This window comes from Halobaculum sp. EA56 (genome assembly GCF_051195075.1).
Classification (GTDB): domain Archaea; phylum Halobacteriota; class Halobacteria; order Halobacteriales; family Haloferacaceae; genus Halobaculum.
Map to the genome: position 1 here is coordinate 1 of NZ_JBNTJX010000014.1, position 82,125 is coordinate 82,125.

Genomic DNA, 82,125 nt, shown 5'->3' on the forward strand with positions numbered 1-82,125 from the left:
GACACGGACGGTACCGGATTGAACAACGAGGCCGTGACCACGTTCAGAGCGGTGAACGTAGTCAACAACGGCGAGGACTATGCGAGACTGACAAATCTCCAAACCGATCTGTCGAACGCCGTCAGCGCGACGCTCGTTGATAACGTCGAGATCGGTCCTGGAAACGAGGCGAACGACGTCATCGAATTCACCGTCGACACCCGTGGGAGCATTTCTTCGAACGGCGGCTCGGTGACGTTGGTGGCCGAAGACTCTGACGGCTCGCAGTCCTGATATCTAAGCATCCAGATTTTTCACTCGCACCACTGCCGAACCACCCACTTGATTACCCACCAGCCTTGCTAAATGGCGTTTAGGGCGTACGTTGTCCCGAGATCAATTCTACAAAAGATTCGAACGCGTCTCGGAGTGTACGCTCAGCAGATCCACGCTCCACTGTTTCGGACCGAGATAGTCGTTCGGGTCTGTCGGACCTATGCTGAAGTTACCGATCAAGGTATCCCCTTTTCAGGCCGTTGAGTCGCTCTACGGTCCTGAAATCTACGTATCTGGTCAAGGCGAAGTGTATACCAAAGATGGTCCCTCCCGAGGTGGAGAATGAGCACGCCACGGAGGTGCCCGATGATCCTCGGCGGCGTGCACGAGGTACGAAACCATGGAACGAAGGAAATTCGTGGTCGGATTGGGATCGCTCGCCGCCGGCGGGGCGGCTGCAATGAGTACCGGTGCCGTCTCAAGCTTCGAAGCAGAGCGCGCAATCACCGGACGAACTGTCAAAGACAGCGAGGCGAATCTACAGTTTAGGCCCGGAAATCAGCACGGTGGGAAAGCTGAATTCGCTAACGTAGGGGACTCCGGGGGAGAGTTGGAACTGGCACTTAAATTCCCCAGTCTGAATCCGGACGCGTTCCAAGCTTTCGACGACGTGTTCAAGATCACCAATACTGGGCCCGAAGACCTGGAGGTTGGGATTTACGATGCGATGGAAGATGTGGCCTTCTACTTCGGTGAGGACCTGCCCGGGTCCGCAGGAGGACTGTTTAGTAAAACTGCTGGTCCAGTTAGTCTGCCTTCCGGGGGAACGGCCTACGTGGGTGTGACGATCGACACGCGTGACGACGGGAACGCGGACGATGATCTCGACTACACCAATGACGACGGCATGTTCACTGGAACCGACGGGATCGGAGGTGACGACGACTTCCTCGTACAGGCCTCCGAAGACCTCAACAGTGGGCCAGTCCGACTCGGAAACGGTCCGGGGGGTAACGGCTGATAGCTGATAAATAAATATTCTATTTTGATTTCCCTGTCGGTTGAACGGGCTCAGCTCCTCCTGTGAACGCCCCTGAGAGGACGAGAACTTGACAATGAAACTAAAACTGCTGCTAAGTTGGTCGATTCAATCTCTGATCGTTCTCGTAGTCGTCGTGATGATAGCCGGTCAGGTACTCGGGCAGCCGGTTCTATTGGGGTTCGTTGAGACCGACAGCATGGAGCCGACATTAAATCCGGGAGACGGATTCATCATGATTCCGTCAGCATTGTCGGAGCCAGTAGAGCCCGGGGATGTAGTCGTTTACCGCGCAGAAGAGATTCAGGGAGGTGGACTCACGACTCATCGAGTCGCCGGTGAAACCGATAGGGGATATATCACCAAAGGTGACGCGAACCCGTTTACCGACCAAGATAGTGGTGAACCACCCGTCAAAGATCCGCAGATAATCGGCAAACTGTGGCAAATAAACGGTGAAGTCGTAGTAATTCCCCAGTTGGGCACCCTCTTTACCAATGTACAAAATGGAGTTCGTACTGTTCAGGGACTCCTCGCCGAACTCCTCGGAACAGGCGCAGTAGTCGGAGCGCAAGGTCTGGCCTATCTGGGATTTCTCGGGAGTCTGATCTGGTACGTCATCGGCGAGTGGCGGTCTCGAACTCGAAAAGGGAGGTCGAGAGACGGGACTCGGGACACCGGACTGGATAGCAGACTCGTCGTCGGTGTATTTGCCGCTCTACTCGTTCTTGGAGCCACAGTTGGTATGATCGGGCCCTCCGGAAACGAGGAAATCGGAGTTGTGAGTGCTGAATTCGAGTCAGAACAACCGACCGTCATTCCTGCCGGTGAATCAGGGACTATCGAGATCTCACTCAAGAACGGAGGAGTCATCCCCGTAATCGTCTTCCTCGCTCCGGCGACAGAAGGCCTGAGTGCCCATCCCACTCAAGTTCATATTCCGGGGGGAGGACAGGCAGAGGCTACTGTGACACTCCAAGCACCCGAACAGATCGGTCACTACAGGCGGTTCATATCACAGCACCGCTATTTCGCACTTCTTCCACTTCCGATTATGCGCGCGCTCTACCACTTCCACCCCTGGGCACCGATCGTCGCCATTGACGCGATGCTCGGGATCCCGTTCTACCTACTCGGAATCAAACTCGCCGGAACTGGCCGCGTTCGGACGCGATCACGCGATAGAGAGACGTCCATCTTCGACTCGGTCCGCCGCAGACTCCAGAATCTCTACCGGTAGTTCGACCCAACCACGGATACGCCCTTCATAACAATCTAATGACAACAACGCAGGGAGAGCATGGCCGACAGGGGGTTGCGCGCGCGAGCACTACTCGACACACAGTTCGAGACGATCGTAATCCTCCTCGTCGTCCTCGCGCTCGTCGGCGGGTGGCTCACCTTCGGCGCACACGTCTCGCCGGGCACGACGACCGAGCAACGGACCGTCTCCTCGTGGTCGATCAACGCCAGCTACGACCACTCGGCGACGGTCACCGAGAACAGTTCGCTGTACCCGGTCGGAAGGACACTGTCGAACAGATCGCTGTACTTCCAGCAGATCACGCCAGTGTTGAACGGGACCTTCCGATTCCGCTACCTCGCGAGCGATAGCGGATCTCTCGACCTCGCCATCACGAGGCAAGTGGTCGTCCGGTCGGTGACGGAGCGGGACGACAGGACCGTCGAGGTGTGGCGACGGACGCGCGACCTGCCGCCGGAGGCGGCGGAGTCGCTCCGCCCGAACGAGACCGTGACGGCGCCGTTCACCGTCGACGTGAACGGGACGATCAACGAGACCGAACAGATCGACGAGCAGCTCGACAACCCCCCGGGCGATCCCCGCATGTCGGTCGTGACGACAGTCCGCTACAGCGGGAGCGTCAACGGCCGGTCGGTCGAGGGGACGGAGGAGTACGTGCTCGGCATCTCCTTCGAGAACGGAGTGTACGTCGTGAACGGGACCGCCGGGGGGAAGCAGTTCGAGACGACGCGGACCGTCGAGGTCCCGCGCGAGCCCGACGCGCTCTCGGCCGCCGGCGGGCCGACGCTGTTCGGGGCCGCGTTCGTCGGCCTCGCGGCGCTCGTGCTGGCGCGCGCACGCAACGATATCGCGCTCACCGAGGCCGAGCGCGAGCGCCTCGCGTTCGAGGACGACCGCGAGACGTTCGACGAGTGGATCAACGCCATCGACCTCCCGCCGGAGGCGCGCGACCTCCCCCGCGCGAGCGCCCACTCGCTGGGCGACCTCGTCGACTTCGCCATCGACACCGACTCCAGCGTCGTGGAGAACCCCGAGGACGAGGTGTACTACGTCGTCCACGACGGGTACTGCTACGTGTACGAGGCGCCGAACCCGGGCGCCGGCGGGGACGGGATCTCTCCGTCGGAGGAATCAGAAGACGGCGACGGGAGCGCTCCGGGCCCTCTACCCGGAGAAACCAACGAATCCGGCGAGGAGGCGACCGGCGGCGGAGAAGCGGACGGGACGGAGTCGACCGAAGCCGAGGAGTGACCGGTCACGTCCGAACGATCACCTCACTCCGGTCACCCGGCAACTGTAGGCGGCGCCCGCGGCGAACAGCAGCGCGCCGAGTCCCACCCCGTACAGGAACACGCCGGTCGGCGCGTTGAACTGGTTCGGGGCGTCCCAGGCCCGTGGGTAGGTGACCACGAACAGCAGCACCGCGGCCACGCTCACTGCGAGTCCGACGACGCCGAGCGCCGTCACCCGGTCGCTCCCGAGCAGCATCGCCACCGTGCCGAGGACGAACACCGGGATCCCGAGGCCCACCGCGGCGATGGTGAGTTCCCGGACGGCGAAGAACTGTGCCGTCCCGTGGGTGGCCGTCTCGTTCCACAGGAACGCGATCCAGCCGGCCATCGACAGCGCCAGTCCGCCCATCGTGAGCCCCGCGCCGAGGTACACGTCCACCTCGGAGACCTGCTCCAGGTCGCCGACGTACCGCTGATAGCAGTCCAGGAGCATGTTATCCGGGGTCTGTGTGGCCATGCCCTTCCGTTCCGTCCCACTCGGGTTTGTTATATCAGTAGTATCGACGGTAACCCGCCGCAACTTCCTCGATACGTTCGACGTATCGTCACGAAAAGAGCGGTTGCGACCTCGGAGCGGCCGTTTCCGGGGGCGGTTTCGCCGACGTCCGCGTCGCGAACCGGGGCGACGCGACAAAACCGGCCGGCCGTGAACCCGTCCGGGCCCGACCCCGTCGATGGGCGAGTGCTCCCCAGCCCGGACGCCCTCCGAGAATCACGACTGATTCCCGGAGCGGTGGAGCTAAACGACGGACCGGGGCAGTCGCAACCGACCGCGGCGTCCGGCTGACCGTCTGACCCGCACCAGAGACCGATGTCCTGGCCACGACGCGGACCGACGTTCGCCCGCGACCGGGGAGTGACGCCGGTCGTCGCCACGGTGACGATGGTCGCGATCACGGTGGTACTGGCGGCCGTGCTCGGGGCCGCCATGCTCGGCGTCTCCGGTGGTCTCGGCACCGCGCCGCCGCCGGTGTCCGTCGAGTTCACGTACGTCTCCGACGGCAACGACTACGCGGTGATCGCCAGCATCTACGGCGGGACGACGATCACGAAACAGAACACGGGCAACCTCACGCTCGTCGCGGACAGCGGGCAGGAGCGGACGGCGCCGAAGACGCGCTACCCGCTCACCGGCGGCGACGACATCGAACTCTCGGACGACACCGGCACCGGCCCCGTCCCGCCGGGGACGGACGTGTACCTGGTGTGGACCGCGCCGGACAACGAGTCGACGAGCGTTATCGCGCGCGACCGGACCCCGTTCTGACCCGGGCCGGGCGGGACGGGGCGATTCGCAGTTCGAGATCCGCACGGGCCGATCCGTCGCGGGTCCGACCCCGCCGGACGCCCCGAAGGGGTTTTCGCCCGCCGCGATCCAACCCCGCCCATGAGCGAGGACCTGGGCACGCCCGTGCTGGACAACCACCTCCACCTCGATCCGGATCACGGCCGCGGGATGGCCGCGGTCGACGACTTCGCCCGCCTCGGCGGCACCCACCTGATCGTCGTCAACAAGCCGTCGTGGCACCTCGGCCCCGTTCCCGCGGAGCCGGAGGACTTCCGGCCGGTGTTCGAGACCACGATCGGTGTTGTCAGCGAGGCCGCCGAGCGCCTCCGCGGCGACGCGTGGCCGGTGCTGGGCGTCCATCCCGGCCTGATCTCCCGGCTCGTCGACGACGAGGGGTACGACCCCGCCGAGGCGCGCGACCTGATGGGCGCCGGAATCGACGTGGCCGCGGAGTTCGTCGCGGACGGGCGCGCGCTCGGCCTGAAGTCCGGCCGTCCACACTACGACGTGAGCGACGCGGTCCGGGAGGCGTCGAACGAGGTGATGCGCCACGCGTTCGCCCGCGGCGCCGACCTCGACTGTCCCGTGCAGCTCCACACCGAGGCCAGCGAGGACCTGACCGAGATAGCCGACTGGGCCCGCGAGGCGGGGATGGACCCGACGCGGGTCGTGAAACACTACGCCGGCGGCCGGCTCGCCGGGCCGACGCCGAGCGTGATGAGCGAGAAGGACCGCCTCTCGGTCGCCGGCGGGACGGGCGAGCCGTTCCTGATGGAGACGGACTTCGTCGACGACCCCGACAGGCCCGGCGCCGTGATGGGGCCGAAAACCGTCCCCCGACGGGTTCGGTGGCTGCTGGAGGAGGGACGCGACGACGCGGTCCGGACGGCCCACGTCGAGACGCCGCGTGCGGTCTACGGGATCGACACCGAGGGGACGCTCGACCCGGCGTAGCGAGGCGGCGGGCGAACCCCGCCGGCGGTCGCTCCGACTCCGGCCGTCGCGACCCCGGTCCACGGGGGCGCCTCACACTCCCCGAGATCGCCGGACACGCCCGGATCGCCGCTCGTTCCGGGAGAAGAAAGGCATATCAACGCAGGCCGAAACCGTGTGGGTATGACCGAATCCGAGGAGACGTTCTACACCGCCGACCGGTGGCAGAACTGGCTCGACCGCGTGGCCGAGGAGGACCTCGACCCGGAGAACGAGGACTCCGCGCGGTTGCTGCTCAACCTCCAGGACGACACCGCGATCGCCGTGGCCAAGATCGTCTCCGCGTACGACGACGACCGCCTCACCGAGGAGGAGGCGACCGACGAGATCGCCGACGTCCGCGACATCGTCCTCGCGGAGGCGGAGTTCGAGGACGAGGAGAAGGCGATGCTGATCGACGGCGTCCAGACCAGCCTCGTGTGCGTGTTCTACGCCGCCGAGGAGTACGTCGTCGGCGGCCCCGCCGAGGAGGGAAGCGTCGCCGAGTACGTCGAGGCGGCCGCCGCCGCCGAGGCCGAGGAGGACGTGGACGCGGCGCTGGGCTACCTCGTGCAGGCGGGCACGCGGATCATCGACGGCGAGGATCTCCCGATGGACGTCGTCGAGGACCTGGAGTACGGGCTCGTCTCCGAGTGGGTGAACGGCCTCGACTCCCTCCAGTCGGCGATGTCGGACCCCGAGGTCGTGGAGGAGGACGACGAGTAGCCGGCGGCGTCTCCCGCGAACTGATAGCCGGTCCCGCAGTCTTATACCGGACGCCGCGATACACCGGGGCATGACGCCTCGGGGGGAGCGCGACCGGGCCGTGACCGTCCAGATCGGCGCGGTGATCCTCTTCGGATTCCTGATCGTCGCCCTCTCGACGTACCAGGCGACGGTGGTCCCCGACCAGAACAGGGAGGTCGAGTTCCTCCACAATCAGGAGGCACAGACGGACGTGGTGCAGTTGTCGAACAGCATCTCCGCCACGGGCACGACCGGCGACGCCGCCCCCGCGACGGTGGATCTCGGGACGCGCTATCCCAGCAGGACGTTCTTCGTGAACCCGCCGCCGGCGACTGGGAGCCTCAGGACCGTCGAGCCGCCCGGCGACGGGAACGTCACGCTGGAGAACGTCGACGTGACGAGTTCGGTCGACGGCGAGGCGAACGATTACTGGGGAGACCCCGCGAACCTGAACAAGTCGACCCAGTTCGTCGTGTACGCGCCACGGTACAACCTGTACCGAGAGGCGCCGACGACGCGCATCGAACAGGGCGTCGCGTTCAATAACTTCTCGGCCGGCCGGAACATCACGCTGACCGACCAGCAGGTCGTCGAGGGCGATCGAATAACCCTGCTCGCTGTGTTGGGCGACCTCGACCGGAGCGGCGTCTCGACGGTCTCGATCGACCCCGCCGCTGTCAGTACGGTCGACCGCCGCGAGCGGGTGTCCGGCGAACTGAACGTGACGTTCCCCACGACGCTCGGTGCCGCCACGTGGGCGGAGTTGCTGGCCGACGAAATCGACGCCGGCTGGGTGAACGCCACGCGCCAAGCGGGCCCGAACCGTGTCACGATCGAACTGAACGACAGCCGGACCTACTCGCTGGGGATCGCCGCGGTCCACGTCGGCGCCGGGGCGACGGGCGACCCCGAGACGGCGTATCTCGACGTGGAGCGCGCCCCGACGCGCATGACTGACGGGTCAATCCGCGAGGTCGTCGTCGAGGTACGCGACGAGTACGGGAACCCCGTCGCGGGCGAGACGGTCGAAGCCGCGGCGGGGAACGGGTCCTTCTCGCGGTCGACGGTCCGCACCGGCGAGGACGGGATCGCGGTGTTCGAGTACCGGGCCGACGGCGTCGGCGAGGCTGAACTCAACTTCACGGTCGGGGGTGGCGCTCCCGCGGCGGCCGGATTCGACCCCGGGGCGCCGTTGAACGCGAACGTGACCGTCGAGGTTCTGGCCGGACCGGGCGGGGGCGGCGGAGGCGGTAGCGGCCTGAGCGCGTCCCTGCCGGACGAGGTCGCGTTCGTGGGATTCAACGGACAGAACGACGGCGACGTCTCGAGCGTTCCGGCCGACGGCGGAACGCTCACCGACTACAACTCCGCCAGTCAAGTGAAGGGCATCGGCCCGAAGGAGGCGGACCTCGACGGGGACGGCACGCTCGAGATCCCCTACGTCGACAACCAGCAGTCCATCAGGATCGTCGACGAGAACGGGGAGGAGTCGGTCTTCATGGACGACGTGCAGGCGAAACAGCTGAGCCTCTCGGTTGGGGACGTCGACGGCGACGACGCGAGGGAGGTCCTCTTCATCGGGAACAACAATGGCTACCTCCGACAGATAGACGCCTCTGACGCGTCGAGCTCCGTCGTCACGGCCGGCGGAGCCGACGTCACCGCGGCCTACGTCGGCGGAGTCGGCGACTTCAACGGCGACGGCGACGAGGACATCGTGTTCGTCGGGACTAACAACAACGAGATCAAGTACCTCGACGACGGGGCCGTCGTCTCCACCGGCGTCGTGAGGGACGCGGATGCGCTCGGACAGCCCGCGGACCTGGACAACGACGGCGACCTCGAGGTGCCCTACGTGACGGGGAACGGCAATATCGAGTTCGTCGACGCGACCGGGAACACCGCCCTCGCGTACTCCGGCGGCAACGCCGCCGTTGCCCCCCTCGCCTCGGTACCCGACCAGGACGGGAACGGCGCCGACGAGGTCGTCTTCGTGCGAACGAACAACCAGAAGCTCTTCAGAGTGGACGGCGAGTCCGGAGCCGTCACAGACCTCGGCGAGAAGGCCGACCCGAACGACGGAGCCGCCTGAATTCGACGATCGACGTATCTCACCATCGACAGACCTACAACCCAGTTCTCCGTACTCCCGGCCATGACAGCAGTCGGCATCGACGCCATCGAGATCTGGACCGGGAAACTCCAGCTGGACCTCCCGGGGACGTTCGCGCCGGCGAAGGGCGAGGACCCCGGCAAGTACACGAAGGGGCTCGGCCTGGAGACCTCCTCGTTCCCCGACGCCTACGAGGACATCGTCACCATGGGCGCGAACGCGGCCAAGCGTCTGATCGACCGAAAGGGGCTGGACCCCCAGGACATCGGCCGGATCGACGTGGCGACCGAGTCGGCGTTCGACAACTCCAAGCCCGTCTCCACCTACATCGCGGGCTGCCTGGAGCAGGTGTACGACGGCGACTTCCACCACGCGAACAAGGGCGAGCGGAAGTTCGCCTGCGTCGCGGGGACCCAGTCCATCGACGACGCGTACAACTGGATCAAGGCGGGGCGCAACCGCGGGCGCGCGGCGCTGGTGATCGCGACCGACACGGCGCTGTACGCCCGCGGCGACCCCGGGGAGGCGACCCAGGGGGCCGGCGCGGTCGCGATGCTCATCGACGAGGACCCGTCGGTCGTCGAACTGTCGACCGAGCAGGGGTACGGCAGCGCCGACGAGACGGACTTCCTGAAGCCGAACCAGCAGTTCCCCTCGGTCGACGGCAAGCGCTCGATGCAGGTGTACCTCGCGCGGATGCGCGAGGCGCTCACGGACTTCGAGTCGGTCGCGTGGGACGCCCACCCCGACGACTTCGCGTACGTGCCGTTCCACACGCCGTTCCCGGGGATGGTCCGGAAGGCCGGGCTGCTCGGCTACCGGCACATGATCCGCGACACCGAGATCGAGGACGCCCTCGAGGGCCGCATCGGGCGCCAGCCCCGCGAGGCGGAGTTCGACGACTGGGAGGCGTACGAGGAGGCCATCCGCGGGTACATGGACGACCTCAAGGAGACCGAGGAGTACCGGTCGTGGTACGCGGACGTGATCGAGCCGACCCTCGACATCTCCCGGCAGGTCGGCAACTGGTACACCGGCTCGGTCCACGTCGCCCGCACGTCGGCGCTCCGCCACGCCGCCGAGCACGACGTGGACCTCGCGGGCCGGAAGCTCCTCGTGGCGTCGTACGGCTCCGGCGCCCAGGCGGAGATCCACGCCGAGACCGTCGCCGACGGCTGGCGCGAGGAGGTCGAGGCGCTGAACGTCGACGAGCAGCTGGAACGCCGCTACGACCTCACCTACGACGAGTACGAACGGGTCCACGACCGCCACAACCACGACATGGACGTGGAGCTGGAGGAGTTCACCCAGCCCGAGGGCGAGTTCGTCTTCACCGGGTGGGGCCGCATGAGCGAGCGGAAGTACGACTACGTCGAGTAGGCCGGGCCGTCGCCGGTGCGTCCGCGGCACACTCGGGTGCAACGCCTTTCATCGCGAGCCGCGTAGCGGGAGTGTGACGAGTTCACCCTCCCCCGATACAGCAGACGCGACGACCTCGGCGCCGAAACCCCGCGACGTGGACGCCCGCGAGTTCCCCGATGAACTCCGTGCGGCGCTCGCCGACCACGACCTCGTGCTGGTCGACTTCTACACGAAGGGCTGTACCCTCTGTCAGAGTATCGAACCCGTTCTCGGAAGCGTCGCCCGCGCGGCCGGGGTACCGGTGCTGCTCGTCAACCCGCGGACCGACCCGTCGCTCGTGAGCGAACACGACATCCGGTCGGTGCCGACCCTCGCGCTCTTCCGGGCCGACGAGGACGGCGACCCCGAGGAGGTTGACCGGGTCGCGGACGGCTTCGTCGGCGCCGAGCGCGTCGTGGAGTTCGTCGAGGACGCCCGGTAAGGCCTCCGCGCGGCCGACGGCGCCGCCTACAGCGATCGGAGCCTATCGAGCGACTCCTCCAGCGGCGCCGTCGAGACGGCCAGCGCGAAGCCGTCGACGTTCGCGAGCGCGGCGGCGTGGTCCCACAGCGCCTCCTCGTCGAGCCCGTGGAGGATCACCGCGTTCGGCGTCGGCGTCACCACCCGGAGCGCCACCAGCGGCGACTCCCCGCGGGTGACGCCCGTGAACACGAGCGCGCGGTCGGTCGACTGGCCGTACAGCCGGTAGAACTCTTCGGAGGACAGCGAGGTGATCGCCTCGATGGAGTTGATGACGGTGTGGCCGTTCACCGTGTCGCGCTCGCCGGGCGTGACCTCCGTCGCGTCGAGCGCCTCGTACACCCGTTCGGTGGGGATGGCGGCCGGATACTCGCGGATGTCGCGGACGATGTCGGACTCGAACCCCGCGCTCACGACCCGGGCGTACTGGCGGATGCGCGCGGCCCCCCGCGACTCGTCGATGTCGAGCAGGCCATCGACGACGCGGGAGACGAGGCCGATCCCCGGCGACTCGCGCCGGCCGCTCTCGTAGTCGGAGACGACCGAGGAGGAGACCCCCATCCGGTCGGCCAGCTCCGTCTGCGAGACGTCGAAGTCGGTGCGCCACTTGCGGAGCGTCGCGCCGGGGTCGTCAGAGAGCGTGATCTCCCCCGCGATCCGGCGGGCGAGCTCCGCGCGCGTCCCGTCGGCCTCCTCGCCCACGGTCATACCTCGGCGGTGGTGGCAATCGCGTGTAAGCGTGTCGGAGACGGCGGGCGTCGCACGGGGCAGTCCGTGCCGCGGCGCCCGGGCGGCGAAACGGCCATACCCTCGCCGTCCCGACACCACGCCGTGCCGTCCACGCTCGTCCACCTGGCGCTCGGCGGGCTCCTGGCCGCGGCCCTGCTTCGCGAGGAGGCGTTCGACCGGCGGGCGGTCGCGGTCGTCCTCCTCGCGACGGCGCTCCCGGACATCGACTCGTTCGTCTCGCCGTTCCTCGCCGGCGCGCACCGCTCGCTCGGGCACAACGTCCTGGTCCCGGCGCTCGTGCTCGCGCTCCTCGTCTACGACACCCGGCTCCGGGAGGAGTCGTGGCTCCGCGGACGCCTCGGCGGAACCGCGCCCGCGGTCGCGTGGGTCGCGCTCGCGGGCTTCGCCGTCGCCGGCGTCGCCCTCGACCTCGTCGCGAACGGCGTGAACCTCCTGTGGCCACTTCACGACCAGTTCTACACGCTCAACGGTCGGGCCGGGCTGTCGAACCGTCGGGGCTTCTTCCAGACGTTCGTCGACCTATCGCCGCCGGAGCCGGCCGAGCCCGCGACCACGGAGACGCGCCACTACGCGACCGGCGTCGACCCCTCCCCCGGCGCGGAGGACGAGGACGTCGAACGGGTGTTCCCCCTCGTCTGGGCCGGGTGGCAACTGCTGCTCGTGGCGACGAGCGTCGGCGTGCTCGCGGTCCGGTTCGCCCGCGTACGCCGGAAGTGACGGACGCGTTCGGCCGCCGTCCTGCCTCGACCGCCGCACGCGCCGGCCCGTCCCGGCCCGGCCCGGACCGCGACCTTGATTCCGCCGGGCGCGGTCGACCGCGTATGAACGACCCGACCGACGGCGACGCGGCCGAGGGGGAGGACACCGGCGCGGACGTGATCCTCAGACCGTACGACCGGTCCGACGCCGACGCCCTCTGGGCGCTGAAGCGCGGCTTCGAGACCGGGCTCGGCGCCGGGACCGGCGGCGACGAGAAGGCGGCGACGTACGAGGCGAAGCTGACCGACGAGTACCGCCGGCGCTGGCTGGCGTGGGTCGACCGCTGCGTCGACGAGCAGGCGGCGACCGTGACGGTCGCGGAGCGGGAAGGGAGCGAGATAGAGGGGCGAGGGGACCCGGCGGACGGCGACCCCCACGGGGCCTCCCCGCTGGTCGGCTACGTGTTCGTCCTCCCCGAGTCGCTGGCGTTCGTGTGGGACGCCGCCGTGCTCAACGAGGTGTACGTCCGCCCCGCCCGCCGCGGCACGGGCGTCGCCGACGACCTGATGGCGGCGGCCCTCTCGGCCGCCCGCGAGCAGGACCTCCCCCTGGACCGCATGGTCCTCGACGTCGACCGCGAGAACGACCGCGCGCGGTCGTTCTACGAACGGCACGGCTTCGAACACTGGGGTGAGATGGTCGCCCGCGACCTGTGAGCGCGGCCGGCGGGGGCGCCGCCGGGGCCGGGTTCACGGTCACCGCGAGCGTGCCAGCGCCCCGACGGCCCCGCCCGCAGCGCCGAATACGGCCGGGTAGAGGACCCCGGCGAGCAGCGCGGCCGTGACGTAGTCCGGGTGGACGCTCCCGGCGTCGCCGACGCCGTACGCGAACGCGAACGCGCCGACGACCGCGAGCAGGAAGTACGCCGGGACGACGCCGAGGGCGGCGACGGCGCCGTCGGTCGGGGCGTCCGCGCCGTGGAGCGCCGCGGCCGCCGCCCCCGCCAGCAGGAGCGCGGCCGGCGGCACGAGGTACAGGTACGCGAGGTTCGCGTCGGAGGCGGAGAGGAAGTTCGTCGCGCGCGTGCCGCCCAGCGACGGCGACAGCGTCGCGACGAAGTGGGCGTTGTAGAAGTACCACCCGACCGCCTGCCAGGCGGCGACGGGGTCGCCGCCGAACAGGCTCGCGAGGAAGTTCACCCCCGAGAGGCGGTCGCGTACCGCCCCGGACTGGGTGACGTACGTGATCAGGTACCCGAGGAGGTACGCGCCGGCGCCGGCCGCGGCGCCCGGAACGAGCGCGACGCGCCCTCGCAGCCCCGACCCGGTCCCGCTTCGCGTTCCCGTGCCCTCAGGTCCCGCTCCCGTCGGTGCATCCCCCATGGTTGCGCGAACGCCACGGTGAGACAAACCCGTTGTGGCCGCTCGCGTGGGACCGGCTCCCCCTCCGGCGCCGGTCGGCGACGGGGCGGCGCGAGCGCCCGTTCCGACCCCTGAATCGTGTCACCGCACCGCACGTCGCCTCCGCGCCGCGGGCGCACACCCCGACGGAGTTTAAACCGGGGCGTCCCCAAGCGTCGGGTGCAATGTCCGATCTCGTCCTTTACGAGCTGGAAGGCTGTCCGTACTGCGCGAAGGTGAAGAACAAACTGTCCGAACTCGGTCTGGAGTACGAGTCGATCATGGTCCCGCGCTCGCACGGCGAGCGGACCGAGGTGAAGGAGGTCTCCGGGCAGACCGGCGTTCCGGTCCTCGTCGACGAGGAGCACGGCGTCGAGGGGATGCCCGAGTCCGACGACATCGTCGCGTACCTGGAGGAGACGTACGGCGACGGTAGCGCGGCGTAGACCGCGCGCGCCGCCGGCCGGTCGGTAACTAGTTTTCCGGATCGGGGTGTAGGAGAACGACGTACGGCGATGGCTGGTCGAGTCAACCGTCCGCGCGGGTCACCGGCGCGTACGAGAGGCTCAGGCCTCCGCGGGCTCGTCGGACCGCTCGCGGATCAGTTCGCGGATACGCTCGGGGTCGTCGGCGTCGGCGAGCTCGACGGCCGTGACGATGGCGGTGCCGTCGACGGACTCGCGCTTCGGCTCGTCCTCGCCCTCGGTGAAGTACACCGCGCGGGTTCCGGTGACGCGGCCGAGCGACCCCATGAGCTTGGCGCGCTTCTCGGCGGTGCGGTTGAACGGCGAGTGACCCGTGAGGAGGGTGAACTCCACGCGGGGCTCGGCCTCGTCCTCGCCGACGGCCGTGAACGGCGCGCGCTGGGTGGGGTGGACGGCGAACCCGGCCCGCGAGAGCACGGCGTACACGCGCTCGTCGTCGGGGTCGGCCTCCGGCGGCTCCGGCGTCGGGTCGGCCTCGCGCACCTCCTCGGCGCCCTCCATCACCCGGACGGGGTCGGAGAACGGCCGGTCGAACAGGTCCTCCAGCTGGACGGCCACCTCGACGGAGGCGTTCATGCCGTCCTCGTACTTGGCGACGGTGCGCCGGGAGACGCCCAGCTCCTCGGCGAGCCTGCCGAGGCTCCAGCCGCGCTCCTTGCGCTCGTCGGCGACGGTGTCGCCGTCGATGTTGACGTAGAGGCCGCCGGGGGCGGCGTAGATGAGCGGGGGAACCTCCTCGATCACCAGGTCGTACAGCGTCTCCGGGTGGATCGCGGGCACGCCGTGGCGGAAGTAGACGACGCCCGGCTTGAGGTCCTCGTCGCGCGTCCGCAGGCCGACGAGGATCGGCGTCGCCGAGAGGTACTCACCGAGGCGACGCATCTCCGCGCCGGTCGCCCGGTCGAAGGCGTCGACGTTGCCGAGGACCTTCACGAGCAGGAGGTCCTCCCCCCGCCTGGCGGCCACGTCGAAGCTCTTCGGGCGGACCGCACAGCGCTCGCTGACGAGGAACTCCCCGTCCCCGAGCATGGCGGTCACGTTCCCGACCAGCGCCTTCCGGGACATACCCGGATATACGCCGCCGATGCCTTATATGGGTTGTGCCGCCGCCGACCCCGGGTCGAACGCCGTCGGGTGGTCGCCCGGACGGGGGACCGATAGAGCTATACGGGGTCGCCGAACGCGAAAGGCACAATTCCGGGCGCCGTCTCCCTCCCGCCGTGACGGTCATCGGCCTCGACGACACCGACTCCCGCACGGCGGGCATGTGCAGCACGTACCTCGCCGCCCTCCTGGCCGAGGCAATCGCGGACGCCGGCGGCTCCGTCGACCGCCGCGTCCTCGTCCGCCTCAACCCCGCGGTGGAGCACAAGACCCGCGGCAACGCCGCCCTCGCCCTCCACGCGAGCGTCGATCCGGGCGCCGCGATGGACCTCGCCGCCGACCTCGTGGAGTCGTACGCGGTCGCCGACGACCCCCGCACCTCCCCCGGCGTCGTCGTCGCCGACTGCGCCCCCGACGAGGTTCCCGACGCGGTCGCGGCGTTCGCGCGCGAGGGGGTCCGGGAGTTCCACGCGCTCGACGACGCGCTCGCGCTCGCGGCGGAGGCGGGCTTCGAGACGCGCGGGTGGGCCGGAGACGACGGCGGGCGGGGTCCCGCGGGCGACGCCGGCGACGACGTGGACGGGGGGAGCGACGGCGTCGTCGGCCGTGGCCGGATCGGCGCGCTCGCGGCCGTCGGCGCCTGGCGGGCGTTCGACGACTGGACCTACGAGCTGATCTCCTACCGGGAGTTCGCCCGCTGCGGCACCCCCCGCGAGGTGGACGAGGCGAGCGTGTTCCACGCCGCAGACGAGGCGTACCCCCTCGCCTGGGACACCGTCGACCGCGGCGAGGGCGAGGCGGTGTGCGTCCCGAACGCGCCCGGACCGATCCTCCACGGGATCCGCGGCGACGACCCCGAGGCGGTCGCGGCGGTCGCCGACGGCATCGAGTCCGAGCCGGTCGAGCGGGCCGCGCTCTTCGTGACGAACCAGGGGACCGACGCTCACCTCCGCGACGGCGACCTCGGCGACCTGCGCGACGGGCGGACCTACCGGGTCGACTGCTCGGTCGCCGGCGCGCCCGAGACGCGCCGCGGCGGGCACGTGTTCTTCCCCGTGACGGACCCGTCGGGAGGGTCCGCGGACGCCGGACCGCGGGGCGGGGGTGTGGCGACCGCGGACGCCCTCACGTGCGTCGCGTTCGAGCCGACGAAGCGCTTCCGCGACCGGGTCCGCGCGCTCCGCGTCGGCGACCGCCTCACCGCGTGCGGCGAGGTCGCCGACGGGACGCTGAAGCTGGAGAAGTTCGCCGTCCGCGACCTCGTCCGGGCCGAGCGGGTCGTCCCCGGCTGCCCGGAGTGCGGGACGTCGATGGAGTCGGCCGGCGCCGGCCAGGGCTACCGCTGTCGCGACTGCGGGACGAGCGAGCCAGGGAAGGTGACGGCGGCCGTCGAACGGGACCTCGAACCGGGGTGGTACGAGGTGCCCCCGTGCGCGCGCAGACACATCAGCAAGCCGCTCGTCCGCGGCGGGTTCGACGCGCCGACGCACCCGGAGCGGTAGCGGCGACTCCCGCCCGGGCGACACGCCGCCGCCGACTCACTCCAGCACCGCGGTCAGCAGGTCGCGGCTCCACGGGCTGATCCCGCCGTCGTCGCGGAAGCCGTCGAGGGTGTCGAACCGGGCGGCGAGCGTCTCGTCGCGAGCCTCCGGCTCGCCGTCGGTCGCCGCCCGGGGGACGACGTAGCGGATCCCGACGACAGAACGGCCCTCCCTCGTCGCGTGGTCGACCCGGTACAGGTCCAGGTCGTCGGGGTCGACCCGGACCCCCGTCTCCTCGCGGAGCTCGCGGGCGACGCCCGCGGCCGGCGGCTCGTCGTGTTCGAGGTTGCCGCCCGGGGTCCCCCACAGGCCGCGGTTGGGCTCAACGGCCCGCTTCCCGAGGAGCACCCGGCTCCCGTCGGTCACGACGACGCTCGCGACGGGCTTGCTGTTCTGCCGGACCACGCGGTCGCAGCCCGGACAGTGGCGCCGCTCGCGGCCCTCGACCGTGACGCGGTCGAGGTCAGTTCCGCACAGCGGGCAGTACTCGCCGGGAACGGTGATCACGGTTCGGCCGCCTCCGGCTCGGTTCGGCTCACGTCTTCAGCCCGCTGCCGGTCAGCGGGACGACCACGTCGGCGTCGTCGGCGAGGACGCCGCGCTCGCGATACTCGCGGAGCGCGGCGGGCGCGACGGCACAGGTCGGCTCCGTGTAGAAGCCCGCGGCGTGTAGGTCGGCCAGTTCCGCCTCCACCGCCGCCGAACCGAGCGCGACGGCGTCGCCGTCCGTGTCCTTGATGGCGTCGAGGATCTGGTGTCTCCGAACGGGCTCGGGGATCTGGATGCCGTCGGCGGCGTCGTTGTCGCCGGCGGCCGCCGCCGCCCCGTGGAGCGCCTCGACGACCGGGGCGTACCCCGCGGCCTGCGCGCCGAGCAGTCGCGGCACCTCGTCGATCCAGCCGGCCTCGCGGAGCGCGCGGAAACCCCGGTAGGCGCCGAGGAAGAGCGTCCCGTGGCCCACCGGGAGGACAACCGCGTCGGGCGCGTCCCAGTCGCGCTGGAGGGCGATCTCGTGGGCGACCGTGGCCGTCCCCGCGAAGAAGGCGGGGTTCCAGGCGTGGCTGGCGTACCAGCCGGCCCCGGATTCTACCGCCTCCACGCACGCGTCCGTCGTCGCCTGCCGCGGCCCCTCGGTCTTCACGGGCGTCGCGCCGGCCCGCCGGATGGCGCGGAGCTTCGCGTCCTTCACCGACGCCGGGACGTATATCTCGGCGTCGATGCCCGCGCGGGCGGCGTAGGTCGCGATCGCGGCGCCCGCGTTGCCCGAGGAGTCCTCGACGAGGGTGTCGACGCCGAGCGCCGCGGCCCGCGAGACCGTGGTCGTGGCGCCGCGGTCCTTGAACGAGCCGGTGGGGAACACGTACTCCAGTTTGAACTGCGCGTCCCAGTCCCCGGCGTCGACGAGCGGGGTCATCCCCTCCCCGAGGGTGACGAGCGGCGACTCGGGGACGAACTCGGCGAACGACCACAGCCCCGCGCGCGTGTCGAACGCGGCCGGGTCGGGGGCGGGGCCGTCGGGGAGCGGTCGTTCGGCGTAATCGAGCGGGTGGCCGCACTCGCAGCGCCAGCGGTCGGCGTACGTGGTACCGCAGTCGCGGCAGCGGAGCGGCGGAGCGGTCATACGTGAGCGACCGGGAGCGAGGAACCAGTAGGTGACGGTTCTGGCGATCCGGAACCCCCGGGCGGTGCTGTTCGGCGAGCGAAGCGAGCCGATTCGCCGCGAGTGAGGCCGGAGTTCTCGTGAGCGTAGCGAACGAGGAGGACCCCGTCAAAAGAGGTTCGTTAGAACTGATCCACGTCGGTGCCGACCGAGCAGACGTACTCGCCGGTGGCGACCTGCGGGAGCCGCCGCGAGCGCCAGAAGATCCCCTCGTTGTCGGCGGTGACGCGGGCCTTCAGCGTCCCGAAGGCGTCGGTCACCTCGAACAGCACGTCGCCGCGGGAGACGCGCTCGCCGAGGTCGACCTCGTAGGTGACGAGGCCGCCGGCGGGCGAGCCGTACTGGTCGAACCCGGAGGCGCGGGTCTGGAGGTCGCGCTCGACGTCGCCGTCGAGGAAGCTGTAGTAGCGGAGCACCCGGAACATGCCCTCGACGCCGATCCGGATCGACTCCTCGTCCCAGCCGACGGCGCCGCCGAGTTCGGGGTCGATCGTGGGGATGCCCTCGTCCGGAGCGGCCCTCGCGAGCTGGCCGTCGGGACCCTTCTGGTCGAGGACGTAGCCGGTGCCGAACACCTTCGCGAGTTCGAGGCACTCGCGGTGGAGGCGGTGGCGCGGGCCGCAGCGCACCCGGACCTCGTCGATCATCCGGGAGGTCCGTCCCTGGTGGAGGTCGACGACCAGGTCCGCGCGCTTGGCCGCCTCGAAGGTCGCGGCGGCGATGCGCTCGGAGGAGGTGCCGTTGGCGTCGCCCGGGTATGCGCGGTTCATCTTCGTGTCGTCGATGGGGTTGCGGTGCTCGGCCACCTGGAAGCCGTGGTAGTTGACGATCCCGACGAACAGGATCTGCCCGGCGACCTCCTCGGGGTCCAACTGCGGGACGAGGCGGTTGATCACCCCGAGGCCGTTGAGCTCGTCGCCGTCGCTGACCGCCTGCACGTACAGCGTCTTCCCGTCCGCCGCGCCGTTCAGCACCGCGACCGGCAGCCCGACGGTGGACCCGTCGCGGGCCTCGCCGACCTCGAGCCGACCGGTGTCGAACTCCCCGGGGGGCGCACTCGCGCTCCCGAGCGTCGTCATCATTACCTCGTGCCTTTCGGGTATCGCCTCTTTAGGGGTTCGGTCCGATCGTTCGTCGCCGGTGGTCCGATCTCCGGGTCGTGCGTCCCCGTCGTCGCCCCCGGGACGACGAACCGGCGGGTGACGACACGAACGACCGCGAACGTCCCACCCCGGCGTCCGACGAGCACGTCGTTTCCGCCGGCCGTTCGGCGTCGACGATTCCGCCCCCCGCCTCTCCCCGGTCGCCCGCGGGAGCGCGGCGCACGCGTGCGCCGCGCGTGGGTGCGGGCGACACGCAGTCCCCGGCGGCCGGTCGGTCATCGTCGGTTCGGGGGGTCGATGACGATGCCGCCGCATTGAAGCCCGGCCGGTCGGACCCGCGAGTATGGTCGACGTCGACGAGCGCGAGGAGCGCCTGGAGCGCTTCCTCGCCGAGGAGGGGTACGAGGCGGTGTGGTTCGCGCGGCCGAACGCGTTCGCGTGGCTCACGGGGGGCTCGAACCGGGTGGACGCGGGCGCCGACGTGGGCGACGCCGCCGCGGGCTACCTGGGGGACGGCGAGTGGACCGTCGTCACGAACAACATCGAGGCCGAGCGCCTCGCGGCCGAGGAGCTCCCGGCGGAGCTGTCGATGTCCGTCGCGGCCGACGACTGGTACGAGGCCTCCCTCGCGGAGTCGGTCGCCGCGCGGTCGCCGACGCCGGCCGCGGCCGACTTCGAGGTCCCCGGGTTGGAGGCGGTCGACCCGACGCGGCTGCGCCTGCGCCTGAGCGAGGACGACCTCGCGGCCTACCGCGACCTCGGTCGGGAGGTGGCGCTGGCGACCGAGACGGTGTGCCGGGAGCTGCAACCGGGCGACACCGAACACGAGGTCGCCGCGGGACTGCGCATCTCGCTGGCCGGCCGGAACATCGACGCCCCGGTCGTCCTGGTCGGGGGGAGCGAGCGCGCGCCGGAGTACCGCCACCCGACGCCGACCGACGCCGCGCTGGGCGACTACGCGCTGGTGATCGTCACCGCCCGCCGCGGCGGCCTGCACGCCTCCTGCACCCGGACGGTCGCGTTCGACCCGCCGGAGTGGCTCGACGAGCGGCACCGTGCCGCCCAGCGCGTCGAGGCGCGGGCGCTCGCGGCGACCCGCGAGGCCGCCGGGCGCGACGACGGCACCGCCGGCGAGGTCTTCGACGCGATCCGCGAGGCGTACGCCGAGGAGGGGTACGAGGGCGAGTGGCGCGAGCACCACCAGGGCGGGGCGACCGGCTACGCCGGCCGGGAGTGGTTCGCGACGCCCGGGAGCGACGCCCCCGTCGCCGCCGAGGCCGCCTACGCGTGGAACCCGACGGTCCGGGGCGCGAAGAGCGAGGACACCGCCTACGTCGCCGCCGACGGCGTCGAGGTGCTCACCGACTCGGACCGGTGGCCGACCGATACCGTCGAGGCGGGCGGCACGACGGTCCCCCGTCCGTCGATCCTGACGCGGTAGCGGCGGACCGGTTCCGGGGAGGTCGCCGGCGAGCTACCGACGGGTTCGCCGGGTATTCCGACCCCGAGCGAGGAACAACTTTCATGTCCCACGCCTGTGAGGTGCCGCCATGAGTTGGCACGGCGTCGACGCGGTCGACGACGCGATCGACGCGACGCGGGGGTTCCTCTTCCCCGCGACGGTCGGACGCTGGGCGCGCACGGCGGTCGTCACCCTCTTCGCCGGCGGCGGGGGCGGCGGCGGCACGCAGGCGCTCAGCAACGCGGGCAACTTCGCCGCCCGCCTCGCCGGCTCCGGCGGCCTCGGGAGCGGCCCCGGCGCCGCGTCGTCGGTCGCGCCGCTCCTCGTCACGCTCCCCGCGATCCTCCTCGCGGCGGTCCCCTCCCTCTCCCGGACAGTTCCGGCCCCCGTACCGATACAGGCGAACTGGCTGCCCGCCGCCGTGGGTGCGGTCGGGATCGCGGCGATACTCCTCGGCGTGACCGTCGCGCTCGTGGCGGTGGTGCTGTCCCCGGTCTTCGAGTTCGTCCTCGTCGACGGCATCGCGCGCGACGACCTCAGGCTCCGGCGGGGGATCCGGGAACACCTCGTGAACGGCCTGCGATACCTCGGGTTCCAGATCGGCCTGTTCGCGGCGTTCCTCGTGCCCCCCGCGGCGGTCGCCGCGATCGCGTTGCTCACCGGCATGCCGGTCGAGCGCCTCGTCGACCGGCCGCTGGCGCTCGCGGCCCTCGGCCTCGTGGTCCTGGTGTACGTCGTCGTGTACGTGCTGCTCGCGCGGTTCACCCGCGAGTTCGTCGTCCCGGCGATGGTGGCCGACGGCGGCGGCGTGATCGACGGGTGGCGCCGCGTCTGGCCGACCCTCCGCGGCCAGCCGTGGCAGACGCTCGTGTACCTCGTGATGCACCTGCTCGTCGGCATCGGGGTCTCGATCGTCTCGGCGATCCTGCTGCTGCTCGGTCTGCTCGTCGTCGCGGTGATCGCGGGGGTCGTCGGCCTCGCGGTCGGCGCGGTCGCCGGCGGCGCCGGCGGCGCGAGCGGCATGGGCGCCGAGTTCGGGATGGGCGTCGGCTTCGGTCTCGGCCTCGTCGCCGCGGCCGTCGTCGGGATCCCGCTGTTCGTGGTCGCGGTCGGCCTCCCGGTCCGGGTGCTGACGGTGACGTTCACCCGAACGTACGAACTCGCCGCGCTCGGCCGGTTCTCGTCGGGGCTCGACCTGATCGGCCACTACCGCGACGACGGGGACGGCGACAGAGACGAGGCCGAGACCGGAGGCGAGGGGGGCGACGACGGCGGCGACACCGCGGCAACGACCGGCGGCGACGACGGCGACGACGGTCCCGACGCAGACGACTCGGCCGACGCCGACTCGGAGGACGGGGCGGCGGACGACGGCTTCGGGGGGTTCGTCCCCGCGACGGCGCCCCGCGAGGACGACGAGGAACGCGACACACGCGAGGGCGACGAGCGCGAGACTCGCGACGGCGGGGACCGCCGCCGTCGCGACCACGGGTGACTGGCCGACCCGGATCGACCACTCGGAACCGAGTTACGAACCGGGCGGATCCGGATCCGATTGCCGCGGGATCGGACGCATCGGGCGCGGACGGCGGCGGTCCGCACCTGTCCGCTCGGTAGCTTTTTCTCCAGCCCTGCGGTCGCCCCGGTATGGGACTCGACGACGACGCGCGGGAGTATCACCGATCGGACCCGCCCGGCAAGATCGAGATATCGACGACCAAGCCGACGAACACCCAGCGCGACCTCTCGCTGGCGTACTCGCCGGGGGTCGCCGCGCCGTGCCGCGACATCGACGCCGACGACGAGCGCGCCTTCGAGTACACGGCGAAGGGGAACCTCGTCGGCGTCGTCTCGAACGGCTCGGCAGTGCTCGGCCTCGGCGACATCGGCGCGCAGGCGTCCAAGCCGGTGATGGAGGGAAAGGGGGTGCTGTTCAAGCGCTTCGCCGACATCGACGTGTTCGACATCGAACTCGACGAGGAGGACGCCGACGACATCGTGGAGTCGGTCGCCGCGATGGAGCCGACGTTCGGCGGGATCAACCTGGAGGACATCAAGGCGCCCGAGTGCTTCGAGATCGAGGAGCGCCTCCGCGAGCGGATGGACATCCCCGTGTTCCACGACGACCAGCACGGCACGGCGATCATCTCCGGGGCGGGCCTGATCAACGCGGCCGACATCGTCGACAAGGACCTCTCCGACCTCGAGATCGTCTTCTCCGGTGCGGGCGCCTCCGCCATCGCGACGGCGAAGTTCTACGTCTCGCTGGGGGCGGACGCCAGCAACATCACGATGTGTGATTCCTCGGGGATCATCACCGAGGAGCGCGCGGCCGCCGGCGACGTGAACGACTACAAGGCGCAGTTCGCCAGCGAGGGCGAGGGCGGGGACCTCGCGGACGCGATGGCGGGCGCGGACGTGTTCGTCGGGCTCTCGGTCGGCGGGATCGTGAGCCGGGAGATGGTGCGGTCGATGGCGGAGAACCCGATCATCTTCGCGATGGCGAACCCCGACCCGGAGGTCACCTACGACGACGCGAAGGAGGCACGCGACGACACCGTGATCATGGGAACGGGCCGCTCGGACTACCCGAACCAGGTGAACAACGTCCTCGGGTTCCCGTTCCTGTTCCGCGGCGCCCTCGACGTGCGCGCGACCGACATCAACGAGGAGATGAAGCGCGCGGCCGCGGAGGCGCTGGCCGACCTCGCGCGCCAGGACGTGCCCGACGCGGTGGTGAAGGCGTACGGGGACCAGCCGCTGCAGTTCGGCCCGGAGTACGTCATCCCGAAGCCGCTGGACCCGCGGGTGCTGTTCCAGGTCGCGCCGGCGGTCGCGGAGGCCGCGATGGAGTCCGGCGTCGCCCGCACCGAGGTCGACACCGACCAGTACGCCGAGCGGCTGGAGGCACGCCTCGGCAAGAGCCGCGAGATGATGCGCGTCGTCCTCAACAAGGCCCGCTCGGAGCCCAAGCGCGTCGCGCTGGCGGAGGGGACGGACGAGAAGATGATCCGGGCGGCCTACCAGATGGCCGAGCAGGGCATCGCCAACCCCGTCCTCCTGGGCGACCGGGAGGTCATCGAGTCGACGACCGCCCACCTCGGGCTCGACTTCGAGCCGGAGGTCGTCGACCCCGAGGAGGAGCACGCGACCGACGGCTACGCCGACCGGCTCCACGAACTCCGCAAGCGCAAGGGGATCACCCGGTCGGAGGCGGGCGAGCTGATCCGCCGCGACACCAACTACCTCGGGAGCGTGATGGTCGAGCAGGGCGACGCTGACGCGCTGCTCACGGGGCTGACCCACCACTACCCGAGCGCGCTGCGGCCGCCGCTGCAGGTGATCGGCACCGCCGAGGACGCCGAGTACGTCGCCGGCGTGTACATGCTGACGTTCAAGAACCGGGTCGTCTTCTGCGCCGACACCACGGTCAACCAGGCGCCCGACGCCGAGGTGCTCGCGGAGGTGACGAAACACACCGCGACGCTCGCCCGCCGGTTCAACGTCGAACCCCGGGCGGCGATGCTGTCGTACTCCAACTTCGGCTCCGTCGACAACCCCGGAACGCGCAAGCCGCGGGAGGCCGTCGAGCTGCTCCACGACGACCCCGAGGTCGACTTCCCGGTCGACGGCGAGATGCAGGCCGACACGGCCGTCGTCGAGGAGATCCTCGAGGACACGTACGGCTTCTCCGAGCTCGACGGGCCCGCGAACGTGCTGGTGTTCCCCAACCTGGAGGCGGGGAACATCGGCTACAAGCTCCTCCAGCGCCTCGGCGGGGCGGAGGCCATCGGCCCGATGCTCGTGGGGATGGACCAGCCGGTCCACGTGATGCAGCGCGGCGACGAGGTGAAGGACATCGTCAACCTCGCCGGCGTCGCCGTCGTGGACGCGCAGGGCGAGGGAGAGTAACCGCCCGCGACGGCCGTCCGGGACCTATCGCCCCGGGCCGCCTCCGGCGGCTCGGCCGATACCCCCGAATCTGTTGGGGTGCGGGATAGTACCCCAGCATATAAGAGGTCGTCCGCCAACGTTCCGGGCATGTCTCACGAGGACACGAGCAGACGACGGTTCCTCCAGGCGGCGGGTTCGGCGACGGCGGCTGTCACGCTCGCCGGCTGTACGGGGGGCGACGGCGACGGCGAGCAGACCGACGCCACGACGACCACCGGCGGGGACGGGGCCGGCATGGAGACCACCGAGCCGCAGGAGACGACAGAGCTCCCGGAGCCGGAGACCCGCGACGGCTACCTCCAGCGCGCCAACCTCCACTGCCACACCCAGGCTCCGTGGGTGTTCCTCCACCGGCAGTACTCCGTGTACGGGAAGTCCGCCGACATCGAGTGGCAGCCGCGCCGCGACGAGACGGTCGAGGCGTACGCCATCGAGCCGGCGACCGACTCCGGCGACGACGTGGTGATGACGCAGTCGCAGATGGACTCCGGGCTCGACCCGCAGGACCACCGCGAGACGCCGACGGACAACATCGTCCTGCAGGCGTACGAGGGCCTGCTGGAGCGTGACGCGCAAGGCTCGGTGATCGAGATGCTCGCGACCGACTACCGGCGCCTCGACGAGACGACGGTTCAGTTCACCGTCCGCGACAACGTCTCGTTCCACTCGGGCGACTCGCTCACCCCCGAGGACGTCGCCTACTCGATCAACCGGATCGTCAAGCCGGACGTGGGCATCGAGTCGCCGCAGGTCGACCAGCTCATCGGCGTCGAGGGCGCGGAGGTCGCCTCCACCGACGACCGAACGGTGAACGTGAACCTCTCGGGGCTGAACCCGATCGTGTTCGCGTCGTTCGCGACCTACTGTGACATCATGAACAAGTCCTGGGTCGAGAGCAACGACCAGGCCTACATCAACCAGAACATGGACGGGACCGGCCCGTTCCAGCTCTCGAACTACGAGCAGGGCGTCGCCGTCGAGTTCCAGCGCAACAACGACTACTGGCGGGAGCCGGCGGCCATCTCGACGTTCACCATCAACTCCGCCTCGGAGTCGTCGACCCGCGTGAACCGCCTCCTCAGCGGGGAGTCCGACATCGTCGTCAACGTTCCCCCGCAGGAGGTCTCGCGCGTCGAGAACAACGACGGTACCTCCATCGCGGCGGTCCCGTCCACGCGGATCATCTTCAACGCGATGCGCTACGACGTCGAGCCGTTCGACTCCCCGCAGTTCCGCCGGGCGGTCAATTACGCGGTCGACCTCGACTCGATCATCGAGAACGTCCTGCAGACGTTCGGCGACCCCACGGGCCAGCCGACGCTGGAGGGCTTCTTCGGGTACAACGGCGACATCGACCCGTACCCGCGCGACCTCGACCGCGCCGAGCAGCTGGTCGAGGAGTCCGGCTACGCCGGCGCCGAGGTCGAGCTCGTGACGCCGATCGGGCGCTACCTCAAGGACGTCGAGATCGCGCAGGCGGTCGCCGCCCAGGTCGACGAGATCCCGAACGTGAGCGCGACGGCCCGACAGGTCGAGTTCTCGACGCTCGTCAGCCAGGTGACCACGGGCAAAATCGAGGACAAGCCCCACTGGTACCTGCTCGGGTGGGGCAACGCGACCTTCGACGCGATCCAGACCATCCAGCCGCTCCTCGCGAGCGACGGGGCGCTCACCTCCTACAAGAACGACGAACTCGACCGCCTTCTCGACGAGGCACAGAGCCTGCCGAGCGAGTCCAACTAGGTCGGTATGGGCTACGGCCGATTTCTTCTGAAGCGCGGCGTACAGGGAGTGGGAGTCGTCTGGGGAGTCGTGACTGTGGTGTTCGTCCTGCGGTTCATCACGCCGGGGTCGCCGATCGACACGGTGGCGCCGCTGGACGCCAGCCAGGAGACGCGACGACGGATCGCAGAGGAGCTCGGCCTGAACGAGCCGCTGTACGTTCAGTACCTGGACTACCTCTGGGAGCTCCTCCACGGGAACATGGGGTACTCGTACATCTCGAGCATCCCCGCGTCGGTGCAGGTGTTCCAGAAGCTGCCGGCGACGCTGGAGCTGGCCGTGGCCGCGAGCGTCGTCGCCGTCGCGCTGTCGATCCCGTTGGGGGTGATCTCGGCGACGCGCCGGCACGAGCCGGCCGACTACGCCGCCACGACGTTCTCGCTGCTGGGCATCTCGACGCCGAACTTCTGGCTGGGGATCATGCTCGTGTTGATCTTCTCGGTCGAGTTCAACGTCTTCCCGACCAGCGGACGCGCACACGGGTTCGTGGAGTCGCTGGCGGCGATCACGGGACCGGCACCGTTCTTCGAGGTGACGACGGAGTGGATCGCCTCGCTGTTCCTGCCGGCGATCACGCTGGGGACGTACTTCACCGCGCTCATCACTCGGCTGGTCCGCTCGGGCATGCTCGACGAGCTGTCGGAGGGGTACGTCCGTGCGACGCGAGCGAAGGGGTTACCCGAGACGCTCGTCCGCTACAAACACGTGCTGCGTAACACGCTCGTCCCGGTGGTGACCGTCCTCGGTCTCCAGCTGGGGACGCTCATCGGCGGCGCGGTCATCACGGAGGCGGTGTTCGCCTGGCCCGGCCTGGGCTCGGAGATCATCCGCGCCATCAACGCCCGCGACTGGCCGATCCTCCAGGGGAGCCTCATCGTCATCGGGACGGGGTTCGTCCTGCTCAACATCGCGGTGGACGCGCTGTACGCGTACCTCGACCCGCGGGTGGTGGCGGAATGAAGATCGGTCCGCTATCGATCTCGCCGCGGACGGTCCGCAACCTCCGCAAGGAGTTCCGCTCGTCGGGGCTCGCACGGATCGGCGTGGTCCTCGTGGTCGTCGTCGTGCTGGCGGCGGTGTTCGCGCCGATGATCGCCCCGCACAACCCGCGGACGCAGGACCTCGACCGGGCACAGCTCCCGCCGCTGGGGTTCACTGACACCGAGGAACAGACGCGCACCGAGATGGTGAACGGGAGCGTCCAGACGGTGACGACGAACGTCACGGTGAACGCGACGGCCGAGCATCCGCTGGGGACGAACTCCCTCGGGCAGGACATGCTCTCGCGGGCCATCTACGGCGCGCGGACCTCGCTGCTCGTGGGGCTGCTCGGCACCGTGTTGGCCGCGGCGCTCGGCGTCACCGTCGGGCTCGTCGCCGGCTACTACCGCGGCCGGGTCGACGACCTGCTGATGCGTACGGCGGACGTGTCGCTGGCGTTCCCGTCGCTCGTGCTCGCGATCGCGCTGATCGGGCTGTTCAGCCGCTTCCAGGCGGACGTCGCCGTCGCGGTCAGGGACCCGCTCGTCACCACCGGGGTGGCGGGATCGTTCCGCGAGGCGGTCGGCCTGCCGACGCCGATGCCCGAGACGTTCGTGTTGCCGACGGTCGTCATCCTCGTCGTCGGCTTCGTCAACTGGGTGTGGTTCGCGCGCATCGCGCGCGGCGAGGCGCTCTCCATCCGCGAGGAGGAGTACGTGAAGGCCGCGCGGGCGCTCGGCGCCAGCGACGTGCGCGTCGTGTTCCGGCACGTCCTGCCGAACGCGATCACGCCCATCCTCGTGCTGGCGACGATCCAGGTCGCCGCGATCATCCTGCTGGAGTCGGCGCTGTCGTTCCTGGGGTTCTCCGGCACGACGCTCTCGTGGGGCTTCGACATCGCCCAGGGACGCGACTACCTCTCGTCGTCGTGGTGGATCGCGACGGTGCCCGGGCTGGCGATCGTGCTCTCGGTCATCGGGATCAACCTCGTGGGCGACTGGCTCCGCGACGCGCTCGATCCCGGCATCGAGGGGGAGGGGGGACTGTAGATGAGCGACTCCACCTCCACCCCCACGGCGGATGCCGAGTCCGGCACCGGTGCCGCCGCCGAGACCGCCGGCGCGCCGGAGGGGCACGCGGACGACGTCCTCCGGGTTCGAAACCTCTCCACCCGGTTCTTCACCGAGGAGGGCCAGGTGAACGCCGTCGAGTCGGTGGACTTCACCGTCCGCGACGGCGAGGTGTTCGGCATCGTCGGCGAGTCCGGGTCGGGCAAGTCGGTGACGGCGCTGTCGCTCATCGACCTCGTCGACTCGCCCGGGCGGATCACGAGCGGCGAGGTGTGGTACCGCGACGCCGACCTCGCCGACGAGTTCCGCGACGACCGTCCGGCGGCCGTCGACGGCGACTTCGTCGACACGCGCCGCCTCCCCGAGGGCGTCCGTCGCGCCCTGCGCGGGCCGGCGTTCTCGACGGTGTTCCAGGACCCGATGTCGTCGCTGAACCCCTCGATCACGGTGGGCGAACAGATCGCCGAGGCCGTCGAGGTGCAGCGGCGCGCCCGCGCGAACCCGCGGCGCACCCGCTCGCGCTCGCAGGGGTACGGGCTCGGCCGGATGGTGGTCGACACGCTCCTCCCGAACCGTGGCTACACCTCCGAGTCGAGCATGAACCGCGCGATCGAGTTGCTCGAACAGGTCGGCATCCCGGACCCCGCCGAGCGCGCCGACGAGTACCCCCACCAGTTCTCCGGCGGGATGCTCCAGCGCGCGATGATCGCGCAGGCGCTGGCCGGCGAGCCGGACGTGCTGATCGCCGACGAGCCGACGACCGCGCTCGACGTGACGATCCAGGCGCAGATCCTGAACCTCCTGCGCGACCTGCAGGAGGAGGAGGGCACCTCGGTGGTGTTGATCACCCACGACCTGGGCGTTATCGCGCGGATGTGTACCCGCGTGGGAGTCATGTACGCTGGCCAGATCGTCGAACGCGGAACGCTTCCGGACGTGTTCGAGTCGCCCGTCCACCCGTACACGCAGGGGCTGATCGGGTCGATCCCCGACCTCGACGACCCGGCGCCGCGCCTCCAGCCGATCGAGGGGAACGTCCCTTCGCTGCTGGACGAAGAGATGGGCGGCCGGTGCTTCTTCGCCGACCGCTGTCCGAAGGCGATGACCGACTGCCTCCAGCCGATCCCCGAGTACGACGCCGATCCGGGGAGCGACGAACACGCCGCCCGCTGCGTGCTCACCCGGCGTGAGTTCGCGGAGGCGGACGCGCTCCCGGCGGACCACTTCGGGCGGAACGAGGGGGTGCGCGGCGATGAGTGACCGCCGGCGGGGGGCGCCCGACGCCGCCTCGACCGCCGGCCGCGAGGCCGGCGAGGAGCCCCTGCTCCGGGTGCGCGACCTCAAGAAGTACTACTTCGAGGACGACTCGCTGTTCGACCGTCTGCTCGGGCGCGAGCCCACGAGCGTGAAGGCCGTCGACGGGGTCGACCTCGACGTGTACCCCGGCGAGACGCTCGGCGTCGTCGGGGAGTCCGGCTGCGGGAAGTCGACGACCGGCGAGACGCTGTTGCGCCTGCGGGAGGCGACCGCGGGCACCGTCGAGTTCGACGGCGAGGACGTCATGGAGATGTCCGGTGAGGAGCTGACGCGGTTCCGCAAGCGCGCGGGCATCGTCTTCCAGGACCCGTTCTCCAGCCTCGACCCGCGGATGACCGTCGGCGACATCGTCGGCGAGGGGCTGAAGATCCACGGCCTCCCGGAGGAGTCGCCCGACGACGGGCGCTCGAAGCGCGAGTGGCGCCGCGACCGCGCGATGGAGCTGCTCGAACGCGTCGGGCTCTCGGCCGACCAGATCGACCGCTACCCGCACGAGTTCTCGGGCGGACAGCGCCAGCGCGTCGGCATCGCCCGCGCGCTCGCGCTCGACCCGGAGTTCGTCGTCCTCGACGAGCCGGTCTCGGCGCTCGACGTGAGCGTGCAGGCACAGATCCTCAACCTCCTGGAGGACCTCCAGGAGGAGTTCGGGCTGACGTACCTGTTCATCGCCCACGACCTCTCGGTCGTCCGCCACATCTGCGACCGCGTCGCCGTGATGTACCTCGGCGAGGTGGTCGAGACCGGCGCGACCGACGACATCTTCGAGTCGCCCAAGCACCCCTACACGGAGGCGCTGCTGGAGTCCGTCCCGCGCGCGTCCGTGGAGGAGCAGGGCCGCCGCGTCGACGCGCTGTCGGGCGACGTTCCCTCGCCGCGCGACCCGCCGTCGGGGTGTCACTTCCGGACGCGGTGCCCGAAGGTGATCCAGCCCGTGACCGTCGACATCCCGCAGGAGCAGTACCGCGGGGTGATGGACCTCCGGGACCGCCTCGAACGGCAGGGGTTCTCCGCGGAGTCGGTCTGGGACACGCTCGCGAGCGAACACGACGGGGACGAGCCGTTCGAGCGCGACCCGGTCGCGTTCAAGCGCGCGCTCCGCGAGGAGTTCGACCTGGGGGGCCTCTCCGGGGCGACCATGGACACCGTCGAGGACGCCCTCGAGATCCTCGCCAACGGGCGGGAGGAGGAGGCCGCCGACCGCCTCCGCGACGCGTTCGCCTCCCCCTGCGAGGAGGAGGACCCCGTCCTGACGGGCCACCCCCACGCCGTCGCGTGTCACCTCTACGCCGACGAGGAGTACGACCGCGACCTCGACCCCGAGGAGGTCGGGAACGCGTTGGGGGGCGTCGCGGGGATGGACGGCGCCGCGGGGATGGACGGCGCCGGTCCCGCGGACGTCGACGAGGACGGCAGGGACGCCGACGGCGCCGGACCGTCGAACGCAGACGGGCGGTAACGGTCGCCGCCGCGTCCCGATCAGAAACAAAGCCTCAGCGAAGTCGATGAACGGTCTGCCCGATCCTCGGCCCGTCGTGAAACGACGGACGGTCCCGCAGTGTCGCCGGTGAAAGGTCCGAACCGTCCCGAATGCTCGTCATACTATTTGTGGGGAGGGGTGCATTGAGAAGACGAGCGATGACCCCCTCCACTCCCATTCCCTCCGTCTCCCGCGTCCGAGACGCGGTGTCGAAGCCGGCCGACCTGAAGGAGGCCCTTACCGGCGCCGCGGTGCCGGGGGCGACCGCCGCCCTGGGCCCGGTCCGCGCCTTGGCGTTCTACGCAGCCATCGTGTTGCCGTTCGTCTACCTCCCGCTGCTCGCCGGCGGCGTCTCGACGGACGGGTTGGTCGTGATCGTCGGCCTCCTGCTGGCCAACGCCGCGGCCCTCGTCCTCGGCCACGATCACGGGTCGGCGTAGGTCCCCCGGCACGAGTCGACGACCGACGCAGTCGGTCCTCGCCCCCGTTCACTGACGTTCTCCGTCGGGCCCGGTCCGCCCGACCGCGCTGATCCCGCGCCGAGCCGTCAGTCGACGGGCCCGTCGCCGCCGTCGAGTCCCCCGAGCGCGTTCACGAGCTGTGTGACCTTGCCGACAACGTCCTCGACCATCGCCTCGCCCTTCTCGCGGGTGGCGACCGTCGGGTCGCCGAGGGCGCCGGTGGGCGTCAGCTCGTCCATCCGGTCGGCCGAGAGAGCCCAGCCGACGCGGTTGTCGCCGTACGCGTCGTAATCGGTCATCGGGAGCGCGTCGTCGGGGGCGTCGACGGCCTCCGCGCGCTCCATGTCGACGAGGTCGGGAAACAGTTCGAGCATCATGCTGGTCTCGAACTCCGAGGCGTGAAACGACACCTCGCTCGTCCGGACCGCCGTCGCGGCGTCCTCGAACCCCGAGACGAGGGGGACGTGGAACGCCCGCACGTCGTGGTCGTTCGTGAGTTCGCGCACGACCACGTCCAGCTCCGGGTCCTGCACGAGGTAGTGGCCGTTGACGAGCAGGACGTTCTCGACCCCCCACTCCCCGGCGGACACGCAGACGTCCCTGACGTAGTGCCGGAACGTCTCGCTCTCGACCGTGAACGTTCCGGGTTTGAACGTGTGATGCGGGCTGACGCCGTACCAGACGGGAGGAGCGAGCAGGCAGCCGGTCCGTTCGGCGACGCGTTCGGCGACGGCCTCGGGCATGTACACGTCGACCCCGAGGGGCATGTGATGGCCGTGCTGTTCGGTGCTCCCGACCGGAAGGAGCATCGTTCGCGTCTCCTCGACGGCCGCCTCCACCTCCCGCCACGTCATCTCCGCGAGGCGATGGATGTCGTCGGTTCCGGGCACGTACGACCGACACACGCCGGTCGGCTTAATGTGTCGGACGTACCTTCGTGAAGGGATTCGCCACCTGGGACGGCGTACTCCTCGATGTGTGCGTCCGTCAGTCTCGGTTCTCGTGTTCGCGGCCCTCGGTCGGACCGAACGGCAGTGAGTGATCGACAGAGACGATGCAGATAACGGGTACGTTACTCGGCGACAGTATCCCTCGAATGACACGGATACCGCGGTAGCGTGAAATTATTTTCATAACCCTGCTTCGGTAAGCAGCTCCTACGCCGAGTGTGCTCCCCATGTCACTGAAACAGAAACTAGGAACGAACGAGAACGCCCTCGATCAGGTAGCCGGGATCACCGGCTTCGGATGGACGGCCTCCGCGCTCGGGTATCTGGGCACGGTGATCGGCTACAGCAACACCCTGGTCACGAACCCGCAGTCGCTTCTGTACCTCGGCGGAACCCTGTTCATCGCGACGCTCGGGCTCGACCGGCTCAAGGACGGCCGGACAAGCGAGGGGAAGTAGCGGAAACCGCGCCCTACCGCCGTCCGATCTCCCGGTCGGAACGGGGGAACGGCTGTTCAGCCTCGCCTGACGGTCGCCCCGTCGGATCGCCGCGTCGCTACCGCCGGCGACGGGTCTCCGTGCCGCCGGCCCGGACGCGCCGGAGTTCCCCGTCGGCGGGTACCTGTCCGGGTCACCCGTTCGCGGACGGGGACACGGAGCGCTCCCCGACGAGAAACGTCTCGCCCTTGCCCTGTCGGACGGTGTGTTCCGAGACGGCGAACCCGTGGGACGCCAGTGCGTCACGGACGGCCGTCACCGACGACCCCTGTGAAGCGAGCCGGTCGGCGTGCGTCTCACAGTACACCGCCCGGCAACGGGAGTCCGACAGCGTCGAATCCAACCCGTCGAGCACCGCCGATTCGGCCCCCTCGACGTCGATCTTGAGAACGGTCGGTCGAGGGAGACCCTGCTCGGTGACGAACTCGTCACCCCGTCTCGTCTCCACGGTGACCCTGTCGAGCCCCTCGCTCGGGTCGGAAACCAACGAATGGCCGGCCGAGCCGATCTCGTCCAGCGTGACGTTCAGTTCCGCGCTCCCGGTCGAATCGGCGAGCGCACACCGGAACACGGTGACCTCCGCCCCGTTCAGTTCGACGTTCTCCTCGAGGCGGTCGGCGTTGGCCGGATGGGGTTCGAACGCGAACACGGGGCCGGAGACTGCGTCGGCCACGAGACACGAATACAGCCCGATATTGGCGCCGATGTCGTAGAAGACGTCGTCGGGACGGAGGTCGGAGACCAGTCGGGCGAGCACCGGCCGCTCCTCGACCGGGTTGAGATCCGTCCACTCGTTGTAGGTCGGGATCAGAAACCCCGCCCGGGCACCCTCGACCTCGACCTCGCACGTCTCGCCGGCGAGCCTGTATCGGGAACGGCGGACGGCTCGATAGACGGGACGGACCGCCGGTTCGAGACCCAGCGACTTGACGGCGGAACGGACTATCTGCATGTCCCACGACAGGATCACCCGCCGAATCAACTTTTGTACCAATTGTCTGTTCGCCCCCGGTCGGTTCGGATCCGGGAAGACTCCAAGAAGAGGGTGCAGGGACAGCGTGGACCATCGGCTATGACATCGGAGAGATCACCTACGCGTCTATCACCGGCTCCGTGTTCTCGCGCACGCCGGCTTCGTGGATTACGTCGCTCGCGAAAGGCTGGAGGACCGCTGGGTTATCACTGACTGGGGTCGTTGGGCATTCGATAGAGCATCAGTAGATCCAGCAGAATACGACTTGGATTGTAAGATCAAATAGACAATTTCACCAGCTTGTATCTCAGTAAAATCTCATTTCCAACTCAGGTGGTGAACATTTGACCCGCTCTTTCGTTCGGTCTTCACCGTGATCTCCTCGTAGTCCGGAACGCCGAGGGTGAGAAAAGATCCAAGTCTCCAAGCCTCGATCGGCTCAGACATGTGTGATTGGACTTCCCCAGCAGTCACCCTTCGCTTTCCTTGTTTCAGTAGTTGGATACAAGCTTGCTCGATATTTTTGAGAGGTCCTTATCAACCATACCAGTCAAGCGGCATTTGGTGATGGTAAATCATTCGCGCCAACCCTCAAGACTGAATCGCGGTATTTGACCGATTGTATCTCTGTAAAACGCTGCTCGTTACTCACGCAAGTTGGTCACGGTGAGGTGCGACTCCAGCACGTCCGTCTGGAAGTCGCTATCCGCGACGACGAGGTGGTCGCCGGTCGAGCGTGCCGTCGCGGCGATGAGGAGATCGCGGGCGGCCATGCGCTGCCCGTCGTCGAGGAGCTGGTCCTGAAGCCGAGCCGCTTCGAGCGCGAGCGACTCGGTCAGATCGAGCGCGGTCACACCGCCGAAGTCCTCGCGAGCGGCCGCCACGTCCGTCGATCCCGCACCGAGTTTCCCCTCCAGCACCTCGTACACGCAGATCGTAGACGTGAGGTACGGCCCGCCTTGGTCCTCGACGAACGCGACCGTCTCCTCGACGCCCGCGAGCATGTCGATGATGACCGAGGAGTCGAGGAACGTCACCGCTCGAAGCTCTCCCGCGACCGGTCGACCGCGTCACGCGCACGCTCCGCCTCCTCCTCGGACCACGCGCCGACGGTGATCGGCTCCTCGTTGTTTGCGAGCCGAGCGAGGAACTCGTCCCACGTCTCGTCGTCTCGCTTCAACTTCGACAGTTTCCGCTTCGTCTCGTCGGTCACTCGGATGCTGGTACTCATGCGTATGCGTACTGCATACATCGTGGAGAACGTTTCGGGGCCTGTCCTACTGGCGGACCGTCGAGAGGAACTCGTCGAGCGACTTGCCGGGGGCGTGGTCGTCGGTCGACGGCGGTGTCCGGCTTCCGCTCACGGCGAACACCTCCCGTCGTCGAGGGCGAGACACCGCTGTCCTGGCTCCTCGATGTAGCAGCCACAGATGTCGCAGATCGGCGGTGTCAGGTCGTCGAGGTCGACCGACGAAGCGGTGCGACTCATGGGTTCACCCCGCTGTAATAAGGGATGTCGCTACGTGGAGCGATTTGCCCTTTTAAAACGAATGGGTTGGGGCGGATTTGAACCGCCGGCCTCCTCCATGTCAAGGAGGTGTCATAACCGGACTAGACTACCAACCCGACCGGCCTTTTCCCGCACTCATCGATTCCGCAGGGACACAATTAAGGCTTCCGAAAGGCCCTCGATCCGTCGCGCCGTCCCACGGTTTCGGAGCTCACCCGCCGCTGACGGGCGGGAACAGCGCGAGCTCGTCGTCGTCGTCGACCGGCGTGTCGAGCCCCTCGGCCTCGCGCACGTCCCGGCCGTTCCGGAGGAGGTTGACGTGGCCCCTGAGCGAGCCGTCCTCGTCGAGGACGCGCGTCGCGAGCGCCGGGTACGCCTCCAGCAGGGCGTCGAGCGCCTCGCCGACGGTCGCCGCGTCGGGGGCCTCGACCGTCGGCTCGGACTCCCCCGCGGCCTCCGCCAGGTCGGCGAACAGCTTCCAGTCCATACCCACCGGTCCCCGTTGCCCGGGCAAGAGCGTTGCGCCGGCGGCGACGCGGCCCCCACGGGTCGCGCCGCCGGCGTGGACCCGGTCAGTCACTGCCCCGCCGTCTCCGTCTCCGCCGGTTCGGCGGGGTCGCCGCCGGGTTCGGCAGCCTCGGCACGCCGCTCCAACACGCGGAGCGTCTCCGGGCGGGCGACGAGATACACCGTCTCGCCGGCCGAGAGCGGCCGCCCGCGGGCCGGGATCGGTTCCACCGAGCCGTCGGTCCCGCCGACGGCGACGACCGCCCCGTCGACGTCGCCGACGGTCGCGCCGTCGAGGGCGCTCGCGGCGCCGACGGTGACGACTCCCATCGTCTCGTCGGACACCCGGAGGATCGACGCGAACTCGCGGTCGGCGCGGGGGCTCGCCGGCAGCGTGAGCAACCGGTACTCGCCGTCCGCGTCGAACGCGTTCGCGTCGGACTCGTCCACCGCCAGCGTCACCACGTCCCCCGCAGTCGCCCGCAGTTCCGCCGTGGCGACCCGTTCGGCCTCGCGGGCGCCGACGCCCCCGTCGTCCGTCCCGGGCGCCGTCTCGTCGGTCTCGGGCGAGGGCTCGGGCAGGCGCCACACCTGCACGGCGTCCCCCGGGCCGGCCCCGTTGGGCGGGTCCGCGCGCACCGCGACCGCGCACGCGCCGGGGCCCAGCGTCGGTCCGATGCCCGCGACGCGCCGCCCGACGCCGAGGTGGACCACGTCGTCCCCGTCGAACTCGGCGTCGACGTGGCCGACGCCGTACTCCTCCTTCAGCCGGGTGACCAGCCGGTCGCGCAGTTCCGCGTCCGACAGCCGGCGGGGGAACAGCAGCGTCTCGCCCGCGAGCCGCTCCTTCGTCGCGTCGTCCACCGGGTCGTAGCCGTCGATGTCCGCGATCTCCTCGGGGAGGTCGACCGTCCGGATACGGCCGACGGTCCGCGCGAAGCGGCTGAGGTCGCCCTCGACGCGCTCGCCGCCGGCGACGGCCGTCACGTTCGTCGCGAAGCGATCGCCGGCACGTCGACCGACCGGCGCGGCGGCGGCGGCGACCAGCAGGCTGACGACGTTCCGGAGGACCGTCATCGGCGCGAACGGGTCGGCGGTGGCGACGCCCGCCGTGGGGATCACCGTCGAGAACAGCCCGACGGTGTTGAGGTACACCGCGACCGTCGCAACCCCGAGCAGGGTGGTGAGCCCGCGGGGGACGGGCTCGCTGACGTACCAGCGGTAGGCCGCGGCGCCGGCGGCCGCGACGAGGAACGACGCGACGGCGAACCCGACGAGGCGGGGCGCGTCGACCGCCGCCAGGAACTCGACCGCCGACTGGAGCGGCGCCGCGGGACCGACCGTCGCGGCCGCGGCCGTCCCGGCGCCGGTGCGGCTCACGACGCCACCTCGCGCCCGAACCGGTCGAGGTCCTCGCGCGTCCCGACGGCGATGAGGTCCGCGCCCGCCGAAGGGGCCACGTCGCCGTCGGGCGCCAGCCGCCACCGGGCGCCGTCGCGGACCGCGAGGACCGCCACCCCGTACTCGTCGCGGACGGCCGCCTCGCCGAGGCTCACGCCGTCGAGCGCGCCGCCGGCGCGCACGCCCATCCGCCGGAACCGCTTGCCGGCCCGCCGCAGCAGCGACAACAGCTCGAACTCGCGTCTGGTGCCGCGCGAGCGGACGACCGCCCGTCGCACGTCGGCGCCGAGGAGCCGCGTCGCCGCCGCCCGGTCGACCGCGACGGTGAGCCGGCCGTCGCCCCCCGCCGTCGTCGGCGAGGAGCGTGGGACGGCGGCGTCCCCGTCGCCGTCCCCGCCCCCGTCCGGCTTGGCGGACGCTTCCTCCTTCTTCGCGCCGTCGGTCCGGGCGGCGACGACCGTCCCGTCGACCGCCTCGCCGTCGCCGGTCACGACCGTGACCTCGTCGCCGCGGGCAAGCCCCGTGGGTAGCAGGGCGGGCACGGAGACGGCGCGCTTCCCGTCGGGGACGCGCCCGGAGACGCCCGCGAGCGGCGGGGCCGCCGCGACGGTCGCGTGCCCGCGCTCGTCGAGGCGGACCGTCACCTCCGCGAGGTCGAACTCCGCGCGGAGGCGCTCGGCGACGGCCGCCTCCAGTTCGCTCAGGGGGAGGTCGGCGTCGAAGTCGTCCGCGAACGACCGGACCGACGCGCGCAGGTCCGCCGGGAGCGCGGGGTACCCCTCGATGTCGGCGACGTCGCCGGCGACGGTGACGCGGACCTGACCGCGCCCGCCCGCGAGGTCGATCGCGTCCGTCGACAGCGTGCGCTCGGTGAGCTGTCTGAGCGTGAGGCGCTTCGGGAGCGACGACCCCATCGCGTCGCCCTTCGCGTGGGCGTACAACGAGATCATCAGGACGACGACGATCGCGATCAGGAGGGCCGTCCCGTTGGCGGAGTCCCGGATCGTCCGGTCGTTGAGCGCGAGCAGGCCCCCGTTCACCCCCGCGATCGCCAGCGAGAGGACGACGACGCCGAACCCGGGGATGGAGACGCCGGTGAAGTACTTGAACACGAAGCCGAGCGTCCACGCGACGAGCGCGGGGACGACCCCCGTTAGCAGGCCAAGATAGAGGCCGAGGAGGACCTGCACGGGGAGCGAGGACGCGACCATAGGGTGTCGCTAACGCCGGGCGTACTAATCCCTACCGACGCCGGCGGGGACCGAGCGGTTCGGCGCGCCGGGTCGCACCGTTTATATCGGTCCGTCGGCTGGCACGTTGCATGGCAGGCTGGCGTGACCGGTTCGGGGGACGCGCGGCGGTGTGGCTCACCAGCGCCGCCGCGTTCGTCTCGGTCGCGCTCGGGATCGCCAACATCGCGACGACCCCGCGGGGGCCGCTCGTCGACGTGCTTCCCCCGGAGATCATCCAGACGGCGGGGTTCACCGGCGCGCTCACGGGCTTCCTCCTGTTGCTGTCGGCGTACGGGCTCCGGCGCGGGCTCCGGGGGGCGTGGTACTCCTCGGTCGTCCTGCTCCCGCTGTCGGCCGCGCAGGGGCTGTTGCAGGCGAGCGAGCTGTCGTACCCGCTGGTCGTGCTGTCGCTGCTCGCGCTGCTCGTGGTCGCGGCGAACCGCCGCGCCTTCGACCGCGCCGTCGACTTCACCGCGACTCAGTGGGCCGCGACGGCGGCGCTGGTCGGGTCGCTCGCGTACGGCACCGCCGGCACCTACGCGCTGCGGGAGGGCTTCCCGAGCGTCTCCACCCCGACCGACGCGCTGTACTTCACGGTCGTCACGGCCTCGACCGTCGGCTACGGCGACGTGACGCCCGCGACCCAGCTGGCGAAGGCGTTCGTCATCTCCTCGCTCGTGCTCAACGTCGCCAGCTTCGCGGTCGCGCTCGGGGTGCTGTTCACCCCGGCGATCGAAGCCAGACTCACCACCGCCCTCGGACGCATGACAGAGAACACGCTCGACATCCTCGAAGACCACGTCCTCGTGCTCGGCTACGGGGAACTGACCGAACCGATACTCGAAGAACTGGACGAGGCCGGCGTCGACTACGTCGTCATCACGCCCGACGAGAGCGTCGGCCGGCTGCTGCGCGAGCGGGAGGTGAACGTCCTCACGGCCGACCCCTCCGACGAGGAGCCGCTCGAACGCGCCCGCATCGGCGCGGCCCGCGCCGTCGTCGCCGCGACGAACAACGACGCCGAGGACGCGCTCGCGATCCTCACCGCGCGGCAGCTCAACCCCGAGGTGTCGATCGTCGCCGCCTCGACCGAGCGCGAGAACGTGACCAAGCTCAAGCGCGCGGGCGCGAACACGGTCATCTCCCCGGCGACCATCGGCGGCCACCTCCTCGTGGAGTCGGCGCTCGGGGCCTCGGATACGGAGGCGGTCGCCGACCGGCTGGTGGAGGACGGGGCGAGCGCGGACGAATAAGCCGGCCGGGGTCCCGAGCGGGCAGGACGCCCGCCCCGTCCCGCTCACCCCACGTCCGCGCGGTCGACCACTGCCACGTCGCACTCGAGGTCCCGGACCTTCCGGAACGTCGGCGGCGAGACGATCCGCGAGGCGGCAGAGCGGTCCGCCGAGGAGCCGAGCAACACGAGGTCGTACGCGTCCGCGTTCGCGTCGAGGAACTCCAGCACGTCGGCGCGTGCGACCCGGGTCTCGATCGGCCGGTCGGCCGTCTCGACGACGTTCGCCAGCCGGTCCTCCGCGCGACGGCGTTCCCGCTCGCTGTCGATGCACGTACACGCGGAGACGGTGCCGTCAGCGCCGGCGAGGCGGCCGGCGAAGTCGACCATCGCGTGGGCCGAGTCGCCCGCGCGGGCGACGAGCACCAGCACGCGGCGCCAGGACTCGCGGCCGTCCCGGGACCGGTGGGCGACCGCGTCGGTCGGCCCGCGGAACACGGCGCGGACGAACGGCGAGAGCAACCCGAGCTCCTCCTCGTAGGGCGTCACGATCAGGTCGCAGTTCGCCTCCCGCGCCACCGACCGGAGGGTCGCGGTCTCCTCGCCGGCGGCGATCACGACCTCGCAGGGCACGCCGGCCCGGGTTCGGACGCGCTCGGCGTGGGCCTCGAGTTCGCTCGCGGCGGTCGCGGCGTCGGTCCGCGGCGCCTCCCCGGCGTCGCGTTCGACGCCATCGTGTTCGGGATCGTCGTGTTCGGCACCGTCGCGTTCGTCCTCGACCCGGTCGTCGTGACCGCCGTCATCCCCGGCGAGGGACGCGTTCCGCCGCGACGCCTTCCCTTCGTCGTCGACGACGTCGAGCAGGACGACCTTCCCGGCCTCGTGTGCGGCCGCCAGCCGGGCGCCGAACATCGCGGTCGCGGCGGCGTGCTCGCCGCGCATCGGGACGAGCACGTGGTCGTCGCCGCGGACGGTCCCGTACAGCAGCGAGGCGCGCTGCTCGTAGAACAGGCTCCGCCACGCGGCGAAGACGGCCGCGACCAGGATCGAGGCGATCAGCGTGAACAGGACGTACAGCTCCGCGCGGCCGGGCGCCGCCAGCGACAGCAGCGCCGCCGAGTACGCGGCCGGCTCCTCGACGTCGAACGCCCACGTGACGGCGCCCGCGAGCAGGATCGCGAAGGCGGCGGCCGCCGGGCTGACCGGGGCGGCGGAGCCGGGAAGCGCGAGGTCGATGACCCCGAGCGCGACCCACCCGCAGGACGCCCCGCCGGTGAGCCCGAGGACGAACCGGACCGGGTCGGCGTACCGGCCCTCCGGGTCCGAGAACAGCGTGTAGGTGCCCGACGCCAGCGGCGGGAACAGCAGGAACGAGAACAGCGGGGTCGCGTTCGAGAGGGCCGTGACCGCCGCGACCAGCAGCGGGACGAACACCAGCGCCGACAGGTGGACGAGGTTGTCGGTGTCCTCGACCCACCGGCGGAGCTCGCTCGCCTCCCGGCGCTCGACTCCCCGGAGCCACCGCCGGGCGCGCCCGACCGCCTGGCCGACCCGCGAGGCGACTCGTCGGACCGCGCTGGCGTCGGCGGCGTCGGCCGGGGCGTCCGGCCCCGACCCGGCGTCGGCGGGCATGGTTCCGTGCTGTCAGTGGTCGCGGGTGTTCGGGCGCTATCGGTGCGAGTCGCTACAGCGACGCGACGGCGTCGAGCGCGATGTCGATGGCGCGCCCGACGTTGTTCTTCGCCTTCTCCGGGAGCTCCTCCTCGGAGTCGGCGCCCTTCTGCGTTCCGGCGACGAGGTTGCCGTCGGCGGTGCAGATGGCGCCGGCGTTCATGCCGCGTCGGCGCGCCAGCGAGAACACGGCCGACGCCTCCATTTCGATCGCGAGCAGGCCGGCCCGCTCCCAGTCGGCGACGTACTCGTCTGACTCGTTGTAGAAGGCGTCGTCGGAGACGATGGGACCGACGTGCACTTCCTCGTCGTTGGCCTCCGCGGCGTCGACGAGCGCGGTGAGCGTGTCGTAGTCGGGGACGGCGGGGTACGTCTCGGACTCGTAGCGCTTGCTCGTCCCCTCCTCCTTGGCGGAGCCGGTCGCGACGACCATGTCGCCGATCTCCACGTCGGTCTGGAGGCCGCCGCAGGTACCGACCCGGATCACCGTCTCGACGCCGACGTTGTGGAGCTCCTCGACGGCGATGGCCGCCGAGGGGCAACCGATCCCCGTCGAGCAGATCGTGAGGTCGACCCCCTCGTAGACGGCGTTGACGACGCGGTACTCGCGGTTCTCGGAGACGAGTTCGGACTCCTCGCAGTGATCGGCGATGCGGTCGACGCGGTCGGGGTTGCCCGGGACGAGCGCGACCTCGTGGACGTCTCCCTCGTCGACGAGCAGGTGGGGCTGGTTGGCCATACCGTCGCTCCCCCCGCACCTGGCAAAAAGCCCGCGATGCGCGAACCGGGGAGGCTTGAAGTCCTCGGCGCCCCGGGAGTCGGCATGGACATCTCGGAGCCGACGGACGCGCTGACGGTCGGGGTCGGCGTCGGCGCGGTCGTCGCCCTGGTCACCTTCGTCGCGGAGTTCCCGCTCGCGTTCGCGGTCGGCACCGGCGGGTTCGCCGCGATCGTCGTGAGCGCGGTGCTGCTGGGGCGGACGATGGAGTTCGAGTAGCGCGGGGCCGAGCGAGCCCCCGGAGGGCGCCGGCGAGGTCCTCGCGCCGAGCCGGCCACGGACGGGTGCGGAGTCGGACGAGTGACGGGGTGACCGAGCCGCCCCCGGCCGTCGCACCGGCCCGTCCGCGTCGGCGTCACGGGTCGCCGACGTCGGTGTACACCTCGTCGAGGTCGACCTCCGGCTCGCGTCCGGGGTCGCTTTTCGACGACGGTGGGTCGCCCTCCGGCGCCGATCGGCGGGCGCGCTCCGCGAGGCGCTCGTGGGTGTCGAGGACCGGTGCGCCGTCGGCGGGTTCGAGTTGAGCGTAGCTCCCGTCCGACCGCATGATCCACCGGCGGCGGTTGTCGGCGAGCATCGTCGCCAGCACGGTCTCCAGCTCCGCCCTGATCTCGGGGTCGTCGACGGGGACGACGGCCTCGACCCGGCGGTCGAGGTTCCGCGTCATCCAGTCGGCCGAGCCCACGAAGTACGCCGGATCGCCCCGCCCCTCGCCGTTGGCGAAGAAGAAGATCCGGGAGTGTTCGAGGAAGCGCCCGACGACGCTGTGGACGCGCACGCGCTCTGAGAGCCCGTCGATACCGGGCCGGAGCCGACAGATCCCGCGGACGATCAGGTCGATCTCGACCCCGGCGCGCGCGGCCCGGTACAGCTCCCGGACGATCTCCGGGTCCTCCAGGGCGTTCATCTTGGCGACGATCCGGCCGTCGCCGCCCCCGCGGGCGACCTCCGCCTCCCCGCGGATCAGCTCGGTCATCCGGTCCCGGAGGTTCTCCGGGGCGACGAGCAGGCGGTCGTACTCCCGGTGGCGCGCGTGGGTGGTGAAGGAGTTGAACAGGTTCACGAGGTCGCCGCCGATCGCCTCCTCCGCGGTGAACAGCCCGAGGTCGACGTACCCCTTCGCGGTCTCGGAGTGGTAGTTGCCGGTGCCGACGTGCGAGTACGTGGCCACGTCGCCGTCCTCCTCCCGGACGACCAGCGCGACCTTCGAGTGCGTCTTCAGCCCGATGGTGCCGTACGCGACGTGGATCCCCTCCTCCTCCAGCCGCTTGACCCACCGGAGGTTGTTCTCCTCGTCGAAACGCGCCTTCAGCTCGACCATCACCGCGACCTGCTTGCCGTTCTTCGCGGCGTCGATCAGGCTGCCGATCACCTTCGAGTCCGGCGCCGTACGGTAGATGGCGGCCTTGATCGCGAGCACGTCCGGGTCGTGAGCGGCCGCATCGAGGAACGACTGGACGGTCCCGGCGAAGGAGTGGTACGGGTGGTGCACGAGCACGTCCCCGCGGCGGAGTTCCTCGAACAGCTCCGCGGGGCGGTCGGCGTCGACGTCGTCGAACCGGGGGTGTCGTTGCGGGGTCCAGGGTTCGAGCCCGAGGTCCGGCCGGTCGAGGTCGGCGACGGCGTCGAACCCGTCGAGCGCGAGCGGCTCCGGCCGGGCGAACGTCTCCCGTTCACTCACGTCGAGGTGTTCGACCAGCAAGTCGCGTACCTCCTCGGGCATGTCGTCGGCGACCTCCAGCCGGACGACGGTCGCGAATCGGCGCTGTCGGAGGACGTCCTCGATCATCTCGATGAGCCCCTCGGCGACCTCCTCGTTGCGGCGCACCTCCGCGTTGCGCGTCACGCGGAACGTCGACGAGTGGGTCACCTCGGCGTCGGGGAACAGCGCGTGGAGGTTCGCCTCGATCAGCCGTTCGAGCGGGAGGTACCGCGTCGGCTCGTCGTCGTCCGCCGCGATCGCGGCGTCGGCGGTGCCGCTCCCGCCGGGATCGGCACACACCGCGTCGACCGGGACGAGCCTCGGTCGGTTCTTCGGGACCTTGATCCGCGAGAACCGCTCGGCGCCGTCCTCGTCGCGGGTGATGACCGCCACCGACAGCGAGAGGTTCGAAATGAACGGGAACGGATGCGCTGGGTCGAACGTCAGCGGCGTCAGGGTCGGCATCACCTGTCGCTCGAAGTGCTCGCGCAGTCGCTCGCGCTCGTGCTCGGAGAGGTCGTCCCACGACTCGATCCGGATCCCCGCCTCGCGGAGCGCGGGCTCGACCGAGTCGGCGTAACACCGCGACTGCCGCTCGAAGATGTCGCGGGCGTGGTCGAGGACCGCCTCCCACTGCTCTCTCGGGGTTCGACCGTCCGGGGTCGTCTCGCTGACGCCCGCGGCGAGCTGCTGTTTCAGCCCACCGACCCGCTTCATGAAGAACTCGTCCATGTTCTTCGTCGTGAGACCGAGGAACCGCACGCGATGTAACAGCGGGTTCCGGTCGTCCTCGGCCTCGTGGAGGACGCGCCGCTGGAACGAGAGTTCGCTGAGCTCCCGGCTCAGTTGGAGGCGCGGGTCGTCGCGCTCGGCGTCGGGGTCGACCGGCCCGTCGGCGACCGGGGCCGTCTCCGCGCCGACGGTCGCCCACGGGACCGGCGACTCGCCCGTTCCCTCGTCCTCACCCGGTCGGGGCGCCGCCGTCCCCGGCTCGGTCGACCGCGCGAGCGCCGCCAGGGTCTCGTCCCGCCCGAGCCCCGCCGGGGCGTCTCCTCCGGCCGTCGGCGGCGTCCGCTCGGTTTCCGCGGGCTCCCCGTCCGTCTCCCCGTCGGCCGGTCCGTCGACCGGCGCGTCCGTCGCATCGCCCTCCTCGTCGGTCGCTCCGTCGGCAGCCTCCGGGTCCGTCTCCGTCTCGCGAGTCGGATGGTCGGTCATCTCGTCCGGGATACCGAGTTCTCTCCTCGCGGAATTGTAAGCGTTCCCGTCATATCCGTATAGTACGATATCGAGTCGTACTGTCGGCTATGTAGACCGTACGTCCGAACCGTGTTCAGTAGTATCAGATATCGAATACGGATGGAACCGACGTGATACTCGGGGCGATCGTGACCCGGCGAAACGGGCGGACGGAGAACCGATGTGGTCCGGGTGCCGGGTCAGTCGGACTCTCCCGGAACCGGAGCGGCGGCCGGCTCGGAGCCGTCGGCGCGGAACGGCGGGTCCAGGATCTTCCGATCGGTACGCTCCTCGGCACTCGCGTCCGGGGACACGGAGTGAAGCGTGTCGCGGCGCCAGTCGTAGGCGGTCAGTTCCCCCCCGTACACGCAGCCGGTGTCGAGGCCGACCGCGTACTCCCGGACGACCGGTCGGGCGAGGACGGTGTGGCCGAAAAACACCCGGTGGGGGCCCGCGTACTCCTCCCACCAGTACGGTCGGTCGCCGTAGCTCCCGCCAGGGACGAGCGACCGCGCGTTCTGGAGGTCGTCGACCGAGTGGTCCGCGAGCGGGCGCCGCGGGTCGACGCCGCCGTGGACCACCAGCGCGCCCGGACGGGCGCCCTCGCCGGCCCACGAGACGGCCACGGGAAGCGAGGCGATCCAGTCGAGGTCGTCGTCGCTCAGCTCGGGGAGCTCCTTCTCGCCGCGGAGGAGCTTCTCCTCGTTGTTGCCGCGGACCGAGCGGAGGTTGTCGGCGCCGCGAACGCGGTCGACGACGGCCGCGCTGTCGGGTCCCTTCCGGACGAGGTCGCCGACGATGACGACGAGGTCGTCGTCGGTCACGCCGAGGTCGGTCAGCAGCCGATCGAACGGCTCGGAACAGCCGTGGATATCGCCGACGACGTACACGTCGTTCCACTCGTCGACGTCGACGCGGCGGTGCTGCGACGCGACCTCCGGCCCGAAGCGCGGCGCTCTCATTGACGGTTCACGGTCGTGCAGACACAAAAACGCCGCCGAATAGGACTACTGTGAGGGTTGTAGACAGGGGGAGGCCACTGCGTGCCAGCCGAACGACCCTGTCGCGTGGGCGTGAACGGGTGCGACCGACGACCGGCGATCCCGAGCGGTCGCGGACGGCCCGTCCGGCGTTGCGCAATCCCTTTCCCCGGCTCAGTCGAACGGACTCCCATGAGTACCCTCGACGAGGACGTGCTGGCGAAGTACCGCGAGGCGGGCGAGGTCCTGACGACCGTGATGGAGGAGACGCGGGAGCTAGTCGAGCCGGGGGCGACCCACCTGGAGGTCGCCGAGTACGCCGAGGAGCGCATCCGCGAGGAGGGCGCCGGGATCGCGTTCCCGGTGAACGTCTCCGTCGACGAGGAGGCCAGTCACGCGACACCCGAGCGCGACGACGCGACGGAGTTCGGCGACGACGTGGTCTGTCTCGACATCGGCGTCCACGTCGACGGCTACATCGCCGACGCCGCGGTGACGGTCGACCTCGCCGGCGAGACCGAACTGGTCGAGGCCGCCGAGCAGGCGCTGGAGGCCGCCGTCGACGCCGCGGGGCCGGGGGTACCGGTCGGCGAGATCGGCGCCGAGATCGAGGACGTGATCGAGGCGTACGACTACACCCCCGTGTACAACCTCTCGGGCCACGGCGTCGAGCGCTACGACGCCCACACCGGGCCGAACGTGCCGAACCGCGGCGTCGACCGCTCGGTGGAACTGGAGCCCGGGCAGGTCGTCGCCATCGAGCCGTTCGCGACGACCGGCCGCGGGAAGGTGGGCGAGGGCAACGACGAGGAGATCTTCGAGGTGACGGGCGACGCGTCCGCCCGCAACCGCGCGGCCCGGCGGGCGCTCGAACAGGCCGAGGCGTTCGACGGGCTCCCGTTCGCCGCGCGGTGGCTCGACTCCTCGCGCGACGAGATGGCGCTCCGGCGGCTCACCCGCCAGGGCGCGGTGAAGGGGTATCCCGTGCTGAAAGAGCAGGACGGCGAACTCGTGAGCCAGGCCGAGCACACCCTCGTCGTCACCGAGGACGGCGTCGAGGTGACGACCGAGGGGCTGTTCGCGTAACGACGGTCGTTCGGCGGGCGAGTCGTCGAGAACGGGGAGGTCCCCGGGCCGCTCCGGGTCGGCCGCGCGGGATGGTCTCGCGTGCAGGCAGGTTGGTCTCGGGTGCAGGCAGGTGGGTCTACGCGTTGTTCATGCGCGTGGCGCGCTCGGCACCACACTCGCTGCAGGTGGTGATCCGGTACGGCTCGCGTGAGAACTCGGCGTTCTCCTCCTTCTGGCTCTCCGTGCGGATCTCGACCCGCACGTCGTGCGTCGTTTCCCCGCCGCAGTCCGTACACCGCTCGGTGACGCGTTCGGGGTCGGAGGGTTGGGTCGCCATGCGTCCCCGCGTACGACAGTAACCCCGATAAAGGTAGCACGTTGCTCATAAGCGTTTGCCCGAACGTCGGCGAGCCGACGTGTTCCCCGCGTGACCCGCCGCGAGGGGTTCAAGGGCCGGCACGCGGACAGCGGGGTATGGACCAGGTGTTCGCGCCGTGGCGGATCGAGTGGGTCGAACGCGACGCGGGGGAGGACGAGATCGACGGCTGTCCGTTCTGCGTCCTTCCGAACCGCGAAGACGACCGCGCCTCGCGCATCGTCGCCCGGAGCGAGCGCGCGTTCGTCCTGCTCAACAACTACCCGTACAACCCCGGCCACGCGATGGTGATCCCGCGCGTCCACGAGGGGGAGTTCCCCGCGCTCGACGACCCGACGATGCTGGAACACGCCCGCCTGAAGGCGCGGACGATGCGCGCGCTGGAGGACGCGCTCGGGCCCGCCGGCCTCAACGCCGGGATGAACCTCGGCGGCGCGGCCGCCGGCGGGTCGATCGACGACCACCTCCACACCCACGTCGTCCCGCGATGGGAGGGGGACACGAACTTCATGCCCGTCGTCTCCGACACGAAGGTGATCGTCGAGGCGCTCGACGACACCTGGGAGCGCCTCCGCGACGCCTTCGCCGGGCAGGAGGGGGCCCGGGTCGGCGACGAGGACGACGCGGTCCGGATCGCGTTCGACTGACACCGCGGAGTTCCGGTCGTCCGTCCCCCGACCGTGACGACTTGACACGGCGACCGAACCGTGAAGTGGCGACCGTCGCAGGCGACGGCATGGAGGTCCGCCCGCTCCGGCGCGACGAGGTCGAGTCGTTCGTCGAGGACCTGTGGATCCCGTTCGAGCGCGAGGCGGCCGCCGACGAGCCGTTCCACCCCCTCGTCGACGACCTCCGGACGCCGGGGATCGACCACCGCGAGGACCGCCTCGCCGACGAAAACGCCGCCGACCTCGTCGCGGTCGTCGACGGCGAACGCGTCGGCTTCGCCTCGGCATCGCGCGAGGCGACGGCGCCGATCTTCGACCGCGGGCCCGACTGTCACGTCTCGGAGCTGTACGTCGCCGAGTCGCACCGACGCGAGGGCGTCGCGACGGCCCTCCTCGACGCCTGCGTGGAGCGGGGCCGCGAGTGGGGCTGTGAGACGGCGTCGATCGCAGTGGCCGCCGGCAACGACGCCGCCCTGGCGCTGTACGAGCGCGAGGGGTTCGAGGTTCGTCGCCGCCGGCTGTCGCGCGGGATCGGCGGCGAGGACGGCTCCGGCAGGGGCGGCGCCGGGGGCGGTATCGGCGACACCGGGAACGACGACCTCGACGGAGACGGCGGCGACGAGGGCGACTCCGCCGCCGGCGCCACGCGACCGTGACGCCGTCCCGGCCCAACGGTTTTATCGGATGACACCACACGTCCGAGTATGAGCAGATCCGCGGAGGAGGCCGCCGACCACGCCGACGAGGCGGACCTCGACCCGGCCGAGGCGTTCGCCCTGCTGGGCAACGAGACCCGCATCGATATCCTCCAGGCCCTCCACGAGGCGACGACCGCGCGCGAGGACGACACGCCCGTTCCGTTCTCGGAGCTGTACGACCGCGTCGACCTGGACGACAGCGCACACTTCAACTACCACCTGAAGCAGCTCCTCGACCACTTCGTCCGGAAGGTCGAGTGCGAGGGCGTCGACGCCCCCGACGACTGCAGCGAGGGGTACGCGTTCCGCACGCCCGGCTGGAAGGTCGTCCGCTCGGTGTTCGCGGGGACGTTCACCGGCCGGAGCGAGCTGGGCCCGTTCGACGCGCCGGGCGCCTGCTACGAGTGCGGCGGCGACCTGGAGGCGACGTACGCGAACGAGCTGCTCACCATCGCCTGCGAGGAGTGCGGGCGGACGCCGGTGAACTACTCGTTCCCGCCGGGCGGACTGGCCGACCGAACGCCCGAGGAGTTCCTCGACGCCTTCCACCACCACGTCCGGCACCACTACTGCCTGGCCGCCGACGGCGTCTGCCCGGAATGCATGGGCCGGATGGAGACGACCGTCGAGACGGACACCGCGGTTCCCGGCCAGGAGGTCGCGGTACGACACGTCTGCGAGCGGTGCGACAACCGCCTCACCTCGGCGGTCGGGGTGAACCTCCTCGACACTGCCCCGGTGTTGACGTTCTTCTCGGAGCGCGGCGTCGACCTGACGACCGAGCCGTTCTGGACGCACCCGTGGACCGTCAGCGACGTGCACACGACCGTCGTCGGCGAGGACCCCCTCCGGATCCGGCTGGACCTCCCCTGCGACGGCGACGTGCTCCGGGTGACCGTCGACGAGACGCTGGAGGTACTCGACGCGGAGGAAGTGGACGCGGAGGAGCCGCCCGCCGAACGGTCGGAGTCGGAGGAGCCGCCCGCCGACGCGGCCGCTCACTCCGTCCGGAACGAGTAATCCAGCGACGGCGCGGAGTGGGTGAGCGACCCCATCGAGATCACGTCCGCTCCGGCGTCGGCGTAGTCGGGCACCGACTCGACGGTGACACCCCCGCTGGCCTCCGCGAGCACCCCCGAGGGCAGCGACTCGACGCCCCGGCGGACCTCGTCGGGCGACATGTTGTCGAGGAGAACGATATCCGCGCCCGCGTCGGCCGCGCGGGCGGCGTCGCTCGGGTCCTCCACCTCGACCTCGACGTCCGTCGCGAAGGAGGCACGCCCGCGGAAGCGCTCGACGGCCCCCTCCAGGCCGAGTTCGGCGACGTGGTTCTCCTTCACCATCACCATGTGGGAGCAGTCGAGGCGGTGGGTGTCGCCGCCGCCCGCCGCGACTGCCCGCTTCTCCACCCCGCGAAGGCCGGGCGTGGTCTTGCGCGTCGCGGCGACGCGAACGTCGCCCGAGACGGTCCGCGCGGCGTCGACGGCCGCCCGGGTGGCGGTCGCGACACCCGAGGCGTGGCCGGCCACGTTGACCGCGACGCGCTCGCCCCTGAGCGTCGCCCGCGCGGGCCCCGCGGTCCGCAGCACCGTCCCGCCGGCCGCGACCCGGTCGCCCGCCTCGACCGCCGCGGTCGCCTCCACGCCGAGGTACTCGAACACGCGGACCGCGGCGTCGAGGCCGGCGGCGACCCCGTCCTCGCGGGCGACCAGCCCCCCCTCCGCGTCGCCGGGGACGTCGTTCGTCACGTCGTGGTGGCCCAGGTCCTCGCGGAGCCAGGACTGGATCGTCGCGTCAGTCAGCACGGCCGTCACCTCCGGGCTCGACGGCCGCGTCGGCGGCTCCCGTGTCAGACCCCGCCTCCGGCCCCGGCGCCGCGACGCGGTGACAGCCGGCCGACGGCGCCTCGACGGCCTCGCGGGCGATCAGGAGGGCCGTGACGGTCGCGTTCCGGAGCTCGTACAGCCCGCGGCTCGTCCGCGTCCGGGTGTAGGCGTCGACCTCGCCCTTCAGCCGCCGGAGCGTCCCCGCGGCCGCGGCCATGCGCTCCGGGTGGCGTTCGAGCCCGAACGCCTCACCCGTCGTCGCGCGGAGCCGGCGGAACTTCTCGCGGGCGAAGCTGTCCGGGAGGGCCGGGTCGCTGTCGCGGGGCGTCGGCGGGTCGACGGGCTCCCCGACCGGGTCGCGGTCGGCGGCGTCCGCGCCGGCGCGCCGGCCCCACACCAGCCCCTCAAGCAGGCTGGTGGAGGCGAGCCGGTTCGCCCCGTGGACGCCCGTCCGGGCGCACTCGCCGGCGGCGTACAGCCGGTCGAGGGACGTCCGCCCGCGGTCGTCCACGTCGACGCCGCCGCACAGGAAGTGCTCGGCCGGCCGCACCGGGAACCCGTCGGCAGGGTCGACGCCGCGGTCGAGACAGTCCGCCGCGAGCCCCGGGAACGTCCCGGCGAAGTCGACGTCGGAGACGTCGAGTCGGACCCCGCCGGTCCGCTCGCGCTCGCGGGCGACCGCGCGAGCGACGACGTCGCGCGGGGCGAGCTCGGCGTCCTCGTGGACCGCGGGCATGAACCGCTCGCCGTCGGCGTTCACGAGCCGCGCGCCCTCGCCGCGGACGGCCTCGCTGATCAGCGGCGACCCGGCGTCGAGATCCCCGACGGCGGCCGCGTCGGTGTCCAGCGCGGTCGGGTGGAACTGGACGTACTGCATGTCGCGCACGGCCGCGCCGGCGAGGGCGGCCATCGCGACGCCGTCGCCGGTCGCGTCCGCCGGCCCGGTCGCCTCGGGGTAGAGCGCGCCGATCCCCCCGGTGGCGAGCACGGTCGCGTCCGCGCGGACGAGCGCCGCGGGGGCGCCGGCCTCGCCGTCGCCGTCCGTGGTCGCCTCCACGAGCGCCCCGGTCACCCGTCCCTCGTCGACGACGAGGTCGAGGGCGGCGGCGTCCTCGCGGAAGCGGACCCCGGAACGCTCCCGGAGGTGGCGGAGGAACGGTCGGAGGACGTGTCTGCCCGTCCGGGCGTCGACGTGGAGCACCCGCCGCTCGGAGTGGGCGGCCTCGCGGTGGAGGTCGAAGCCGCCGGCGCCCGCTCGGTCGCCCCCGGCCTCGGAGGCCGCGTCCCCCGCCCGGTCGAACGGGACGCCGAGCGTGTCGACGAGGACGTCCTCGACGGCCCCGCGGGCGTCGCCCACGAGCGTCTCGACGGCCGCGGGGTCGCACTCGCCGTCGCCGGCGGCGCGGATGTCGGCGGCGAAAGCGTCCGGGTCCGAGCGCGTGACGGCGATGCCGCCCTGGGCCCAGTCGGTGGCGGCGTCGGCGGGCTCGCTCGCCTTCGTGACGACGAGCACGTCCGCGCCGGCGCGGGCGGCCGCCAGCGCCGCCGCACAGCCGGCGATCCCGGAGCCGATCACGAGCACGTCGCAGTCGGTCGCGGGGAGGCTCGCGTCGGCCATCGTCACAGCTCCAGCATCCGCTCCATCGCGGTCGCGGCCAGGTCCTTCTCGCGGGGGGCGACCTCGACGACGTTGCGCTTCTCGTCCTCGACGAGCCCCTCCAGCACCCACGTCAGGTAGTTGGGGTCGATCTGGCGCATCGCATTGCAGTCCATGCAGGCGTCGCCGCAGAGGGGGACCACCTCCACCTCGGGGTGCCAGCGGTCGAGGTGGTTCGCGAGGTGGATCTCCGTGCCGATGGCCCACGTCTCCCCGGGATCGGCATCCGCGACCGTCTCGCGGATGGTCGCCGTCGACCCGACCACGTCGGCCGCCTCGACCACCTCCCGGCGGCACTCGGGGTGGACGACGACGTTCGCGTCCGGGCGTTCCTCCCTCACATCGGCGACGTGCTCGGCGGTGAACCGCTCGTGGACCTGGCAGTAGCCGTCCCACAGCACGAGGTCCGCGTCGGCGACGGCCTCGCGGTCGGCGCCGCCGTCGGCCCACGGGTCCCACTCGACGGCCGCGTCGGCGATACCGAGGTCGTGGGCGGTGTTGCGCCCGAGGTGTTTGTCCGGGAGGAACAGCACGACGTCGCCGCGGTCGAACGCCCACTCGAAGGCGTCGGCGGCGTTCGAGGAGGTGCACACCAGCCCGCCCTGCTCCGCGCAGAACGCCTTCAGGTCGGCGTAGCTGTTCATGTACGTCACCGGGACGACCGTGTCGCCGCCGGTCAGACCGTCCAGTTCGGCCCAGGCGGCGTCCACCTGGAGCGCCTCCGCCATCCCGGCCATCGGGCAGGACGCCTCCATCGACGGGAGGTGGACGGTCTGGTCGTCGTCGGTGATCACGTCGGCGGACTCGGCCATGAACGTCACCCCGCAGAAGACGACGTGTGCGGCGTCGGTCGCGGCCGCCTCCCGCGAGAGGCCGTAACTGTCCCCGACGAAGTCGGCGTACTCGACGATCTCCCGGCGCTGGTAGTTGTGGCCGAGTATCACCAGATCGTCCCCGAGCGCCTCCCGCGCCGCATCGATCCGACGGGTCCGCTCCGCCTCCGTCAGGTCCCGGTACGCGTCCGGGAGCCGCTCCAGGTGGTCGTACTTGAACAGGCTGAGGTCCGTGTCTATGTCGGCTGTCTCCATTCGTGGCATGGATTCGTTCTGTGGCTAGCCCCCATTAGCGCATATTGATTAAAATTTTTCTTCAGTACATCGCTCGATCGGGTGTCTTCGGTGCGGTACGCCTTCTGAACGAGAGTGGGCTCTCGAAGTTCCTCTCCGAAGCGTTCGAGACGCGCGATCGGTCGGGCGGCCGGACGCGACGCGGGTGGGAGAACGGGGAGCGGAAGCCGGGACGGGGCGCGGGCGGACGGGGCCTACCGACCGTCGTACACCACGTCGCCGTCGACGGCCGTCAGCGCCACGTCGATCTCGTCGATCCGGGCGGGCTCCTCCCACGGCGACTCCTCGAGGAGGACGAAGTCGGCGCGCTTTCCGGGTTCGAGCGTGCCGAGGCGCCCCTCGTCGAAACCGGCGTAGGCCGCGCCCGAGGTGTACGCGCGCAGCGCCTCGTGGACGCCGAGCGACTGTCCCTCGCTGGGGGCGTTGACCGCGTAGTGGACCCCGAGGAGCGGGTCGAGCGGCATGCAGTCGCTGCCGAACGCCAGCGGCGCCCCCGCGTCGCGGTAGGCGGGCAGGCGGTTGGCGTCGGTGCGTCGGTCGCCGAGGCGGGCGTCGTAGAGGCCGCCCTCGAAGCCCCACTTGTGGAAGTTGGGCTGAACCGAGGCGACGACGCCCAGCTCCGCGAAGCGTCCGATCGCCTCGTCGCTTGCGAGTTCACAGTGCTCGACCCGGTGGCGGGCGGCCCCCGGGTCCTCGGTGTCCTCGTAGGCGTCCAGCACCGCGTCGACGGCGGCGTCGCCGATGGCGTGCAGCGTCACCTGGAAGCCGTGGTCGTCGGCGCGGGCGACGAGGTCCTCGATCCCCTCGGGGTCGAGCACCCACGTCCCCGTCTCCCCGGGGTCGTCGGCGTACGGCTCGTGGAGCTTCGCGGTCCGCCCGCCGAGGGTGCCGTCGGTGTAGGACTTGACCGCGCCGGTCTGCACCATGTCGCTGCCGTGGTTCGTCCGGAGGCCGGCGTCGATCAGCGAGTCGAGGTGGTCGGCCCAGTAGTTGATCCGCACCCGCAGGCTGAGGTCGTCCGCGAGGTCGAGCGCGCGGTACACCTCGGGCGCCTTCGACCGTCGGACCATGTCGTGGACCATCGTGACGCCGCGCTCGTTGGCGGCGGCCTGCGCCGCGCGGACCAGCTCCTCCGCCTCCTCCGCGTCGGGTTCGATCGCCCCGTACACCGGGTCGACGGCCTCCTCGACGATCACGCCGGTCGGCTCGCCCCCCTCGGTGTGGACGTCCCCGTCGGGCATCTCGTCGCGGAGGCGGTCGAACACGGGGGCGTTGACGCTCGCGACGTGCATGTCCTCGCGGAAGGCGACGACCGGCGCGGTCTCGGAGACTTCGCGGAGGTCCTCGCGCGTGAGGTACCGGGACTCCTCCCACGTCGACTCGTCGTAGCCGAAGCCGAGCACCCACTCGTCGCCGGCGTCGTCGCCGTCCGCGCCGACCTCCTCGGCGCGCTCGCGGAGCAGGTCGACGGCCTCAGCCGGGGAGTCGGCCGCAGAGAGGTCGGCGTGGACGAGCGAGCGGCCGGCGTTGAGGAGGTGCGTGTGGGCGTCGATGAAGCCGGGGAGCGCGACGCGGCCCCCGGCGTCGACCGTCTCGGTGTCGGCGCCGGCGAGGAACTCGACGTCGTAGGTGGAGCCGAGGCGGACGACCTCGCCGTCGCGGACGGCGAACGCCTCGTACGTCTCGTCGGGGTCGGCGAGCGTGTGTACCTCGGCGCCCGTCACGACGAGGTCGGCGGGTTCGGTCATGATCCGTTGTGGGGAGTGGTGGCGGAATAACGGTTCGGGAACGATCGGATTTCGTGCTCTCTGGTTTATTGCTGCGTGGAGTCGGAACGACCGCGAACGCGACGACCGCGAAAGCCCCCGGCCGACTCGGCGAACCCCGGCGAGGCAAGCACCGGAGCGAGCGAAGCGAGCGAGGAGCGCAGCGAGCCGCGGGAGTCGAGTCGGCCGGGGGCTTTCAGTCCCACCCCGCCGTGACCGCACTGCGGCCACGTCCTCCCCAGCCGATTCACTCGTTCGCTTCGCTCACTCGTTCATCCCTCGCGCGCGCCCGGCGGGCACGGAGGCCCGCCGGCACGCGCCACCGCCGGGGTTCGTGCGCACCTGACACGAGAGTGCGACGCTCGACCCGTCCGGGACACGGGTGGGACTGAAAGGGGCCGCGACTGTGCGCTCGCGCGACTCGCTGCGCGCTTCGCTCGCTCCGCTCGCTTCAGTGCTTACTTCGTCGGGCTTCGCGCACAGTCGTGGGGGCTTTCGAGAACTGCGGCCCCACGATGACGGAACCGACCGTCGCGGTCACGCCACTGCACCCACAACCGAGTGATCGCCAGAACCGACACCACTTAGCGCCCGCCGCGTTCACCCACACCCATGACCGACACGGACGCCCACACACTCGCCGAGCGCGTTCGCGACGGCGACCTCCGGCTGTACGAACTGGAGGAGCACGCCGACGCCGACACCGCCGCCGCGGCGCGCCGCCTGCTCGTCGAGGAGCACGCCGACGCCGACCTCGACGCCACCGGCGACTACGCCTTCGACGCCGCCGCCGCCGACTCGAACATCGAGAACATGCTGGGGGCGATCCAGATCCCGATCGGCGTCGTGGGTCCGGTCGACATCCACGGCGGCGCCGTCTCGGGCGAGCGCTACCTCCCGATGGCGACGACCGAGGGCGCGCTGCTCGCCTCGGTGAACCGCGGGTGTGCGGCGCTCAACACCGCCGGCGGGGCGGGCGCCCGCGTGCTGAAGAACCGGATGACCCGCGCGCCGGCGTTCCGCGTCGCCGACGTGGCCGAGGCGGAGGCGCTCTCCTCGTGGGTCCGGGACAACACCGGGGCGCTCCGGGAGGCCGCCGAGTCGACGACGAGCCACGGCGAACTGAAGGACGCGACCCCCTACGTCGTCGGCAACACCGTGTTCGTCCGGTTCGCCTACGACACGAAGGACGCGATGGGGATGAACATGGCCACCATCGCCACCGAGGCGGCCTGCGACGTGATCGAGGCGGAGACGGACGCGTCCCTGGTCGCGCTGTCGGGCAACCTCTGTACCGACAAGAAACCCGCCGCGATCAACGCCGTCGAGGGTCGCGGGCGGACGGTCGCCGCCGACGTGACGGTCCCCCGCGAGACGGTGGAGGAGACGCTGAAGACGACGCCCGAGGCCGTCGCGGAGGTGAACACGCGCAAGAACCTCGTCGGCTCCGCGAAGGCCGGCAGCCTGGGATTCAACGCCCACGTCGCCAACTCGGTGGCGGCGATGTTTCTCGCGACCGGCCAGGACGCCGCGCAGGTCGTCGAGGGCGCCAACGCCATCACCACGGCCGAGGTGGACGGGGACGGCGACCTCTACGTCAGCGTCACCCTCGCGTCGCTGGAGGTGGGGACGGTCGGCGGCGGGACGAAACTCCCGACGCAGTCGGAGGCGCTCGACGTGCTCGGGATCCGCGGCGGCGGCGACCCCGCCGGCAGCAACGCCGACGCGCTCGCGGAGGCCGTCGCGGTCGCGGCGCTCGCGGGCGAACTCTCGCTGCTGTCGGCGCTGGCCTCGCGAAACCTCTCGTCGGCCCACGCGAGCCTCGGTCGGTAAGCGACCGACCACGGACCGTCGCGTCGCCGGTCCCGCTCCACGTCCCGTCTCCCTTATCGCTCGTCGAGCGCGATCACGAGCGCCCGCAGCGCCCGTCCGGTCCGCCGGCGGACCGCCAGCGGGTCGCCCCACAGGTGCGCCGCCAGCGGGACCTGGAACGCCGCGGCCGCGAAGAAGAACGCGCCGACCGCGGGGTGGACGTACAGCCACGCCGCGACGCCGGCGGCGCCCTCCCAGACGAGCAGCGCGTACGCCGCGGCCCCGTGCAGCGTCAGGAACACGCCCAGAAGCGAGACGAACGTCGCGGCGAACAGCAGCGCGGCGTACGGCGGCGCGCCGGTCGCCGCCGCGCCGGCGTCGGCCTGCAGGAGCCCGTCGGCCCGCCCGACTGCGGGGAGGACGGCCGCGAGCGGTGCGTCCGCGTTCGGCGCCATGGTTCGGATGTCGAGCGGCCCGGTATAAACGCACCGGGGCCGCTACAGCAGTCGATACTCGCCGCGCGACTCCGTCGCCTCGCCTCGTCGCGCCAGTTTCTCCAGCAGGTCGCGGGCCGCCTCCGCGGGGACGCCGTGTCCGGTCGCGTACTCGACGACGGCCTCCTCGGTCCGGTTGCCCTCGCGGAGCGCGTCGCGGACGACCTCCTCGCGCGTGCGCGAACCGCCCCCGTCGTCGGCGCCCGCCGACTCGACCTCGTCCGGGTCGAGCCCGGACCGTTCCAGGTACTCGCGGTCGTCGACGGCGCCCCCGAAGGAGTCGACCTCGCGCTCCAGTTCGGCGACGCCGCCCGCGCGCTCGAACTCCGCCGACTGCCCCCGCTTGTCCGCGAGGAGCTTGGCCCGCGCCTGCGCCGCCTCGGCGCGCTCGGCGGACTCGTGGAAGCGCTTGAGCCGGTCGGTCGGGTGGCGCGTCCCGCACCGCGAACAGGTCGCGGAGTCCTGCTCGTCGGGGTCGGCCAGCAGCCAGTAGTTCCCGCACGAGCGACAGCCGACGACGGCGTACATGCGCGGCGGTTGTGCCCCGTCGGGATTGAACCTTGTCACCCGAGCCGGCTCGCGGTCCGGGACCGGCGCGGGTCCGGTTCGTGGCGGCTCCGTGGCGTCGCGGCCCTCGGCGGCCGTCCGCGTCCGCGGAACTAAGTCCTCTCGCGCCGCGGGCGACGGTATGGAGCACGTCCCACACGACCCCGACGGCGACACGGAGGCGGTCGACGGGGTCCACCTGGCACAGCTCGCGGCCGGCGAGGAGATGAGCGTCCAGCACTTCGCCATCGAGCCCGGCGCGGAGGTCCCCGCCCACGACCACCCGCACGAGCAGGCCGGGTTCATTACCAGGGGGGAACTCACCTTCGTCCTGGCCGACGGCGAGGAGGTCGTCTGCGCGGCGGGCGACTCGTACGTGCTCGCGGGCGAGGAGGTCCACGGCGCCGAGAACAGGGGGGACGAGCGCGTGGAGGGGATCGACGTGTTCAGCCCGCCGCGGCCGAACCCGGACTGGGAGGAGTAGGCCGGCGTCGGCTCGTACTGTCGGACGTACGCACTTCGAGGAGTCGACATCCCGGGGTGACGAATCTCTTCACGGGGTACGTCCGAGGGTCTCAGATCACCGACGGCGCACCGGGGTACAGCGCCGCGGCGACGAGGTAGTACAGCGCCGCCGCGATCAGCGCGTCCACGCGGACGATCGTCAGCGCGGCCGCGAGCCGACCGGCGGTCGCCAGCGGCGCGCCGACGCGTCGGAGGCGGCTGTCCGTTCGGCGCGACCGCTCGCGCAGCGCGCGCGAGGCGTCCGCCGCGGGCAGCGCGTGGGCCGCGACCGCGACCCCGAGCCACGTCAGCATCCACCAACGCAGCGTCCAGAACTCGACGACGGTCGCGGCCGCGACGAACAGGAGGACCGCGACCAGCGCCGTCGCGACCGGGGGGACCGCGGTCGCGGCGAGGAGGCTCCGGTACGTCGGCGCGCGCCGGTAGTCGGCCGCGTACGTCGGTCGGGACGTCCCGACCGTGCCGCCGTCGGTGACCGCGTTCGCGGCCCCCTCACGGGACGTTCGCCCGCTCACGGCGGCGGCCGGACCGGCGTCGTCGCGGGCGCGGGAGTCGGCCACCCGCCCGGACGGGACGCCGCAGCAGCGCGCGACGACGTCACGGACGACCGCGGAGACGACGAGGCCGGGGAACGTCGCGAGGGTGAACCCCACGCCCGCGGCCCGAAAGATGACGGAAAGCGACATACCGGGGCGACCGGGCTCCCGTACTTGTACCCACCGTACCGATTCTCGGCATTGAGACGGTCGGAACCGACGTCCGGCGGACTGGTTCGGCCCGTCCGGTCGGGCAACGGTCGGCGCGTCGCGAGCGCCGGGCAGGGCCGGGAGGCCCTTCCGTTCAGTCGGCGGTCGCCTCGTCGTCGGCGTCGAGGTCGGCCTCGTCGACGCCCGGCGCGGCGTCGACGTCGACGTCCTCCGGTTCCTCGGCGCCGCCGACGTGCAACTCCCCGTCGCCGTCCACGACGTACGCGTCGTCGGCGAAGCCGGCGACGGCGTTCTCGAACTCGCCCTCCGCCATGCGGTCGGGCGTCGCCGGTGCGTCGGCGACGCCGTCGACGGGGCGGAACTCCCCGAGCGGGTCGTCGATGGTGATCCCGTAGCGCTCGAAGAACTCCTGATAGCGTCGGTAGTGCTCCTCCAGTTCGTCGCTCGGGATCTCCATCATCTCGGCCCACCCGTGGTTGAAGAAGTCGAAGTTGGCCTGGATGTGTGTGATCTCCCGGGCCTCGGCCTCGGGGTACCCCGCCTCCAGCGCCGCGACGTACGTGTCCATCGTCGCGTCGAAGAAGTCGTCGAGGTGGGCCCGCCGCTCCTCGCGGCGCCCCTCGTCGGCCTTCCCGAGGAAGATGTCCGTGTGCATGTCGACGAGCTTGTCGTTCACGTACTCGCCGACGACCGGCGTGGTGAGCGCGCGCTTCGCGGCCCAGTGGCGGACGTTCTGCCGGAGCTTCATACCCGTCCCTGGGCCCGCGGACTCTTGAATGTGCGGCGCGGCGTCGGGTCCGCGGCGGGGAAGGAGGACGACGTCGGATCGGGGGGATCTGCAAGGTCCTAGAGGACTGTGGAATTCCCTTGGTACGTATCCTCGTGAATCCTCACGTCGATAGCAACCCACATTAACCCCGAATCCGAAGCCGGTGACATGAGCGAGTCGTTCGTCATCATCGGCGACGGGATCGCCGGTAGTTCCGCCGCCGAGACCCTCCGGGAGGAGGCGCCCGACGCCGACATCACCGTGATCACAGACGAAGGGGAGGCCCTCTACAACCGCATCCTCATCAAGGAGTTCGCCAAGGGGAAGCTCCCGGAGGCGCCCATCTCCATCCACGAGGAGGGGTGGTACGAGGAGCGCGACATCGACCTCGAACTCGACACCCTCGTCACGGACATCCGGGTCGACGAGCACGAGGTCGAGACGCACGAGGGCGACGTGCTGGAGTACGACAAGCTCCTGCTCGCCGTCGGCGGCACGCCCCAGCAGCTCCCCGTCGAGGGGAGCGACGCCGAGGGCGTCCACCACTTCTGGACGTTCCAGGACGCCCGGCGCATCCGCGAGTCCGCCGAGGGCGCTGACGACGCCGTCATCGTCGGCGCGGGCCTGCTCGGCATCGACCTCGCGGCCATCTGCGGCGCCCAGGGCGTCGAGGGCAAGTACCTGATGCGCGGCGACTCCTGGTGGCGCTACGCCCTCTCGCCCGAGGGCGCGGAGATCATGCACGACGCGATGCGCGAGCGGGGCGTCGAGCCCGTCTTCCAGTCGGGCGTCGACCGCTTCGAGACGGACGACGACGGGCACGTGACCGCCGCGGTCGACCCGAACGGCGAGCGGTTCGAGTGCGACTTCGCGGGCGTCGCCATCGGCCTGAACATGAACACCGAACTCGTCGAGGACACGCCCGTCGAGACGGACGACGGCGTCGTCGTCGACGAGTTCATGCGGACGAACGACGAGGACGTGTTCGCGGCGGGCGACATCACCCGCTTCCACGACGTGATCCTCGGCGAGCGCGCCCAGAACGGCGCCTGGGGCTCCGCGAAGGAGCAGGGGACCGTCGCCGCGAAGAACATGCTGGAGTACGGCTCCGACGAGTTCCGCTGGGTCTCCTCGTACTCCATCACGCACTTCGACTTCCCGTTCCTCTCCTTTGGCCACCCGACGCTCGGCGACGACGAGGTCATGCGGAAGTTCGGCGACGACGAGTGGCGCCGCCTCGCGCTCAAGGACGGCAAGGTCGTCGGCGGCGTCCTCATCGGCAACCTCGCCCCGCAGTCGGCGTACAAACAGCTGATGCGCGAGCAGGTCGACGTGAGCGGCCAGACGGACCTGCTCATGACCGAGGACTTCTCGCTGGAGGACCTCGAGACCGAGGGCGCGACCCCGGAGTGACGCCCCGCGAGTAGCGATACCGGCGGAAGCTCGTCCCCGCTCGTCCGGCGGCGACCCCGACGGCACTCCGGGGCGTCCGGGACCGGACCGACACCGTTTTCGGCGCTACGCGTCGAGTGCGACCATGGATAGCGGCGGTTCAAGCGACATGACGCTGGCGTTCGAGTTGACCGCGCTCAAGTCGTTGGCGGACCCGAACACGGTGTTCAACGACGCCCGAGGCTGGACCGAGTACGTCGGCGTCGTGTCGGAGAAACCCACGTACGTCGTCACCAACTTCACGCGGAAACACCGGGTCAGACAGGACTTCTTCTCCGGCCCGCGGGGGGTGGTCGAGTCGCTGGAGAACGTCAAGCGCCAGTTCGACACCGACCGGCACGTGTTCGTCGGCACCTCCGAGGAGGACCGGGAGGTCGCCGAGGAGACGGGCTGGGAGTACCTCCCGCTGGAACAGGCCGCCGAGGCGGCCGGCTGGGAGACGGTCGACCCGGAGGCGGACGACGACCCCTTCGACGAGGGGACCCGCGACGACTGGCCCTGACCGGATCGGGGGCCGTTCCCCGCCCGCGTCGACCCGGTTCGGCGGGCCCTCGGACGACGGCGCGACGCCTTCGACGGTCACGGCAGTCGGCGTGCCACACGGGCTGGTCGTGGCAGGCCGTCCCGAACCACGGCAGCACTCTTGGGTCCCCACGTTCCAGGCGGGGCATGGAGATCCGTCCGCTGACGAGCGACGCCGACCGGCGGGAGGCCGTGCCGATCGTCCGACAGCTCTGGAGCGACGCGACCGCCGGGGAGGTGCTGGACTGGACCGGCGAGGAGAACTACCACCTGTTCGGCGCCGTCGAGGGGGCGAGCGAGGGGACCGGTCACGAGGACGGGGGAGCGGCTGCCTGCGACGGCGACCTGGTCGGGGTCGGCGACGGCGACCTGGTCGGGGTCGCGGGCGTCCTCGTAGCGGGGCACCTTCACCACGTCCGTCTCGCGTGGCTGTACGACCTCGTGGTCGACGAGCCCCGGCGGGGGGAGGGGTACGGGACCGCGCTCGTGGACCACGTGGAGGCGTGGGCGGCCGACCGGGGGCTCGACAGGGTGGCGCTGGCGTCGCCGCTGTCGAAGGAGGACGTCCACGCGTTCTACGGGGACCGCGGGTACGAGCGGTGGGGGTACGTCCTGGAGCGGGGACTCGAGGAGGCGGGCCGGTCGTAGCCGGGACTTCAGCTTTCGAAACCACTAATCAGCGTCGACCCCTGGGAGTATCCACTCAATGAGTCACCAGTTGCCGGACGTACAGGCGTCGCGGCCCGACGTCTCGGTCGGGCTGAGCCAGGTCGGCGTCACCGGCGTCGAGAAGCTCGTGAAGATCGACCGCGGCGGCGAGCGCCCGTGGGTGTTCATGGCGGAGTTCTCCGTGTTCGTCGACCTGCCCGGCGAGCGCAAGGGGATCGACATGAGCCGGAACATGGAGGTCATCGACGAGGTACTGGAGGCGGCCACCCGCGAGGAGGCGTACCGCATCGAGGACGTCTGCGGCGACGCCGCCGAGCGCCTGCTGAACAAGCACGACTACACCTCGACGGCGGAGATCGAGATGACCGCCGAGCTCGTGACGCGCGAGGACACGCCCGCCTCCGGGCGCGAGACGCAGTCCACGTCGTCGGTGATCGCCTCCGCCGTCGCCGACGAGGACGGCACCCGCGAGGAGATCGGCGCGGAGGTCACGGGCATGACCGTCTGCCCCTGCTCGCAGGGGATGTCGGAGTCGCGCGCGCGAAAGAAGCTCGACGACCTCGGCGTCGACGACGAGACCGCCGAGGAGTTCCTCGACGCCGTCCCCCAGCCGGGCCACTCCCAGCGCGGCCACGCCACGCTCACGTTCACCGACGACGGCTCGCCGGACGTGGACCTGCTCGACGTGATCGACACCGCCCGCGAGGCGATGAGCGCGCGCATCTACAACTACGCGAAGCGCCCCGACGAGGACCACATGACCTACGAGGCGCACACGGACGCGAAGTTCGTCGAGGACTGCGTCCGCGCCCTCGCCGAGGAGGTCGTCGAGCGCTACGACCACCTCGCGGACGACGTGGTCGTCCACATGAAGCAGTCGAACGACGAGTCCATCCACCAGCACAACGCCCACGCCGAGCGCGACATCACGATGGGCGCGCTCCGGTCGGAGCTGGACCGGTAGGGGGCCGGACCCCGCCGCCTCAGATCGACAGCGGTTCGGCGTCCTCCCACCGCCCGCGGAACGTCCGCCGCGCGTCGCCCGCGAACTCGGGGTCCTTCAGGTCGATCATCGCGAACGACTCCCCCGGGTCGACCGGGCTCGGCACCTCCATGCACACCTCCGCGTCGTCGACCAGCGTGAACGTCCCCCTGAGCCCCGGCGCCGTCCGCACCTCGAAGTTCGGGCGGTCGGCCATGCGGTCGAGGTACCGCCGACCGACGCTCTCGGGGAGCCGCTCGGGGAGCTCCTCGGAGAGCAGCAGCGACACGTCGACGCCCCGTTCCAGGGCCGCCTCCAGTTCCTCGGCGACGGCGTCGCCGACGTCGCCGATGTCCAGGCCCGAGGCGGGCGCGGCGGCGATCATCACCACGCGGTCGTCGGCCGCGGAGATGCGCTCCAGCAGGAGGTCCGCCGTCTCCTCGGGGCCGAGCGCGGCGGTCCAGAACTGCTCGTCGGGGGGCTCACCGGCCTCCAGCTCCGCGCCGAGTTCCTCGACGACCTCCTCGTACTGCTCGGCCTGCTCCTCCAGTTCCCGCTTCTTCTGCTCGAGCAGGCGGTCCAGGGCGGCGTCGGGCTCGACCGCGAGGTACTTCTTCGGCCGGCTGGCCGCCTGGCTCCGGGCGAGACGGTGCCTTTCGAGGCTGTTGAGCACGTCGTACACCCGACCCATGGGGACGCCGCTCGCCTCGGACAACTCCTTGGCGGTTGCCGGCCCGGCGTCGAGCAGCGCGCGGTAGGCGCGCGACTCGTACTCGGACAGGCCCAGGTCGCGGAGGTCTGCCATACCCCTGCCTGTGGGTGCTGGACCAAAAACTCACCCCTGGTTTACCGCGTGCGGCGGAGTCAGCGGGCGGCGTCGGCGACGAGGCGCATCAGCGCGTCCGGCGACTCCGCGGGTGCTGCGTCGCGGCCGCGGAGTCCCGCCGCGCCGGCCGGGACCCGGTCGCTGTCGGAGACGACGACCTTCTCGTGGTCGGCGACGCGCAGGGCCGCGCGGTGGAGGTCGGAGCCGGCGGGCGCGCCGACGTCGACCACGAGCGGGTCGCGCGTGAGCCGGCCCGCGACGGAGCCGTAGCCGGCGACCTGCACGCCCATTCGCTCGGTCGCGCCGGCGAAGGCGCCGACTGCGGCCTCGGCGCGCTCGCGATAGGCGTCCTCGCCGGTCAGCGCGGCCAGATCGAGCAGGGCGTCCGCGAACTCCACCACCCCGTCGATGGGCCGCAGGGGGCGGTCCAGCAGGCCCGCGCCCGACGGCGGGCCGTCGCGGAAGGCGTCGGCGTCGCCGAGCACGTCGACGCCGCGGTCCGCGACGGCGCGGGCGACGCCGACCCCCTCGCCGAGGACGGACTCAGCGCGACAGAACGCGGCGGTCACGCGCGCCACGTCCGCGAGCAGGTCCGTCTCGGTCCCGTCCTCGTCCGCGTGGCGGACCGTCCCGTCGTCGTCGACGAGCGACTCCCGGAGGTACCCGAGCGCGGCCTCGGCGGACTCCCGGGCGCGCTCGTCGTCCGTGTAGGCCGCGAGCGCGAGCAGCGCGTCGGCGGCGAGGGCGTTGCCGCCGGCGTACGCTGTGAGGTCGGTGCGCTCGCCGTCCGGGCCGACGCTGGCGCCGAAGGCGAACCCGGACCAGAGGCGCTCCCGGAGGAAGCCGCGCACGCCGTCGGCCGTCTCCCGGTAGGACTCGTCGCCGGTGTAGAGGTAGGCGTTCGCGAACGCCCGGAGGACGCCCGCCTGGTCCGGGAGGAGCTTCTCGCGGGCGGGGTTCGACCAGTCGCGGGCGGCCGCGTAGCGGTAGACGCCGCCGTCGTCGTCGACGAGGTTGCGGTCGACCGCGTCGAGCGTCCGGGTCGCCTTGTGCCGGTCGCGCTTGAGCGCGAACTCGACCGTGCGCGGCATGGGGAACTTCGCGTCGTCGCCCCACCCGGCGAAGTCGTGGTCCCACTGGGCGTCGAGTTGCCCGGCGAGGTGCTCCTCGATGGACCCGGTGACGGGGCCCGCGGGCGTGTCGTTGCCGGCGAGCGCGCGCGGCACCCGGCCCGCTGACTCGCCGCGCTCGTCCCACGTCTCGCGGACGCGGTCGAGCACCGACCGGAACCCCTCCGGGCCGAGGTACGTCGCGCCCGACAGGAGTTCTCCGCTCGGCGTGGTGAACACGGTCGAGGGGAACCCCCCCATGTTGTAGCGCTCGCGGACGCGCGGCTCGCGGTCCACGTCGACCTTCACCGGGACGAAGCCGTCGTTGACGTTGGCGGCGATGCGCGGCTCGCCGAACGTCTCGACCAGCATCCGGTGGCAGTCGTCGCACCACGTCGCCGTGAGGAACAGCAGCACCGGCGTGCCGGTCCGCTCGGCCGCGGCGAACGCGTCGACGCCCCACTCGCGCCACTCGACGCGCGTCTCGTCGGTCATACCGGCGTTCGGGGACGGGCGGGCGTAAAGTCGGCGTTCCCGCGGCGGTCCGGGGTGAGCCGGATCGGGCGGGGGCGGGGAGGCCCGCGCAACCGGGGTGCGACAACGAAAAGGGCTATACACGCCGCTCGGGAAGCCGTGGTATGCGCATCCGGGCTCGCTACCTGCTCGTCGCGCTGCTGGCGATCCCGCTGGCGGACGCGGCGTTCCTGCTGTGGGTGGCAACGAACGTCCTCTCGCCGGTGCAGACGGTCGCGCTGGTCGTCCTCACCGGCCTGCTCGGCATGCTCCTCGTGCGCGCCGAGGGGCGCCACACCCTCCGGTCGGTCCAGCGGAAGCTGGCGACCGGGGAGGTGCCGACCGGGGAACTGCTCGACGGCGCGCTGCTGATCGCCGCGGGCGCGTTCCTGCTCACGCCCGGGCTGGTGACCGACGTGATCGGGTTCCTGCTGGCGATCCCGCCCACGAGGTACCCGATCCGCGAGGTGCTCCGCCGATACGTCGTCGTCCCGTACCTCGACAGCAAGGCCGACGGGTTCGTCACCGGCACCGTCTGGACCGCGGGCTTCCCGAACGCGGACGGCGACGCCCGGACCGGGACCGACGGCGGGACGGGCGGCGGGTTCGGTCGAACCGACGCCGGCGACGACCGAACCCGCGACGGGGACGTCGTGGACGTGGACTTCGAGGAGGTCGACGGGAACGGCGACAGGGACGCCGAGCGCTGACCCCGGTCGGGGCGTGCGATCGCCTGACGTGACGGCGGTGCCGAACGGAAACGCTTAACCAATCCCTTCCACTACTCGGAGATGCGCTCGCCTGGGCCAATAGCTCAGTCAGGTTGAGCGCTCGGCTGATAACCGGGAGGTCCGCGGTTCAAATCCGCGTTGGCCCATCCGAAATTAATCCGGTGCCGTGCCGGATTGAATTGGGCCGTTGGCTCCCCAGCCACCCAATTTCGACGTTCTACCGAAACTGAGACGGTAGTCCCTCGTCTTGTTCGGGAATACTTCTTGGTACCCCCCGAAGCCGTCGGGCGGTTAATCTTAGCCGAAACGGGGTGGTCCGCGTGACGCCGGATTTCGTCCCGGCCTCCGATCTCTACGACCCGGAGACTCGCGCGCGGTTCCCCCACCCCGCGACCGAGGCAACCGACGCCGACGTTCGGGAAGCCCTCCAGGAGGTGGGCCGGTGACCGGCACCGAGTACCGCTGCACGAGCTGCGGCGTCGGGATGGTCGAACCCGACCCGCCCCGGACCGACCTCTGTCCCGTCTGTCGTCGAGGCGACGACGGCGGCGACCGGCCGGCCATCGCCGACGTGCGGGGTGACTACTGATGGACTCGCCCGAGTTCATCGAATACCAGTGTCGCGGCTGCGACCAGCTCACCCTCGCGGACGACCGAGCTGATCACGCCCGACACCGGGAGTGTCCGCGGTGCTTCTCCATCCCCGATCTCCGTCGGGAGCCCGTCGACTACCGCCTTCCCGAACTCCGCTGGGCAATCGAGGCGACCCCGCTCGACCTCACACCCGCCGCAAGCGAGGGAGAGGCGGAGGCCGCCCGCGGCGCCGCGAGCGCCCCGAGCGGCGCCGAGGCCGGAGCCGGCGCGGAGCGGGGGCTTGCCCCCGACCGCGCAGCCCGAGCGCCAGAGGGAGGCCCGACCGGGCCGACCGAAAACGAGCGGCGGTCACGCTCTGTCACTCGCGCGCGAGCAACGCGCGCGGATAGTGGTTCCCCGGTAGCCACGAAGCAGGTCACTCTCACCCGGTGGTCCAGTGAGTAGCGAGCAGCCCACCGCCGGGGACGCACCCACCGCGGAGAGCGGTGCGTCTTGGCCTTCCAAGGAGACTAACTCTGTAACGCCCGCTACTCTCGATGCAGCCGGGGATAGCGTTCCCGCGATCGTCCACGAGCGTGTCACCGAGTTCCGCCGGGAGTACCCCGACCTGGCCGACCTCCCGCTCTCTCGCACCCACGGCCGGAGCCTCCGCCGTATCGTCACCGACGCCGACTGGTCGGATTCGTGGGTCGAACCCGACACCTTCGGTGAATCCGCCTTCTGCACGACCGAGCTGGTCAAGCGTGAGGCGGCGACGTGGAGTGATGCACTCGCGGCGTTTCTCACCGCCCATCTGGAGTACGACGGGATGCTCGCACGCTTCTCCAACGGCGAGAACTCGTTCGAACTCCCGCTCACCGACGCCTGGGGCAAAGAGTACCACGCGAAACAGTACGCTCGTGCCCGCGCCCTCGAACGGCAAATGGGCGGCGGCGAACGCCCGTCCGGCGGCGAAGCCGTCGCTGCGTGGGTTCGCCCCGCCACCGCGATGGTTACCCTCTCCGCCTCCTCGACGCCTGAAGGATCCCGTCTACCGCCCGTCGACCACCTTGACGCCGTACACGATTCATTCAGCTACGAGGGCGTCCGCGACACCCTCCGCAACGTGATGGAATATCACCTCGGACTGGATTCTGAACGCTGGGGCTACTGGCTCCAAGCCGAGCCCCATGGCCTCGGTGAGAACTCAGGTGTGAACGCTTGCTATACACACGTCCACGTCGGTGTCTACCTCGACGCCGCCGGACTCGACGCCGAACGGATCGGCGGCGAGTTAGAGCGCGTGATCGACAAGCACCTGGACGTGTGCGAACCTGCCGGAAAGAGCGCTCACGACTACGAATCCATCCGTTCCTACGAAGAGGAAGACAACGGCTGCATCTCGGTCAACATGGAGGTCGGCAACCTCGGCTCGTACCTCGCGGCGTACATGGGCGGCTCGTACGACGAACGCCTCGAAGACAGGCCGATCGAATACCTCGCGTGGGGTACTCTGTACTGGTCGACCGCCCGGCAACGAACGACTCGCTCACAAACGGTCAACCAGGCGATCGCCGCCGACGCCTGCCACCAGCGCGCCGAATCTGAGACGGCCGGACAGTCCGTCGATCACGGCGAGAACGTCCGCTGGTCGGACGCGAACGGCCCGGATGTCGTGTGCAAGTGCTGCGGTTCCGGCTGGGCGATCTCTCAGTCACGTCTTGACGAACCCGTTCCCGATGAAGAACTGGCCGAACAGTTGCCCGACGGTCCACCCGACCCGGACGCTGAACCGTCGCTGTCGGAGCTGTGGGCTGACGCCCGAGCTGCCGGACGGGCCGGTGAGAGCCTCGATAGAGCGCAGGTCCGCGAGCGCGTGTCCCGCTGGCTCGACGCCCACCCCGACGCCACGATCTCCCCGGTCGCGCTGCTCGGACGCCTCGATATCGACCCCCAGCACATCGAGCTGGTCGGCGATCTCCTCGACGGTGATCACGCCGGCCCCGACTCGGAAGGGTTCGTCCGACCCGACCCGCTCGAACCTGAATGGGAACTGGAGGCGATCGTCGACGCCGACGGCCAGGAACACGCACCCGGTGATGGTGGTGTGGACATGGTAACGCTACACCTCCCTGAGAAACGAATCCGGGAGCAAACGCGACTCTCGAAGCCGCTCCATAGCGGTGAGGTGTGGCGCTGTGGCAAATGCAACTTCGCGACCCACAACTCCGAGATGATGGCAGGTCACCTCGTCGGTCACGGGTTAGAGGAACCTGATCCCGCGGATCACGTATTGATGTACCACCCGGTGTCCAAACACCGTGACCCCCGCGAAGAAATGAAGTACGACGGTGAGCGGCCAGACCCGCCGGAGGCGTCAAACTACTACGGTGAGTGGTAGGCTGCGTTCGCATCTCCGGTTAGGCTGGGCACCTGGTCCACTCATCTATCTCTGCCCAGATTGTAACTGACCTAACAACGGGAAATGAGCGTTTCTAACGGTGCTTATTTGCAAACTCAGCATAACTATTACGTGTCTCATTCCATAACATTTCGCCTATTTTCTCGGGGTTCATTCCCTCAGATAGTTCTATTTCTTTCTCTACAACCCATCCGATGTCAGTATAAAGAGCAATCTGAAATGTTTTCGCCTCAGTTGAGAAAACGATAGTTGGGGCTATATTGTTTGGCATATTTGGGTGTTCTATTTTTCCTTGAATATAAATAGGCTTGAAGAACACAAACTTCTCTGCTAGTGTTTTGGCTTCAGACTCATTTATTGGCCGCTCGGGAAGTGATTCAATCACTCGATGATCAGTGAAACAGATTGGGCATTCTCTACCAGTCAAATAGTCAGTAGGATCGTGATTTTCTATTTTTCTCTCCATTTCTTCCGCCCACGTCTGGAAAGTCTTTGATTCAATAGCTCGCTCAGGTCGTTCCTCAATCCACTCCGTAATTTGTTCGTGTCTTTTATCTGATATATCGTGGCTAAACGCCTTTTCTACCCGATTCAGGAGGAATGACTCCCACTCTCTCGGAATTGACTGGGACGGTCCTATTTCACCCGTCCGATAGACTCGTGTATTCCTGAATCCAGGGACTTCTGTCGGTTGTATACAGGAAATGAACGCAATACCAGGAAATTTGAAATAGTAGTGAGTTTCTATTCCCTCGGTCACAGTTGCATCCACAGCTCTGCCTCTGTAAAATTCCCACTTCTCCGGTAGCTCACTGGGATCGGTGCGGAGATCCAGGTCATCTAATAATATTATGTGATGCGTGAAAGGATCATTTTTAAGCGATTTGTCCCCTCTTAAAATATCAATCCAAATTTCTTTCGCACTAATAACCGCCTGGCGTTCATGGGCAGGAAGTTCTTCCCAAGCGGATAATTCCGATTTTATAATCCGCCAATCAACCGATATTATAAATTTTTGAAGCCATTTGCTATATTCCAGATTTTTCTTTCCATCTCGTACATAGGGATAAAATATATGGCCAGCAAAAGGATTCTCAAATTGGTTTAGCTTTTGTTCACATGCACCACAGAGTAGTTCTTCTGTATGATCTTGAAATCTGTTCTCTGGGTCATCGATCTTGGTTAGAAATGGTGTAGCTCCGGAAATTTTTATATATTTCAGAACAAATCGCGGAATAATGTGGCTGTCTTTTAATTGAGCTACCTCACCACACAGCGCGCATTCAGCCGCCATTTTTTCTACTATCTAATAGGTTCTGTAGAATAAATAAGAGTGTTCTTTGTTTCAGGTATTTTAAACAAAACATCCCGATACATTATCTAAGTCGGTCCGGTTTCACTTTCACCGGAACGTACGAACGCCTAGACCCCCTGGGCTAGTAGCTTGGGCTGCAATGGCATCCGAAGCCAACACCCCGGCGTTCGAGGACCTCGACCCAGTCGACACGTCCGAGGACTCCGGCGGGAGCGACTGGATCGACCCCGAGCCCGGCGAGACTGTCTCCGGCCGCATCACCGGCTACAACCCGACCGCCGGATTCAACGGCGTGATCGAGCTGGACGGGCGCCCCATGTACCTGAACGGGACGCTCAAGAACCAGCTGATCGCCGCGCTCGTCGAGGGCAACACCATGGCCGTCCGCGTAGCCGAGGACGCCGAGACGTTCGAGGACTCCGACGGCGAGACGACCGAATACTACCCCAAGGAAGCCCGCTTCGCTGGGGGTGACTGATGGCGTACTCCTCGCGCATGAGCGGCGTCCTCGGGGATTACGCCAACATCCGCACCATCCCCGCGTACCTGTCCGCGGCGTACCTCCTGGCCGGCCTCTACCAGTTCGGCGGCATCGCCACGGTCGAACTCACCTGGCTGTCGTACACCCTGGGTTCGGAACACGCGGTGCTGGTGTCGATGGCGGCGTTCGTCGTCGCGTTCGCCGGCTCGACCACTCGCCAGTTCGAGAACTACGAGCCCTGGGAGCAGGTCGCGATCGGCCTCGGGCCGGCTGTGATCCTCGGTGAGTACCTGACCGCGGAAGTGACCGACTTCCTGCTCGGGATCGGCGACCCGCTGGGAATGCAGCTGGCGTTCCTCGCGACGGTCGTCTCCTGGGCCGTCGCCGTGAGGTGACCCGTGTTCGACCTCGACCGCTCCAAACTGCTTGCACCTATCTTCGCTGTCATGCTCGTTATGAGCCTGATGGCTGGCGGCGTCGGTGTGCAACCCGCCTCCGCGAGTCATGACTGTTCACCGCTCGACGCCATGGTCGGGTTCGCTACCTTCTGGCAGGTCAACTTCGACAAATGTGGCTCACACACCGACAGCTCCGTTCAAGAGGTGAGGGAAGCGTCTACTAACCAAACAAAGGTAGACATCTACAACGCCGGTACCTCTCAAAAGGCCGCTATCCAGACTCACCTGACGGTCACTGACAACTATCTGAACGACACAAGTGCCGCTGCGTGGATGCGCGCGGAGGCGGCCATCGCTGAGGCATATAAGAATGGCTCATCGAAGGCTGTAGCTAAGAACAAGGCACGCCAGGCTATCGCCAACTACTACGCAATCAAACAGCTGAATCTCATCGAACAGTGGAACAATTCCGTTGTCGCCTATGAGATTCTGGACCGTCGCGCCCGTAATGAGTCCAATATCTCTGACGGCTATCTCTATGTCGCCTTCACGTATGACGGGAATGACGGGATCGGCCCGGAGTACCTGAACAAAACGGAAGGGACCATTACTCTCGTCAACGGTACCTCTGTCGGCGCGAAGGAATTCAAGTTCGCCGGCACCTGGTACCAATCGAGCCAGAACGTCACCCTCGGGATCAACGACGGTCAAAAGACCTACTACAACCCCGATAGTGGTAGCTCAGACTCTTGGACCATCCAGAACCTCAATATTTCGGCCCCGGATTCCAATTACGAGGACCTGCGTTACACGCAGCTCGCGAAGTTCAAAACGCAGTGGAATCGGATCCAAGAGCAAAACGACAACCTCCAGACAGAGGTCGATCCGTTCGTCAACAACACCTGGGACGCCTACCAGGCGGGCACGATCAACGCGACTGACGTACTGTCGTCAGTCACTCAAATGAGTAAGTACGGAGCTGACTACAGCACCGACTCCGGAAACCTCTACAACACCGTTGCCGCCCTCTCCGCGCTGGGCCTCGACACGCCCGAGCTGAACGGCACGGGGACGATGACCGTGATGGTCGACAACGTGGAGTACCACGGCCTCGTGATGGCTCGCCAGGCGCCGAACGGCACCTGGGAAGCCAACACGACCTACAACGCCTCCACCATCGACGGCCCGGTGTTCCTCGTCACCACCGACGGCCAGAAGCTCGATCTTGATGGCGAGTTCCGAATCGCGTCGATCTCCTCGACCGACGGCACCACCATCAAGAACGTGACCACGACGAAGGTGGTCTACAAGACCTCCAACACGAGCGAACTGCTCGACAAGATGGAGCGCATCGAGGAACTGCGCAAGGACATGGAGTCGAAGGAGCAAGCCGCTGCTGGCGACGGCTCCGGAGGCTCCCCCATCGACCCTAAGTACCTCCTGGGTGCGCTCGCCATCGTCGGCCTCCTGGCGTACGCCCAGGGCAACAAGCGAGGTGAGTAACCGTGTGGTGGGTCCTGCTGCGCTTGCTCCCGCGGCCGGGCCTCGTCACCTATGGGATCGTCGCCGCCCTGGTGCTGCTCCAGCTCGGCGGCGTCGACGTGCTGGGCTTCGCGCTCGACCTCGCCGGCCAGTTCGCCGGTCAGGTGATCGACTGGATAGAGGGGGTGATCGCTGACCAGCTGAACCCCTTCTGAGTCCGTGGTTCCCTGCTTCGACGCGCCCGCGGTCGGTTCACGCCGGTTCGACTCCGGCGGCGCGTCCTATGGTCCGCACCATACTGGTCGGGCTGCTCCTGATCGGCCTGCTCGCCACACCGCTGGCGGCGGTCGCGCAAGAGTCCCCGACCGCGACCCCGACCGCTGAACCCACCTCGGGGCCTGCCGACGGCGACCGCCCCGGAGAAGCGCAAGTGTACGGCGATGATGCTGTCTACATCGAGAGCTGGTCCTACTCGGACGGTCGCTTCACCATCGTGTTCAACAGCAGCGCCTACCGCCCCTCGCTCACGCTGACGGCGCCCGTCGAGAATTCCCAGCGCGGGAGCAACCGCGGCGCCATCGTCCAACGTGAGCTGACCCGCGGCTCGACGACGGTCGAGATTGCCGCGCCCACCGGCGAGGTGATCATCACGACCTCGACCACGGTCGACGCGGGCGTGTATACCAAACTCGACGCCGACCGCGGCGGCGATCTCGTCGCCGGCCCGTTCGACGGAAGCGATGTGCGCGACGCGGGGATCGGCGGTGCCCTCGGCGTCGCGCTCGCGGTCGTGCTGGGCGCGTTGTCGGTCGTCTCCGGCGACTCCAACGAGGGGGAGCGCATCGCATGACGCCTGCGCTCGAAGCTCTCGCCGGCCTCCTCGTCGTCGCTGGCTCGACCGCCGTCCTCGCATGGAGGGCCACCCATGCCTGAGGATCGTCCCGATGGTGACCGCGCCGACGACCGGACCCAGGCGAACCGCGCGGGCACCTCCGACCACCTGCAAAGCGACCCGCGCCAGTCGACGTTCTGGAGTGCGGTCGGGTACGTCGCCGCACGCTGGCCGTACGTCGCCGCTGCTGGCCTCGCTGGCTTCCTCGTCGCGTCCATCGCCCTGGACGTGTCCTTCCCCCGGAACGCCCGCATCATCGGCCTGAGCGCCGGCCTGTCCGCGCTCCTCGTCGGGCGTCCTGTCTGGTCGCGCGTCAAATCGCTACTGTGGAACCCCTCGAACATCCTGCTGGTCGACCTCGACGCCGACGACCGTTCCGGCGGTGGCGCCTGGCTCGTGCCCACATCGTCTTACAGAGATAAGTGGAAGTGCATCGAGGGCTCGCCGTACTGGCTCACGCCGAACCTGATCGTCACGCAGGGCGTCGACTTCGCAGAAAAAGAGTTCCGCGGCACCTGGCGCGGCACCCTCTCGGATGCCGAGCTGCTGCGGGCCATCGAGGCGATCCGCACCTGCCGCGATCAGCTGGAAGACGACGCCCGGAAGGGTCGTCGCCTCGATGCCCAAGGCTGGGTCATCATCCAGCGCGCGGCACACGCCGGCGTCCGGAAGGTGATCGAGACGTTCGAGGCGGGCACCCTCCCCGACGAAGGCGACGGCCTCGACGCCGCGATCGCCGACGCCCTCGAAGAGGTCGGCCTGGAACGCGGCCTCTCTCGCGTCGACGATGAGTCCCCGGAGGACTTCATCACCGAGCTGGACCTGGACGTGAGCGACGTAACCGGCGGCGGGCTGCCGCGTCAGCAACCGGAGGCACCCGCCGATGACTGAGGCGATCTATCTCATCGGAGGCTTCTGCCTCGGTGCTCTGCACCAATATCTGTGGGACCGCGAGGTGTACCCATGACCGAGGCCGTCTGTGCCGACTGCGCGACGCCCGTCCGCGTCCAGGTCGTGACCGACTGGCACCTCGGCGAGTACGTCGAGGTGATCTGCCCCGTCTGCGACGGCGGTGATCCCGCATGACCGACGTGGACGAACAGGTGTTCACGGCCGCCAAACTCGCCGAGCAGGTCCGCGGCGACCTGGACACCTCCCTGGACCTCCATCGGCACGCGGGCGTCGTCGCCGACATCGACCACATGGCCGCGCTTTCGTTCCTCGAGGGCGTCGACAACTGGTCCCGATCTACCCTCCGGGAAGCGGTGGAACCCACCCTCAACACCGCCGAGGCGACCCACGCGGTGATGGACGGCCGTCGCGAGCAGCTGGCGACGATCGTCGGCCTGACCGAAGCCGAGTTGACCGCCTCCCAAATGCGGCTGCTCTCGAAGCTCTCGGCGGAACTCGACAACCACGGCGCCCCTGCGTTCGTCTCGGTCGGTGGGAACCCGGAGACGGGGAAGACGAACGCCGCCTGGCTCCTGGTCGAACTCCGCAAGCAGCTGGTGGACGATCTCCTCGTCCTCTCGAACGCGGCCGGGTCGCTGACCGACATCCGCGTCACGTCGATGCACGAACTGACCGAGCTGCTGATCGAGCATCGCGAGCGGCCGAAGGCCGTGCTGCTCGACGAGTGTTCGACCCACATGGACGCGCGCACTCACAGCCGCGAGGTCGCAACGCAGTGGACGCCCGTCGCCAAGCGGATGGCGAAACTCGGCGTCGACGTACAGTTGAACGTCGTTCACTCGGGGAAGGACTACCATCCCGAGGGCAAGCGGCTGACGACACTCGGCGTCTGGAAGTCAGAAAAGAAGGTTGCGGAGTTCTTCTCGAACTGGGCGGCCGACGCCGACCGGCCGTCGAATGCGATCTTCTCCGGCGCCGTTGGAGAACTTGAGCCGACGAGTGTAGAGTACGATCCAGACGATACGGCTCCTTGGTCATGGAATCTCGAAGAAGGGCTCTTTGAAGCGGATCGGGATTGGGCCGGCTATCTTCAGGTACTCAAATAAGCTAATTTCAATATTTTTTTGTTACTCGGGGAAAAACTCATTAAGCTCCTTATGAAGTATAGACACGATGTCAAACAGCGAAAAAGCCGCTGCGCGTATTGAAGCTGAATTTGAGGGTAGAAAGAGTCCCGATTCCTCCGGGAGTACTACTGACGACGTATCTATCCCGGCTGCGGGACTCCAGAGAGAAGATGTTGAAGAATTGGATTATGTCACAGACGTTCTCGACGAAGACGGTCAATACAGAGTCTATGTGAAAGTTAGCTCTGACATCTACATTTCTTCAACCTGACTGAGCGAGTGGCCGCTGGTCCCCTGCGCATCTTCTGGGGACCGCGATCAGCGTGCATCCCTCCCTCTCTCCTCATAGAGAGCGGGCCGATGGGGAGGCGGCGCGCGAGTGGCCCCCTGTGGGTCCGAGCGCGCCCGTACTATTAACAATCAGTTTTATACCAGTTCGACAAGTGAGTCTTTCTTATGGCCACAACCAAGTTTTATCATTATAATCTCTGGATTGAGGGCGAAGATGGACGAAGAATTGATCCAACCGATGCTATAGACGGCGGACTTTTTCCAGAAGAGTTTGAGCAAATTTCTCAAAATGAGGATAAAAGATACTCAACACAATTCCAACAGATACAGAACGAACAATACCATGGTGTAATAGTTCGGACTAGAGATGAGTCAAGCTTTGTAAGGTTAACAAGTGACGGAGAAATGAATCTATTATCTGAAGAATTAGACGATGAAGGTCAAACAGGTGACATAAATGTCGATTATGTTGATTACGGTGTACAGCTCGCACCACACAGGTTCAAAATACTTGTTGAAGTCGGATTCCAAACTCCAGGAATAGGAGTAATATCAAACCATATCGATAATCATATCGACTTAGACGAGCAATACAAATTAAAATATGAGACAGAAATGGTTGATGACCTAAATATTGATGAATTGCTTCGCATGGATTTGAAGAAAATAGAAGTGAGTTTTAAGAAAAACCCAAAAGAATATATCGAACGAGATTACCAAGGAGGCTTGGAATCTTCAATTCCGGACGACTACAGATTGAAGTTTACGGCAAGCTTACATCAAGGCGATGTTGAAGAGTCGCGTGTTGATGAGGCGGTTGGGAACATTTTAGAGCAGCTCGGATTCGGTCACAGTACGGTGGAAGAGTCCATTAGCCAGATTGATTTCCCTCGAATCATGAACACTTTCCGAATAGTGGGTCTGGAAGGTGATGAAGAAGTTGAAGAAAATTTAGCTGACAACGTCAAGAAAGAGAAAATAGATACCTCTGGCTACGGTATGTTCGATTCCCAACTGGGCGCTGAATTGTGTCAAAGACTAGTACAGCGTTAAAATTCAAAACCAGTGAGTTCACCCAAGAAGGAGTTAAGAAAAGATATTCTAATATCAGTAGTCATATCTATAATTGTATTTGGGATTTTATATTGGGCTGGTCATCCACGAATTGTTGTGAAGAATATTGGTCCATTCAATTCAACTATAACTACAGTCTTAGGTCTTCTTTTCACTGTACTTGCGATTGTGTACACGTTTGAGTCTCAATTTGAGAAGAATAGAGCGGTAAAAAAGCTGAAGACACAAGGCCATTATAAAGATATAACTCAGGTTTTCTTTCTTTCAGTTGCTATCATAGGTGTCGTATGGATATATACATTCACTGTTACGGTATTTGCTGTTGAAAGCTTTTTTAATTCGACATTAGGACTTATATTGGGATACTTAGCCGTTCTATCGTTTATCGTAGTTATTTTTAGAGTAGTAAGGTGCTTTTGGGTATTTGTATTGCTTAATAAAGCAGTAAAGTCAAGCGAATAACTACTTCAAACAACTTTCGTCTAACTCGCCTGATAGGTATTTTTTTCCTTTCTGAGTGATCTGGTGGTGTCCCCGACCAGTATCCACACGCTCAACGAGCTCGTGTTCTCTCAATGCCTTCAATCGACGCGTGATATACTCCCGACTCAAATCGATGTTTGCAGCGATAACCGCGGGTGAGAGGATCATCCCGGATTCGTCTAACAGTTCCAGAATCCGGTCGTCGCCTGGATATTGCATCCAGTCCACCCGCGCTCGCATATACTCACAGTCCAGAATCATCGTGTTATCAACTCCGGACTCGAAGCGGGGGTTCAGTAGTAGTTGATTAATATCTCACTTCTAAGTGAGATAGAACTAAGTACCTGTCATTCCTCGCGTGGTATCAACGGAAGCACTTCCGGACACGTCGCTGCTCGACGGGTCCATGAAGAAGCGGGCCGCGCTGTGATCGCAGCCGGCCCGCGTGGGCTTCCTGATCCAGGCAGAAAGCCATGTACGAGAACCCCAGCCGCGGTAATGAATCCGCCGAATCGCCTATAAAGAGTCTCGCCCCGCACGCGGAGCGAAAGTGGATTCACTTTCACTCCGGACAAGGCTCGACCTCAAATAACCCCACGGCGTCAGGGTGGAATGCATGAGCGACGACCTCGAAGACGTCCCTCCCTCGACGATGCTGGACATCTATCTCCAGCAGCGTCGCGATGAGGTTTCCAAACAGACCCTCCAGTCCCATGAGTACCGCATCCGCCCGTTCGTCGAATGGTGCGAGGAGAACGGCATCTACAGCATGTCGGACCTCTCGGGGATGGATCTCCATGAATTCCGCATCCACCGCCGGGAGGATGACGACCTAAAGACGATCACCCTCCAGGGCCAGCTCTCGACGCTGCGCCAGTTCCTCCGCGTCGCGGCCTCGGTCGAGGCGGTCCCCGAGAACCTCCACGAGAAGATCTTGCTCCCGACGGTCCCCAAGGCGGACCAGGCCAACGAGGAGATGCTGGAGACGGCGCAGGCGCAGGCGGCGCTGGAGTACCTCGCGCAGTACAAGTACGCCTCCCGGATCCACGTCGAGCTGCTGATCCTCTGGCGCACCTCGATGCGCCGGGGCGGCCTGCGCGCGCTCGACCTGGGCGACTTCGACCCGGACGAACCCGCGTTGCAGGTTCGTCACCGCCCGGAGTCGGACACCCCGCTCAAGAACGGCGAGTGGTCGAACCGGGACGTGTACCTGCTCGACCGCGTGGCCGAGGTGATCCAGGACTACATCGACGGCCCGCGGGTCGAGATCGTCGACGAACACAACCGCGCGCCGTTGCTGACCACGAGACAGGGCCGGGTCGCGGTCGGGACGATCAAGCAGGACATGTACCGGGCCACCCGGCCCTGCAAGTACGGCGTCGAGTGTCCCCACGACCGGGACCCCGACGAGTGCGACGCCGCGAACCCTCGGCAGGCGAGCAAGTGCCCGTCCTCGCGGTCCCCCCACGCCATCCGGACGGGCTCGGTGACCGCGCACCTGGACAGTGGGACGCCGAAGCCGTTCCTGGGCGACCGGGTGGACATGACCGAGGAGACGATGGAACAGCATTACGACCAGGCGGGCGAGCGCGAGCGGATGCTTCGTCGCCGGGAATATATCTCGGAGGACGTGTAGGTATGTCGCGTCGTCTCACAGCCGACGAAATCGGAAAATCGCCAGACGGCGACCCCTTACCCGCGTTGGCCCATCCGAAATTAATCCGGTGCCGTGCCGGATTGAATTGGGCCGTTGGCTCCCCAGCCACCCAATTTCGACGTTCTACCGAAACTGAGACGGTAGTCCGCCTTCGGATCACGGAGAAGAGGTGGATACGGAAGTCGAACGAGTGCGTTCCCGGCAGGCGAGGATCGGGACGCCCCCTCCGTTTCCCGTCACGGGTCGGCATCCACCAGCGAGAGGACCGTCTGGTGGAGTTCCTCGAAGTCGGGGCTGACGTACGCGTCCTCGGTTTCCCACCGGTAGCGGACGGTGTCGGAGTCGTCGACGGTCACGAGCGCGCGTTTCGGAACTCCCTCGTGGAGTTCCCATTCGTCGTACGCCAGATCGAACGCCTCGGTAACGCGGCCGGTCGTATCGCTCAGCAGCGGGAACGACAGGTCGTACTCCTCGATGAACCGCCGGTGGGCGTAACACGAGTCGCGCGAGATCCCGAACACGTCCACGTCCTCGGTGAGCGAGAGGAACTCGGCGTCCCGAAACCGGCAGAGGACGTCGGTACAGACGGGGCTGAAGTCGAACGGGTAAAACGCGAGGACGACGGCCCCGGTGTCCGTGTAGTCGCTCAGCCGGTATCGACGAATTCCGTCACCTTCCGTTCCGGGAAGCGCGAAATTTCCGACTGAGTCTCCCATTTCGGTCACGTTCCCGTATCGTGTTGCTAATTTAAAAATTGTATGCCGATTGGTACCGATGAACTCACGAACGGCTCGGACTCCGTTCCCGGAACCCGAGGGTCCCGGTCGCGGACCGTCACTCCCGGGGACGCCCGATGGGGTCCCGCCGTGATCCGGCCGGATACCGTGTCGACGCCGTGACCGGGGCTCCCCGTCCGACCGCCTACTTGATCTGGGTTACCGTCACCGCCACCTCCGCACCGCACTCGCACCGCACCTGCGTGTCCCGGTAGCTCGCCTCCAGCCAGTCTTCGCACACCGGACAACTGATCCGTATCTGGTCGCCTCCCATGCGCCGGACGTATTACCTCACCAACATTAGAGTGTCGCATGTTCTCCGCGGACGCGACGCTAAACGAACCCACAGCGGGGGCGCTCAAAACCTCTCCCGAAGGTACGGCTCCGCCGGGGGGAACGCTGCCGCGAGCGTGCGTCGGATCGTCCCGTCGGCGACCGTCACGTCGCCGAGTTCGACCAGCCGGTCGACGCCGTGGGATCCGACCACGAGCCGCGTCAGGGCGCCGACGTCGAGCGAGACGGCCGCGTCCGCCCCGTCGCGGACGGCGTCGACCCGCCCGTGCCCGTCCGCGACGCGCAGGCGGTAGGTGCCGTCGTTCCACGGGCAGGTGTCGTCCGTCACGTCGACGGTGAC

The 82,125-nt window shown here is 68.9% G+C and carries 87 protein-coding genes and 2 tRNA genes; 53 read left to right on the forward strand and 36 right to left on the reverse strand.

All coding sequences use genetic code 11. The features are described 5' to 3' along the window. The 4 genes from ACQUQ1_RS17335 to ACQUQ1_RS17350 all read left to right on the forward strand — a co-directional run. A partial coding sequence (locus tag ACQUQ1_RS17335; protein WP_435065558.1) for a hypothetical protein occupies positions 1 to 273 on the forward strand: 273 nt, incomplete at its 5' end. A gap of 382 nt (positions 274 to 655) precedes the next feature. Then, positions 656 to 1,276 carry a hypothetical protein gene (locus tag ACQUQ1_RS17340; protein ID WP_435065559.1) on the forward strand — a complete coding sequence of 207 codons (621 nt, stop codon included), beginning with the start codon at positions 656 to 658 and terminating at the stop codon, positions 1,274 to 1,276. Positions 1,277 to 1,370: 94 nt separating this feature from the next. Further along, the gene (locus ACQUQ1_RS17345; protein ID WP_435065560.1) at positions 1,371 to 2,534 is read left to right on the forward strand and encodes a signal peptidase I; all 1,164 of its coding nucleotides are present in this window, start codon (positions 1,371 to 1,373) and stop codon (positions 2,532 to 2,534) included. 60 nt (positions 2,535 to 2,594) lie between these two features. Beyond that, positions 2,595 to 3,809, forward strand: a complete 1,215-nt coding sequence (locus ACQUQ1_RS17350) for a DUF5305 domain-containing protein (protein WP_435065561.1) — start codon at positions 2,595 to 2,597, stop codon at positions 3,807 to 3,809. Between the two features lie 18 nt (positions 3,810 to 3,827). On the opposite strand, the gene ACQUQ1_RS17355 is transcribed toward ACQUQ1_RS17350, so the two are convergent. Then, on the reverse strand, positions 3,828 to 4,307 hold the full coding sequence (locus tag ACQUQ1_RS17355) for a DUF7139 domain-containing protein (RefSeq protein WP_435065562.1): 480 nt from the start codon (positions 4,305 to 4,307) through the stop codon (positions 3,828 to 3,830). Between the two features lie 354 nt (positions 4,308 to 4,661). On the opposite strand from ACQUQ1_RS17355, the gene ACQUQ1_RS17360 reads away from it, so the two are divergent. The 6 genes from ACQUQ1_RS17360 to ACQUQ1_RS17385 all read left to right on the forward strand — a co-directional run bounded on the left by ACQUQ1_RS17360 (position 4,662) and on the right by ACQUQ1_RS17385 (position 10,813). Beyond that, on the forward strand, positions 4,662 to 5,117 hold the full coding sequence (locus tag ACQUQ1_RS17360; protein ID WP_435065563.1) for a type IV pilin: 456 nt from the start codon (positions 4,662 to 4,664) through the stop codon (positions 5,115 to 5,117). A gap of 120 nt (positions 5,118 to 5,237) precedes the next feature. Continuing rightward, positions 5,238 to 6,092 carry a TatD family hydrolase gene (locus ACQUQ1_RS17365; RefSeq protein WP_435065564.1) on the forward strand — a complete coding sequence of 285 codons (855 nt, stop codon included), beginning with the start codon at positions 5,238 to 5,240 and terminating at the stop codon, positions 6,090 to 6,092. Positions 6,093 to 6,254: 162 nt separating this feature from the next. Then, positions 6,255 to 6,836 (forward strand): DUF2150 family protein, encoded by a 582-nt coding sequence (locus ACQUQ1_RS17370; protein ID WP_435065565.1) that lies wholly within the window; start codon positions 6,255 to 6,257, stop codon positions 6,834 to 6,836. Between the two features lie 70 nt (positions 6,837 to 6,906). Beyond that, entirely contained in the window at positions 6,907 to 8,949 is a 2,043-nt protein-coding gene (locus ACQUQ1_RS17375) for a hypothetical protein (RefSeq protein ID WP_435065566.1), read from the forward strand. 63 nt (positions 8,950 to 9,012) lie between these two features. After that, positions 9,013 to 10,350, forward strand: a complete 1,338-nt coding sequence (hmgB, locus tag ACQUQ1_RS17380) for a hydroxymethylglutaryl-CoA synthase (protein WP_435065567.1) — start codon at positions 9,013 to 9,015, stop codon at positions 10,348 to 10,350. 73 nt (positions 10,351 to 10,423) lie between these two features. Further along, positions 10,424 to 10,813, forward strand: coding sequence for a thioredoxin family protein (locus ACQUQ1_RS17385; RefSeq protein WP_435065568.1), 390 nt, complete (start codon positions 10,424 to 10,426; stop codon positions 10,811 to 10,813). Between the two features lie 26 nt (positions 10,814 to 10,839). On the opposite strand, the gene ACQUQ1_RS17390 is transcribed toward ACQUQ1_RS17385, so the two are convergent. After that, a complete protein-coding gene (locus ACQUQ1_RS17390) occupies positions 10,840 to 11,559 on the reverse strand; it encodes a helix-turn-helix domain-containing protein (RefSeq protein ID WP_435065569.1) in 720 nt (239 codons plus the stop codon). A 123-nt stretch (positions 11,560 to 11,682) separates the two neighbouring features. On the opposite strand from ACQUQ1_RS17390, the gene ACQUQ1_RS17395 reads away from it, so the two are divergent. Together ACQUQ1_RS17395 and ACQUQ1_RS17400 are read left to right on the forward strand one after the other, a co-directional pair. Further along, complete coding sequence (locus ACQUQ1_RS17395; RefSeq protein WP_435065570.1) at positions 11,683 to 12,318, forward strand: metal-dependent hydrolase; 636 nt, start codon at positions 11,683 to 11,685, stop codon at positions 12,316 to 12,318. Between the two features lie 104 nt (positions 12,319 to 12,422). Beyond that, positions 12,423 to 13,016 carry a GNAT family N-acetyltransferase gene (locus ACQUQ1_RS17400; protein ID WP_435065571.1) on the forward strand — a complete coding sequence of 198 codons (594 nt, stop codon included), beginning with the start codon at positions 12,423 to 12,425 and terminating at the stop codon, positions 13,014 to 13,016. Between the two features lie 39 nt (positions 13,017 to 13,055). Here ACQUQ1_RS17400 and ACQUQ1_RS17405 read toward each other — a convergent pair whose 3' ends face one another. Then, positions 13,056 to 13,682: a transporter gene (locus ACQUQ1_RS17405; protein WP_435065572.1), complete on the reverse strand. Its 627-nt coding sequence runs from the start codon at positions 13,680 to 13,682 to the stop codon at positions 13,056 to 13,058. A gap of 203 nt (positions 13,683 to 13,885) precedes the next feature. On the opposite strand from ACQUQ1_RS17405, the gene ACQUQ1_RS17410 reads away from it, so the two are divergent. Then, entirely contained in the window at positions 13,886 to 14,146 is a 261-nt protein-coding gene (locus tag ACQUQ1_RS17410; RefSeq protein WP_435065573.1) for a glutathione S-transferase N-terminal domain-containing protein, read from the forward strand. A 120-nt stretch (positions 14,147 to 14,266) separates the two neighbouring features. Here ACQUQ1_RS17410 and ACQUQ1_RS17415 read toward each other — a convergent pair whose 3' ends face one another. After that, a complete protein-coding gene (locus ACQUQ1_RS17415) occupies positions 14,267 to 15,250 on the reverse strand; it encodes a transcriptional regulator (RefSeq protein WP_435065574.1) in 984 nt (327 codons plus the stop codon). A gap of 155 nt (positions 15,251 to 15,405) precedes the next feature. Between ACQUQ1_RS17415 and ACQUQ1_RS17420 the strand changes: the two genes are divergently transcribed. Beyond that, entirely contained in the window at positions 15,406 to 16,791 is a 1,386-nt protein-coding gene (locus ACQUQ1_RS17420) for a TiaS agmantine-binding domain-containing protein (RefSeq protein ID WP_435065575.1), read from the forward strand. Positions 16,792 to 16,827: 36 nt separating this feature from the next. Here ACQUQ1_RS17420 and ACQUQ1_RS17425 read toward each other — a convergent pair whose 3' ends face one another. From ACQUQ1_RS17425 to ACQUQ1_RS17435, 3 genes are all read right to left on the reverse strand, one after another. Beyond that, positions 16,828 to 17,337 (reverse strand): NUDIX hydrolase, encoded by a 510-nt coding sequence (locus ACQUQ1_RS17425; RefSeq protein WP_435065576.1) that lies wholly within the window; start codon positions 17,335 to 17,337, stop codon positions 16,828 to 16,830. 28 nt (positions 17,338 to 17,365) lie between these two features. Beyond that, positions 17,366 to 18,451 carry a pyridoxal-phosphate dependent enzyme gene (locus ACQUQ1_RS17430; RefSeq protein ID WP_435065577.1) on the reverse strand — a complete coding sequence of 362 codons (1,086 nt, stop codon included), beginning with the start codon at positions 18,449 to 18,451 and terminating at the stop codon, positions 17,366 to 17,368. 161 nt (positions 18,452 to 18,612) lie between these two features. Next, positions 18,613 to 19,572: a succinylglutamate desuccinylase/aspartoacylase family protein gene (locus ACQUQ1_RS17435; RefSeq protein ID WP_435065578.1), complete on the reverse strand. Its 960-nt coding sequence runs from the start codon at positions 19,570 to 19,572 to the stop codon at positions 18,613 to 18,615. Positions 19,573 to 19,936: 364 nt separating this feature from the next. Here ACQUQ1_RS17435 and ACQUQ1_RS17440 point away from each other — a divergent pair, with 364 nt between their 5' ends. From ACQUQ1_RS17440 to ACQUQ1_RS17480, 9 genes are all read left to right on the forward strand, one after another. After that, the gene (locus ACQUQ1_RS17440; protein ID WP_435065579.1) at positions 19,937 to 21,034 is read left to right on the forward strand and encodes a M24 family metallopeptidase; all 1,098 of its coding nucleotides are present in this window, start codon (positions 19,937 to 19,939) and stop codon (positions 21,032 to 21,034) included. 109 nt (positions 21,035 to 21,143) lie between these two features. Then, the gene (locus ACQUQ1_RS17445) at positions 21,144 to 22,550 is read left to right on the forward strand and encodes a DUF7544 domain-containing protein (protein ID WP_435065580.1); all 1,407 of its coding nucleotides are present in this window, start codon (positions 21,144 to 21,146) and stop codon (positions 22,548 to 22,550) included. A 152-nt stretch (positions 22,551 to 22,702) separates the two neighbouring features. Beyond that, positions 22,703 to 24,967, forward strand: coding sequence for an NADP-dependent malic enzyme (locus ACQUQ1_RS17450; protein ID WP_435065581.1), 2,265 nt, complete (start codon positions 22,703 to 22,705; stop codon positions 24,965 to 24,967). 129 nt (positions 24,968 to 25,096) lie between these two features. Beyond that, complete coding sequence (locus tag ACQUQ1_RS17455) at positions 25,097 to 26,752, forward strand: ABC transporter substrate-binding protein (protein WP_435065582.1); 1,656 nt, start codon at positions 25,097 to 25,099, stop codon at positions 26,750 to 26,752. Positions 26,753 to 26,758: 6 nt separating this feature from the next. Continuing rightward, a complete protein-coding gene (locus ACQUQ1_RS17460) occupies positions 26,759 to 27,751 on the forward strand; it encodes an ABC transporter permease (RefSeq protein WP_435065583.1) in 993 nt (330 codons plus the stop codon). Then, a complete protein-coding gene (locus ACQUQ1_RS17465; protein ID WP_435065584.1) occupies positions 27,748 to 28,821 on the forward strand; it encodes an ABC transporter permease in 1,074 nt (357 codons plus the stop codon). Before ACQUQ1_RS17460 ends, ACQUQ1_RS17465 begins: the two co-directional genes overlap by 4 nt. Next, on the forward strand, positions 28,822 to 30,102 hold the full coding sequence (locus tag ACQUQ1_RS17470) for an ABC transporter ATP-binding protein (protein ID WP_435065585.1): 1,281 nt from the start codon (positions 28,822 to 28,824) through the stop codon (positions 30,100 to 30,102). It abuts the gene before it with no gap. After that, positions 30,095 to 31,615: an ABC transporter ATP-binding protein gene (locus ACQUQ1_RS17475; protein ID WP_435065586.1), complete on the forward strand. Its 1,521-nt coding sequence runs from the start codon at positions 30,095 to 30,097 to the stop codon at positions 31,613 to 31,615. Before ACQUQ1_RS17470 ends, ACQUQ1_RS17475 begins: the two co-directional genes overlap by 8 nt. Positions 31,616 to 31,794: 179 nt before the next feature. Next, positions 31,795 to 32,076 (forward strand): hypothetical protein, encoded by a 282-nt coding sequence (locus ACQUQ1_RS17480; RefSeq protein ID WP_435065587.1) that lies wholly within the window; start codon positions 31,795 to 31,797, stop codon positions 32,074 to 32,076. Between the two features lie 107 nt (positions 32,077 to 32,183). Here the strand turns inward: ACQUQ1_RS17480 and ACQUQ1_RS17485 are convergent, their stop codons facing one another. Further along, positions 32,184 to 32,987 (reverse strand): creatininase family protein, encoded by an 804-nt coding sequence (locus ACQUQ1_RS17485; protein ID WP_435065588.1) that lies wholly within the window; start codon positions 32,985 to 32,987, stop codon positions 32,184 to 32,186. Positions 32,988 to 33,274: 287 nt separating this feature from the next. On the opposite strand from ACQUQ1_RS17485, the gene ACQUQ1_RS17490 reads away from it, so the two are divergent. Beyond that, a complete protein-coding gene (locus tag ACQUQ1_RS17490; protein ID WP_435065589.1) occupies positions 33,275 to 33,505 on the forward strand; it encodes a hypothetical protein in 231 nt (76 codons plus the stop codon). Between the two features lie 172 nt (positions 33,506 to 33,677). Here ACQUQ1_RS17490 and ACQUQ1_RS17495 read toward each other — a convergent pair whose 3' ends face one another. The 9 genes from ACQUQ1_RS17495 to ACQUQ1_RS17535 form a co-directional block, all read right to left on the reverse strand. After that, positions 33,678 to 34,496: an FkbM family methyltransferase gene (locus ACQUQ1_RS17495; RefSeq protein WP_435065590.1), complete on the reverse strand. Its 819-nt coding sequence runs from the start codon at positions 34,494 to 34,496 to the stop codon at positions 33,678 to 33,680. A gap of 339 nt (positions 34,497 to 34,835) precedes the next feature. Further along, the gene (locus ACQUQ1_RS17500; RefSeq protein WP_435065591.1) at positions 34,836 to 34,964 is read right to left on the reverse strand and encodes a hypothetical protein; all 129 of its coding nucleotides are present in this window, start codon (positions 34,962 to 34,964) and stop codon (positions 34,836 to 34,838) included. Positions 34,965 to 35,161: 197 nt separating this feature from the next. Next, a complete protein-coding gene (locus ACQUQ1_RS17505) occupies positions 35,162 to 35,554 on the reverse strand; it encodes a PIN domain-containing protein (RefSeq protein ID WP_435065592.1) in 393 nt (130 codons plus the stop codon). Further along, positions 35,551 to 35,748, reverse strand: coding sequence for a DUF7557 family protein (locus ACQUQ1_RS17510; RefSeq protein ID WP_435065593.1), 198 nt, complete (start codon positions 35,746 to 35,748; stop codon positions 35,551 to 35,553). Before ACQUQ1_RS17510 ends, ACQUQ1_RS17505 begins: the two co-directional genes overlap by 4 nt. Before the next feature lie 129 nt (positions 35,749 to 35,877). Then, positions 35,878 to 36,006 (reverse strand): hypothetical protein, encoded by a 129-nt coding sequence (locus tag ACQUQ1_RS17515; RefSeq protein ID WP_435065594.1) that lies wholly within the window; start codon positions 36,004 to 36,006, stop codon positions 35,878 to 35,880. A gap of 62 nt (positions 36,007 to 36,068) precedes the next feature. After that, positions 36,069 to 36,143 (reverse strand) — tRNA-Val (locus ACQUQ1_RS17520). A 95-nt stretch (positions 36,144 to 36,238) separates the two neighbouring features. Then, positions 36,239 to 36,514, reverse strand: coding sequence for a ubiquitin-like small modifier protein 1 (locus tag ACQUQ1_RS17525; protein ID WP_435065595.1), 276 nt, complete (start codon positions 36,512 to 36,514; stop codon positions 36,239 to 36,241). Positions 36,515 to 36,603: 89 nt separating this feature from the next. Beyond that, positions 36,604 to 37,914 (reverse strand): potassium transporter TrkA, encoded by a 1,311-nt coding sequence (locus ACQUQ1_RS17530; RefSeq protein WP_435065596.1) that lies wholly within the window; start codon positions 37,912 to 37,914, stop codon positions 36,604 to 36,606. After that, positions 37,911 to 39,146: a potassium channel family protein gene (locus tag ACQUQ1_RS17535; RefSeq protein WP_435065597.1), complete on the reverse strand. Its 1,236-nt coding sequence runs from the start codon at positions 39,144 to 39,146 to the stop codon at positions 37,911 to 37,913. Before ACQUQ1_RS17535 ends, ACQUQ1_RS17530 begins: the two co-directional genes overlap by 4 nt. Positions 39,147 to 39,256: 110 nt before the next feature. Here ACQUQ1_RS17535 and ACQUQ1_RS17540 point away from each other — a divergent pair, with 110 nt between their 5' ends. Next, positions 39,257 to 40,420 (forward strand): NAD-binding protein, encoded by a 1,164-nt coding sequence (locus ACQUQ1_RS17540; RefSeq protein WP_435065598.1) that lies wholly within the window; start codon positions 39,257 to 39,259, stop codon positions 40,418 to 40,420. Positions 40,421 to 40,464: 44 nt separating this feature from the next. On the opposite strand, the gene ACQUQ1_RS17545 is transcribed toward ACQUQ1_RS17540, so the two are convergent. Both ACQUQ1_RS17545 and ACQUQ1_RS17550 read right to left on the reverse strand, forming a co-directional pair. Further along, positions 40,465 to 42,030: a universal stress protein gene (locus ACQUQ1_RS17545; protein ID WP_435065599.1), complete on the reverse strand. Its 1,566-nt coding sequence runs from the start codon at positions 42,028 to 42,030 to the stop codon at positions 40,465 to 40,467. A gap of 52 nt (positions 42,031 to 42,082) precedes the next feature. Then, positions 42,083 to 42,808 carry a nucleoside phosphorylase gene (locus ACQUQ1_RS17550; protein ID WP_435065600.1) on the reverse strand — a complete coding sequence of 242 codons (726 nt, stop codon included), beginning with the start codon at positions 42,806 to 42,808 and terminating at the stop codon, positions 42,083 to 42,085. Positions 42,809 to 42,892: 84 nt separating this feature from the next. Between ACQUQ1_RS17550 and ACQUQ1_RS17555 the strand changes: the two genes are divergently transcribed. Then, positions 42,893 to 43,066: a hypothetical protein gene (locus ACQUQ1_RS17555; protein ID WP_435065601.1), complete on the forward strand. Its 174-nt coding sequence runs from the start codon at positions 42,893 to 42,895 to the stop codon at positions 43,064 to 43,066. 136 nt (positions 43,067 to 43,202) lie between these two features. Here ACQUQ1_RS17555 and ppk1 read toward each other — a convergent pair whose 3' ends face one another. Both ppk1 and ACQUQ1_RS17565 read right to left on the reverse strand, forming a co-directional pair. Continuing rightward, positions 43,203 to 45,764 carry a polyphosphate kinase 1 gene (ppk1, locus tag ACQUQ1_RS17560; protein ID WP_435065602.1) on the reverse strand — a complete coding sequence of 854 codons (2,562 nt, stop codon included), beginning with the start codon at positions 45,762 to 45,764 and terminating at the stop codon, positions 43,203 to 43,205. Between the two features lie 221 nt (positions 45,765 to 45,985). Then, complete coding sequence (locus tag ACQUQ1_RS17565; RefSeq protein ID WP_435065603.1) at positions 45,986 to 46,747, reverse strand: metallophosphoesterase family protein; 762 nt, start codon at positions 46,745 to 46,747, stop codon at positions 45,986 to 45,988. 210 nt (positions 46,748 to 46,957) lie between these two features. On the opposite strand from ACQUQ1_RS17565, the gene map reads away from it, so the two are divergent. Further along, positions 46,958 to 47,851, forward strand: a complete 894-nt coding sequence (gene map / locus ACQUQ1_RS17570; protein ID WP_435065604.1) for a type II methionyl aminopeptidase — start codon at positions 46,958 to 46,960, stop codon at positions 47,849 to 47,851. A gap of 118 nt (positions 47,852 to 47,969) precedes the next feature. Here map and ACQUQ1_RS17575 read toward each other — a convergent pair whose 3' ends face one another. Further along, positions 47,970 to 48,170 carry a hypothetical protein gene (locus tag ACQUQ1_RS17575; RefSeq protein WP_435065605.1) on the reverse strand — a complete coding sequence of 67 codons (201 nt, stop codon included), beginning with the start codon at positions 48,168 to 48,170 and terminating at the stop codon, positions 47,970 to 47,972. Between the two features lie 137 nt (positions 48,171 to 48,307). On the opposite strand from ACQUQ1_RS17575, the gene ACQUQ1_RS17580 reads away from it, so the two are divergent. From ACQUQ1_RS17580 to ACQUQ1_RS17590, 3 genes are all read left to right on the forward strand, one after another. Further along, the gene (locus ACQUQ1_RS17580) at positions 48,308 to 48,856 is read left to right on the forward strand and encodes an HIT family protein (protein WP_435065606.1); all 549 of its coding nucleotides are present in this window, start codon (positions 48,308 to 48,310) and stop codon (positions 48,854 to 48,856) included. Positions 48,857 to 48,945: 89 nt separating this feature from the next. Next, positions 48,946 to 49,533 (forward strand): GNAT family N-acetyltransferase, encoded by a 588-nt coding sequence (locus ACQUQ1_RS17585; protein ID WP_435065607.1) that lies wholly within the window; start codon positions 48,946 to 48,948, stop codon positions 49,531 to 49,533. Between the two features lie 48 nt (positions 49,534 to 49,581). Beyond that, positions 49,582 to 50,595, forward strand: a complete 1,014-nt coding sequence (locus tag ACQUQ1_RS17590; protein WP_435065608.1) for a winged helix-turn-helix domain-containing protein — start codon at positions 49,582 to 49,584, stop codon at positions 50,593 to 50,595. Here ACQUQ1_RS17590 and nadC read toward each other — a convergent pair. The 4 genes from nadC to ACQUQ1_RS17610 all read right to left on the reverse strand — a co-directional run bounded on the left by nadC (position 50,574) and on the right by ACQUQ1_RS17610 (position 55,933). Then, positions 50,574 to 51,380 (reverse strand): carboxylating nicotinate-nucleotide diphosphorylase, encoded by an 807-nt coding sequence (gene nadC / locus ACQUQ1_RS17595; protein ID WP_435065609.1) that lies wholly within the window; start codon positions 51,378 to 51,380, stop codon positions 50,574 to 50,576. The genes ACQUQ1_RS17590 and nadC overlap by 22 nt on opposite strands. Beyond that, a complete protein-coding gene (locus ACQUQ1_RS17600) occupies positions 51,370 to 53,019 on the reverse strand; it encodes an L-aspartate oxidase (protein WP_435065610.1) in 1,650 nt (549 codons plus the stop codon). Before ACQUQ1_RS17600 ends, nadC begins: the two co-directional genes overlap by 11 nt. Before the next feature lie 2 nt (positions 53,020 to 53,021). After that, positions 53,022 to 54,146 carry a quinolinate synthase NadA gene (gene nadA / locus ACQUQ1_RS17605; RefSeq protein WP_435065611.1) on the reverse strand — a complete coding sequence of 375 codons (1,125 nt, stop codon included), beginning with the start codon at positions 54,144 to 54,146 and terminating at the stop codon, positions 53,022 to 53,024. A gap of 233 nt (positions 54,147 to 54,379) precedes the next feature. Continuing rightward, positions 54,380 to 55,933, reverse strand: coding sequence for an amidohydrolase (locus tag ACQUQ1_RS17610; RefSeq protein WP_435065612.1), 1,554 nt, complete (start codon positions 55,931 to 55,933; stop codon positions 54,380 to 54,382). Between the two features lie 630 nt (positions 55,934 to 56,563). Between ACQUQ1_RS17610 and hmgA the strand changes: the two genes are divergently transcribed. After that, on the forward strand, positions 56,564 to 57,784 hold the full coding sequence (gene hmgA, locus ACQUQ1_RS17615; protein WP_435065613.1) for a hydroxymethylglutaryl-CoA reductase (NADPH): 1,221 nt from the start codon (positions 56,564 to 56,566) through the stop codon (positions 57,782 to 57,784). Positions 57,785 to 57,837: 53 nt separating this feature from the next. Here hmgA and ACQUQ1_RS17620 read toward each other — a convergent pair whose 3' ends face one another. Together ACQUQ1_RS17620 and ACQUQ1_RS17625 are read right to left on the reverse strand one after the other, a co-directional pair. Next, positions 57,838 to 58,218 carry a hypothetical protein gene (locus ACQUQ1_RS17620; RefSeq protein ID WP_435065614.1) on the reverse strand — a complete coding sequence of 127 codons (381 nt, stop codon included), beginning with the start codon at positions 58,216 to 58,218 and terminating at the stop codon, positions 57,838 to 57,840. 42 nt (positions 58,219 to 58,260) lie between these two features. After that, positions 58,261 to 58,785: a DUF5817 domain-containing protein gene (locus tag ACQUQ1_RS17625; RefSeq protein ID WP_435065615.1), complete on the reverse strand. Its 525-nt coding sequence runs from the start codon at positions 58,783 to 58,785 to the stop codon at positions 58,261 to 58,263. A gap of 160 nt (positions 58,786 to 58,945) precedes the next feature. Between ACQUQ1_RS17625 and ACQUQ1_RS17630 the strand changes: the two genes are divergently transcribed. Then, complete coding sequence (locus ACQUQ1_RS17630) at positions 58,946 to 59,287, forward strand: cupin domain-containing protein (RefSeq protein WP_435065616.1); 342 nt, start codon at positions 58,946 to 58,948, stop codon at positions 59,285 to 59,287. 91 nt (positions 59,288 to 59,378) lie between these two features. On the opposite strand, the gene ACQUQ1_RS17635 is transcribed toward ACQUQ1_RS17630, so the two are convergent. Together ACQUQ1_RS17635 and ACQUQ1_RS17640 are read right to left on the reverse strand one after the other, a co-directional pair. Further along, positions 59,379 to 60,014, reverse strand: coding sequence for a hypothetical protein (locus tag ACQUQ1_RS17635; RefSeq protein ID WP_435065617.1), 636 nt, complete (start codon positions 60,012 to 60,014; stop codon positions 59,379 to 59,381). Positions 60,015 to 60,168: 154 nt separating this feature from the next. Then, positions 60,169 to 60,783 (reverse strand): DUF6149 family protein, encoded by a 615-nt coding sequence (locus tag ACQUQ1_RS17640; RefSeq protein WP_435065618.1) that lies wholly within the window; start codon positions 60,781 to 60,783, stop codon positions 60,169 to 60,171. Positions 60,784 to 60,972: 189 nt separating this feature from the next. Here ACQUQ1_RS17640 and ACQUQ1_RS17645 point away from each other — a divergent pair, with 189 nt between their 5' ends. The 4 genes from ACQUQ1_RS17645 (at position 60,973) to mptA (ending at position 64,411) form a co-directional block, all read left to right on the forward strand. Further along, a complete protein-coding gene (locus ACQUQ1_RS17645) occupies positions 60,973 to 62,217 on the forward strand; it encodes an NAD(P)/FAD-dependent oxidoreductase (RefSeq protein WP_435065619.1) in 1,245 nt (414 codons plus the stop codon). A gap of 124 nt (positions 62,218 to 62,341) precedes the next feature. Further along, entirely contained in the window at positions 62,342 to 62,758 is a 417-nt protein-coding gene (locus tag ACQUQ1_RS17650; RefSeq protein ID WP_435065620.1) for a DUF7124 domain-containing protein, read from the forward strand. A 167-nt stretch (positions 62,759 to 62,925) separates the two neighbouring features. Next, the gene (locus ACQUQ1_RS17655; RefSeq protein ID WP_435065621.1) at positions 62,926 to 63,426 is read left to right on the forward strand and encodes a GNAT family N-acetyltransferase; all 501 of its coding nucleotides are present in this window, start codon (positions 62,926 to 62,928) and stop codon (positions 63,424 to 63,426) included. A gap of 58 nt (positions 63,427 to 63,484) precedes the next feature. Next, the gene (gene mptA, locus ACQUQ1_RS17660; protein ID WP_435065622.1) at positions 63,485 to 64,411 is read left to right on the forward strand and encodes a GTP cyclohydrolase MptA; all 927 of its coding nucleotides are present in this window, start codon (positions 63,485 to 63,487) and stop codon (positions 64,409 to 64,411) included. Positions 64,412 to 64,430: 19 nt separating this feature from the next. Here mptA and ACQUQ1_RS17665 read toward each other — a convergent pair whose 3' ends face one another. Beyond that, positions 64,431 to 65,234, reverse strand: a complete 804-nt coding sequence (locus ACQUQ1_RS17665) for a TrmB family transcriptional regulator (protein WP_435065623.1) — start codon at positions 65,232 to 65,234, stop codon at positions 64,431 to 64,433. A gap of 59 nt (positions 65,235 to 65,293) precedes the next feature. After that, positions 65,294 to 66,859, reverse strand: a complete 1,566-nt coding sequence (locus ACQUQ1_RS17670; RefSeq protein ID WP_435065624.1) for a DUF255 domain-containing protein — start codon at positions 66,857 to 66,859, stop codon at positions 65,294 to 65,296. A gap of 149 nt (positions 66,860 to 67,008) precedes the next feature. On the opposite strand from ACQUQ1_RS17670, the gene ACQUQ1_RS17675 reads away from it, so the two are divergent. The 5 genes from ACQUQ1_RS17675 (at position 67,009) to ACQUQ1_RS17695 (ending at position 70,582) form a co-directional block, all read left to right on the forward strand. Beyond that, complete coding sequence (locus ACQUQ1_RS17675; protein WP_435065643.1) at positions 67,009 to 67,587, forward strand: FxsA family protein; 579 nt, start codon at positions 67,009 to 67,011, stop codon at positions 67,585 to 67,587. Positions 67,588 to 67,680: 93 nt separating this feature from the next. Continuing rightward, positions 67,681 to 67,754: transfer RNA gene (locus tag ACQUQ1_RS17680), tRNA-Ile, on the forward strand. A gap of 174 nt (positions 67,755 to 67,928) precedes the next feature. Then, positions 67,929 to 68,054 (forward strand): hypothetical protein, encoded by a 126-nt coding sequence (locus tag ACQUQ1_RS17685; RefSeq protein ID WP_435065625.1) that lies wholly within the window; start codon positions 67,929 to 67,931, stop codon positions 68,052 to 68,054. Then, a complete protein-coding gene (locus ACQUQ1_RS17690) occupies positions 68,051 to 68,197 on the forward strand; it encodes a hypothetical protein (protein WP_435065626.1) in 147 nt (48 codons plus the stop codon). The genes ACQUQ1_RS17685 and ACQUQ1_RS17690 overlap by 4 nt, the downstream gene beginning before the upstream one ends. Positions 68,198 to 68,638: 441 nt before the next feature. After that, positions 68,639 to 70,582 carry a hypothetical protein gene (locus ACQUQ1_RS17695; RefSeq protein WP_435065627.1) on the forward strand — a complete coding sequence of 648 codons (1,944 nt, stop codon included), beginning with the start codon at positions 68,639 to 68,641 and terminating at the stop codon, positions 70,580 to 70,582. 94 nt (positions 70,583 to 70,676) lie between these two features. On the opposite strand, the gene ACQUQ1_RS17700 is transcribed toward ACQUQ1_RS17695, so the two are convergent. After that, positions 70,677 to 71,897 (reverse strand): hypothetical protein, encoded by a 1,221-nt coding sequence (locus tag ACQUQ1_RS17700; RefSeq protein ID WP_435065628.1) that lies wholly within the window; start codon positions 71,895 to 71,897, stop codon positions 70,677 to 70,679. Positions 71,898 to 72,057: 160 nt separating this feature from the next. Between ACQUQ1_RS17700 and ACQUQ1_RS17705 the strand changes: the two genes are divergently transcribed. The 11 genes from ACQUQ1_RS17705 to ACQUQ1_RS17755 all read left to right on the forward strand — a co-directional run bounded on the left by ACQUQ1_RS17705 (position 72,058) and on the right by ACQUQ1_RS17755 (position 79,037). Continuing rightward, positions 72,058 to 72,396 (forward strand): hypothetical protein, encoded by a 339-nt coding sequence (locus ACQUQ1_RS17705; protein ID WP_435065629.1) that lies wholly within the window; start codon positions 72,058 to 72,060, stop codon positions 72,394 to 72,396. Beyond that, the gene (locus tag ACQUQ1_RS17710; RefSeq protein ID WP_435065630.1) at positions 72,396 to 72,794 is read left to right on the forward strand and encodes a hypothetical protein; all 399 of its coding nucleotides are present in this window, start codon (positions 72,396 to 72,398) and stop codon (positions 72,792 to 72,794) included. The genes ACQUQ1_RS17705 and ACQUQ1_RS17710 overlap by 1 nt, the downstream gene beginning before the upstream one ends. Before the next feature lie 3 nt (positions 72,795 to 72,797). Further along, entirely contained in the window at positions 72,798 to 74,300 is a 1,503-nt protein-coding gene (locus ACQUQ1_RS17715; RefSeq protein ID WP_435065631.1) for a hypothetical protein, read from the forward strand. 23 nt (positions 74,301 to 74,323) lie between these two features. Next, positions 74,324 to 74,494 (forward strand): hypothetical protein, encoded by a 171-nt coding sequence (locus ACQUQ1_RS17720; RefSeq protein WP_435065632.1) that lies wholly within the window; start codon positions 74,324 to 74,326, stop codon positions 74,492 to 74,494. A 68-nt stretch (positions 74,495 to 74,562) separates the two neighbouring features. After that, on the forward strand, positions 74,563 to 75,129 hold the full coding sequence (locus ACQUQ1_RS17725) for a hypothetical protein (RefSeq protein WP_435065633.1): 567 nt from the start codon (positions 74,563 to 74,565) through the stop codon (positions 75,127 to 75,129). A 75-nt stretch (positions 75,130 to 75,204) separates the two neighbouring features. Further along, complete coding sequence (locus tag ACQUQ1_RS17730) at positions 75,205 to 76,062, forward strand: hypothetical protein (RefSeq protein ID WP_435065634.1); 858 nt, start codon at positions 75,205 to 75,207, stop codon at positions 76,060 to 76,062. 72 nt (positions 76,063 to 76,134) lie between these two features. Continuing rightward, positions 76,135 to 76,257 carry a hypothetical protein gene (locus tag ACQUQ1_RS17735; protein ID WP_435065635.1) on the forward strand — a complete coding sequence of 41 codons (123 nt, stop codon included), beginning with the start codon at positions 76,135 to 76,137 and terminating at the stop codon, positions 76,255 to 76,257. Then, positions 76,254 to 77,189 (forward strand): hypothetical protein, encoded by a 936-nt coding sequence (locus ACQUQ1_RS17740; RefSeq protein ID WP_435065636.1) that lies wholly within the window; start codon positions 76,254 to 76,256, stop codon positions 77,187 to 77,189. The genes ACQUQ1_RS17735 and ACQUQ1_RS17740 overlap by 4 nt, the downstream gene beginning before the upstream one ends. A 67-nt stretch (positions 77,190 to 77,256) precedes the next feature. Then, positions 77,257 to 77,481: a hypothetical protein gene (locus ACQUQ1_RS17745; RefSeq protein WP_435065637.1), complete on the forward strand. Its 225-nt coding sequence runs from the start codon at positions 77,257 to 77,259 to the stop codon at positions 77,479 to 77,481. A gap of 185 nt (positions 77,482 to 77,666) precedes the next feature. Next, on the forward strand, positions 77,667 to 78,554 hold the full coding sequence (locus ACQUQ1_RS17750) for a hypothetical protein (RefSeq protein WP_435065638.1): 888 nt from the start codon (positions 77,667 to 77,669) through the stop codon (positions 78,552 to 78,554). 12 nt (positions 78,555 to 78,566) lie between these two features. Then, positions 78,567 to 79,037: a hypothetical protein gene (locus ACQUQ1_RS17755; protein ID WP_435065639.1), complete on the forward strand. Its 471-nt coding sequence runs from the start codon at positions 78,567 to 78,569 to the stop codon at positions 79,035 to 79,037. Here the strand turns inward: ACQUQ1_RS17755 and ACQUQ1_RS17760 are convergent, their stop codons facing one another. Continuing rightward, the gene (locus ACQUQ1_RS17760) at positions 79,038 to 79,298 is read right to left on the reverse strand and encodes a winged-helix domain-containing protein (RefSeq protein WP_435065644.1); all 261 of its coding nucleotides are present in this window, start codon (positions 79,296 to 79,298) and stop codon (positions 79,038 to 79,040) included. It abuts the gene before it with no gap. A 376-nt stretch (positions 79,299 to 79,674) separates the two neighbouring features. Between ACQUQ1_RS17760 and ACQUQ1_RS17765 the strand changes: the two genes are divergently transcribed. Next, positions 79,675 to 80,694 (forward strand): tyrosine-type recombinase/integrase, encoded by a 1,020-nt coding sequence (locus tag ACQUQ1_RS17765; protein ID WP_435065640.1) that lies wholly within the window; start codon positions 79,675 to 79,677, stop codon positions 80,692 to 80,694. A gap of 257 nt (positions 80,695 to 80,951) precedes the next feature. On the opposite strand, the gene ACQUQ1_RS17770 is transcribed toward ACQUQ1_RS17765, so the two are convergent. Further along, complete coding sequence (locus ACQUQ1_RS17770) at positions 80,952 to 81,431, reverse strand: redoxin domain-containing protein (RefSeq protein WP_435065641.1); 480 nt, start codon at positions 81,429 to 81,431, stop codon at positions 80,952 to 80,954. 418 nt (positions 81,432 to 81,849) lie between these two features. Next, positions 81,850 to 82,125 (reverse strand): sterol carrier protein domain-containing protein (locus tag ACQUQ1_RS17775; protein ID WP_435065642.1); only part of this gene is annotated, 276 nt, incomplete at its 5' end.

Bases quoted from the DNA above. Each gene is read 5' to 3' on its own strand.
- ACQUQ1_RS17555 (WP_435065601.1), top strand. From the start codon at position 42,893: ATGGACATCTCGGAGCCGACGGACGCGCTGACGGTCGGGGTCGGCGTC.
- ACQUQ1_RS17575 (WP_435065605.1), bottom strand. From the start codon at position 48,170: ATGGCGACCCAACCCTCCGACCCCGAACGCGTCACCGAGCGGTGTACG.
- ACQUQ1_RS17440 (WP_435065579.1), top strand. From the start codon at position 19,937: ATGGTCGACGTCGACGAGCGCGAGGAGCGCCTGGAGCGCTTCCTCGCC.
- ACQUQ1_RS17580 (WP_435065606.1), top strand. From the start codon at position 48,308: ATGGACCAGGTGTTCGCGCCGTGGCGGATCGAGTGGGTCGAACGCGAC.
- ACQUQ1_RS17625 (WP_435065615.1), bottom strand. From the start codon at position 58,785: ATGTACGCCGTCGTCGGCTGTCGCTCGTGCGGGAACTACTGGCTGCTG.
- ACQUQ1_RS17620 (WP_435065614.1), bottom strand. From the start codon at position 58,218: ATGGCGCCGAACGCGGACGCACCGCTCGCGGCCGTCCTCCCCGCAGTC.
- ACQUQ1_RS17640 (WP_435065618.1), bottom strand. From the start codon at position 60,783: ATGAAGCTCCGGCAGAACGTCCGCCACTGGGCCGCGAAGCGCGCGCTC.
- ACQUQ1_RS17515 (WP_435065594.1), bottom strand. From the start codon at position 36,006: ATGAGTCGCACCGCTTCGTCGGTCGACCTCGACGACCTGACACCGCCG.
- nadA (WP_435065611.1), bottom strand. From the start codon at position 54,146: ATGGAGACAGCCGACATAGACACGGACCTCAGCCTGTTCAAGTACGAC.
- ACQUQ1_RS17610 (WP_435065612.1), bottom strand. From the start codon at position 55,933: ATGACCGAACCCGCCGACCTCGTCGTGACGGGCGCCGAGGTACACACG.
- ACQUQ1_RS17365 (WP_435065564.1), top strand. From the start codon at position 5,238: ATGAGCGAGGACCTGGGCACGCCCGTGCTGGACAACCACCTCCACCTC.
- ACQUQ1_RS17480 (WP_435065587.1), top strand. From the start codon at position 31,795: ATGACCCCCTCCACTCCCATTCCCTCCGTCTCCCGCGTCCGAGACGCG.
- ACQUQ1_RS17450 (WP_435065581.1), top strand. From the start codon at position 22,703: ATGGGACTCGACGACGACGCGCGGGAGTATCACCGATCGGACCCGCCC.
- ACQUQ1_RS17635 (WP_435065617.1), bottom strand. From the start codon at position 60,014: ATGTCGCTTTCCGTCATCTTTCGGGCCGCGGGCGTGGGGTTCACCCTC.
- ACQUQ1_RS17475 (WP_435065586.1), top strand. From the start codon at position 30,095: ATGAGTGACCGCCGGCGGGGGGCGCCCGACGCCGCCTCGACCGCCGGC.
- ACQUQ1_RS17730 (WP_435065634.1), top strand. From the start codon at position 75,205: ATGCCTGAGGATCGTCCCGATGGTGACCGCGCCGACGACCGGACCCAG.
- ACQUQ1_RS17435 (WP_435065578.1), bottom strand. From the start codon at position 19,572: ATGATGACGACGCTCGGGAGCGCGAGTGCGCCCCCCGGGGAGTTCGAC.
- ACQUQ1_RS17415 (WP_435065574.1), bottom strand. From the start codon at position 15,250: ATGTCCCGGAAGGCGCTGGTCGGGAACGTGACCGCCATGCTCGGGGAC.
- ACQUQ1_RS17400 (WP_435065571.1), top strand. From the start codon at position 12,423: ATGAACGACCCGACCGACGGCGACGCGGCCGAGGGGGAGGACACCGGC.
- ACQUQ1_RS17670 (WP_435065624.1), bottom strand. From the start codon at position 66,859: ATGACCGACGAGACGCGCGTCGAGTGGCGCGAGTGGGGCGTCGACGCG.
- ACQUQ1_RS17340 (WP_435065559.1), top strand. From the start codon at position 656: ATGGAACGAAGGAAATTCGTGGTCGGATTGGGATCGCTCGCCGCCGGC.
- ACQUQ1_RS17470 (WP_435065585.1), top strand. From the start codon at position 28,822: ATGAGCGACTCCACCTCCACCCCCACGGCGGATGCCGAGTCCGGCACC.
- ACQUQ1_RS17350 (WP_435065561.1), top strand. From the start codon at position 2,595: ATGGCCGACAGGGGGTTGCGCGCGCGAGCACTACTCGACACACAGTTC.
- ACQUQ1_RS17740 (WP_435065636.1), top strand. From the start codon at position 76,254: ATGACCGACGTGGACGAACAGGTGTTCACGGCCGCCAAACTCGCCGAG.
- ACQUQ1_RS17745 (WP_435065637.1), top strand. From the start codon at position 77,257: ATGTCAAACAGCGAAAAAGCCGCTGCGCGTATTGAAGCTGAATTTGAG.
- ACQUQ1_RS17655 (WP_435065621.1), top strand. From the start codon at position 62,926: ATGGAGATCCGTCCGCTGACGAGCGACGCCGACCGGCGGGAGGCCGTG.
- ACQUQ1_RS17490 (WP_435065589.1), top strand. From the start codon at position 33,275: ATGTCACTGAAACAGAAACTAGGAACGAACGAGAACGCCCTCGATCAG.
- ACQUQ1_RS17765 (WP_435065640.1), top strand. From the start codon at position 79,675: ATGAGCGACGACCTCGAAGACGTCCCTCCCTCGACGATGCTGGACATC.
- ACQUQ1_RS17465 (WP_435065584.1), top strand. From the start codon at position 27,748: ATGAAGATCGGTCCGCTATCGATCTCGCCGCGGACGGTCCGCAACCTC.
- hmgB (WP_435065567.1), top strand. From the start codon at position 9,013: ATGACAGCAGTCGGCATCGACGCCATCGAGATCTGGACCGGGAAACTC.
- ACQUQ1_RS17750 (WP_435065638.1), top strand. From the start codon at position 77,667: ATGGCCACAACCAAGTTTTATCATTATAATCTCTGGATTGAGGGCGAA.
- ACQUQ1_RS17705 (WP_435065629.1), top strand. From the start codon at position 72,058: ATGGCATCCGAAGCCAACACCCCGGCGTTCGAGGACCTCGACCCAGTC.
- ACQUQ1_RS17665 (WP_435065623.1), bottom strand. From the start codon at position 65,234: ATGGCAGACCTCCGCGACCTGGGCCTGTCCGAGTACGAGTCGCGCGCC.
- ACQUQ1_RS17500 (WP_435065591.1), bottom strand. From the start codon at position 34,964: ATGTCTGAGCCGATCGAGGCTTGGAGACTTGGATCTTTTCTCACCCTC.
- hmgA (WP_435065613.1), top strand. From the start codon at position 56,564: ATGACCGACACGGACGCCCACACACTCGCCGAGCGCGTTCGCGACGGC.
- ACQUQ1_RS17430 (WP_435065577.1), bottom strand. From the start codon at position 18,451: ATGACCGCTCCGCCGCTCCGCTGCCGCGACTGCGGTACCACGTACGCC.
- ACQUQ1_RS17650 (WP_435065620.1), top strand. From the start codon at position 62,342: ATGGATAGCGGCGGTTCAAGCGACATGACGCTGGCGTTCGAGTTGACC.
- ACQUQ1_RS17455 (WP_435065582.1), top strand. From the start codon at position 25,097: ATGTCTCACGAGGACACGAGCAGACGACGGTTCCTCCAGGCGGCGGGT.
- ACQUQ1_RS17600 (WP_435065610.1), bottom strand. From the start codon at position 53,019: ATGGCCGACGCGAGCCTCCCCGCGACCGACTGCGACGTGCTCGTGATC.
- ACQUQ1_RS17770 (WP_435065641.1), bottom strand. From the start codon at position 81,431: ATGGGAGACTCAGTCGGAAATTTCGCGCTTCCCGGAACGGAAGGTGAC.
- ACQUQ1_RS17545 (WP_435065599.1), bottom strand. From the start codon at position 42,030: ATGCCCGCCGACGCCGGGTCGGGGCCGGACGCCCCGGCCGACGCCGCC.
- ACQUQ1_RS17460 (WP_435065583.1), top strand. From the start codon at position 26,759: ATGGGCTACGGCCGATTTCTTCTGAAGCGCGGCGTACAGGGAGTGGGA.
- ACQUQ1_RS17495 (WP_435065590.1), bottom strand. From the start codon at position 34,496: ATGCAGATAGTCCGTTCCGCCGTCAAGTCGCTGGGTCTCGAACCGGCG.
- ACQUQ1_RS17445 (WP_435065580.1), top strand. From the start codon at position 21,144: ATGAGTTGGCACGGCGTCGACGCGGTCGACGACGCGATCGACGCGACG.
- ACQUQ1_RS17525 (WP_435065595.1), bottom strand. From the start codon at position 36,514: ATGGACTGGAAGCTGTTCGCCGACCTGGCGGAGGCCGCGGGGGAGTCC.
- ACQUQ1_RS17345 (WP_435065560.1), top strand. From the start codon at position 1,371: ATGAAACTAAAACTGCTGCTAAGTTGGTCGATTCAATCTCTGATCGTT.
- ACQUQ1_RS17585 (WP_435065607.1), top strand. From the start codon at position 48,946: ATGGAGGTCCGCCCGCTCCGGCGCGACGAGGTCGAGTCGTTCGTCGAG.
- ACQUQ1_RS17645 (WP_435065619.1), top strand. From the start codon at position 60,973: ATGAGCGAGTCGTTCGTCATCATCGGCGACGGGATCGCCGGTAGTTCC.
- map (WP_435065604.1), top strand. From the start codon at position 46,958: ATGAGTACCCTCGACGAGGACGTGCTGGCGAAGTACCGCGAGGCGGGC.
- ACQUQ1_RS17375 (WP_435065566.1), top strand. From the start codon at position 6,907: ATGACGCCTCGGGGGGAGCGCGACCGGGCCGTGACCGTCCAGATCGGC.
- ACQUQ1_RS17540 (WP_435065598.1), top strand. From the start codon at position 39,257: ATGGCAGGCTGGCGTGACCGGTTCGGGGGACGCGCGGCGGTGTGGCTC.
- ACQUQ1_RS17735 (WP_435065635.1), top strand. From the start codon at position 76,135: ATGACCGAGGCCGTCTGTGCCGACTGCGCGACGCCCGTCCGCGTCCAG.
- mptA (WP_435065622.1), top strand. From the start codon at position 63,485: ATGAGTCACCAGTTGCCGGACGTACAGGCGTCGCGGCCCGACGTCTCG.
- ACQUQ1_RS17710 (WP_435065630.1), top strand. From the start codon at position 72,396: ATGGCGTACTCCTCGCGCATGAGCGGCGTCCTCGGGGATTACGCCAAC.
- ppk1 (WP_435065602.1), bottom strand. From the start codon at position 45,764: ATGACCGACCATCCGACTCGCGAGACGGAGACGGACCCGGAGGCTGCC.
- ACQUQ1_RS17405 (WP_435065572.1), bottom strand. From the start codon at position 13,682: ATGGGGGATGCACCGACGGGAGCGGGACCTGAGGGCACGGGAACGCGA.
- ACQUQ1_RS17725 (WP_435065633.1), top strand. From the start codon at position 74,563: ATGGTCCGCACCATACTGGTCGGGCTGCTCCTGATCGGCCTGCTCGCC.
- ACQUQ1_RS17390 (WP_435065569.1), bottom strand. From the start codon at position 11,559: ATGACCGTGGGCGAGGAGGCCGACGGGACGCGCGCGGAGCTCGCCCGC.
- ACQUQ1_RS17410 (WP_435065573.1), top strand. From the start codon at position 13,886: ATGTCCGATCTCGTCCTTTACGAGCTGGAAGGCTGTCCGTACTGCGCG.
- ACQUQ1_RS17590 (WP_435065608.1), top strand. From the start codon at position 49,582: ATGAGCAGATCCGCGGAGGAGGCCGCCGACCACGCCGACGAGGCGGAC.
- ACQUQ1_RS17510 (WP_435065593.1), bottom strand. From the start codon at position 35,748: ATGAGTACCAGCATCCGAGTGACCGACGAGACGAAGCGGAAACTGTCG.
- ACQUQ1_RS17550 (WP_435065600.1), bottom strand. From the start codon at position 42,808: ATGGCCAACCAGCCCCACCTGCTCGTCGACGAGGGAGACGTCCACGAG.
- ACQUQ1_RS17370 (WP_435065565.1), top strand. From the start codon at position 6,255: ATGACCGAATCCGAGGAGACGTTCTACACCGCCGACCGGTGGCAGAAC.
- ACQUQ1_RS17760 (WP_435065644.1), bottom strand. From the start codon at position 79,298: ATGCGAGCGCGGGTGGACTGGATGCAATATCCAGGCGACGACCGGATT.
- ACQUQ1_RS17565 (WP_435065603.1), bottom strand. From the start codon at position 46,747: ATGAGAGCGCCGCGCTTCGGGCCGGAGGTCGCGTCGCAGCACCGCCGC.
- ACQUQ1_RS17535 (WP_435065597.1), bottom strand. From the start codon at position 39,146: ATGGTCGCGTCCTCGCTCCCCGTGCAGGTCCTCCTCGGCCTCTATCTT.
- ACQUQ1_RS17630 (WP_435065616.1), top strand. From the start codon at position 58,946: ATGGAGCACGTCCCACACGACCCCGACGGCGACACGGAGGCGGTCGAC.
- ACQUQ1_RS17700 (WP_435065628.1), bottom strand. From the start codon at position 71,897: ATGGCGGCTGAATGCGCGCTGTGTGGTGAGGTAGCTCAATTAAAAGAC.
- ACQUQ1_RS17355 (WP_435065562.1), bottom strand. From the start codon at position 4,307: ATGGCCACACAGACCCCGGATAACATGCTCCTGGACTGCTATCAGCGG.
- ACQUQ1_RS17360 (WP_435065563.1), top strand. From the start codon at position 4,662: ATGTCCTGGCCACGACGCGGACCGACGTTCGCCCGCGACCGGGGAGTG.